Annotated in this window: 85 protein-coding genes, 1 pseudogene and 2 riboswitches; of the genes and pseudogenes, 45 read left to right on the top strand and 41 right to left on the bottom strand. The window is 71.6% G+C overall.

The features are described 5' to 3' along the window. The 4 genes from FF041_RS12575 to FF041_RS12560 form a co-directional block, all read right to left on the bottom strand. Window positions 1-573: biotin/lipoyl-containing protein (locus FF041_RS12575; RefSeq protein ID WP_323391804.1), on the bottom strand; the 573-nt coding region annotated here is incomplete at its 3' end. Window positions 574-674: 101 nt separating this feature from the next. Beyond that, window positions 675-2063 carry a dihydrolipoyl dehydrogenase gene (gene lpdA / locus FF041_RS12570; protein WP_323372422.1) on the bottom strand — a complete coding sequence of 463 codons (1389 nt, stop codon included), beginning with the start codon at window positions 2061-2063 and terminating at the stop codon, window positions 675-677. A gap of 380 nt (window positions 2064-2443) precedes the next feature. Continuing rightward, the gene (locus FF041_RS12565; RefSeq protein ID WP_323391803.1) at window positions 2444-3958 is read right to left on the bottom strand and encodes a leucyl aminopeptidase; all 1515 of its coding nucleotides are present in this window, start codon (window positions 3956-3958) and stop codon (window positions 2444-2446) included. Between the two features lie 412 nt (window positions 3959-4370). After that, entirely contained in the window at window positions 4371-5165 is a 795-nt protein-coding gene (locus tag FF041_RS12560; RefSeq protein WP_407698144.1) for an adenosylcobinamide-GDP ribazoletransferase, read from the bottom strand. Between the two features lie 114 nt (window positions 5166-5279). On the opposite strand from FF041_RS12560, the gene FF041_RS12555 reads away from it, so the two are divergent. Then, on the top strand, window positions 5280-6038 hold the full coding sequence (locus FF041_RS12555; protein WP_153522913.1) for a hypothetical protein: 759 nt from the start codon (window positions 5280-5282) through the stop codon (window positions 6036-6038). 44 nt (window positions 6039-6082) lie between these two features. Here the strand turns inward: FF041_RS12555 and FF041_RS12550 are convergent, their stop codons facing one another. From FF041_RS12550 to FF041_RS12540, 3 genes are all read right to left on the bottom strand, one after another. Further along, window positions 6083-7906, bottom strand: a complete 1824-nt coding sequence (locus FF041_RS12550; RefSeq protein ID WP_153522894.1) for a phosphatidylglycerol lysyltransferase domain-containing protein — start codon at window positions 7904-7906, stop codon at window positions 6083-6085. A gap of 84 nt (window positions 7907-7990) precedes the next feature. After that, complete coding sequence (gene cobT, locus FF041_RS12545) at window positions 7991-9160, bottom strand: nicotinate-nucleotide--dimethylbenzimidazole phosphoribosyltransferase (RefSeq protein WP_153522893.1); 1170 nt, start codon at window positions 9158-9160, stop codon at window positions 7991-7993. Between the two features lie 102 nt (window positions 9161-9262). Continuing rightward, a complete protein-coding gene (locus FF041_RS12540) occupies window positions 9263-10462 on the bottom strand; it encodes a bifunctional adenosylcobinamide kinase/adenosylcobinamide-phosphate guanylyltransferase (protein WP_323391802.1) in 1200 nt (399 codons plus the stop codon). Window positions 10463-10552: 90 nt separating this feature from the next. On the opposite strand from FF041_RS12540, the gene FF041_RS12535 reads away from it, so the two are divergent. Beyond that, window positions 10553-10759, top strand: coding sequence for a hypothetical protein (locus FF041_RS12535; protein WP_153487099.1), 207 nt, complete (start codon window positions 10553-10555; stop codon window positions 10757-10759). A gap of 54 nt (window positions 10760-10813) precedes the next feature. Here FF041_RS12535 and FF041_RS12530 read toward each other — a convergent pair whose 3' ends face one another. From FF041_RS12530 to FF041_RS12515, 4 genes are all read right to left on the bottom strand, one after another. Beyond that, window positions 10814-11884 carry a S1C family serine protease gene (locus FF041_RS12530; RefSeq protein WP_153522892.1) on the bottom strand — a complete coding sequence of 357 codons (1071 nt, stop codon included), beginning with the start codon at window positions 11882-11884 and terminating at the stop codon, window positions 10814-10816. A gap of 177 nt (window positions 11885-12061) precedes the next feature. Then, window positions 12062-13882, bottom strand: coding sequence for an ABC transporter ATP-binding protein (locus tag FF041_RS12525; RefSeq protein WP_323391801.1), 1821 nt, complete (start codon window positions 13880-13882; stop codon window positions 12062-12064). A gap of 130 nt (window positions 13883-14012) precedes the next feature. After that, window positions 14013-14756 (bottom strand): class I SAM-dependent methyltransferase, encoded by a 744-nt coding sequence (locus tag FF041_RS12520; protein WP_407698145.1) that lies wholly within the window; start codon window positions 14754-14756, stop codon window positions 14013-14015. 107 nt (window positions 14757-14863) lie between these two features. Continuing rightward, window positions 14864-15460 (bottom strand): DUF3043 domain-containing protein, encoded by a 597-nt coding sequence (locus FF041_RS12515; RefSeq protein WP_323372428.1) that lies wholly within the window; start codon window positions 15458-15460, stop codon window positions 14864-14866. 306 nt (window positions 15461-15766) lie between these two features. Here FF041_RS12515 and FF041_RS12510 point away from each other — a divergent pair, with 306 nt between their 5' ends. The 4 genes from FF041_RS12510 to FF041_RS12495 all read left to right on the top strand — a co-directional run bounded on the left by FF041_RS12510 (window position 15767) and on the right by FF041_RS12495 (window position 19085). Beyond that, the gene (locus FF041_RS12510; RefSeq protein WP_153522891.1) at window positions 15767-16564 is read left to right on the top strand and encodes a PspA/IM30 family protein; all 798 of its coding nucleotides are present in this window, start codon (window positions 15767-15769) and stop codon (window positions 16562-16564) included. A gap of 32 nt (window positions 16565-16596) precedes the next feature. After that, window positions 16597-16884 carry a PspA-associated protein PspAA gene (gene pspAA / locus FF041_RS12505; RefSeq protein WP_153487105.1) on the top strand — a complete coding sequence of 96 codons (288 nt, stop codon included), beginning with the start codon at window positions 16597-16599 and terminating at the stop codon, window positions 16882-16884. Window positions 16885-17179: 295 nt separating this feature from the next. Continuing rightward, window positions 17180-18430 (top strand): sensor histidine kinase, encoded by a 1251-nt coding sequence (locus FF041_RS12500; protein WP_323391798.1) that lies wholly within the window; start codon window positions 17180-17182, stop codon window positions 18428-18430. Beyond that, window positions 18402-19085: a response regulator gene (locus FF041_RS12495; protein WP_153522889.1), complete on the top strand. Its 684-nt coding sequence runs from the start codon at window positions 18402-18404 to the stop codon at window positions 19083-19085. The genes FF041_RS12500 and FF041_RS12495 overlap by 29 nt, the downstream gene beginning before the upstream one ends. Window positions 19086-19498: 413 nt before the next feature. Here the strand turns inward: FF041_RS12495 and FF041_RS12490 are convergent, their stop codons facing one another. After that, window positions 19499-20695 (bottom strand): multidrug effflux MFS transporter, encoded by a 1197-nt coding sequence (locus FF041_RS12490; RefSeq protein WP_153522888.1) that lies wholly within the window; start codon window positions 20693-20695, stop codon window positions 19499-19501. Between the two features lie 280 nt (window positions 20696-20975). Then, the gene (nadA, locus tag FF041_RS12485; protein WP_153522887.1) at window positions 20976-22169 is read right to left on the bottom strand and encodes a quinolinate synthase NadA; all 1194 of its coding nucleotides are present in this window, start codon (window positions 22167-22169) and stop codon (window positions 20976-20978) included. A 279-nt stretch (window positions 22170-22448) separates the two neighbouring features. Between nadA and erpA the strand changes: the two genes are divergently transcribed. Continuing rightward, a complete protein-coding gene (gene erpA / locus FF041_RS12480) occupies window positions 22449-22805 on the top strand; it encodes an iron-sulfur cluster insertion protein ErpA (RefSeq protein ID WP_153487119.1) in 357 nt (118 codons plus the stop codon). Between the two features lie 81 nt (window positions 22806-22886). Here erpA and FF041_RS12475 read toward each other — a convergent pair whose 3' ends face one another. Continuing rightward, a complete protein-coding gene (locus FF041_RS12475; protein WP_323391796.1) occupies window positions 22887-24437 on the bottom strand; it encodes a hypothetical protein in 1551 nt (516 codons plus the stop codon). 96 nt (window positions 24438-24533) lie between these two features. Then, entirely contained in the window at window positions 24534-24755 is a 222-nt protein-coding gene (locus tag FF041_RS12470; RefSeq protein WP_153522886.1) for a hypothetical protein, read from the bottom strand. A gap of 132 nt (window positions 24756-24887) precedes the next feature. On the opposite strand from FF041_RS12470, the gene FF041_RS12465 reads away from it, so the two are divergent. Then, window positions 24888-25862, top strand: a complete 975-nt coding sequence (locus FF041_RS12465) for a carbohydrate kinase family protein (RefSeq protein WP_323391794.1) — start codon at window positions 24888-24890, stop codon at window positions 25860-25862. Window positions 25863-26009: 147 nt separating this feature from the next. Here FF041_RS12465 and FF041_RS12460 read toward each other — a convergent pair whose 3' ends face one another. Beyond that, window positions 26010-27374 (bottom strand): cysteine desulfurase/sulfurtransferase TusA family protein, encoded by a 1365-nt coding sequence (locus FF041_RS12460; RefSeq protein WP_323391792.1) that lies wholly within the window; start codon window positions 27372-27374, stop codon window positions 26010-26012. Window positions 27375-27969: 595 nt separating this feature from the next. On the opposite strand from FF041_RS12460, the gene ctaC reads away from it, so the two are divergent. From ctaC to FF041_RS12440, 4 genes are all read left to right on the top strand, one after another. Further along, window positions 27970-28935 (top strand): aa3-type cytochrome oxidase subunit II, encoded by a 966-nt coding sequence (ctaC, locus tag FF041_RS12455; RefSeq protein WP_323391790.1) that lies wholly within the window; start codon window positions 27970-27972, stop codon window positions 28933-28935. Beyond that, window positions 28932-30671 (top strand): aa3-type cytochrome oxidase subunit I, encoded by a 1740-nt coding sequence (gene ctaD / locus FF041_RS12450; protein WP_323372327.1) that lies wholly within the window; start codon window positions 28932-28934, stop codon window positions 30669-30671. The genes ctaC and ctaD overlap by 4 nt, the downstream gene beginning before the upstream one ends. Further along, entirely contained in the window at window positions 30668-31066 is a 399-nt protein-coding gene (locus tag FF041_RS12445; protein ID WP_323372328.1) for a cytochrome c oxidase subunit 4, read from the top strand. Before ctaD ends, FF041_RS12445 begins: the two co-directional genes overlap by 4 nt. Before the next feature lie 142 nt (window positions 31067-31208). Continuing rightward, window positions 31209-32462 (top strand): L,D-transpeptidase, encoded by a 1254-nt coding sequence (locus tag FF041_RS12440; protein ID WP_153522885.1) that lies wholly within the window; start codon window positions 31209-31211, stop codon window positions 32460-32462. 122 nt (window positions 32463-32584) lie between these two features. Here FF041_RS12440 and FF041_RS12435 read toward each other — a convergent pair whose 3' ends face one another. Continuing rightward, on the bottom strand, window positions 32585-32986 hold the full coding sequence (locus tag FF041_RS12435; RefSeq protein WP_153522884.1) for a DNA-binding transcriptional response regulator: 402 nt from the start codon (window positions 32984-32986) through the stop codon (window positions 32585-32587). 181 nt (window positions 32987-33167) lie between these two features. Between FF041_RS12435 and ctaE the strand changes: the two genes are divergently transcribed. The 6 genes from ctaE to FF041_RS12405 all read left to right on the top strand — a co-directional run bounded on the left by ctaE (window position 33168) and on the right by FF041_RS12405 (window position 40485). Continuing rightward, a complete protein-coding gene (gene ctaE, locus FF041_RS12430) occupies window positions 33168-33785 on the top strand; it encodes an aa3-type cytochrome oxidase subunit III (RefSeq protein ID WP_153486704.1) in 618 nt (205 codons plus the stop codon). A gap of 76 nt (window positions 33786-33861) precedes the next feature. Then, entirely contained in the window at window positions 33862-34674 is an 813-nt protein-coding gene (gene qcrC / locus FF041_RS12425) for a cytochrome bc1 complex diheme cytochrome c subunit (RefSeq protein WP_323391788.1), read from the top strand. After that, window positions 34671-35750, top strand: coding sequence for a cytochrome bc1 complex Rieske iron-sulfur subunit (gene qcrA / locus FF041_RS12420; protein ID WP_153522883.1), 1080 nt, complete (start codon window positions 34671-34673; stop codon window positions 35748-35750). The genes qcrC and qcrA overlap by 4 nt, the downstream gene beginning before the upstream one ends. Continuing rightward, window positions 35747-37381 (top strand): cytochrome bc1 complex cytochrome b subunit, encoded by a 1635-nt coding sequence (qcrB, locus tag FF041_RS12415; protein WP_153522882.1) that lies wholly within the window; start codon window positions 35747-35749, stop codon window positions 37379-37381. The genes qcrA and qcrB overlap by 4 nt, the downstream gene beginning before the upstream one ends. 134 nt (window positions 37382-37515) lie before the next feature. Continuing rightward, window positions 37516-38583, top strand: a complete 1068-nt coding sequence (gene trpD / locus FF041_RS12410; RefSeq protein ID WP_153522881.1) for an anthranilate phosphoribosyltransferase — start codon at window positions 37516-37518, stop codon at window positions 38581-38583. Window positions 38584-38780: 197 nt separating this feature from the next. After that, window positions 38781-38898, top strand: a riboswitch (SAM riboswitch). A 207-nt stretch (window positions 38899-39105) separates the two neighbouring features. After that, the gene (locus FF041_RS12405; protein ID WP_153522880.1) at window positions 39106-40485 is read left to right on the top strand and encodes an aminotransferase class V-fold PLP-dependent enzyme; all 1380 of its coding nucleotides are present in this window, start codon (window positions 39106-39108) and stop codon (window positions 40483-40485) included. Here FF041_RS12405 and FF041_RS12400 read toward each other — a convergent pair. From FF041_RS12400 to FF041_RS12370, 7 genes and pseudogenes are all read right to left on the bottom strand, one after another. Then, window positions 40437-41638 (bottom strand): annotated as a pseudogene (locus tag FF041_RS12400) (glycerate kinase family protein). The gene FF041_RS12405 and the pseudogene FF041_RS12400 overlap by 49 nt on opposite strands. 63 nt (window positions 41639-41701) lie before the next feature. Beyond that, window positions 41702-43114, bottom strand: coding sequence for an SLC13 family permease (locus FF041_RS12395; protein WP_323391785.1), 1413 nt, complete (start codon window positions 43112-43114; stop codon window positions 41702-41704). A 130-nt stretch (window positions 43115-43244) separates the two neighbouring features. Continuing rightward, window positions 43245-43907 (bottom strand): response regulator transcription factor, encoded by a 663-nt coding sequence (locus FF041_RS12390; RefSeq protein ID WP_323372331.1) that lies wholly within the window; start codon window positions 43905-43907, stop codon window positions 43245-43247. Continuing rightward, complete coding sequence (locus FF041_RS12385) at window positions 43904-45409, bottom strand: sensor histidine kinase (protein ID WP_153522879.1); 1506 nt, start codon at window positions 45407-45409, stop codon at window positions 43904-43906. Before FF041_RS12385 ends, FF041_RS12390 begins: the two co-directional genes overlap by 4 nt. Continuing rightward, the gene (locus FF041_RS12380; protein ID WP_153522878.1) at window positions 45345-45734 is read right to left on the bottom strand and encodes a hypothetical protein; all 390 of its coding nucleotides are present in this window, start codon (window positions 45732-45734) and stop codon (window positions 45345-45347) included. Before FF041_RS12380 ends, FF041_RS12385 begins: the two co-directional genes overlap by 65 nt. Window positions 45735-45826: 92 nt before the next feature. After that, window positions 45827-46108 (bottom strand): Lrp/AsnC family transcriptional regulator, encoded by a 282-nt coding sequence (locus tag FF041_RS12375; protein WP_323391783.1) that lies wholly within the window; start codon window positions 46106-46108, stop codon window positions 45827-45829. Continuing rightward, window positions 46105-46842, bottom strand: a complete 738-nt coding sequence (locus tag FF041_RS12370; RefSeq protein WP_153522877.1) for a rhomboid family intramembrane serine protease — start codon at window positions 46840-46842, stop codon at window positions 46105-46107. Before FF041_RS12370 ends, FF041_RS12375 begins: the two co-directional genes overlap by 4 nt. A gap of 179 nt (window positions 46843-47021) precedes the next feature. On the opposite strand from FF041_RS12370, the gene FF041_RS12365 reads away from it, so the two are divergent. The 5 genes from FF041_RS12365 to FF041_RS12345 all read left to right on the top strand — a co-directional run bounded on the left by FF041_RS12365 (window position 47022) and on the right by FF041_RS12345 (window position 52677). Continuing rightward, window positions 47022-47264 carry a hypothetical protein gene (locus tag FF041_RS12365; protein WP_153486714.1) on the top strand — a complete coding sequence of 81 codons (243 nt, stop codon included), beginning with the start codon at window positions 47022-47024 and terminating at the stop codon, window positions 47262-47264. A 34-nt stretch (window positions 47265-47298) separates the two neighbouring features. Then, on the top strand, window positions 47299-48660 hold the full coding sequence (locus FF041_RS12360; RefSeq protein ID WP_323391781.1) for an NYN domain-containing protein: 1362 nt from the start codon (window positions 47299-47301) through the stop codon (window positions 48658-48660). 375 nt (window positions 48661-49035) lie between these two features. Then, window positions 49036-50079: a C40 family peptidase gene (locus FF041_RS12355; protein ID WP_323391780.1), complete on the top strand. Its 1044-nt coding sequence runs from the start codon at window positions 49036-49038 to the stop codon at window positions 50077-50079. A 271-nt stretch (window positions 50080-50350) separates the two neighbouring features. After that, window positions 50351-51379, top strand: a complete 1029-nt coding sequence (locus FF041_RS12350) for a C40 family peptidase (RefSeq protein WP_323391778.1) — start codon at window positions 50351-50353, stop codon at window positions 51377-51379. A 32-nt stretch (window positions 51380-51411) separates the two neighbouring features. Then, complete coding sequence (locus FF041_RS12345; protein WP_323391776.1) at window positions 51412-52677, top strand: hypothetical protein; 1266 nt, start codon at window positions 51412-51414, stop codon at window positions 52675-52677. Between the two features lie 514 nt (window positions 52678-53191). Here FF041_RS12345 and FF041_RS12340 read toward each other — a convergent pair. Continuing rightward, window positions 53192-54478, bottom strand: a complete 1287-nt coding sequence (locus FF041_RS12340) for a glycosyltransferase family 87 protein (protein ID WP_153522875.1) — start codon at window positions 54476-54478, stop codon at window positions 53192-53194. Window positions 54479-54601: 123 nt separating this feature from the next. On the opposite strand from FF041_RS12340, the gene FF041_RS12335 reads away from it, so the two are divergent. Both FF041_RS12335 and FF041_RS12330 read left to right on the top strand, forming a co-directional pair. Continuing rightward, window positions 54602-55744, top strand: a complete 1143-nt coding sequence (locus FF041_RS12335) for a glycosyltransferase family 4 protein (RefSeq protein WP_153522874.1) — start codon at window positions 54602-54604, stop codon at window positions 55742-55744. Between the two features lie 124 nt (window positions 55745-55868). Beyond that, window positions 55869-57488: a GMC oxidoreductase gene (locus tag FF041_RS12330; RefSeq protein ID WP_153522873.1), complete on the top strand. Its 1620-nt coding sequence runs from the start codon at window positions 55869-55871 to the stop codon at window positions 57486-57488. A 101-nt stretch (window positions 57489-57589) separates the two neighbouring features. Here FF041_RS12330 and FF041_RS12325 read toward each other — a convergent pair whose 3' ends face one another. Next, window positions 57590-59386 (bottom strand): AMP-dependent synthetase/ligase, encoded by a 1797-nt coding sequence (locus FF041_RS12325; protein WP_153522872.1) that lies wholly within the window; start codon window positions 59384-59386, stop codon window positions 57590-57592. A gap of 279 nt (window positions 59387-59665) precedes the next feature. Here FF041_RS12325 and FF041_RS12320 point away from each other — a divergent pair, with 279 nt between their 5' ends. From FF041_RS12320 to FF041_RS12295, 6 genes are all read left to right on the top strand, one after another. Next, entirely contained in the window at window positions 59666-60442 is a 777-nt protein-coding gene (locus FF041_RS12320; RefSeq protein WP_153522871.1) for a metallophosphoesterase family protein, read from the top strand. Between the two features lie 176 nt (window positions 60443-60618). Then, window positions 60619-61068 carry an SRPBCC family protein gene (locus tag FF041_RS12315; RefSeq protein WP_153522870.1) on the top strand — a complete coding sequence of 150 codons (450 nt, stop codon included), beginning with the start codon at window positions 60619-60621 and terminating at the stop codon, window positions 61066-61068. Then, a complete protein-coding gene (locus FF041_RS12310; RefSeq protein WP_153522869.1) occupies window positions 61068-62249 on the top strand; it encodes an ArsA family ATPase in 1182 nt (393 codons plus the stop codon). The genes FF041_RS12315 and FF041_RS12310 overlap by 1 nt, the downstream gene beginning before the upstream one ends. A gap of 204 nt (window positions 62250-62453) precedes the next feature. Beyond that, on the top strand, window positions 62454-62966 hold the full coding sequence (locus tag FF041_RS12305; protein ID WP_153522868.1) for a DUF5304 domain-containing protein: 513 nt from the start codon (window positions 62454-62456) through the stop codon (window positions 62964-62966). Window positions 62967-63037: 71 nt separating this feature from the next. Further along, a complete protein-coding gene (locus FF041_RS12300) occupies window positions 63038-63979 on the top strand; it encodes an ROK family glucokinase (protein WP_153522867.1) in 942 nt (313 codons plus the stop codon). 301 nt (window positions 63980-64280) lie between these two features. Further along, the gene (locus FF041_RS12295; RefSeq protein ID WP_153522866.1) at window positions 64281-64988 is read left to right on the top strand and encodes an endonuclease/exonuclease/phosphatase family protein; all 708 of its coding nucleotides are present in this window, start codon (window positions 64281-64283) and stop codon (window positions 64986-64988) included. 26 nt (window positions 64989-65014) lie between these two features. On the opposite strand, the gene FF041_RS12290 is transcribed toward FF041_RS12295, so the two are convergent. Together FF041_RS12290 and FF041_RS12285 are read right to left on the bottom strand one after the other, a co-directional pair. Beyond that, window positions 65015-65647: a hypothetical protein gene (locus FF041_RS12290; RefSeq protein ID WP_323391773.1), complete on the bottom strand. Its 633-nt coding sequence runs from the start codon at window positions 65645-65647 to the stop codon at window positions 65015-65017. Next, complete coding sequence (locus FF041_RS12285) at window positions 65640-66419, bottom strand: alpha/beta hydrolase (protein WP_323391771.1); 780 nt, start codon at window positions 66417-66419, stop codon at window positions 65640-65642. Before FF041_RS12285 ends, FF041_RS12290 begins: the two co-directional genes overlap by 8 nt. A 175-nt stretch (window positions 66420-66594) precedes the next feature. Between FF041_RS12285 and FF041_RS12280 the strand changes: the two genes are divergently transcribed. The 4 genes from FF041_RS12280 (at window position 66595) to FF041_RS12265 (ending at window position 70885) form a co-directional block, all read left to right on the top strand. After that, a complete protein-coding gene (locus tag FF041_RS12280; RefSeq protein ID WP_153522864.1) occupies window positions 66595-67389 on the top strand; it encodes a lysophospholipid acyltransferase family protein in 795 nt (264 codons plus the stop codon). Between the two features lie 78 nt (window positions 67390-67467). After that, window positions 67468-68751, top strand: coding sequence for a MacS family sensor histidine kinase (gene macS, locus FF041_RS12275; RefSeq protein ID WP_153522901.1), 1284 nt, complete (start codon window positions 67468-67470; stop codon window positions 68749-68751). A gap of 82 nt (window positions 68752-68833) precedes the next feature. Next, window positions 68834-69514: a response regulator gene (locus FF041_RS12270; protein WP_153522863.1), complete on the top strand. Its 681-nt coding sequence runs from the start codon at window positions 68834-68836 to the stop codon at window positions 69512-69514. A 342-nt stretch (window positions 69515-69856) separates the two neighbouring features. Further along, the gene (locus FF041_RS12265) at window positions 69857-70885 is read left to right on the top strand and encodes a 6-phosphofructokinase (protein WP_153481551.1); all 1029 of its coding nucleotides are present in this window, start codon (window positions 69857-69859) and stop codon (window positions 70883-70885) included. Between the two features lie 206 nt (window positions 70886-71091). Here the strand turns inward: FF041_RS12265 and FF041_RS12260 are convergent, their stop codons facing one another. Further along, window positions 71092-73029, bottom strand: a complete 1938-nt coding sequence (locus tag FF041_RS12260) for an anthranilate synthase family protein (RefSeq protein ID WP_153522862.1) — start codon at window positions 73027-73029, stop codon at window positions 71092-71094. 312 nt (window positions 73030-73341) lie between these two features. Here FF041_RS12260 and FF041_RS12255 point away from each other — a divergent pair, with 312 nt between their 5' ends. Continuing rightward, window positions 73342-74694 carry a class II 3-deoxy-7-phosphoheptulonate synthase gene (locus FF041_RS12255; RefSeq protein ID WP_323391766.1) on the top strand — a complete coding sequence of 451 codons (1353 nt, stop codon included), beginning with the start codon at window positions 73342-73344 and terminating at the stop codon, window positions 74692-74694. A 211-nt stretch (window positions 74695-74905) separates the two neighbouring features. Beyond that, window positions 74906-75145: a (2Fe-2S)-binding protein gene (locus FF041_RS12250; RefSeq protein ID WP_323371215.1), complete on the top strand. Its 240-nt coding sequence runs from the start codon at window positions 74906-74908 to the stop codon at window positions 75143-75145. A 67-nt stretch (window positions 75146-75212) separates the two neighbouring features. Here FF041_RS12250 and bfr read toward each other — a convergent pair whose 3' ends face one another. Then, window positions 75213-75692, bottom strand: a complete 480-nt coding sequence (gene bfr / locus FF041_RS12245) for a bacterioferritin (protein ID WP_153481579.1) — start codon at window positions 75690-75692, stop codon at window positions 75213-75215. A gap of 158 nt (window positions 75693-75850) precedes the next feature. Between bfr and FF041_RS12240 the strand changes: the two genes are divergently transcribed. After that, window positions 75851-76483: a sulfite oxidase-like oxidoreductase gene (locus FF041_RS12240; protein ID WP_153481546.1), complete on the top strand. Its 633-nt coding sequence runs from the start codon at window positions 75851-75853 to the stop codon at window positions 76481-76483. Between the two features lie 146 nt (window positions 76484-76629). Here the strand turns inward: FF041_RS12240 and FF041_RS12235 are convergent, their stop codons facing one another. The 6 genes from FF041_RS12235 to thiO all read right to left on the bottom strand — a co-directional run bounded on the left by FF041_RS12235 (window position 76630) and on the right by thiO (window position 82653). Then, window positions 76630-77208 (bottom strand): DUF4396 domain-containing protein, encoded by a 579-nt coding sequence (locus FF041_RS12235; protein ID WP_153522858.1) that lies wholly within the window; start codon window positions 77206-77208, stop codon window positions 76630-76632. Between the two features lie 85 nt (window positions 77209-77293). Next, window positions 77294-78145 carry a deoxyribonuclease IV gene (locus tag FF041_RS12230; protein WP_153522856.1) on the bottom strand — a complete coding sequence of 284 codons (852 nt, stop codon included), beginning with the start codon at window positions 78143-78145 and terminating at the stop codon, window positions 77294-77296. 110 nt (window positions 78146-78255) lie between these two features. Next, on the bottom strand, window positions 78256-80184 hold the full coding sequence (pknB, locus tag FF041_RS12225; protein WP_323391764.1) for a Stk1 family PASTA domain-containing Ser/Thr kinase: 1929 nt from the start codon (window positions 80182-80184) through the stop codon (window positions 78256-78258). 258 nt (window positions 80185-80442) lie between these two features. Further along, a complete protein-coding gene (locus tag FF041_RS12220; protein ID WP_153522855.1) occupies window positions 80443-81237 on the bottom strand; it encodes a thiazole synthase in 795 nt (264 codons plus the stop codon). Between the two features lie 7 nt (window positions 81238-81244). After that, on the bottom strand, window positions 81245-81460 hold the full coding sequence (gene thiS, locus FF041_RS12215) for a sulfur carrier protein ThiS (RefSeq protein WP_194292000.1): 216 nt from the start codon (window positions 81458-81460) through the stop codon (window positions 81245-81247). Next, complete coding sequence (gene thiO, locus FF041_RS12210; protein ID WP_153522853.1) at window positions 81457-82653, bottom strand: glycine oxidase ThiO; 1197 nt, start codon at window positions 82651-82653, stop codon at window positions 81457-81459. Before thiO ends, thiS begins: the two co-directional genes overlap by 4 nt. Next, window positions 82651-82763: riboswitch (TPP riboswitch) on the bottom strand. It overlaps the preceding gene by 3 nt. A gap of 101 nt (window positions 82764-82864) precedes the next feature. Here thiO and FF041_RS12205 point away from each other — a divergent pair. The 6 genes from FF041_RS12205 (at window position 82865) to FF041_RS12180 (ending at window position 87978) form a co-directional block, all read left to right on the top strand. Then, the gene (locus tag FF041_RS12205; protein ID WP_323391762.1) at window positions 82865-83203 is read left to right on the top strand and encodes a hypothetical protein; all 339 of its coding nucleotides are present in this window, start codon (window positions 82865-82867) and stop codon (window positions 83201-83203) included. A gap of 113 nt (window positions 83204-83316) precedes the next feature. After that, window positions 83317-84492 (top strand): NAD(P)/FAD-dependent oxidoreductase, encoded by a 1176-nt coding sequence (locus tag FF041_RS12200; RefSeq protein ID WP_153522899.1) that lies wholly within the window; start codon window positions 83317-83319, stop codon window positions 84490-84492. A 123-nt stretch (window positions 84493-84615) separates the two neighbouring features. Further along, a complete protein-coding gene (locus FF041_RS12195; RefSeq protein ID WP_323391759.1) occupies window positions 84616-84981 on the top strand; it encodes an Rv2175c family DNA-binding protein in 366 nt (121 codons plus the stop codon). A gap of 177 nt (window positions 84982-85158) precedes the next feature. Continuing rightward, window positions 85159-85809, top strand: coding sequence for a thiamine phosphate synthase (gene thiE / locus FF041_RS12190; RefSeq protein ID WP_153481541.1), 651 nt, complete (start codon window positions 85159-85161; stop codon window positions 85807-85809). A 264-nt stretch (window positions 85810-86073) separates the two neighbouring features. Beyond that, window positions 86074-86991 carry a methylenetetrahydrofolate reductase [NAD(P)H] gene (gene metF, locus FF041_RS12185; RefSeq protein ID WP_153481540.1) on the top strand — a complete coding sequence of 306 codons (918 nt, stop codon included), beginning with the start codon at window positions 86074-86076 and terminating at the stop codon, window positions 86989-86991. A 51-nt stretch (window positions 86992-87042) separates the two neighbouring features. Continuing rightward, window positions 87043-87978 carry a hypothetical protein gene (locus FF041_RS12180; protein ID WP_153522851.1) on the top strand — a complete coding sequence of 312 codons (936 nt, stop codon included), beginning with the start codon at window positions 87043-87045 and terminating at the stop codon, window positions 87976-87978. Between the two features lie 282 nt (window positions 87979-88260). Here the strand turns inward: FF041_RS12180 and FF041_RS12175 are convergent, their stop codons facing one another. The 5 genes from FF041_RS12175 to FF041_RS12155 all read right to left on the bottom strand — a co-directional run bounded on the left by FF041_RS12175 (window position 88261) and on the right by FF041_RS12155 (window position 94471). Further along, complete coding sequence (locus FF041_RS12175; protein ID WP_153522849.1) at window positions 88261-89763, bottom strand: phytoene desaturase family protein; 1503 nt, start codon at window positions 89761-89763, stop codon at window positions 88261-88263. Window positions 89764-89821: 58 nt separating this feature from the next. Next, entirely contained in the window at window positions 89822-90433 is a 612-nt protein-coding gene (locus FF041_RS12170) for a DUF4126 domain-containing protein (protein WP_323391757.1), read from the bottom strand. Between the two features lie 458 nt (window positions 90434-90891). After that, window positions 90892-91509: a TetR/AcrR family transcriptional regulator gene (locus tag FF041_RS12165; RefSeq protein ID WP_153522847.1), complete on the bottom strand. Its 618-nt coding sequence runs from the start codon at window positions 91507-91509 to the stop codon at window positions 90892-90894. Between the two features lie 78 nt (window positions 91510-91587). Next, window positions 91588-93675: a YhgE/Pip family protein gene (locus FF041_RS12160; RefSeq protein WP_153522845.1), complete on the bottom strand. Its 2088-nt coding sequence runs from the start codon at window positions 93673-93675 to the stop codon at window positions 91588-91590. Then, window positions 93647-94471, bottom strand: a complete 825-nt coding sequence (locus tag FF041_RS12155) for an ATP-binding cassette domain-containing protein (protein ID WP_323391755.1) — start codon at window positions 94469-94471, stop codon at window positions 93647-93649. The genes FF041_RS12160 and FF041_RS12155 overlap by 29 nt, the downstream gene beginning before the upstream one ends. 156 nt (window positions 94472-94627) lie before the next feature. On the opposite strand from FF041_RS12155, the gene FF041_RS12150 reads away from it, so the two are divergent. Continuing rightward, on the top strand, window positions 94628-94875 hold a 248-nt coding region (locus tag FF041_RS12150; RefSeq protein ID WP_267133189.1), incomplete at its 3' end, for an SAV_6107 family HEPN domain-containing protein.

Genomic DNA, 94875 nt, shown 5'->3' with positions numbered 1-94875 from the left:
GGGGATCTCGGTGTCGACCTTGTCGGTCGAGACCTCCAGCAGCGGCTCATCGGCCTCGACCGACTCGCCGACCTCCTTCAGCCAGCGGGTGACGGTGCCCTCGGTGACGCTCTCGCCGAGCGCCGGAAGGACCACGTCCGTGCCCACGGCGCCACCGGCCGGAGCAGCCTCCTGGACGACGGGGGCGGCAGGGGCGGCGGGGACGGCGGCCGTGGGGGCCTCCTGGACCGGCGCGGGAGCCGGGGCGGCCGGAGCCTCCTGGACCGGGGCCGGAGCCGGAGCGGCGGCCGGAGCCTCGGCGGCGGCGGGAGCCGGAGCGGCCACGGGCGTGCCCGAACCGTCGTCGATGACGGCCAGCTCGGCGCCGACCTCCACCGTCTCGTCCTCAGCGACCTTGATGGACGCCAGGATGCCGGAGGCGGGGGCGGGGATCTCGGTGTCGACCTTGTCGGTCGAGACCTCCAGCAACGGCTCGTCGGCCTCGACGCGCTCGCCCTCGGCCTTCAGCCAGCGGGTGACAGTGCCCTCGGTGACGCTCTCGCCGAGCGCCGGAAGGGTTACGGAAACCGACATGGTTTCAGTTGCTCCTAACGGTGGGATCTCCCCAGCTCAAGCGAAGCGCGAGCGGAGAGGAAGTGCGGAAGTGGTCGGCGTGCCCGAGGGGCTCGGACTGCTCAGTCATGGGCGTGCAGAGGCTTGCCCGCGAGGGCGAGATGGGCCTCGCCGAGCGCCTCGTTCTGGGTCGGGTGCGCGTGGATGAGCTGCGCGACCTCGGCCGGCAGAGCTTCCCAGTTGTAGATGAGCTGAGCCTCGCCGATCTGCTCGCCCATCCGGTCACCGACCATGTGGACGCCGACCACGGCACCATCCTTGACCTGGACGAGCTTGATCTCGCCCTGGGTCTTCAGGATCTTGCTCTTGCCGTTGCCGCCGAGGTTGTACTTGAGGGCGACGACCTTGTCCGCGCCGTAGAGCTCCTTGGCCCTGGCCTCGGTGACGCCCACGGAGGCGACCTCGGGGTGGCAGTAGGTCACCCGGGGCACACCGTCGTAGTCGACCGGCACGGGGTTCAGCCCGGCGAGCCGCTCCGCCACCAGGATGCCCTCGGCGAAGCCGACGTGCGCGAGCTGGAGGGTGGGCACCAGGTCGCCGACCGCGGAGACGGTGGGGACATTGGTCCGCATGTACTCGTCGACCAGGACATAGCCGCGGTCCATCGCGACGCCCTGCTCCTCGTAGCCGAGACCGGCGGAGACCGGGCCGCGGCCGACCGCGACCAGCAGCACCTCGGCCTCGAAGGTCTTGCCGTCCGCGAGGGTGACCCGGACGCCGTCCTGGGTGTACTCGGCCTTCTCGAAGAAGGTGCCCAGGTTGAACTTGATGCCGCGCTTGCGGAAGGCGCGCTCAAGAAGCTTGGAGCTGTTCTCGTCCTCCACCGGGACCAGGTGCTTCAGGCCCTCGATGACGGTGACGTCGGCCCCGAAGGACTTCCACGCGGAGGCGAACTCGACGCCGATCACGCCGCCGCCCAGCACGATCGCGGACTGCGGCACGCGGTCCAGCGTCAGCGCGTGGTCGGAGGAGATGATGCGGTTGCCGTCGATCTCCAGGCCCGGCAGCGACTTCGGCACGGAGCCGGTGGCCAGCAGGATGTGGCGGCCCTGGACCCGCTGACCGTTGACGTCGACCGAGGTGGGCGACGACAGCCGGCCCGCGCCCTCGATGACGGTGATCTTGCGGGAGGCGATCAGACCCTGGAGCCCCTTGTACAGGCCCGAGATCACCTCGTTCTTGTACTTGTGTACGGCGGCGACGTCGATGCCCTCGAAGGTGGCGCGGACGCCGAACTGCTCCGACTCACGGGCCTGGTCGGCGATCTCGCCGGCGTGCAGCAGAGCCTTGGTGGGGATGCAGCCGTAGTGCAGGCAGGTGCCGCCGAGCTTGTCCTTCTCGATCAGGGCGACGTCCAGGCCCAGCTGAGCTCCGCGCAGCGCCGCAGCGTAACCGCCGCTACCGCCGCCGAGGATCACTAGGTCGAAAACGGTGCTGGCGTCGTTCGCCACGTCACGTCCTCCATGCATGTGCGCCGGTCGCCGGGGGTCCCCTCACCCGGGGGAACCGGCCGTTCGGCTGGTGTGCGGCCGATGTCTCGTCGGCCCTTCGGTCGGGCCCTGTCCTGCCGAGGACCCATCTTTGCACTTGTTGCGGAAAGACGGGACGCGGGGCCGGTGTCTGGGAGCGTCTGATCGATCACCCCATGGGCCACCGGTCCGTGGGAACGCCCGGAGAGCCCGGCTGATTCCATCGAATTCCATTGAATTTCACTGAAACGGGCATTTCATCGACAGCGAACGGGCTGCCGGCCGGTGACCGCCTGGGTGACCGCATGGATACGGCCCCGGGGGCGGGCCCGGGGCCGTGTCCATGCGGTACGGGAGCGGCCTCAGCCGAGGTCGCCCGCCGCGATCCGCTCCGCCAGCCGCACCAGGGTGCGCACCGAGGAGCCGGTGCCGCCCTTGGGGGTGTAGCCGAACGGCGCGCTCTCGTGGAACGCCGGGCCCGCGATGTCCAGGTGCGCCCAGGTGATGCCCTCGCCCACGAACTCCTGGAGGAAGAGACCGGCCACCAGGCCGCCGCCCATCCGCTCGCCCATGTTGGCGATGTCGGCGGTGGGGGAGTCCATGCCCTTGCGCAGATCGGCCGGGAGCGGCATCGGCCAGGACTGCTCGCCGACCTCCTCGGCGGTCTCGTGGATCGCGGTGCGGAACGCCTCGTCGTTGGACATGACGCCGAAGGTGCGGTTGCCGAGCGCGACCACCATCGCGCCGGTCAGGGTGGCGACGTCCACGATGGCGTCCGGCTTCTCCTCGGACGCCTTCCACAGCGCGTCCGCCAGCACCAGCCGGCCCTCGGCGTCGGTGTTGAGCACCTCGACCGTCTTGCCGCTGTACATCCGCAGTACGTCGCCGGGGCGGATGGCCGTGCCCGAGGGCATGTTCTCGGCGAGCGCGAGCCAGCCGGTGACATTGACCGCGAGGCCCAGCCGCGCGACGGCGATGACGGCCGCGAACACGGCGGCGGCGCCGCTCATGTCGCACTTCATCGTCTCGTTGTGGCCGGCCGGCTTCAGCGAGATGCCGCCCGAGTCGTAGGTGATGCCCTTGCCGACCAGGGCGAGCGTCTTGGCGTCCTTGGAGTGGGTGTAGGTCAGCTTCACCAGGCGCGGCGGGTTCTCCGAGCCCTGGCCGACGCCGGCGATGCCGCCGAAGCCGCCCTTGACCAGCGCCTTCTCATCGAGGATCTGGACCTTGAGACCGTGCTCCTTGCCCGCGGCGGCGGCCAGGTTCGCGAAGATCTCGGGGGTGAGGCCGTTCGGCGGGGTGTTGATCAGGTCACGGGCGCGGTTCAGCTCCTCGGTGACCGCGAGAGCGCGCTCGGCGGCGGCCTTGTACGCCTTGTCGCGCGGCTTGGCGCCGAGCAGGGCGACCTCGGCGAGCGGGGCCTTGGCGTCCTTGCGGTCACCGCTCTGGTAGGCGGTGAAGGCGTACGCCCCCAGCAGCGCGCCCTCGGCGATGGCCTCGGCGTCCTCGGACGCCTCGATCGGCAGCGCGAAGGCGGCCTTCTTCGCTCCGGCGAGCACCCGGGAGGCGGTTCCGGCGGCCCGGCGCAGGGTCTCGGCGGCGAAGGCGTGGTCCTGCTCCGGCACGGTCCCGAGACCGACCGCGAGCACGACCGGGGCCTTGATGCCGGACGGCGAGGGGAGCTTGGTCACCTCGCCCTCGGCGCCGGTGGCCCCGAGGGTCTCCAGTACGGCGGCGAGCTTTCCGTCGAACGCGGTGTCCACAGCTTCCGCGCCGGGCGCGACGACCGGGCCCCTGGCGCCCTTCGCCACACCGACGACGATGGCGTCCGCGCGCAGCGTCGCGGCGCCGGCGGTGCTGAGAGTGAGAGCAGTCACGGTGGTGAAATCTCGCTTCCGTTGAGTTCCAGGGCCTTTGGGGCCGTTGAAGGGGATAGGTCGACATCCCGCCCTGGGAAAGCGTACGCGCGGGTACCGGCCTCGTTCACAGCGGCGGCCGTTCACCCCTGGGCGGAGTCCGCCGGGCGGCCGGGGCGAAGAGCGTACGCCCCCCGAACTGCCGCGGGCGGGGCCGGGGTTGCGGCCTCTCCCGGCTGGACGGCGCGGCGGGCGTCCGGCCCGGCCCGGCAGCGGCCGGGCGCCGAACCCACTCGGACGGGCGGTGGCCGTCCGCCGCTGAAACGGATCCGCACGCCCGCCGGTTCGATCGGTGCCGTGCCGCTGTGGTCCCGTGCCTCCGTGGTGCCGTGGTCCCGTACCGCCGTGGCGCGGGCGGGCCCGCGCCACGGCGTCAGCCCAGTACCAGCGCTGCCAGCGAGACCGCCGCCGCCGTCTCGGCCAGCGCGCCGAACACGTCGCCGGTGACCCCGCCGAAGCGCCGTACGCAGTGGCGCAGCAGCAGTTGGGCCGCGATGAGCCCGGCCAGGACCGCGAGCGCGTACTGGGCCGCGCCCCAGGCGGCGGACCCCGCGCCGCCCGCGTACGGGAGAGCGCCCGCGCCCGCGCACACCGCCGTCACCAGGGCGGCCACGGCCAGTGCGGTGCGTACGGGCACGGTTTCGGCGACCGCGGCGCCGAGGCCCTCGGGCCGGGCGGCCGGGACGCCGGTCCGGGAGGCGAGGGTGAGGGCGAGCCGGGCCGTCACCCCGGAGAGGACCGCGGCGAGCGCGCCGTGCGCCCAGCTCTCGCCGTACAGCTCGGCGACCGCCGCGATCTGCGCCAGCAGCACGAAGAGCAGGGTGATCACCCCGAACGGGCCGATGTCCGAACGCTTCATGATGTGCAGCGCGTCCTCGGCGGGCTTCGCGCTGCCGAGCCCGTCGGCGGTGTCGGCGAGTCCGTCCAGATGGAGCCCCCGGGTGAGCACGGCCGGTACGGCGACGGTCGCCACGGCGGCGAGCGGCGGCCCGGAGCCCAGCAGGAGGAGGAGCGCGCCGGCCGCCGCCGCGGCGAGACCCACCGCCAGACCCGCCAGCGGGGCGCAGAGCATTCCGGCGCGGGCCGCGTCCCGGTCCCAGCGGGTGACGCGGACGGGCAGCACGGTCAGTGTGCCGAAGGCGAAACGTATCCCGGTCGTACCGCTCATCTCACCCATACCGCTCCGCCGTCGAACTCACCGCCGAAGCGTAGCCCGTCCCCGGGCGCTCCGGACGGTAGGTTGCGCATACCGCGTGAAGAGCAGCAAATGGGAGCAATTCCAATGGGCCGCTGGTTCTACGACAACATCATCGAGCCGGGCAAGCTCCCCATGCTGCTGGCGCTCGCCTCCTTCGTCCTCACCTTCGCCGTCACCCGTACCGTCACCCGGCTGATCAGGGCCGGCCGCGGCCCCTTCCGGAACATCACCCCCGGCGGTCTGCACATCCACCATGTGGTGCCGGGGGTCGTGCTCACCGTCGTGGGCGGCTTCGGCGCGACCGGCAGCGGACAGTACGGCCTGGCCGCCGCCGGTTTCGCGATCGTGTTCGGGGCGGGCGCGGGACTGGTCCTCGACGAGTTCGCGCTGATCGTCCACATCGACGACGTGTACTGGACCGAGGAGGGCCGCAAGAGCGTGGAGGTGGTCGTGCTCGCCATCGCGCTCGGGGCGCTGGTGCTCGGCGGGTTCTCGCCCCTCGGCGTCGACACGCTCACCCCCGAGGAACGCCAGAGCCGGACCGTCTTCCTGCTCACCCTGGCGCTGAACTTCGTGCTCGTACTGATCACCCTGGCCAAGGGCAAGCTGCGGATGGCGCTCATCGGCACGCTCGTCCCGTTCGTGGCGGTCTTCGGCGCGCTGCGGCTGGCCCGGCCCGGCTCCCTCTGGGCCCGGCGCTGCTACCGCGAACGGCCCCGTGCCCGCGCCCGGGCCGCGCTGCGGTCCTACCGTCACGACCGCCGCTGGGACCGGCCGCGCCGCAGATTCCAGGATCTGATCGGCGGCGCCCCCGACCGGCCGGCGCGGTCGCGGTCGCGGTGAACACCGCGACCGCGCGGCCGGTGAATGCCGCGGTCGCGCGGTGTTCACCGCCGGCTCTCCAGATGTCTGCGGTGCAGCCACTTGGGCAGCCCCGGGGCCTCCAGGAAGCCTTCGGCGCGGCCCGCGGCGATCCCGATGCGCAGCAGATCGGCGCTCTTCTCGAAGAGCAGGAAGCGCGGTTCCCAGATGGGCCGGTACTTGGCGTTGGCGCGGTAGAGCGACTCGATCTGCCACCAGCGGGAGAAGAAGCTGAGCAGGGAGTGCCAGAGCCTCAGGACCGGGCCCGCGCCCAGCCGGGAGCCGCGCTCGAAGACGGAGCGGAACATCGCGAAGTTCAGCGACACCTGGGTGATCCCGAGGTCCGCCGCGTCCCGCAGCAGCTCGATGACCATGAACTCCATCAGCCCGTTCTCACCGGCGCGGTCGCGCCGCATCAGATCGAGGGAGAGCCCCTTCGGGCCCCAGGGCACGAAGCTGAGCACCGCCCGCAGCTCTCCCGCCGCGTCGGTGCACTCCAGCATCACGCAGCGGCCGTCCGCCGGGTCGCCGAGGCGGCCCAGCGCCATGGAGAAGCCGCGTTCGGTGGCGCCGTCGCGCCAGTCGTCGGCGCGGGCGAGCAGCAGCTCCATCTCCTCGGGCGGGATCTGTTCGTGGCGGCGGATCCGTACCCGGTAGCCGGCCCGCCGGACCCGGTTGTACGCCTGGCGCACGGTCCGCATCGCCCGCCCCTCCAGGGTGAAGTCGGCGGTCTCCACGATCGCCTCGTCCCCCAGTTCCAGCGCGTCCAGCCCATGCCGGGCGTAGACGGTCCCGGCCTCCTCGCCCGCGCCCATCACGGCCGGGATCCAGCCGTGGCGGCGGGCCTCGGCGAGCCAGGGGGCGATCGCGCCGGGCCATGCCTCCGGGTCGCCGATCGGGTCCCCCGAGGCGAGGGCGACCCCGCCGACGACCCGGTAGGCGACGGCGGCCTTGCCGGTGGGCGACCACACGACGCTCTTCTCGCGGCGGAGCGCGAAGTAGCCGAGCGAGTCCCGGTCGCCGTGCCGCTCCAGCAGGGCGCGCAGCCGTTCCTCGTCGTCCTCGGTGAGCGGGTCGACGGCGCGGCGGGAGCGGAAGGCCGCGTAGACCACCGCGAGCAGCAGCGCGGTGGAGGCCCCGTTGACGACGACGTCGACCCAGCCGGGCGTCGCGATGCCGGGGAAGCGGGAGTCGTCGGCGGCCAGCGAGACCAGCCGCATGACGCCGTAGCGCCAGCGCTCCAGGAACGTGGAACCGCCGGTGGCCGTGTTGGCGGCGGTCACCAGCAGCGCCGCGAGCAGCGAGGTGACCAGCAGCCCGCCGGCCGCGACGGCGGCGGCGAGCCGGGGGTTGGAGCGGTCGCCCACCGCGTAGAACTCACTTCGGCCCAGTACGAGCGCGATGACGAAGGCACAGGTCAGCGCGAGGGAGACCCAGTTCTGGGCATGCTCGCGGATGCCGGGTTCGGCGGCGAAGGCGAGGGCGAAGAGCAGCAGGAAGAGCCCGCCGAGCACCAGGTTGAGGATCCACGCGGCCCGTTTGCGGCGGCCCATGGTGATCGCGAGGAAGAGGGTGAGGACGCCGGAGGCGAAGCCCGCCGTCAGCAGATAGGGGGTGAAGTAGTCGTCGGTGTTGTGGCGCCGGACGTCCTGTCCGAGCGAGACCCATACGGCGCTCAGGAAGTTGATGAAGGTGACCGCCCGCAGATACCAGACGGCGAAGGCGGCCGAGCGGCGTGAACGGACCGTGCCCCGGCTCGCGCCGTGCCCCGTCCCGGGGCGGGAGGCGGTACCGGAAGCGGCGACCGCGACTTCGGTGGAGCTGGGGCTGAACAAACGGACCTCTCCCATGAAACGTGACGATATGGGGCATCACAGATCATGGTGGATGACGGTACGGCCGCCGTCCTGGCGGCGGCCGTACCGACGCGTCCGTCAGTCCGTGTCGCTCCCCGGGGGCGCCGCCGCCGACTCCGCCTCCGCTTCGCCGGCGCCGCTCTCCCGCTCGGGGCCTTCCGTGCCCTCTGCGCCCTCTGCGCCCTCCGCGCCCTTCGTGTCCTCCGTGCGCTCCGGCAGTTCGGCGCTGAGCGCCGCCGCAGCCTGGACGAAGGGGAGTGCGAGCAACGCCCCGGTTCCTTCTCCCACAGTGACGCCATGATCGAGCAGCGGGTTGAGCGCCATCCGGTCCAGCGCCTTCGCCTGGGCCGGCTCGCCGCTGACATGACCGGCCAGCCACCAGTCCGGGGCGCGGAACGCGGCACGCTGGGCGACCAGCGCGCAGGCCGCCGAGACCACCCCGTCCAGGATCACCGGCATCCGGCGCACCGAGCTCTGGAGCAGAAAGCCCGTCATGGCCGCCAGATCCGCGCCGCCCACCGCCGCCAGCAGCTCCAGCTGGTCCCCGAGCACCGGCCGGGCCCGCCGCAGCGAGTCCCGGATCGCCGCGCACTTGCGCATCCACGCCAGATCGTCGATGCCCGCGCCGCCGCGCCCGGTGACCACCGACGCGTCCGTGCCGCAGAGCGCGGCGATCAGCGTCGAGGCGGGCGTGGTGCCGCCCACGCTCACATCCCCGAGCACCACCACATCGGTCCCCGAGTCGGCCTCCTCGTCGGCGATCGCCATCCCCAGCCGCACCGCCCGCTCGGCCTCGTCGGCGGTCAGCGCGTCCTCGACGTCGATACGCCCGCTGCCGCGCCGCACCCGGTGGCGCACCACCTCGTCGGGCAGCAGCGCCGGATCGCAGTCGAGACCGGCGTCCACGATCCGCACCGGCACCCCCATCCGGCGGGCGAGCACCGCGATCGGGCTCACGCCGTCCAGGGTGGCCCGCACCAGCCGGTGCGCGCCGCCGGCCGGGCGGCCGGAGACCCCCAGCCCGGCCACCCCGTGGTCACCGGCGAACAGCACCACCCGGGGATGCTCGACGGGGGCCGCCGGGACCCGGCCCTGCGCCGCCGAGAGCCACTCGCCCAGCTCGTCGATCCGGCCGAGCGCGCCGGGCGGGACGGCCAGCCGTTCCCGGTGTTCCTCGGCCACACGCCGGACCCCGCTGTCGGGGCGCTCGATCAGATCGGAGAAGTCATCGAGATTCAGCCTGCTCATTCGCCGAACAGTACCCGCCCGACCGCACCCGGGTCCGGGGGTGCGGGAGCCTGGGCGGCGGAAGGCGCCGACGGCGCTGGTCCCGACCCGCCAGCACACGCTTCAGTTCCGGAGCACCAGCGCCTGCCCGGCGACCACCAGCAGCACCTGCTCGCACTCATCGGCGCACGCCGCGTTGAGACGCCCCAGCTCATCGCGGAAGCGGCGGCCCGAAGCGGTGGCCGGGACCACCCCCGAACCGGCCTCATTGGTCACCGCGACGACCGTACGCGGACTCCGCCGCACCGCCGCGATCAGCTCGGCGACCCGCTCCCGCAGCGCCCGCTCACCGCCCGACCGCCAGGTGTCGTCGTCCCACGCGCCCACCCGGTCCATCGCGTCGGTGAGCCAGAGCGAGAGACAGTCGATCAGCAGCGGCGGCCCCTCCTCGGTGAGCAGCGGCACCAGATCGCAGCTCTCGGTCGTACGCCAGGAAGCGGGCCGGCGCTCCCGGTGCAGCGCGACCCGGTCCGCCCACTCGGCGTCCCCCGTCCGCCCGCCGCCCGTCGCCACGTACAGCACATCGGGGAAGGCCGTCAGCCGCCGCTCGGCCTCCACCGACTTCCCGGAGCGCGCGCCGCCGGTGATCAGGGTGCGGCGCGGCACATCCGGTACGGCGTGGTACTCGCCGACGATCAGCGTCGTCCCGTCCGGCACGGCGCGCGCCCCGGCCGCAGCCAGCCGCCGGTCCAGCTCGGGACCGCCGGGGACGTCGTGGTCGAGATGGACCGCGATCACATCGGTGGTCGCGCCGATCGCCCCCGAGGCCCGCAGCAGGGCGATCGCGTCGGGCCGGCCGATGACGTCGGCCACCACCATCTCGTACGCGGCCAGCCCCTCCGCCAGCCCGGCCGGAGCCCCGCCCGGCGGCAGATACAGCAGCCGCTCGCCGTCCGGCGAGGTCACCTCGTACCCCGTCCCGGGATGGTCCATCGGCACCGCCCGCACCCGGTGCCCGCTGATCAGCGTCAGCACCCGTCCATCCGGCACCCGTCCCGCGGACGGCAGCCCGGCCGGCACATCGACGGCGGGCCCGTCATGCGGATGAGTCAGCAGCACCTGCCGCACGCCGACCAGGGAATGCCCGGCCCGCGCGGCGGCCAGGGCCGCGCCAGGGGTGAGATCGAGCAGCAGCGCCCCGTCCACGAGCAGCGCGGTGGCGGCCCGCGCACGGGGACCACGGGCGGCGGCGCACATGGCACAGGGACAGTCGGGCCGGGGGAGACCGGCCGGGGAGCCGGTGCCGAGCAGAGTCAGTTCCACACCCCTGATCCTCCCGCGTCACCGCGACGGGTGCGCGCCCGGCTACGCTGCGGGCAGCACAGCGATCACTTCAGGGACCTGGAGGCGGACATGGCATGGACGTGGCGTTTCGAGAAGTCCGACGGCACGGAGGTCCGTCCGGCGGTACAGCCGGAGGAGTTCACGACACAGGGGGACGCCGAATCCTGGATCGGGGAACACTGGAAGGACCTGCGCGACGGCGGAGCTGATCAGGTGCTGCTCTCGGAGGACTCCACCGCGATCTACGGCCCGATGAGCCTGCACGCCCCCGAGTAGCCGCACGGGGTCGACGGCGCGGGGCCCGGTCCCTCCGTGTCCCGCGCCTCAGCCTCAGATCTCGCCCAGGGTCACCGTGGCCGTGCGCTGCTCCCCGTCCCGTACGTACCCCACCGTCACCTTCTCCCCGGGCTGCTTCGACGCCAGCGCCTCCGCCAGCGAGGTGATCGTGGTGACCTCGTCCGCCCCCACCCTGGTGATGATGTCGCCCGCCCGCAGCCCGGCTTTGTCCGCCGCGCCCCCTTTGAGGACCTCCACCACCGCCGCCCCCGCGGGCTGGTAGCTGTCGTCCAGCACCGTCCGCGCGGTGATGTCCAGGGCCGCCCGCCCCGAGTCGGTGACCTTCCCGTTCTTGATGATCTGGTCGGCGACCGTCGTCACCATCGACACCGGGATCGCGAAGCCGATCCCCGGCGCCGCGCTGTCCCCGAGGCCCGGATCCGTCGCCGCCAGCGTCGGGATCCCGATCACCTCGCTGTCCAGATTCACCAGCGCGCCCCCGCTGTTGCCCGGGTTGATCGCCGCCGAGGTCTGCACCATGTTGCCGATCGTCGCGCCCGTCCCCCCGTCCGCCGGGCTCTCGCTCACCGTCCGGCCGATCCCCGAGACGATTCCCTGGGTCACACTGCTCGACAGCCCCAGCGGGGAGCCCATCGCCAGCACGATCTGCCCCACGGCCACCTTCGAGGAGTCGCCGAACGTCGCGGCCTTCAGCCCGGTCGGCACCCGGTCCAGCCTGATGACGGCCAGATCCTGCTCCGGGTAGGAGGAGACCAGCTTCGCGGTCAGCGGCTCCTCCCCGGTCGCCACCGTGACCAGGAAGGAGTGCCCCTCGCCCACCACATGGGCGTTGGTGATCACATGGCCCTTGCTGTCGTAGACGATCCCCGACCCGAGGCTGCTCCCCGACTCGATCTGCACCACCGAGGGCAGCACGTTCTTGATCACGGTCTCGTAATCGCTCTGGAGATCGTTCGCCGCCTTGGGCGGCACGGCGCGGGTCGAGGTCTCCGGCTGCCGCCACGCGGCCGTCGACGGCTCGCGGGCGCAGCCGCCGGCGAGCAGAGTGGCCGCGCAGACGGCGCAGACGGTCAGCGAGAGCAGTCGGCGACGCGATATCTCCATGGTCGGAGTCTGCTCGGGGGGTACGGAACCGGCATGTCGTACGCACCCGATCAGGTGGTCCCGCCGCGAAGGGCCCGGGGGCCGGGACCCCGGGCGGGTGGTTCCGCGCCGGCCCGGGCCGGGACCCCGGGCGGGTGTTTCCGTCCCGGCCCGGGGGCCATGACCCGGGCCCTCCGCTCAGACCGCCGCCTCCGGAGCCGTCGCCGTCGCCAGGAACTGCGTCGCCGCCAGCTCCCCGTACAGCGGATCCGCCGACACCAGCTCCGTGTGCGTCCCCACCGCGCGTACCCGCCCCGCGTCCATCACCACGATCCGGTCCGCCAGCGTCACCGTCGACAGCCGGTGCGCCACCACCAGCACCGTCACCTCGCGGGACACCTCCGCGACCACATCCCGCAGCGCCATCTCGTTGACCGCGTCCAGCTGGGAGGTCGCCTCGTCCAGCAGCAGCAGCCTCGGCCGCCGCAGCAGCGCCCGTGCTATCGCCACCCGCTGGCGCTCCCCGCCCGACAGCTTGGAGCCCCGGTGGCCCACCACCGTGTCCAGCCCCTCGGGCAGCCGCTCCACCAGCGAGTCCAGCCTCGCCCGTACCAGAACCTCCGTGATCTGCTCATCGGTCGCCTCCGGAGCGGCGAAGACCAGATTCTCCCGCAGGGTTCCCGCCAGGACCGGGGCGTCCTGCTCGACATAGCCGATCGCGGCCCGCAGCTGGGACACCGGCCAGTCGCGCACATCCCTGCCGTCGACCAGGACGCGTCCGCCGCTCGCCTCGTAGAACCGCTCGATCAGCCCGAACACGGTCGTCTTCCCCGCCCCCGAGGGCCCCACGAAGGCGGTCATCCCCGCGCCCGGCACCTCGAAGGAGACCTCGTGATGGACCGGGGGAAGATCGTCGCGATAGCTGAAGGCGACCTTCTCGAAGGTCACGGCCGCGGGCCCGCCCGCCGCGCCCGCGGCCTCGCCGGTCTCGCCGACCTCCTCGGTCTGCTCGGTCTGCTCGGTCTCCAGCCGCTCCGCCTCCATGATCCGCGCGATCGCCGCCGAGCCCTCCTGGTACTGGGTCGCCGCCTCCACCAGCTTGGAGATCGGGTCGATCAGATAGAAGAGGAAGAGCAGAAACGCCACCAGCGTCGAGATGGAGATCGCCTCCGACGCCACCCGCGCCCCGCCGACGCCCAGCACCGCCAGAAACGACACCTGCACCGCGAGCCCCACCGAGGACCACGCGACCGACTCCCACTTCGCGGACCGGACCCCGTTCCGCCAGGCTTCCTCGGCGGCGGCGGCCACCACCGCCGTCTCGCGCTCCTCGGCCCCGGACGCCTTGAGCGTACGGAACGCCCCGAAAGCGCGCTCCAGCCTCGTGGAGATCTCGCCGACCGCCTCCTGCGACCGCCGGCTGGCCTCGGCGATCTTCGGCATCACCAGGGCGACCACCGCGCCGATCACCACGATCACCCCGAGGGTGACGCCGAGCAGCACCATGTCCATGAAGCCCATCAGCACGATGGTGGCGATGAAGGAGAGCCCGCCGGTCGCCGCGGAGACGACGGACTGGGTGGTGACCGCGCGCAGCAGGGTGGTGTCCGAGGTGATCCGGGACATCAGATCGCCCGGCTGGCTCCGCTCCATCTCCGGCAGCCGCAGCCGCAGCAGCCTGCCTATCAGGGTGCGCCGGGCGGCCAGCACCACCGATTCCGCGGTGCGTCCCAGGACGTAACCGCCCAGTGCCTCGATCGCGGTGCCGAACACCACCAGCGCGGTGAGCGCGATCAGGATCCCGGTGATCGGCTCGTCGCCGCCGAGCCGGTCCACCAGCTCCTTGGCGGCCAGCGGCTGGAGCAGCCCGGTCACGGCGCCGACCAGGGCGAAGGCCGCGCCGAGCGCGACGAGCCCCCGATGCGGGCGGAAGTGGGTGTACAGCGCCCGCCAGGTCTCCCCGGCGGAGAGAGGGGCGGGCGTGTTGTCGTTCGTTTCGGTGGTTTCCGCGGTGGTCACTTGGGTACGGACGCGAAAACCCCGGTTTCGCCTGAGCGGCGGGCCGGACCAGTTTTTGCCGGATCAGCGGATCAGCGGATCGGCGGGTCGCTGGATCGAACCGGTTCAGCCGGATCGGTGGGCCCGCCGCTCAGGCGGCCGGCCCGGTCTCCCGGGTGTCGCGCGCTCCGCACAGATGCAGCAGCGCGGCGATCCGGCGGTAGGGGTCCGTGCGCCCGGCCCGGTCCTCGGCCGCCAGCAGCCGCGCCGGCTCATCGCCGACCGCCGCCGGGCGGTTCGCCGACCAGCCGGTGAAGACCTCCACGCCGTACCAGGCGTGCAGTGGGGCCGCGATCCCCGCGAGCGCCGAGGTGAGCACTTCCAGCCGGTCGGCCCGCACCGGCGTGCCGCGCCGGTCCGCTGCGGTGTCCGCGTCGAACACGGCCAGCGCCCCGGCCCAGTCCCCGGCCAGCCCGGGCCCGAGGGCCAGTGCGTCCGCGTTCCGTATGAGCAGGGAGAGCAGTCCGCGCGGGGCCAGCATCCGGGCCAGGCCCGCGAGCATCGCGTCCGGCTCCTGCGACGACAGCAGCACCTCATGGCAGAGCACCACATCGAAGCCGCCGGGCAGGAAGTGCACCCCGGCTTCCCGGCAGTCGCCCTCGATCAGCCGGACCCGCGCACGGATCCCGTCCGGTTCGACCGCGAGGGCGGCCTCGGCCACGCCGAGCAGGGCGGGGTCCGACTCCAGTCCGGTGACCTCGTGTCCCGCCCGTGCCAGCCGCAGCGTCTGCGCGCCCCGGCCCATGCCGACGTCGAGGATCCGCAGCCGCTGTCCCACCGGGAAGCGGGCCGCTATCTGCTCATCGAGCTGACGCGCGACCAGCTCCTGCCGGATCGACGCCGCGGTCCCGGCGGCAGCCGCCGGGACGCCGGCCGCTGGACCTCCGGGCACCGCTTCCGGGCCGCCGGGCACCGCGTCCGCGGCTCCCGGGGCCTGGGTGCTCAGGGTCGCTCTCCGCGCTTGACCTGCGGCTTCGGCAGCCGGAGCCGGCGCATCTGGAGCGTACGCATCAGGGCGTAGGCCACGGCGCCGCGCTTGGGCTCGTCCGGGAAGCGCTCATTGAGCTGCTTCTTCAGCCGGATGCCCAGGCCGATCGAGTCGATGATGATCATCACGATCACGCCGAGCCAGACCAGCAGCGCGATGCTCTGGAGCTGACCGACCTGGATCATGCTCATGATCAGAATGACCACCGCGAGCGGCAGGAAGAACTCGGCGACGCAGAAGCGGGAGTCCACGAAGTCACGGGCGAACCGGCGCACCGGTCCCTTGTCCCGGACGGGGAGATACCGCTCGTCACCGCTCGCCAGCGCTTCCCGCTGGCGAGCGAGATCCGCCCGGCGGGCCTCCCGCTGACGGCGCATGGCCGCCTTGCGGTCGAGCGGCTGGGTGGCGGCACGACGGCGCTGGGTCTGGGCCTCACTCCGCTTGGGAGTGGGGCGGCCCTTCGGGGCCTCGGGATCGCGGGACTGCTGGGAGAGGTCCGCCGTCACCTGATCGGTGGGGGCCTTCTCTGTCTTGGCACGGCTACGGAACACAAAGCCCAAGGGTACGGGGTGGCAGGCATGGACCCAACGCCGGAGGGGAACGATCCGGCAACACCCCGCGTCAGCACAGGGCGGAAACGCGTCAGCACAGGGCGGAAAGGGGGTGCGGGGCGGACGCGGCCCGAGGTTTCCCTGACGGTCGTCTACTCCTTGCGCTGGATCGGAAGCACCACGCAGTCGTCCTTGCGGATGAGCGCATCAGCGCTCGAACAGTGCGGTAATGGATGCAGGGCCCGTACTGTGGGTTCTGTTGGAGTTCTGGAGCCGGAGTCCGTCAGAAGGGGGCGCGCGAAGCCCATGAGCGGTGTCATGAAGCGTATGGGGATGATCTTCCGCGCGAAGGCAAACAAGGCCCTTGACCGGGCTGAGGATCCGCGCGAGACCCTCGATTACTCGTACCAGAAGCAGCTGGAGCTGCTTCAGAAGGTGCGCCGTGGAGTCGCCGACGTGGCGACCTCCCGCAAGCGCCTGGAGCTACAGCTGAACCAGCTCCAGGGACAGTCCAGCAAGCTGGAGGACCAGGGGCGCAAGGCGCTGGCGCTCGGCCGCGAGGATCTGGCGCGTGAGGCGCTCTCCCGCCGCGCCGCGCTCCAGCAGCAGGTCAGCGATCTGGAGACCCAGCACCAGACGCTCCAGGGCGAGGAGGAGAAGCTCACCCTCGCGGCCCAGCGCCTCCAGGCCAAGGTCGACGCCTTCCGTACGAAGAAGGAGACCATCAAGGCCACCTACACCGCCGCCCAGGCGCAGACCCGGATCGGCGAGGCCTTCTCCGGCATCTCGGAGGAGATGGGCGATGTGGGCCTGGCGATCCAGCGGGCCGAGGACAAGACCGCCCAGCTCCAGGCCAGGGCCGGCGCGATCGACGAGCTGCTCGCCTCCGGCGCGCTCGACGACTCCTCCGGAATGGCCAAGGACGACATCGCCGCCGAGCTGGACCGCATCTCCGGTGGTACGGATGTAGAGCTGGAGCTTCAGCGGATGAAGGCCGAGCTGGCGGGTGGCACCGGTGCCTCGCAGCAGGCCATCGAGGGCGGCGCGAACGCGCAGGACGCCCAGCGCCAGCAGCAGGGCAGGCCCAACTTCGACAAGCAGTAGGCCCCGGGGGCCTTCGGCGGTAGGGACTCGTCATGATCGTACGGATCATGGGGGAGGGGCAGGTGAAGTTGGCGGACAGCCACTTCGCCGAACTGAACAGGCTCGACGACGAGCTGCTGGCCGAGATGGAGCGCGGGGACGGGGAGGGGTTCCACCGGACCCTCGCCGCGCTGCTGGCCCGGGTCCGCGACCTCGGCGAGCCCCTCCCGGACGACGTCCTGGAGCCGTCCGAGCTGATCCTCCCGGGTCCGGACGCGACCCTTGAGGACGTACGGCAGCTCCTCGGCGACGAGGGCCTGATCCCCGGGCTCCCCGGCTGACCGCCTGCCGCGGGCATCGCGCCGGGCGGGCTGCCGTCCGAATCCTGGGCCCCGGGCTGACGGGCGCGGGGCTATGAGGGCCCCGAGGGCGGTCGGCTCACCGAGGCTGGGCCCCAAGCCCGTGCCGGGGCTGTGAGCCCGCGCGAGGTCCCCCGTAGCTGGAGCCGTGAGCCCGCGCTGTCGCCCGCAGCCGGAGCCGCGAGCCCGCGCCGTCGCCCGCAGCCGGAGCCGCGAGCCCGCGCCGTCGCCCGCAGTCGGCGCACGGCCGTCTCCGTACGCCGTAACGTTGCCTGCCGTGACCTCACTCGCCACCGGGTTCGCCCGCACCCAGCGCTGGCTTCGCGACCATCCGCTGGCGTTCGACGGAGCTCTCGCCCTGATCGTGCTGATCTCCATGGTCATCGGCTCGTTCGCCGAGCCCAACGGGGAGCACGGACCCGAGTTCGGCACCCGCACCCCCGCCGCGCGCAGTGTGGTGCTGATGGTCCTGGTCGCCGCCGCGCTCATCGCCCGCCGCCGCAGCCCGATGCGCGTCCTGGTCTTCACCAGCGTGCTCTCCGTCGTGGAACTCGGCTTCGGCGACCCCTCCGCACCGGTCGCGATGGCCGCCGTCGTCGCCCTCTACACCGTCGCCTCGCGCACCGACCGCCCCACCACCTGGCGGGTCGGGCTGCTCACCATGACCGGACTGACCGGCACCGCCATGTTCTTCGGCTCCACCCCCTGGTACACCCAGGAGAATCTGGGCATCTTCGCCTGGACCGGGATGGCCGCCGCCGCGGGAGACGCCGTGCGCAGCCGCCGGGCGTTCGTCGACGCCATACGGGAACGAGCCGAACGCGCCGAGCGCACCCGCGATGAGGAGGCCCGCCGCCGGGTCGCCGAGGAACGGCTCCGGATAGCCCGCGACCTCCACGATGTGGTCGCCCATCACATAGCCCTGGTCAATGTGCAGGCGGGAGTGGCGGCCCATGTCATGGACAAACGCCCCGACCAGGCCAAAGAGGCCCTCTCCCATGTCCGGGAGGCCAGCCGCTCCGCCCTCAACGAACTGCGCGCCACCGTGGGGCTGCTCCGTCAGTCCGGCGACCCGGAGGCCCCCACCGAACCCGCCCCCGGACTCGATGTGCTCGATGAACTGGTCACCACCTTCCGGCAGGCGGGCATGGCCGTGGAGGTGGCCCGCGCCGACGACGGCATCAGACCGCCCGCCGCCGTCGACCTGGCCGCGTACCGGATCATCCAGGAGGCGCTGACCAACGTCCGCAAGCACGCGGGTCCCGACGCCAGAGCCGAGGTGAGCGTGATCCGGGTGGGGCTGACCCTGGAGGTCACGATCCTCGACGACGGCGTGCCGCCGCCCCCCGGCCAGGAGGCGTCCGACGGCGGCCATGGACTGCTCGGCATGCGCGAGCGGGTCTCCGCACTCGGCGGCCGGCTCAGCACCGGCCCCCGATTCGGGGGAGGCTACCGCGTTCAGGCGATACTGCCTCTCCAGGCCCACAGGGGGAGAACAGATGACGATCAGGGTACTGCTCGCCGATGACCAGACGCTGCTGCGCAGCGCGTTCCGCATCCTGGTGGACTCGGAACCGGACATGGAGGTGGTGGGGGAGGCCGCGGACGGGGCCCAAGCCGTCGCCCTCACCCGCTCGGAGCGTGCCGACGTCGTTCTGATGGACATACGGATGCCGGGGATGGACGGACTCGCCGCCACCCGTGAGATCAGCTCCGACCCCGAACTCACCCAGGTGCGCGTGGTGATGCTGACGACCTTCGAGGTGGACGAGTACGTCATCCAGTCGCTGCGCGCCGGAGCCTCCGGGTTCCTGGGCAAGGGCGCGGAGCCGGAGGAGCTGCTCAACGCCATCAGGATCGCGGCGGCCGGCGAATCGCTGCTCTCCCCGGCCGCGACCAAGAGCCTGATCGCCAGGTTCCTCGCCCAGGGCGACGACGCCGACGACGAGAAGAGCGAGACCTTCTCCGAGCGGCTCAACGCGCTGACCGTGCGCGAGCGGGAGGTTCTCGTCCAGGTCGGCGGGGGCCTCTCCAACGACGAGATCGCCGAGCGCCTCCAGGTCTCCCCGCTCACCGTCAAGACCCATGTGAACCGCGCGATGGCGAAGCTGGGCGCCCGCGACCGGGCTCAACTGGTCGTCATCGCCTACGAATCGGGTCTGGTACGTCCACGGGTGGAGTAGCCTCCGGCGGGCGGGGGCCTGTTCTGGGCTGGGGCCGGTGGGGTAGGTGCGGGGGCCGCTCCGGGGTGGTGCCGGGACTCATGATTTACGGGCGCGTTTCCAGTCCTTGTTTGATGGCGGGCCTCCTTCGCGCCACAAATCACGCTTTACGTCCCGGCACCACCCCTGCGCGGCCCCCTCCCCTGAGACTCGAACGCCCGCCTGTCCCGGGTGTGTCGGGGAGCCTCCAGCCCAGTTGCTGGGGAACGCGACCCCTTCCCATTGAGGCACGGGGGGCCAAAATCAGCCCCTTGGGGGTCCCCCCGGACGGAGTCTGGGGGAGATTGAGGAGCGGGGGTTCGGGGGCTGGCCCCCGACAAGGGCCCGACGCCGGGCGGGGCGGCTCGCACACGAGATCCAGCTACGGAGCGGGCTCAGTCGCCGGGCACCGCGGCCCTCCCGGGCCGACCCTCCGACGCCACCGCACGCTCCGCCGCCCACCCCGACAGCACCGCCAGCCCCGCGCACACCGTCATCCAGAAGAACAGAGCCCCCGCCGTATCCCCCACCAGAGGCGCCACCACGGCCCCCAGCGCGCTCTGCACCGTCCCCAGCAGCGCCGAGGCGGTGCCCGCCGCCCCCGGCACCCGGCCGATCGCCAGCGCCGCCGCGTTCGAGAACGCCAGCCCGATCCCCGCGCACACCACCGCCACCAGCGGCAGACAGAGCGCCGCCGTGAGCACCCCGGTCCCGGCCGCCAGCAGCAGCGCGGCGCTCCCCGCGAGCATCGCGAACAGCCCGGTGCGCAGCAGCCGTCCGGGCCCCGCCCGCTCCACCAGCCGGGCGTTCACCACCCCTGCCAGCGCCGCGACCACCGCCCCGCAGCTGAAGGCCACGGCCGACGCCCCCACGCTCAGCCCCAGTACGTTCTGGAGCAGAAACGGCGATCCGGCGATGTAGCAGAAGAGCGTGCCGAAACCGAAGGAGAACGCCAGGGTGTAGCCGGTGTAGGCCCGGTCGCCCACCACCTCCCGCACGGAGGCCGCGAACTCGCCGAGCCCGCCCCGCCGCCGCTTCTCCCCGGGCAGGCTCTCCGGCACTCCGACGGCGACCGCCGCCGCGACGGCCGCGGCCACCGCGCTCAGCACCCAGAAGACCCCGCGCCAGCCGAAGACCTCGATCACACCGCCGCCGGCGAGCGGCGCGACGATCGGGGCTATGGTGCCCAGCGTCATCAGCAGGGCCAGCAGCTTCGCCGCGGCGGCCCCCTCGGCCACATCGGCGACCACCGCACGGCCGATGACGATCCCGGCCGCCCCGGCGAACCCGGCGACGAACCGCGCGCCCACCAGCCACTCCAGCGACGGGGCCACGGCGCAGAGCGCGGTGGCCAGGGCGCACACCACGGACCCGGCCAGCAGCGGCCCCCGCCGCCCGTAACGGTCGGAGAGCGGCCCGAACACCAGATGCCCCAGCGTCATCCCGACCAGGAACGCGGTCAGGGTGAGCTGCACCCCGGACGCGTCCGTGCCCAGCTCCTGGCCCATCCGGGGAAAGGCCGGCAGATACATGTCGGTCGACAGCGGACCGACCACACAGAGCAGCGCGAGCGCGCCGGTCAGCAGTGGCATGGCAGAGAAAGGACCCCCACAGAGCGGAGCGCGGGAAGGATGCGCCGGAGACGAAGGAGATGAAGACGAAGGAGAGAAGAATTCGGGGGGCGCCGTGTCGGACGGTGGGACCGGCCCGGAGGGCGGATCGGGGGCACTGCCCCCGATCGGGAACGCCAGGGCGGAATTCTTCGGCGGCGCGCTCGCCGCGCCCGCCACGGGGAAGGCTATCCGCCGCCCATGGGAGAACCAAGAGGCGCCCCGGCCCGAGAACGGCCGGAGCGCCTGATCCCGCCGGCCGTTACGGCAGCGCGAGCATCCGCTCCAGCGCCAGCTTGGCGAACTTCTCCGTCTCGCTGTCGACCTCGATCCGGTTGACCAGCGAGCCCTCGGCCAGCGACTCCAGCGTCCACACCAGATGCGGCAGATCGATCCGGTTCATGGTCGAGCAGAAGCAGACCGTCTTGTCGAGGAAGACGATCTCCTTGTCCGGGTGGGCGTTCGCGAGGCGGCGGACCAGATTCAGCTCGGTGCCGATCGCCCACTTCGAACCGGCCGGAGCCGCGTCCAGCTCCTTGATGATGTACTCCGTGGAGCCGACCTGGTCGGCGGCGGCCACGACCTCGTGCTTGCACTCGGGGTGCACCAGCACCCGCACCCCCGGGATCCGCGCCCGGACGTCCTCGACCGACTCCAGCGAGAACCGGCCGTGCACCGAGCAGTGGCCGCGCCACAGGATCATCTTCGCCGCGCGCAGCTGCTCCACGGTCAGCCCGCCGCCCGGCTTGTGCGGGTTGTAGAGGACGCAGTCGTCCAGCGACAGGCCCATGTCCCGTACGGCGGTGTTGCGCCCCAGGTGCTGGTCGGGGAGGAAGAGCACCTTCTCGCCCTGCTCGAAGGCCCAGTCCAGGGCCCGCTTGGCGTTGGACGACGTGCATATCGTGCCGCCGTGCTCGCCGGTGAAGGCCTTGATGTCGGCGGAGGAGTTCATATACGACACGGGGACGACCTGCTCGGCGATCCCGGCGTCGGTCAGCACGTCCCAGCACTCCGCGACCTGCTCGGCCGTCGCCATGTCGGCCATGGAGCAGCCGGCGGCCAGATCGGGCAGAACGACCTTCTGGCGGTCGGAGGTGAGGATGTCCGCGGACTCCGCCATGAAGTGGACGCCGCAGAAGACGATGTACTCGGCCTCCGGCCGCGCCGCCGCGTCCCTCGCCAGCTTGAAGGAGTCACCCGTGACATCGGCGAACTGGATGACCTCGTCGCGCTGGTAGTGGTGGCCCAGGACGAAGACCTTGCTGCCGAGCTTCTCCTTGGCCGCGCGGGCGCGCTCCACCAGGTCCGGGTCGGAGGGAGAGGGCAGATCGCCGGGGCACTCCACCCCGCGCTCGCTCCTGGGGTCGGCTTCCCGGCCGAGCAGCAGCAGGGCGAGCGGCGTCGGCTGTACATCGAGCACGTCCTGCGGCTCCGTACGGGCTTGGGCGGTGGTCAAGACACACACCCTTTCTTTTTCTGCGCAGACCTTTTCGTCTATTTGACGTTATCTATCATAACTGCTTCATGTCACTTTGACGATGGCCATAGCGTCGATGTGACGCACCCCCGTCCGCGCGGTCATGACCTCCGCCGGTGCGGTGTGCGAGCATGAAGGGAAAGAACGCAGGCGGCCCGGAATGATTCCGCGGCCGTGCCGGTTGCAATGGTCGGCAAGCAGTCTCCGTACCCTTCCCTGCCTCGTGCCGGGGAGACCATCCCGGGAGTGATGAAGCAGATGTCCGTATCGGACGAGACCACCACCGTGAGCGACGGCATCCTCCTGTCCGACGCCGCCGCGGCCAAGGTCAAGGCCCTGCTGGACCAGGAGGGGCGGGATGATCTGGCGCTGCGCGTCGCCGTTCAGCCCGGCGGCTGCTCCGGCCTGCGCTACCAGCTCTTCTTCGACGAGCGCTCGCTCGACGGCGATGTCGTCAAGGACTTCGACGGCGTCAAGGTCGTCACCGACCGGATGAGCGCCCCGTATCTGATCGGCGCCTCCATCGACTTCGTGGACACCATCGAGAAGCAGGGCTTCACGATCGACAACCCGAACGCCACGGGATCCTGCGCCTGTGGAGACTCCTTCAACTGATCCGCGGCCACGCGGCGCGGAAGGCGGTGACCCCCCGTGGGTCGCCGCCTTCCGCCGTCATGGGACCGGTCCCGCCCGCTGTCAGCGACCGGCGGGCACCTCCGTGCCGGTCTGCGCGTCCACGACCCTCCGGTCGCCCAACCGCTCGTCAAGCGTCACCGACTCCGTCAGTTCCTTGGCCAGTTCGATGCAGACCTCGCCCGGCTCGGGCTCCGGCGCGACGATCCGCACCGTCACCCGGCCGCCGCTCTCCGCCGCCGTGGCCCGGTAGTCGGCGCACACCCCGCCCCAGAACGTCAGCGTCAGCCTCCGGCCGTCCACCCGGTACGACTGGATCACACCCCCGGCCGACGGCGGCGTGGCGGAAGGCTCCTCCGGCGGCACGGTCACCGAAGCCTTCGAGGACGGGTACGGGGACGGGTCCGCCGACGCGGGCACGGCCTCCGTGTACTCCTCCCGGTCCCCGCCCGGCGCCACGCGGAACAGCCAGGACGGCACCAGCGACTGCGTCCCGTCCCGGTACTCCACCGACAGCCCGAACTCGGCCCCGGCGACCGGGACCCGGCGGGGTGCGGCGGTGGGGGAGGGGACGGCCGTGGGAGCCGTCCCGGCGCGGCAGGGGCCGGCGGTGCTCCGGCCGCCCCCGCCCGCCAGCGGCACCGCCGACGCGCAGGCGGACGGCCCGCAGGGCACATCGTGCCGCGGCCGGTCGTCCCGCGCCTTCGACGGCCCGCACCCGGAGAGCGCGGATGCGGCCCCCGCCCCGGCGCGGCGGCCCTCGTTCAGCCGGGCCAGCGTCCGGTCCGCGGAGACCACCGCGACCTCCCCGCCCCGCACCGGCTTCTTCAGCCGCCCCTCACCGCGCACCACCCGCCCGTCCGCGCCGATCTGGAGATCGGTGGACCAGCCGTAGGTCGTCAGCCCGCCGACGACCGGATCCGCGTTGACGATCCGCACCGCGCCGAGCGACTCCTCGGCGAACAGCCGCGCGCCGCTCTGCCCGGCCGCCGCGAGCACCGGGGCGGCGGCCTCTTTCCCGGCCCGCTCGCTCAGCGGCTCACCCGTGGCGTTCGCCGGGGGATCTCCGGCCGGGCAGCTGGGGCCCTTGCGGCAGTCGTCCCCGCCCGAGGGGCCGTGCGCGCGGAAGGTCCACTGCCCCGGCGCCGCCGTCTCCACCCGCAGCACCGGGCCCGTACCGTCCTCCGCGCCGCCGACGCTCCACTGACCGCCCGACCGCTGCGGAGTGCCCGCCAGCCCGAGCGCACGGGCCAGCCGGAGCACCTCGGCCGAGGAGACCGTGCCGGTCATACGGTGTACGGCGGCCCGCTCCGGACCCCGGGGGAACTCTCCCTCGGCGACATAGCGGATCCCGCCCGAGGGGCTGGGCTCCCCGGGCGCCACGCTCCGGCCGGGATCCGGCTCCGTCGACAGCCGGGGCGCGTCGCCCCCGCCGCCGTCCTGGCGCACGGCGGCGCTCTCCGCCGCCGGGCCGCCGCCCCCGGAGCCCGCCGTCGCGAGATACACGCCGCCACCGCTCGCGACCAGCACCACCGCCGCCACCGAGACGATCAGCGGAAAACGCCGGCGCACCGCGCCTTCGGATACGTCCTTGAGGTTCTCGCCGCCGACCACCGCATCGCTCCTTCTGTCCCGTCGCCGTGTCACCCGGGCGGCTATGGGACGGGGCGGGAGCGCGTACGGTTCCCCGGCGCACCGCCGAGGGGCGCCTCAGCCGCCGTACCGGGGCATCGCGTCCACGAGCCGTACGGAGACCGCCGGCACGACCACACCGTGGATACGGGACGGCGGTACGGGCATATCGGGCGTCACCGGGGGCACCCGCCAGTGCGGGGCCATCCGGACGCAGTCGCCGCGCAGCTGCGCGAGGGTGAGGTCGGACTCGCGCGCCGCGCGGCGGGAGACGGGCTCATAGCTGCTGGACTCGGTCATGTCCGCACCGTACGCAGTCGGAGCTACGATAAAAAAGATCTACTATCGGGTAGTTTCGCCCTATCGGCTGGCCCGGCTGTGACCGGGTAGCGTTAGGCGTCATCTCCACCCCCGCCACAGGAGCGCATCGCCGTGCGAATCGCAGTCACCGGCTCCATCGCAACCGACCACCTCATGACTTTCCCCGGCCGCTTCGCCGATCAGTTGGTCGCGGACCAGTTGCACACGGTCTCCCTCTCCTTCCTGGTCGACGGCCTCAATGTGCGCCGAGGAGGGGTCGCGGCGAACATCTGCTTCGGCATGGGCCAGCTCGGCACCGACCCCGTCCTGGTCGGCGCCGCGGGGGCGGACTTCGACGAGTACCGGGCCTGGCTGGACCGCCACGGCGTGGACACCGGGTCCGTACGGATTTCCGAGGTGCTGCACACCGCCCGTTTCGTCTGCACCACCGACGCCGACCACAACCAGATCGGCTCCTTCTACACCGGAGCGATGAGCGAGGCCCGGCTGATCGAACTCCAGTCGGTCGCCGAGCGCGTCGGCGGGCTCGATCTGGTCCTGATCGGAGCGGACGACCCCGAGGCGATGCTGCGCCACACCGAGGAGTGCCGCTCCCGGAAGATCCCCTTCGCCGCCGACTTCTCCCAGCAGATCGCCCGGATGAACGGGGACGAGATCCGGATACTGCTGGACGGGGCGACCTACCTCTTCTCCAACGAGTACGAGAAGGGGCTCATCGAGTCGAAGACCGGCTGGACCGAGGAGGAGATCCTCTCCCGGGTCGGCCACCGGGTCACCACCCTCGGCTCGCGCGGAGTGCGCATCGAGCGGGCCGGGGACGACCCGATCGAGGTGGGCTGCCCGGAGGAGGACGCCAAGGTCGACCCCACCGGAGTCGGCGACGCCTTCCGGGCCGGCTTCCTCTCCGGTCTGTCGTGGGGCGTCGGCCTGGAGCGGGCCGCGCAGATCGGCTGCATGCTGGCGACGCTGGTGATCGAGACCCTGGGCACCCAGGAGTACACCCTGCGCCGCGCCCACTTCATGGACCGCTTCACCAAGGCGTACGGCGACGAGGCCGGCGCCGAGGTCAAGGCCCATCTGGCCTGACCCCGCCCGCCCGGGGCCCGCGTCCACCGGACGCGGGCCCTCCGCATGCCTCCTGCCGCCGGACCACAAGTCCCGCCGGACGCCCCGGCATACGGCCCGCAAGCGCAAGCCCCGCCGGACGCCCCGGCCGTCCGGAGCCGCCGGGCCTCAGACCAGGCGGCGCACCGTGTACGCCGCCCCCCGCTCCCGGGGCTCCGCCCCCACGTACTCCTGCTCCCGCATCCCGCACCACGCCGGAATGTCCAGCCGCGCCGCCTCGTCGTCCGACAGCACCGTCACCGTCCCCCCGACGGGCACCCGGCCGATCACCTTCGCCAGCTCGATCACCGGAATCGGGCAGCGCTTCCCCAGCGCGTCCACCACCAGCGCCGCCGGCCCCGCCGCATCCGCCCCCGTGCCCACCGGCACGCCCAGCCGCTCCCGTACCGAGGACACCACCCCGGGCAGCACCGCCAGAAAGCGGTCCACCTCCTGCGCCGAGGTGCCGTACGGCAGCGACACCCGCACATTCCCCTCGCTCAGCACGCCCATCGCCCGCAGCACATGGCTCGGCGTCAGCGTGCTCGATGTGCACGACGAGCCCGACGACACCGAGAAGCCCTCCCGGTCCAGCTCGGACAGGAGCGTCTCCCCATCGACATAGAGACAGGAGAAGGTGACCAGATGGGGGAGACGGCGTACGGGATCGCCCACCACCTCCGTATCGGGGACCAGCTCCGGCACCCGGGCGCGGATCCGGTCCACCAGGGCGCTCAGCCGCGCCGCCTCCGCCGCCGCCTCCGCCCGCACGGCCCGCAGCGAGGCCGCCGCCGCCACGATCGCCGGCAGATTCGGGAAACCGGGCGACCGCCCCGACTCCCGTTCGTCCGCCGGGCCTTGCGGCGCGAACCGCACCCCCTTGCGCACCGCCAGCAGGCCCACCCCCGCCGGGCCGCCCCACTTATGGGCGCTCGCGGTCAGCAGCGACCAGCCGTCCGCCACCGGACCCCAGCCCAGCGACTGCGCGGCGTCCACCAGCAGCGGCACCCCCGCCGCCCGGCACGCCTCGGCCGCCTCCGCCACCGGCTGCTCCGTGCCGACCTCGTGATTGGCCGACTGGAGACACGCCAGCGCGGTGTCCCCGGCCAGCGCCGCCGTGAAGGCGGCGAGCTCCACCCGCCCGGAGCGCTCGACCGGCACGACGGCCGCGTCCTCGCCCGCCGCGTGCAGTACGGAGGAGTGCTCCACCGCCGAGACCACCACCCGCCGCCCCACCCGCCGGCGTCCCGCGAGCGCGCCCGCGATCCCCTGGTGGACCGCATGGGTCCCCGAGGCGGTGAAGACCAGCTCGTCCGGGCGGCAGCCGACCGCCTCCGCCGCCGTCTCCCGCGCCGCGTCCAGCAGCATCCGGGCGCGTCTGCCCTCCCGGTAGAGCCGGGCGGGGTCGGCCCACCCCTCGTCGAGGGCGGCCTGGAGAGCGGCGCGGGCCATCGGATGCAGGGGAGCGGAGGACGCGGCGTCGAAGTAGGGCACGCCGCCACGCTAGCGCCCACCCGCCCCGAGGCACCGTCAGCCCCGAGGGACAGGTCAGCCTCGGAGCCGGGGAAGCCTCGGAGTCGGGCAAGCCTCGGAGTCGGGCAAGCCTCGGAGCCGGGGAAGCCCGGGAGTCGGAGAAGCCCGGGAGTCGGAGAAGCCCGGGAGTCGGAGAAGTCCCGGAGCCGGGCAAGCCTCGGCCCGGGCGAGCAACCCTCGGACTCAGGCAAGCCTCGGGCCGGGCGAGCCGGCCCCGGACTCGGCGAAGCCCGGGCCCAGGGAAGCCCCGGCCGCCCTCCGCCGGACGCCGGTTTCCCGGCCGGTTTCCCGGCCGCTTCCCGGCCGGAGACCCGGCCGCCTCCCGGCCGAATACCCGAGCGATTCCAGCCGAAAACCACGCCCTGTCCAGGGCGATTCCACTCCTTCGGGGTGTCGGACGGCGCGTTGGGCACCCTCCCCGCGCGACCCCAAATAGCGTCCAGTAGGGTTTGGTCCGCATAAACATCCAAACCCCTGCCCGCGTCAGGGCCGGCGACCGACCAGCGAGACGGCCGCACGCCCGTCGCGCGGGCCGAGACTCTCGGGAAGGCGCTACGTGAGTCCCAACGGCTCCGACCGCTCGTCGCGGCGCCCGATGCGGCGGAAGCTGCCGCAGGTGCTGACTGCGGGCCTGATCCTGGTTACCGCCACCGGCTGCGAATACACATACAAGGACTTCCCCCGCCTCGGTATGCCCACCCCGGTCACGGAAGAGGCTCCGATCATCCTCTCCCTGTGGCAGGGATCCTGGGCTGCCGCGCTCGTCACGGGCGTCCTGGTGTGGGGCCTGATCCTGTGGAGCGTTTTCTTCCACCGGCGCACCCGCAGCAAGGTGGAGGTACCTCCGCAGACCCGGTACAACCTGCCCATCGAGGCGCTGTACACCGTGGTTCCGCTCATCATCGTCTCGGTGTTCTTCTATTTCACCGCGCGTGATGAGTCCAGGCTGCTCTCCCTCTCCGAAAAGCCCGCCCACACCATCAATGTGGTCGGCTACCAGTGGAGCTGGGGTTTCAACTACATCGAGAACGTCGACGGCTCCAAGGGCGACGCCAAGACGGACAAGAACCTCAAGGCCATCCCGAACAAGTACGTCGACGACTTCCCGGCGAACGCCGGCGGCGTGTACGAGGCCGGCATCCCCGGCACCCGTAACCCGCAGACCGGCAACCCGGGCCCGACGCTCGTGCTCCCCAAGGGCGAGAAGGTCCGCTTCATCCTCACCTCCCGTGATGTGATCCACTCCTTCTGGGTGGTTCCCTTCCTCTTCAAGCAGGACGTGATCCCGGGCCACACCAACGCCTTCGAGGTCACCGCCACCAAGGAAGGCACCTTCCGCGGCAAGTGCGCCGAGCTGTGCGGCGTCGACCACTCCCGGATGCTCTTCAACGTCAAGGTGGTCTCTCCGGAGCGCTACCAGGAGTATCTGAAGGATCTGGCCGACAAGGGGCAGACCGGCTACATCCCGGCGGGCATTGAGCAGACCACCCCGGCCAAGGACGCGGAGAAGAAGCAACTGTGAGCATCCTCAACGAACCCAAGGGTGCCGCCGCAGCAGCTGACGACTCATACGAGAACGAGCTGCCGGTACGGCGCAAGCAGCCGGGCAATGTGGTGGTGAAGTGGCTGACCACCACCGACCACAAGACCATCGGTACGCTCTACCTGGTCACGTCGTTCGTCTTCTTCTGCATCGGCGGACTCATGGCGCTCTTCATGCGCGCCGAGCTGGCCCGTCCGGGCACGCAGATCATGTCGAACGAGCAGTTCAACCAGGCGTTCACGATGCATGGCACGATCATGCTGCTGATGTTCGCGACGCCGCTGTTCGCCGGATTCGCGAACTGGATCATGCCGCTTCAGATCGGCGCGCCCGATGTGGCGTTCCCGCGGCTGAACATGTTCGCCTACTGGCTCTACCTGTTCGGCTCGCTCATCGCGGTGGCCGGCTTCCTCACCCCGCAGGGTGCGGCCGACTTCGGCTGGTTCGCCTACTCCCCGCTGTCGGACGCGGTCCGCTCGCCGGGCGCAGGCGCCGATATGTGGATCATGGGTCTGGCCTTCTCCGGCTTCGGCACCATCCTCGGCTCGGTCAACTTCATCACCACGATCATCTGCATGCGCGCTCCCGGCATGACGATGTTCCGCATGCCGATCTTCACCTGGAACGTGCTGCTGACCGGTGTGCTGGTCCTGCTCGCCTTCCCGGTGCTGGCCGCCGCGCTCTTCGCGCTGGAGGCGGACCGTAAGTTCGGCGCGCAGATCTTCGACGCGGCCAACGGCGGCGCACTGCTGTGGCAACACCTCTTCTGGTTCTTCGGCCATCCAGAGGTGTACATCATCGCCCTGCCGTTCTTCGGCATCGTCTCCGAGATCATCCCGGTCTTCAGCCGTAAGCCGATGTTCGGCTACATGGGCCTGGTCAGCGCGACGATCGCCATCGCCGGTCTCTCGGTGACGGTGTGGGCGCACCACATGTACGTCACAGGCGGCGTGCTACTGCCGTTCTTCTCCTTCATGACCTTCCTGATCGCGGTGCCGACCGGTGTGAAGTTCTTCAACTGGATCGGCACGATGTGGAAGGGGTCGCTGTCCTTCGAGACACCGATGCTCTGGACCATCGGCTTCCTGATCACCTTCACCTTCGGTGGTCTGACCGGTGTCATCCTGGCCTCGCCGCCGCTGGACTTCCACGTCTCCGACTCGTACTTCGTCGTCGCGCATTTCCACTACGTCGTCTTCGGCACCGTGGTCTTCGCGATGTTCGCCGGCTTCCATTTCTGGTGGCCGAAGTTCACCGGAAAGATGCTGGACGAGCGGCTCGGCAAGATCACCTTCTGGACGCTGTTCGTCGGTTTCCACGGCACATTCCTGGTCCAGCACTGGCTGGGCGCCGAGGGCATGCCGCGGCGTTACGCCGACTATCTGGCGGCAGACGGCTTCACCGCGCTGAACACCATCTCCACCATCGCCTCGTTCGTTCTCGGCGCTTCGGTCCTGCCGTTCGTCTACAACGTCTGGAAGACGGCGAAGTACGGAAAGAAGATCGAGGTGGACGACCCGTGGGGCTACGGCCGTTCGCTCGAATGGGCGACGTCCTGCCCGCCCCCGCGGCATAACTTCCTCACCCTGCCGCGGATCCGTTCCGAATCCCCGGCCTTCGATCTGCATCACCCCGAGATCGCGGTCGTCGACCAGCTCGCCAACCGCGGCGAGGTCGACAAGGCCCTCACCAGTGGGAAGGAGGCCGCCAAGTGAAGATCCAGGGAAAGATGTTCCTCTGGCTGAGCGTCTTCGTCCTCGCCGTGGCCATTCTCTACGGCGTGTGGTCGAAGGAGCCGGCCGGTACCACCGCGCTCTTCCTGGCGTTCGGTCTCTGCATCATGGTCGGCTACTACCTGGCCTTCACGGCCAAGCGTGTGGACGCCATGGCCCAGGACGACACCGAGGCCGATGTCGCAGACGAGGCCGGCGAGGTGGGGTTCTTCGCCCCGCACAGCTGGCAGCCGCTCTCGCTGGCGATCGGCGGTGCGCTCGCGTTCCTCGGCGTGGCCGTCGGCTGGTGGCTGGTGTACTTCTCGTTCCCGCTGCTCCTCATCGGCCTCTTCGGCTGGGTGTTTGAGTACTACCGCGGTGAGAACCAGAACCAGTGATCCACTGGCACTGACGCCAACGGCGTCGGACGCAGACGCAGACGGTCCGGACCCGGTCCCCTTCACTCCGAGGGGGACCGGGTCCGCCCGTTTGTACGCACTCAGCGAGCCAGTCCGATCCAATATTCCTATTGTGTGATTTATGAACCAGACGCCGCGCTTCAGCACCGTCGTCCGCTGCACCCTGCTGCTCCTGGCCCTGGGAGTGGTCGTGACCGCGTGCGGCGAACCGAAGAGCAGTGACCCCCTCTCCACCGAGCCCTTCGACGCGGCCGAGCAGGTCGTCTTCAACACCCCGAGGGGCGGTGTGAAGGTCAACCCCGACAAACCCTTCGAGGTGACCGTCAAGGGCGAAGAGGGCCGTATCACCGATGTCCGGGTGACCGATGACTCCGGGCACCATCTGGGCGGCGAGCTCGCGGCGGACGGCAGCCGCTGGCGCTCCACCGGCCCGCTCTCCGCCGGTGCGAAGTACACCGCCAGGGTCGCCACGGAGAACAAGAAGGGCGCTCCAGGCGCCCGTATGGCCGTTTTCGAGACCTCACCGGCCAAACGGTTGCTGAGCGTCGGTTTCGGGCCCGAGGAGGGCACCTACGGCGTGGCACAGCCCATCATCGCGGAGCTCAGCCTGCCCGTGGCCGACCGGGAGGCCAGGGCCGTGGTGGAGCGCGGGCTCAAAATCGACTCCAAGCCCGCGGTGGAGGGCGCCTGGCACTGGGTCGACGACGAGGTGCTGCACTTCCGCCCGAAGGACTACTGGCCCACGGGCGCCAAGGTCAGCGTCTCCAGCAACCTCCAGGGCGTCCGGATCTCCAACCAGCTGTACGGGGACAAGGCGGAGAAGCCCGTGAAGTTCACCATCGGGGACCGTCTGGAGGCCATCACGGACGCCTCGGCGCACTACATGACGGTTCTGCTCAACGGAGAAGTGATCAACACCATTCCGATCACCACCGGAAAGCCGGGCTTCTCCACCCGCAACGGCGTCAAGGTGGTGCTCGGCAAGGAGTATTTCGTTCGGATGAGGGGCTCCAGCGTCGGCATCGGCGGCTCGGAGGCGTATGACCTGCCCGTCTATTACGCCACCCGGGTCACCTGGAGCGGTGAGTACGTCCACGCCGCGCCCTGGTCGATCGGCTCACACGGGTACGAGAACGTCAGCCACGGCTGCACCGGGATGTCCACCGGCAACGCCGCCTGGTTCTACGAGACGTTCAAGGAGGGCGACATCGTCCACGTGATCAACAGCGTCGGCGAGGACATGGACACCTTCGGCAACGGCTACGGCGACTGGAACCTCGACTGGGACGAGTGGCGTTCAGGCAGTTCGCTGGTCGAGAACGCCCCGGGCGGCCCCAGGCCCGACGACTCGGCACGGCTGCGTCCCTGGGTGTGAGGGCGGCGCAGGGACCCGGGGAGTGCCTTCAAGGTCCCGTCCGCCCGGCGCACCGTCGGCGCCCCGCCCGCCCGGCGGGGTCCGGCGGGTCCCGCCCCCCGGGCCCCGCAGCTCCGGCGTCCTCAGGCGTCCACAGCCAGCCTGCCGCGGAGCAGCGCGGCCAGGGTGCGGGCGAACTCCACCGGCTCCACAGGAAGCGTCACAGCGGCCTCGGCGCGGCTCCAGGTGGCCAGCCAGGCGTCCTGCGGCCGTCCGATCAGCAGCAGTACGGGCGGGCAGTGGAAGATCTCGTCCTTGATCTGCCGGCAGACCCCCATCCCGCCCGCGGGCACGGTCTCGCCGTCCAGCACACAGACGTCCACACCGCCCTCGTCCAGCCGCTTCAGCACGGCGGGCAGGGTGGCGCACTCGATGAACTCCACGGGGGGAACATCGGCCGCCGGCCTGCGCCCGGCGGCCAGCCGCACCTGCTCGCGGGTGCTCGCGTCATCGCTGTAGACCAGCACGGTGGCGGTCGGCTGCATTGTTCCTCCGCGTCGTTGGATCCGTTGTGGATCAGGTACCGATGGGCCGGATGCTACTCGCTCCCACTGCCGGTAAACAGCGGTTCGAGCCCATGGACGCTGGGCCGTTCGGGCCGCGCGGGGGCCGCTGACACACCGAACGGCACCCCCCGGAGTGAGGGCGGGATAAGCGACCGACATAATGTCGGTCGTGGCGACAGCAACGACAGTAGAAACCGGGCACGCGCACCCGTCGGTCAATCGACCGAACCTCGTCAGCGTAGGAACCATCATCTGGTTGAGTTCCGAGCTGATGTTCTTCGCGGCCCTCTTCGCGATGTACTTCACTCTGCGCTCGGTTACGGGTGCCGACTTCTGGTCATCCAAGGCCGACCTTCTGAACTTCCCGTTCTCGGCGACGAACACGACGGTCCTGGTGCTCTCCTCTCTCACCTGCCAGCTCGGCGTTTTCGCCGCCGAGCGCGGCGATGTGAAGAAGCTCCGCACCTGGTTCATCATCACGTTCATCATGGGTGCGATCTTCATCGGCGGTCAGGTGTACGAGTACACCGAGCTGGTCCAGCACGGGCTCTCCATCTCGTCGGACCCCTACGGCTCGGTCTTCTACCTGACCACCGGCTTCCACGGACTGCATGTGGCAGGCGGACTCATCGCCTTCCTGCTGGTCCTGGGCCGGACCTACGCGGCCAGGAGATTCACCCACGAGCAGGCGACCTCCGCCATCGTCGTGTCCTACTACTGGCATTTCGTCGATGTCGTCTGGATCGGCCTCTTCGCCACGATCTACATGATCAAGTAACGGGCACGGGCGATCCGCCCGAAGCAGACACAGTCCAGAAGCATCGACGCAGAAAATCCTGACACCGGGGTAATCCGTGAAAAAGCTCTCCGCACGACGACGCCATCCGCTGGCGGCGGTCGTCGTCCTACTCCTCGCGCTGGCGGCCACCGGGGGGCTGTACGCGGCGTTCGCGCCCGCGGACAAGGCACAGGCCGAAGAAACCTCCCAGTCCCTCGCCATCGAGGAGGGCAAGCAGCTCTACACCGTCGGGTGTGCCAGCTGCCACGGAACCGGCGGTGAGGGCACCACCGACGGTCCCTCCCTGGTCGGTGTCGGTTCGGCCGCTGTCGACTGCCAGGTCGGCACCGGACGTATGCCGGCCCAGCAGCCCGGCGCCCAGGTGCCGAAGAAGAAGAACATCTACTCCCAGGCCGAGATCGACCAGCTCGCGGCGTACGTCGCCTCGCTGGGCGCCGGTCCGATCACGCCGACGGAGGAGCAGTACAGCCCCAAGGGCGCGGACGTGGCCAACGGCGGTGATCTGTTCCGTACCAACTGCGCCCAGTGCCACAACTTCACCGGCAAGGGCGGCGCGCTGACCGAAGGCAAGTACGCGCCCACCCTTGTGGGCGTCAGCCCCAAGCATCTCTACGAGGCCATGCAGACCGGCCCGCAGAACATGCCCTCCTTCCCCGACGGCATCATGGGGGAGAAGGAGAAGCAGGACGTCATCGCGTACATCGAGACCATGAACGACCCCAAGAAGGCGGCGAACCCCGCCGGCTTCACGCTGGGCGGGCTCGGCCCGGTCACCGAAGGTCTCTTCGCCTGGGTCTTCGGTCTCGGAGCGCTGATCGCAGCCGCCGTCTGGGTCGCGGCCCACACCGCTAAGGCCAAGAAGTCATGAGTAGCCAAGACATTCCAGAAGAGAACCTGCCCGCAGAGCAGGGCGCCGCGCACGGCGCGGCAGGGCACGGCGGCACCGCCGTAGTCCAGCGCGTGGACGAAGATCCGTTCCACGACCCGGGACTGCCGGCCCATAAGCCGCGTATCCAGGACATCGACGAGCGAGCGGCCAAGCGGTCCGAGCGCACCGTCGCCCTCCTGTTCACGCTGTCGATGGCGGCCACCGTCGCCTTCATCGCGTGCTTCGTGGTCTTCCCGGTCGACAAGCTCGTCTACATCTGGCCCTTCGGCCGGGTGAGCGCGCTGAACTTCTCGCTGGGCTGGACGCTCGGCGCGGCCCTCTTCTTCATCGGCGCGGGCGCGGTCCACTGGGCCCGCACCCTGATGTCCGATGTGGAGGTCGCCGACGACCGTCACCCCATCGCCGCGTCGCCCGAGGTCAAGGCCAAGGTTCTGGCCGACCTCGCGGCGGGCAACGAGGAGTCCGGCTTCGGCCGTCGCAAGCTGGTCCGCAACACCATGTTCGGTGCGCTGGCGCTGGTCCCGCTGACCGGTGTGGTGCTGCTGCGCGACCTCGGGCCGCTGCCCGAGCGGAAGCTCCGCGAGACCCTGTGGGACAAGGGCAAGCAGCTCATCAACATGAACACGCATGAGCCGCTCCGCCCCGAGGACATCACGGTGGGTTCGCTCGTCTTCGCCATGCCCGAGGGCCTGAAGCACGACGACCACGACTTCCAGATCCAGATCGGCAAGGCCGCTCTGATGATCGTCCGCATTCAGCCGGAGGACATCAAGGACAAGCGCGAGCTGGAGTGGTCGCACGACGGCATCGTCGCCTTCTCGAAGATCTGCACCCATGTGGGCTGCCCGATCTCCCTGTACGAGCAGCAGACCCACCATGTGCTCTGCCCGTGCCATCAGTCCACCTTCGACCTCTCCGACGGGGCCCGGGTCATCTTCGGTCCCGCCGGCCACCCCCTTCCGCAGCTGCGGATCGGTGTGAACGCCGAAGGCAACCTCGAAGCGCTCGGCGACTTCGACGAGCCCGTCGGTGCGTCCTTCTGGGAGCGCGGATGAGTACTGCAACTGACACCAAGCGCGCTGAGCGCAACGCACCCGCCGGTGAGCGGGTAGCCGACTGGGCCGACGGCCGGCTGGGGATCTACACCCTGGCCAAGGCCAACATGCGGAAGATCTTCCCGGACCACTGGTCCTTCATGCTGGGTGAGATCTGCCTCTACAGCTTCATCATCATCATCCTCACGGGTGTGTATCTGACGCTGTTCTTCACCCCGTCGATGAACGAGATCGTCTACCACGGCCCCTACGTACCGCTTCAGGGCGTACGCATGTCGGAGGCGTTCGCCTCGACGATGGAGATCAGCTTCGAGGTCCGCGGCGGTCTGCTCATCCGGCAGATCCACCACTGGGCCGCGCTGATCTTCATCGCCGCGATGATGGTCCACATGATGCGCGTCTTCTTCACCGGCGCGTTCCGCAAGCCGCGTGAGGTCAACTGGCTCTTCGGCTTCCTGCTGCTCGTCCTCGGCATGTTCACCGGTTTCACCGGTTACTCGCTCCCGGACGACCTGCTCTCCGGCACCGGTGTCCGCTTCACCCAGGGCGCGATCCTCTCCGTGCCGATCGTCGGCACGTACATCTCGATGTTCCTGTTCGGCGGCGAGTTCCCCGGCCATGACTTCGTGGGCAGGTTCTACTCGATCCACATCCTGCTGCTGCCGGGCATCATGCTGGCGCTGCTGGTGGGCCATCTGATCCTCGTCGTGTACCACAAGCACACGCAGTACGCGGGTCCCGGCCGGACCGAGAAGAACGTCGTCGGCATGCCGCTGCTGCCGGTCTACATGGCGAAGGCGGGAGGCTTCTTCTTCCTGGTCTTCGGCATCATCACGGTGGTCGCCGCGATTGCCACGCTGAACCCGATCTGGTCGATCGGCCCCTACCGGGTCGATCAGGTGTCCACGGGCGCCCAGCCGGACTGGTACATGGGCTTCGCCGAGGGTCTGATCCGGGTGATGCCGGGCTGGGAGATCAACGCCTGGGGTCACACACTCGCCCTGGGTGTGTTCATCCCGCTGCTGATCTTCCCGCTGGTGCTGGGCGCGATCGCGGTCTACCCGTTCATCGAGTCCTGGGTCACCGGCGACAAGCGCGAGCACCACATCCTGGACCGCCCGCGGAACGCTCCGACGCGTACCGGCTTCGGTGTGGCCTGGCTGACGGCGTACTTCATCATGCTGATCGGCGGCGGCAACGACATCGTGGCCACGCACTTCAATCTGTCGATCAACGCGATCACCTGGTTCGTCCGGATCTTCTTCTTCGCCGGACCGGTTCTCGCCTTCATCATCACGAAGCGCATCTGCCTCGGGCTCCAGCGCCGCGACCGGGAGAAGGTGCTGCACGGACGCGAGTCCGGCATCATCAAGCGCCTGCCGCACGGTGAGTTCATCGAGGTCCATGAGCCGCTCAGCCAGGGCGATCTCTTCACCCTCACCTCGCACGAGCAGTACGAGCCCATCGAGGTGGGCCCGACCGTCGACGAGAACGGGGTCGAGCGGAAGGTCTCGCTCGTCAAGAAGACCCAGGCCAAGCTCAGCCAGGGCTTCTACGGCGAGGGGAACCAGATCCCCAAGCCGACCGCCGAGGAGTACAAGGAGATCACCAGCGGCCACGGCCACCACTGATCGCCTGAACTGATCGTCACGATCGCCACAGCGAGAGCCCCGTCCACTGCCTGGACGGGGCTCTTCGCTCTCTCCAGGGGCTGGATAGGGTAGGGAGCATCCCCTGTCGATTCTGTGGACCCCTGGAGCGGACCATGAACGTTGTGACCCCGGTTGGCGGCGACAGCGTGGCGGACCTCTCCTGGCCCGGCGTGCTGAACTCGCTGCTGGAGAACCGCGACCAGAGCGCGGACGCCACCGCGTGGGCGATGGACCGGATTCTCAGCGGCGCGGCGACCGACGCGCAGATCGCCGGGTTCGCGGTGGCCCTGCGCGCCAAGGGCGAGACCGTGGAGGAGATCTCCGGTCTGGTGCGGACGATGTACGCGCACGCCAAACTGATCGAGATCCCGGGGCCCAGCGTCGACATCGTCGGGACCGGCGGCGACGGCGCGAAGACGGTGAACATCTCCACGATGTCCGCGATCGTGGTCGCGGGCACCGGCGCGAAGGTCGTCAAGCACGGGAACCGGGCGGCGTCGAGCGCCTCGGGAGCCTCGGATGTGCTGGAGAAGCTCGGGGTGAATCTGGAGCTGACCCCCCAGCGGGTGGCCGAGGTCGCCGGGGAGGCGGGGATCACCTTCTGCTTCGCGGTGAAGTTCCACCCGGCGCTGCGGCATGTGGCGGCGGCCCGCAAGGAGCTCGGAATCCGTACGACGTTCAACTTCCTGGGGCCGCTGACCAACCCGGCCCGGGTGACCGCGCAGGCCACCGGCGTCGCGGACGCCCGGATGGCGCCGATCCTGGCCGGGGTGCTGGCCGAGCGCGGCTCGTCGGCGCTGGTGTTCCGGGGGGACGACGGCCTGGACGAGCTGACGACCACGGCGACCTCGCGGGTCTGGGTGGTACGGGACGGCTCGGTGCGCGAGGAGTCCTTCGACCCCCGTGACATCGGCATCGACCTGGTCCCGGTGGAGGCCCTGCGGGGCGCGGACGCCTCCTACAACGCCGATGTGGCCCGCCGGCTGCTGCTGGGCGAGACGGGGCCGGTGCGGGACGCGGTCCTGCTGAACTCGGCGGCGGCGCTGGTGGCGCTCGCCCCGTCCGGCGGCTCGCTCAACGACCAGCTGTCGGCGGCGATGGTCCGGGCGGCGGAGTCGATCGACTCGGGCGCGGCGAAGGCGGCCCTGGACCGCTGGGTGACGGCGACCCACGCCGGGTGACCTCCCCCGGGGAGCCGTAGGCCGGGTGACCTCCCCCGGGGAGCCGTACGTCAGGTGACCTCCCCCGGGGAGCCCTGCTCCCGGAGACGCCCCGGGGAGTCGTGCTCCCCGGGGCGTCCCCGTATATGGGTGTCCCCGTATATCGGCATGCGGGACGAGGTTGCGCCGCCACGATCCGTTGGCATACGGTCTCGTCAGGTCATGAGCGACAGCGACTACGGCCCCGGCCCGCTGTCCGGCAACCCTCCGTCCGTGGCGGGGTGCCCCGGGTGAAGACCAGGCCGTGGGCAGCGAGGTCCGCGGCAAGCGCGGACCCCTGCGAACCCTGGGGTCCTGGTCCTCAAGGGAGCAGTCTCGTGAGCAAGCGAATGCGCTAGGGCATACCGCCCCTTCTTCGGCACACCCTCCACACGGCACACCGCCGTGTGCTCTGAGGCACCCCCCGTACACCGCACCGCCGTCGCGCGTACCCGGTTACGGGCCCATGAAGCCATTCCGCCTGTCCCGCCGGGAGATACCGCCATGTCCGCACGCCCGAACACCGCCGTCGACACCGCCGTCCGCGCCCCCCTCCCCGTCCTCGGCCGCGATGTGACCGTCCCCCTCGTCACCGGCGGCGAAGTCAGCTACGCCGCCCTCGACTACGCCGCCAGCGCCCCCGCCCTCCAGCGGGTCTGGGACGATATCGCCGCCTACGCCCCGTACTACGGCAGCGTCCACCGCGGCGCGGGCTATCTCTCCCAGCTCTCCACCGACCTCTTCGAGAACAGCCGCGACACCGTCGCCGGGTTCCTCGGCTGCCGCGACGGCGACCAGGTCGTCTTCACCCGCTCCACCACCGACTCCCTCAACCTCCTCGCCGCAGCCCTCCCCGCCGGCTGTCAGGTCTTCGTCTTCGAGACCGAGCACCACGCCTCCCTGCTGCCGTGGCGGGAGGCCCGGGTGACCTATCTCAACGCCCCCCGCACCCCCGCCGAGGCGGTCGACACCCTGGAGCGCGCGCTCGCCGACCGCGACCCCTACGGGCCGGCGCTGGTCTGTGTGACGGGGGCGTCCAATGTCACCGGCGAGATCTGGCCGGTGCGGGAGCTCGCCGCCGCGGCGCACGCCCACGGCGCGCGGATCGTCCTCGACGCGGCCCAGCTCGCCCCCCACCACCCCGTCTCCGTCACCGAGCTGGACGTCGACTGGATCGCGTTCTCCGGGCACAAGCTGTACGCGCCCTTCGGCTCGGGCGTGCTCGCGGGCCGCGCCGACTGGCTCCAGGACGCGGCGCCCTATCTCGCGGGCGGCGGCGCCTCCCGCACGGTCGCCCGCCGCGCCGACGGGGGAGTGGACGTCGACTGGCACACCACCGCCGCCCGCCATGAGGCCGGTTCCCCCAATGTCATCGGCGTCTACGCCATCGCCGCCGCCTGCAAGGCCCTCACCGAGGCCGGCTTCGACAGCCTGGTCGCCCGCGAGCAGTCCCTGGTCGCGGCCGTCCGCGCAGGCCTCGCCGAGGTGCCCGAGGTGAAGGTGCTCTCGCTCTTCGGGGACGACGCCCCCCGCGTCGGAGTGATCTCCTTCGTGGTGGAGGGCTGGAACAGCTCCCACTTCGCCGCCGCCCTCTCCGCCGAGTACGGCATCGGCGTACGCGACGGCCTCTTCTGCGCCCACCCGCTGGTGCGCACCCTGCTCGGCAGCGACCCGCAGGACCCGGGCGAGTGCGGGGCCCCCGACGCCGAGCCGGACGCGCAGGGGAAGTCCCTCAACGCCATCCGGGTCAGCTTCGGGGCCGGCACTCCCGACGAGCATGTGGAGCGGTTCGTCCGCGCCGTGCGGGAACTGGTCGCCCAGGGCGCCCGGTGGAACTACCGCACCGAGGACGGCCGCTGCGTCCCGGACACCGCCTCCGCGTGAACTGGTAGCCGGGTCCCGATCAGAATCATCCGCAGGGCGCGCTCGGTGGCGTCGGCGAGGATTCACCGCCCCGGCCGAGCGCCTCCGTGAGACCGACCGGCGCGGGCAGGATCGAGCTGTACGCGTCCACGCCGACGGCGCGCACCTGGTGCGCGCCCTCGCCGATCGTGCCCGCGAGGGCGAGCACCTCGCGCCCGTACAGCTTGGCCCGCCGCGCCACCTCGGCGGGCACCTTGCCGCGCGGGGTCTGGTGGTCCAGCGCCCCCTCCGCGGTGATCACCAGATCGGCGCGGGCCAGCCGGGCGTCCAGGTCCAGATGGTCGAGGAGCACGTCGAACCGGGGCAGCAGCTGGGCGCCGAGGGCCGCGAGCCCCGCGCCCAGACCGCCGGAGGCGCCGGTGCCGGAGCCGTGGAACAGATCGGCGCGGACGGACAGATCGCGGGTGAGGACGGTCGCCCAGTGCTCAAGACCCGCGGCGAGCTGCTCCACCTGCGCGGGGGTCGCGCCCTTCTGCGGGCCGAAGACCCGGGCGACCCCGCGCTCCCCGCAGAGCACATTGAACGGATTGCAGGCGACCCGGATCTCGGTGGCGGCCAGCCGGGGGTCGAGCCCGGCGGCGTCGACACGGGCCAGCCGGGACAGCTCCCGCCCGCCGGGCGGCAGTTCCCGGCCGTCCGCGTCGAGCAGCCGCGCGCCCAGCGCCTGGAGCGCGCCCGCGCCGCCGTCCGAAGTGCCGGAGTCGCCGCAGCCGACGAGGATCCGGCGGGCCCCGGTGTCCAGCGCGGCCCGGATCAGCTCGCCGACGCCATAGGTGGTGGTCGCGCCCGGGTCGCGCAGATCGCGCGGCACCAGGGAGAGCCCGGCGACCGCGGCCATCTCCACGACGGCCGTCTCCTCCCGGTCGCCCAGCAGCGCGAAGTGGCTGCCGATCGGCTCGCCGGTGGGCCCGGTGGCCCGGAGCCGCACCAGCCGCCCGCCGGACGAGGTGGCCAGCGCCTGCGCCGTGCCCTCGCCGCCGTCCACCAGGGGGATGAGGTCGATCTCCGCGTCCGGCACCGCCCTGAGCACCCCTTCGGCGATGGCCTCCGCGGCGGACTGCGCGGACAGGGATTCCTTGAAGCCGCTCGGGGCGACGGCGAAACGGGTCAGCATCGTTGTGAACTCCAGACGGGAGGGAGGGTCGGGGCGCCGGTGCACGGGCGTGCCCCGGGGGCGTCAGCGGACGGGCACGCCGAGCAGCGGCCAGACGGCGACGGCGAAGAGCAGGACGAGCGCGGCGGTCATCGGGGCCAGTACGGCCGACATCCGCAGCAGATCGCGCGGGGTGTAGGTCGGGGTGCCGGGGATGTCGGCGAAGAGGGTGACGGGTTTCGCCGAGGCGGGCAGGGTGTGGCAGAAGCCCGCGGCGGCGGTGGAGGCGAGGGCCGCCGCGACCGGGTTGACCCCGGCGCCGACCGCCGCCGCCACGACCAGCGGCACCAGCACCGACGACCGCGCGGAGCGCGACTGCAGTATCAGATGCGCCATGGTGGAGACCGCGATCACCACGGTCAGGAAGAGCCACGGCGGCAGATCCAGCGGGATGCCGCCCACCAGGTACTCCGCCGCTCCGGAGTCGGCCAGCGCCACGCCCATCGCCATCGTCGCCGCCATGAAGAGCAGCAGCGACCACGGCACGGTCTTGAGGGCGTCCTTGAGCCGTACGGTGCCCAGCGCCGGGGAGGCCGCCACTATGGCGCCGATCAGGGCGACCACGGCCGGCGGCACCCGGTGCAGCGGTTCGCTGCACCAGAGGGCGACCACGGTCGCCAGCAGCAGGGCGCAGCGGGTCTCGGCGGGCTCCCAGGGCCCGGTGACGGGCTTGTCGCTGTGCTCCTGGATCTGTTCGGCGGTGATGTGGACGGGGCCCCGGCGGTCTTCGCGGCCGGTGGTGGTGAACAGCACCACCTCGGCCGCGAGATGGGAGGAGACCACCGCCAGCGGCAGCCCGATCATCAGCCATTCGGTGAAGCCGATGCGCTCCCCGGCCGCCTCCCACAGCACCGACACGGTGATCAGATGCGCGCCCGCGCCGATCAGCGTGGCGACCGCGGAGAGCAGGATGACGGTGGGGAAGAGCAGCGCCAGCATGACCACGAGCTTCTTGCGGTCGGAGAGCGCCTTCGCCAGTGCGAGGAAGACGGGCATGGCGAGCGCGGCCCGGCCGGAGGTGGCCGGGACCGCGAACGCCGTGACGACCAGGGCGGCGGTGGTCAGATGGACCAGCTGCCGCACGGTGCGGGCGCCGCCGACCAGAAAGGCGGCGGCCCGCCCGGCGAGCCCGGTCCTGGCCACCGCGGCGGCCAGGATGAAGGCGCAGATCAGCAGCCAGACCGTGTCGTCGCCGAGGGTGCCGAACAGTTCATCGCTGCTGATCACACCGGTCGCGGTGAGAGCGAGCCCCGCGCCCAGGGCGATATAGGTGTCGTCGATCGGTGTGCCGATCCAGGCGCAGGTGGCGATGGCGAAGACGGCGAGGGTGATGCGGGCGTCGCCGCTGAGCCCCGGGAAGTTGCCCGGGACGATCAGCAGCGCGCAGATGCTCAGGGCCACGCACAGGGTCGCCGCTTGGCGCAGGTTCAAGGTCACATGAGAAAGGGTTCACCCGGGCGGTGAGCGCTCCATGAGCCCTTCATGAAAGGAACTTCACACGAGGAGCCCCATTCGGCCCAGCCGTTACCCGGGCAGCCGACAGCCCATGCCCCATTCGGCCCAGCCGTCACTCGGGCAGCCGATAGCCCATGCCCCGTACGGTCTCCACCCGGGCCGCGCCCAGCTTCTTCCGCAGGGCGCGGACATAGACGTCCACGATGTTGGAGCCCGGGTCGAAGTCGTATCCCCAGACATGGGACAGGATCTGCTCCCGGGAGAGCACCTGCCCCGGGTGGCGGAGGAACAGCTCCAGCAGGACGAACTCACGTGCGGTCAGATCGACGGTCCGCTCGCCCGAACGGGCCCTGCGGGTGCGCAGATCCAGTGTCAGCTCCCCGCTGCGCAGTACGGTCACCTCGGGCGCCCTGGCCGCCGTGCGCAGCCGCAGCCGCACCCGCGCCAGCAGCTCCTCGAAGCGGAAGGGCTTGGTCATCCAGTCGTCCGCGCCGCCTTCCAGCCCGGCCACCGTGTCCCGTACGGAGTCCCGCGCGGTCAGGATGATGACCGGGACCGAGATCCGGGCCTCGCGCAGCTGGCGCAGCACGGTGAAGCCGTCCTTGCCGGGCAGTCCGATGTCCAGCACGATCAGATCGAAGCCGCCGGTGACGGCGTAGTCGTAGGCCGCTTCGCCGTCGCCGACGACGGTGGTGGTGAAGCCGTTGGCGCGCAGTCCCTTCTCCACGAAGGAGGCGATGCGTTCCTCGTCCTCGACGATGAGTATCCGGTTCACAGGTTCGCTTCTCTCTCCAGTACGAGAACGAAGGTGGCGCCGCCGCCCTCGGTGGTGCGGAGCTCGACGTGCCCGCCGTGTCCTTCGGCTATGGCCTTGACGATGGCGAGCCCGAGTCCCGCGCCGGTGGCGCGGGATCCGCGCCGGGCGGTGCCGCGCCGGAACCGTTCGAAGATCACATCGGCGTCCTGCGGCTGTACTCCGGGGCCGCTGTCGGCGACGAACAGTTCGATCCGGTCGTCGTGGCTGCGCGAGCCGATGGCGACCCGCTGGCCGGGGATGGTGTGCTGGACGGCGTTCTGGGCGAGCTGGACCATCGCCTGGGTGATCCGCTGGGCGTCGAGGCGGACCTCGGCGTCGACGGCCCCGGCGAAGGTCCAGTCCCGTTCGCCGAGCGCCCGCGCCTTGACGAAGACGTCGGCGGTGAGCTCGCCGAGCTGCACCGGCTCCGGGGCGACGAAGTCGGGCCGCTCGGCCTTGGCGAGGAGCAGCAGGTCTTCGACGATCCGGCTCATCCGGTCCAGTTCCTCCATCACGATCCGGACGGTCTCCTCCCGTTCGCCCGGGTCGTCGCCCATCAGCTCCAGATGGCCGCGGACGATGGTGATGGGGGTGCGCAGTTCGTGTCCGGCGTCGTCCACGAATTCGCGCTGGGCGGCGAAGGCACGTTCCAGCCGGTCGAGCATGGCGTTGAAGGTCTCGGCGAGCGCGGCTATGTCGTCGCGGCCCTCGACCGGGATACGCCGGGTCAGATCCTGCCCGGTGAGCTGTGCGGCGGTGGTGCGCACCAGCCGTACGGGCTGGAGGATGCGCCCGGCCACCGCCCAGCCGATGCCCGTCGTCATCAGCAGCGCGACGCCGGAGATGGCGAGCAGCATGGTGAAGACGTCGTTGGCCTTGTCCTGTTCGCCCTCCGGGTGGATGGCGACGACGAAGGCGGCCGGCGGATGGCCGGGTGCGGATTCGATGGTCACCTTCGCCCAGCGGACCTCGCCCTGCGGCCGGTCCAGCGTGCCGGTGGGGTGGGGGGAGTCGAAGACCGTCTGGAGCGAGGGGACGTCCTGGGCGAGGGTGCGGTAGGGACGGTCCTCCCGCTCCTGGACCAGCCGGTGCAGCGGGTCGCCCGGCTGCTGGCTCAGCCCGAGCAGCTCTTCGTCCGGGTCGGCGTGCTGCCGTACCAGAAAGAGCCTGAGCAGCGGTTGGGGGTCGGTGAACTTCTCGCCGTTCTCGGGGTTGACGCCCTGCTCGACGAAGTTGGCGAACTCGGCGGTCTCCTGGACCAGCAGCCCGTTGATCCGGTGGTCCACATCGCGCAGCAGCACGGAGCGGGTGGCGGCGGCGACGGCGACGAGGGCCACCGCCATGACGAGCAGCAGCCAGAGCATGATGCGCAGCCGTGCGGAGACCCACCGGCGTACGGGGTCGGCCGTCGTCACGTCAGTCGTCGCCGCCGGGGCCGTCGTCGCCCTGTCCTCCGTCGTCTCCTCCGTCGTCGTCGTCATCGCCGCCGCCGCTGGGCGGGTTCTCGCGCACCGGCGGCCGGGACACGGTCTCCTCCACCGGCGGCGGGGTGTCCGCCTTCGGCGAGGACGGGGTGACGGTCTCCTCGCCGGTGGAGGGCTGGGCGGGCGAGTCCGGAGACGAGTCCGGGGAGGAGCCCGGCTGCGGGGAGCCGGAGTCGCCCGCGGGGCTGCTCGTCGGCAGCTCCACCTTCGGCGGGACCTTGCGGTCGTCGGGGCTGTCGGTGAGGGCGTAACTGGTCACCGCGATACCCAGAGGGATCGCGACGACCGCGGCCAGGGCCGCTATGCGGTGGGAGAAGACCATGAGTTCGATAGTGACCAGGTCAGCGGTGATGCCGGATGAGACGAAGATGAAGAAGTCCTCATCTTCGGGCCCTCATCTTGGACTGTTGTGGATCAGGAATCCAGCCCAATCGCGAACGCCGCCTCCAGATCGTGCTGCGAGTAGGTGCGGAAGGCCACATGGGTGTCTGTCGCCTCCACCCCCTCGATCTTGCTGATACGGCCCGGGATCACATCGGCCAGATCGTCGTGCCGGGCCACCCGGACCATCGCGATCAGGTCGTAGGTGCCGGTGACGGAGAAGACCTCGCTGACGCTCTCCAGCGACGCGATGGACTCGGCGATCTCGGGAATGCGGTCCACACTGGTCTTGATGAGCACGATCGCGGTGATCACGGCTGGCTTTCTCCCTCGGTGGCCGCTGGCTGGGCCTTCACTCTAGCCGTACGGTGAAAACGCCCCCAGGCGTAGAGGAATCCGGCGGCGAACCCCACCAGATGCGCCAGATACGCCACCCCCGGGCCGCCCTGCCCCGCCCCCGACGCCGCCAGCCACTGGAGGGCGAACCAGAAGATCAGCACGATCCAGGCGGGGAAGCGCAGCGGCAGAAAGAAGAGGAAGGGGAAGAGACTGGTGACCCTGGCCCTGGGGAAGAGAAAGAGAAATGCGCCGAGCACCCCCGAGATCGCGCCCGAGGCTCCTACCAGGGTCTGGTCGGATCCGGCGTTGGCGACCGCGAAGGCCGCCAGGGCCACATACCCCGTGGCCGTATAGAAGAGGATGAACTCCAACCGGCCCAGACGCTCCTCGGCCATCGCCCCGAAGACATAGAGAAAGAGCATGTTGCCGAGCAGATGCAGCCAGTTCCCATGGACGAAGAGCGCGGTGAACGGGGTCGTCAGGGTGTCCGGGTCGCCGCTCGTCAGTTCGGCCGGGATCACCCCCCACCGCTCGAAGTACGCGCTCTGCGCGGCGAGCAGCGCGTCCCCGGTCCCGTATCCCGGATTCAGCCCCGAGACCGGGCTGACCAGGAAGACCGCGCAGCATACGGAGATCACTCCATAGGTGAGGGCGGGCCCCGTCGTCGCACCCCGGACCGCGCCCGCTGCCACGCTCCGCCAATCGACCATGGGCAGATGATGACGTAGCGGGATGGAACGGTACAGAGCGCCTCGCCGTGTCTGCGGATACCCGCGAGGCCATAGAGTTACGGGTAGTACACCCGCAGTTCGACGGCGCACCGCGGCACCCGCAGGGACGACAACCGCGCGTACGGGCCAGGACCGTACGACGAAAGAGGACGGCACAGATGACGACGGTTCCTCCGCAGACCGCTGACACCCGCTGGCGCTGCGCGCTCTGCGGGAATCTGACCCGCTTCGACGTCACCCGCTCGTCGAAGGTCGTCGAATACGTCCATCTGGACCTGGCCGGAGAACCCAGGGTCGAGGAGCGGGAGGTGCTCAGTGAGACCATCGAGTCCGTGCGCTGCCGCTGGTGCAACGCCGTGGACCGGATCGAATTGGTGGACAGGCCGGGGACGGACTCCTGAGGAGGCCGGCCGGAGGGTAGTGGGGTGACGGATCGTGGAGCAGCCTGACAGCGGCGCCGAGCCGGCCGGTGCGGCCGGCGACGCCGCAGAGGCGCTCGACCGGCCGTTGCCGGAAGGCGTCCGGCGCCGGGTCGTGGCGCTGGTCTCGGACGCCGTCGGCGGGCTCACCGTCGCCGAACTCCCGGCCCAGCTGCGGCAGTACGCCCGTTTCACCCCCACCCGGCGTGCCAAGTTCGCGGGCAACGCGATGGCCGCGGCGCTGGAGGGCGACGCCGTCTTCCGGCAGCGCATCGCCGAGCGGCTGGCGCATGCCCAGCCGGAGCTGTGCGCCGCGCTGACCGCCGGGTCGCCGCCCGCCGCCGCCGACCCCCTCGATGTGGCCGCCGCCGCCTATGTGCTGCGGCCCGCCGGATGGGTGAAACTCGTCGCCGCCGCGGGCGAGGAGGCCCAGCGCGCCGACGCGGAGCGCGCGGACGAGGCCGGACGGCGCGAGCTGGAGCGGCTGCGCGAGGAGCTGACCGAGGCGCGCGGACACACCAAGAGCGAGACCGAGCGGCTCCGCGTCGAGCTGGAGGCGGTCCGCAAGGAGGCCGAGGCGCTGCGCCGCAAGGTGCGCAGCGCCCAGAGCGACGTCAAGCGCGGTGAGGCCGCGCTGCGCCGGGCCGCCGCCGAGATCGAGACGGTACGGGCGGAGACCGCCGCCCAGGTGTCGTCCGCCGAGAGCGAGACCCGGCGGCTCAGGGCCCGGCTCGGCGAGGCCGAGGCCGCCGTGGAGGCGGGCCGGCGGGCCGCCCGCGAGGGCCGCTCCGTCGAGGACATGCGGCTGCGGCTGCTGCTCGACACCGTGCTCGACGCGGCCCAGGGGCTGCGCCGGGAGCTGGCGCTGCCGCCCGCCTCCGCCCATCCCGCCGACACGGTCGACGCGGTCGAGCCCGGCCGGATGTCCCCCAAGGACATCGCCGCCCGCGCGCTCTCCGAGACCGACCCCGCGCTGCTGGACCAGCTGCTGGCGCTGCCGCAGGTCCATCTGCTCGTGGACGGCTACAACGTCACCAAGACCGGCTATCCCACGATGCCGCTGGAGAAGCAGCGGCTGCGGCTGCTCGGCGGGCTCTCGGTGCTCGCCGCCCAGACCGGAGCCGAGATCACCTGTGTCTTCGACGGCGCGGAACTGGCGGCTCCGGTGCTGCTCGCCCCGCCGCGCGGCGTGCGGGTGCTCTTCTCCAAGCCGGGCGTGACCGCCGATGAGCTGATCCGTCAGCTGGTACGGGCGGAACCGCCGGGGCGGCCCGTGGTGGTGGTCTCCACCGACCGCGAGGTGGCCGACGGGGTGGCGAAGGCGGGTGCGCGGCCGGTGGCTTCGGTGCTGCTGCTGAAGCGGCTCTCCCGGGTCTGAGGGCGTGGTTCTTCGGGGCCTGAAGGTGCTTCCCCGTCCGTCGCACCGCCGCGGGCGCAATGTCAAATTCTTTACCCAATGCCCGAATTCGCTCGGATGTGAGCGGAACATAGCGTCAAATGCCCGTCACTACCGGTGGGATGCGGGTAAAAAATGCACTCCTGACCGAGATTTTTCGCGACAGGATTTGAAGTGATCACAAGAACGTCACTAGGGTCAGGCGTCGAACCTTCGCGCGGTTGATCACCCATCCGGGGTGGCAGCGAAGGACCGCCGATTCCGTGCGTCTCAGCCGTATCTCCGGGACTGTGCGCGGAGCCGGGGATCGACCCCACTGCCCGGTCGGCGGCTTCGAGGAAGAAGGAGTCGTCCTTCGTGGCGTCCCACCGTCGTCCCAAGCAGCCGAGCCGCGCCCGTGTCACCGTACTGACCGCGACCGCCGCCGCGGCCGTCGCCCTCACCTCCCAGAGCGCCCAGGCCGACCCCAAGCCGAGCAAGAGCGAGGTCAAGGCCAAGGTCGACAAGCTCTACGAGGAGGCCGGCAAGGCCACCGAGAAGTTCAACGGGGCCAAGGAGCAGCAGGGCAAGCTCCAGAAGCAGGTCGACACCATCCAGGACCGGGTCGCCCGCGGCCAGGACGGCCTCAACGAGCTCCGCGACAGCCTCGGTTCGGTGGCCAGCGCCCAGTACCGCTCGGGCGGCATGGACCCCTCGATGCAGCTCTTCCTCTCCTCCGACCCGGACGACTATCTGGAGCAGGCGTCCGCGCTGGACCAGCTCGGGGCCAAGCAGTCCGAGGCGATCGCCGAGATCCGGGCCAAGCAGCGCGCCCTCGCCCAGCAGCGCGAGGAGGCCCAGGAGAAGCTGGGCGATCTCGCCGACAGCCGCGCGGAGCTCGGCGCCAAGAAGCGCGAGGTCCAGAGCAAGCTGTCCGCCGCGCAGAAGCTCCTCAACTCCCTCAGCGCACAGGAGCGCGCCGAGCTCAGGCAGGAGGAGCAGAAGCGCGCCGACCGCGCCACCGAGCGCGCCGAGCTCGCGGCCGACAAGGCCGACAAGGCCGAGCCCGCTTCCGGACGGGCGTCCTCCGCCTACTCCGCCGGCCAGAGCAAGATCGGTAAGCCGTATGTCTACGGCGCCTCCGGCCCCGACTCCTTCGACTGCTCCGGCTTCACCTCCTGGTCCTTCGCCCAGGCCGGCATCTCCATACCCCGCACCTCGCAGGCGCAGGCGGCCATCGGCACCCGGATCACCTCGCAGAGCGATCTCAAGGTGGGCGACCTGGTGTTCTTCTACTCGGATCTGCACCACGTCGGCTTCTACGCGGGCAACGGCCAGATCCTGCACTCCCCGCGCACCGGCGCGGTGGTGCGGTACGAGTCGATCGACAACATGCCCTACCAGTTCGGGGTACGCGTCTGACCTCCCTCCCCACGACGGTGTGACCGGCCCCGGCATGCCGCCCAATCGGGGGAATTCCCACCCCCGTCGCTGACGCCGCGCCCCGCCGGTGACCTGTGGTCTCCCGGCGGGGCGCAGCCGCGCGCGCCCCCGGGGTCTTTGGCCGCCGTGCGCTCTCCCGGCTACTGTCTGCCGCGCAACAGCCTCGTACGGTGATCGCGCCGCCCGTGTACGCACACGGTGTGCCGCGCCCGTACGCATTTCCTCGTACACGCGGAAGGGAGCGCGGCACGTGGCGTCCCATCGACGGCCCCCGCAATCCGGTCTCACTCACAGCGCCAGGGCCACCGTTCTGTCCGCCGCGGCGGCGACGGCGGCGGCAGCGCTCGGGGCCGTACCCGCGAGCGCCGACCCGAAGGACTCCCCGCAGAGCGAGCGGGCCGCGGTGGACCGGCTGTTCGAGGAGGCCGAACGGGCCACCGAGAAGTTCAACGACGCCGGCGTGCGGGTGACGGAGCTGCGCCGGAAGGTGGCCCGCGCCCAGGACGGGGTGGCGCGGGGCCAGGAGCGGGTCAACCGGATGCGCCAGGCGCTCGGCGCGGTGGCGGGCGCGCAGTACCGCTCCGGCGGCATGGACCCCGCGCTCGATCTGCTGTTCTCCTCGGACCCCGACACCTATCTGATCAGGGCCGAGGCCCTGGAGCGGCTCGGCGAGCGCCACAGCGGCGTGCTCCGGGACTATCAGCGGGTCCAGCGCGAACTGGGCCTGGAGCGGACCGTGGCCCTGCGCGCCCTCGCCGGGCTCGAACGCAGCAGGGCCGCCGTCGCCCGGCACAAGCGGACCGTCGAGCGGAAGCTCGCCACCGCCCAGCGGCTGCTCAACACGCTGCCCGCACGGGACCGTGAGGCGTACGGCCGGGGCTCCCGCTCCGGACGCGGGGAGCCGCCCGAGCTCTCCGGCGCCGGACCGGCCACCTCCCGCGCCGCCGCCGCGGTGCGGGCCGCCCGCAGCGCGGTCGGCCGGCCCTATGTGTGGGGCGCCAACGGCCCCGCCGGGTTCGACTGCTCCGGGCTGATCCAGTGGTCCTACGCCCAGGCGGGCGTCGGACTGCCGCGCACCTCGCAGGCGCAGCGGCACGCGGGCCGCCGGATCCCGCTCTCCGAGGCCCGTCCCGGCGATCTGGTCGCGTACCGCTCCGACGCCAGCCATATCGGGATGTACATGGGCGGCGGCCAGGTCGTGCACGCGCCCTATCCCGGCGCGGCGGTGCGCTACGACCCCGTCGGCATGATGCCCGTCTCCTCGGTGACCAGGGTCTGAGCGCGGCGTCCGCGTTCCGTACGATCGGCAGCGTGGCGGATCACAGGCGGGCGGGACACGCGGCGGCACGGGCGGCGACGGGACTCGTCCTCGCCGTCGTGCTGCTGGCTCCGGCGCTGCTCTCGGGGTGTGCGCCGCCCAGGGTCGCCGACCCCGCGGCGGACGAGGTCCGGCGGGTCCTGGACGCCCGGGCGGCGGCCGTGCTCGCCCGCGACGAGCGGGCCTATCTGGCCGGGATCGAACCGGGCTCGGCGGAGCTGTACAGCACCGAGCGGCGGCGGTTCCGCGATATGGCGGACGTGCCCTTCGGCTCCTGGGAGTACCGGCTCGGCGCGGTGGACCGCGACGGCGACCGGGCCGTCGCCGGGGCCGAGCTCCGCTACCGCCTCAGCGGATACGACTCCGCGCCGGTCACCGCGGAGCGCGAGATCTCCCTGGAACGCCACGACGGCCGCTGGTACGTCGCGGACGACCGCCCGGCCGAGGGCGCGGCGGAGCTGCTCTGGCAGCAGGGCGAGGTCGAGGCGGTGCGCGGCGAACGGAGCCTGGTGCTCGCCGTGGGGCAGGACCCGGCCCGGGTCAGGGCCCTGGCCCGGGCCGCGGACCGCTCCGTGCCGGCCGTGACGGACGCCTGGCCGTCCCCGTGGGCCGGGCGGGTCGTCGTGCTCGTACCGGAGACGCTGGAGGCGATGGGGGAGCTGCTGGGGGCGCCCGCGGCCGGCTACGGGGGCATCGCGGCCGTCACCACGGGGGAGACCGGGGTGAGCGGGCCGGGCCCGGCGGACCGGGTGATCGTCAATCCGGCGGCGTACGGCGCCCTGGGCGACTTCGGCAAGGAGGTGGTGCTGACGCATGAGACCACCCATGTGGCCACCCGGGCGTACACCTCGCCCGCCACGCCGATGTGGCTCTCGGAGGGCTTCGCCGACTGGGCCGCCTACCGCGACACCGGCCGTACGGCGAGCCAGACGGCCCCCGAACTCCAGCGGGCGGTCCGCGCAGGGGACGCCCCCGCACGGCTTCCCGACGACGAGGACTTCGCCTTCGGCGGCGACGCGGACCGGCTGGCCCGCGCGTACGAGGGCGGCTGGCTGGCCTGCGAGCTGATCGCCGAGCGGTGGGGGGAGCGGCGGCTGACGGACTTCTACCGCGCGGTGGGGCGGGGGAGCGAGCAGACGGGCGCGGTCGAGCACGCGTTCGCCGAGGTGCTGGAGACCACCCCGGCGGATTTCACCGCCGAGTGGCGTGCCTATCTGCACGAACGCCTGGGAACGGCGGCGGAACCGGGCGGGGACTGAGCCCTGCGGGGTGAGCCGGCCGGCCCACCCCGCGGCACCAGGGGCTGCGGGCGGCCGTTGCCGTGCGGCGGCCGGGCCCTTTGGTGTCAGGGTGTCCCCGAGCCCGAGCCCGAGCCCGGGGCTGCGGGCAGCCGGACCGGGGGCCGCGTGCCCCTGGTCCGGGGGAGGGGCCGGCTGTGCTCTGACGGGCCGACGGGCCGACGGGCCGGTGCCGTGCGGTGCCCGGGTCGGGGTTCGCGGGGTCGGACGCGGCGGCCGGACCCGGTGGTGTCAGGGTGCCCCGAGCCCGAGCCCGGGGCTGCGGGCAGCCGGACCGGGGGCCGCGTGCCCCTGGTCCGGGGGAGGGGCCGGCTGTGCTCTGACGGGCCGACGGGCCGGTGCCGTGCGGTGCCCGGGTCGGGGTTCGCGGGGTCGGACGCGGCGGCCGGACCCGGTGGTGTCAGGGTGCCCCGAGCCCGGGGCCGGCGCTGTCTGTGCTGTCTGTGTTGTCTACGGAGTTGGCGGTTCGACCGGTTCACCGGGTCCCCCGGGCCGGAGCCCGGTCCTCCGGCCCCTGGTGGGGGACATGGCCCGGTACGCTCCGGGCCGTGTCCCCCAGGGCAGCCGCGGCCACCGCGGCCCCCGTGCGCCCCGGGACCGTCCCCCGCCACAGCCGGCGGCACGCCACCCCCGCCGCCGCGACCAGCAGCCCGTTCCGCACCGCGATCAGCCCCACCCCCAGCGGATCGCTCGCCACCACATGGGCGAACCAGACGGGAAACTCCAGCACCGTCACCCCCGTCGCCGCCAGCACCAGAGCGGCCGGCAGCCCCATCCGTCCGCCCTGGGACACCAGACAGACGGCGGCCAGCCCCACCAGCCAGAGCAGATACTGCGGACTGATCACCCTGCTGGTCACCGTGAACAGCAGCACCGCCGTGAACGCCGCGTCCGCCGGGACCCCGGGCCCCCGCACCCGGGCCCGCAGCCGCCACACCCCGAGCCACCCCGCCGCCGCTGCCGCGAGCACCAGCGCCAGCGCCGACACCAGGGGGACGTACGGCCCGAGGAACTCCATCGACCCGTAGTTCAGCCGTACCTCCCCCGCCCAGCCCGCGTGCCGCGCCAGATGGAACACCAGCGCCCCCAGCGACTCCACCTCCGTCCCCCGGTCCCGCTGAGAGCTCGCGAAGGCCAGCGCCCCCGGCATCGCCGCCGCTGCCGCCAGCGTCAGCCCGCCCGCCGTGAGCGCCGCCGCACCGCAGGCCCGGCGTGCCGTCCGGCCGCGCGCGAGCCCCACCAGCAGCAGCACCGGCCAGACCTTGAGCAGCGCCCCGAACCCCGCCAGCACGCCCAGCACCCGGGGGCGGCGCGTCCCCGCCAGCAGCGCGGCCACCGCGACGGCCGTCACCATCAGGTCGTAGCGCGCGTACCCGGTGGGCCCCAGCAGCGGCACCCCCGCGATCCAGGCCCAGACCCCGCGCGCCGACCCGCCCGCCCGTCCGGCCGCGTACTCCAGCAGCCCGTACACCAGCGCGTCACAGAGCAGCACCAGAAGGAAGAAGGCCCCGGCGTAGCCGAGAAAGGGCAGCAGCCCGGGGGAGAGCACGGCGAGCGCCGCGCCCGGCGGGTACTGCCAGGCGACGTCGTCCGGCGGGAAGACGCCGGTGCGCAGCACCTCGTACCAGCCCTGGTAGATCACCGACACATCGGTGGTGACGTCCGGGCCGGGGAAGGTGACGGCCTTCAGGACGCAGAGCAGCAGCGCCGCTCTGGTGAGAAGCCACACCAGGAGCCGGATACCGCCGCGTGCGCCCGCCATCGCAGCTCAGCCCCTTTCCTCCTGGGGAACGGCGAAATCCTCATGATGCCGCGCGGGCCCCATCGCCGCGGTCAGGCGGGGCCGTTCGGAGCCGCCCGCGGACTTCGGTACTGTCGGCAGGCGATGCACAAGACCCTGATCGTGACCAATGACTTCCCGCCCCGCCCCGGCGGCATCCAGGCGTTTCTGCACAACATGGCGCTGCGCCTGGATCCGGACCGGCTCGTCGTCTACGCCTCCACCTGGAAGCGCGGACCCGAGGGCCGGGAGGCGACCGCCGCCTTCGACGCCGAGCAGCCGTTCACGGTCGTACGCGACCGAACGACGATGCTGCTGCCCACGCCCCGGGTCACCCGCCGGGCCGCCGCCCTGCTGCGCGAGCACGGCTGTGAGTCCGTGTGGTTCGGAGCCGCCGCCCCGCTCGGGCTGATGGGCCCCGCGCTGCGCCGGGCGGGGGCGCGGCGGCTGGTCGCCACCTCGCACGGCCATGAGGCCGGCTGGGCGCAGCTGCCCGCCGCCCGGCAGCTGCTGCGCCGGATCGGCGAGGGCACGGACACGATCACCTATCTGGGCGAGTACACCCGCTCCCGGATCGCCGCCGCGCTCACCCCCGAGGCGGCCGGCCGGATGGTCCAGCTGCCGCCCGGCGTCGATGAGAAGACCTTCCATCCGGGCTCGGGCGGGGACGCCGTCCGCGAGCGCCTCGGGCTGGCCGGCCGCCCGGTGGTGGTCTGCGTCTCCCGGCTGGTGCCGCGCAAGGGGCAGGACACCCTGATCCGGGCGATGCCCGCGATCCTGGCGGAGATCCCCGACGCGGTCCTGCTGATCGTCGGCGGCGGTCCCTACGAGAGCGATCTGCGCACCCTCGCCCGGGAGACCGGGGTCGAGTCCGCCGTGCGCTTCACGGGCGCGGTGCCCTGGTCGGAGCTGCCCGCCCACTACGGCGCGGGCGACGTGTTCGCGATGCCCTGCCGCACCCGCCGGGGCGGACTGGACGTGGAGGGCCTCGGGATCGTCTATCTGGAGGCGTCGGCGACCGGTCTGCCGGTGGTCGCGGGCGACTCCGGCGGTGCGCCGGACGCGGTGCTCGACGGCGAGACCGGCTGGGTGGTCCGGGGCGGCTCGGCGGAGGAGTCGGCCGAGCGGATCGTGACCCTGCTGTCGGATCCGGAGCTGCGCCGCCGGATGGGCGAGCGCGGACGGCAGTGGGTGGAGGAGAAGTGGCGCTGGGATCTGCTGGCCGGGAAGCTGCGCACTCTCCTCTGAAAATCCACAAGATCATCCGTTCCCTGACAGATCGCTGAGCTGCGTAAAGACATTCACTGACGGGAAGTCGATTTCCACCCTGAGAGGTATGGGCAGCAGGCCGGTTCTCATCGATGATCGGCGTATGGCATCCCATCTGACACGTCGTCATCTGCTGGGCGCGGCGGCCCTCCAGACCGCCGCCGCACTCGGCTTCACCCGGATCGGTCTCTCCTCGGCCGCCGCCGTGGAGCCCCCCGCCGCCGACCGCGCCCCCGCCGTCGTCATCGGCTCCGGGTACGGCGCGGCCGTCGCCGCGCTCCGCCTCGGCCAGGCGGGCGTCCGTACGATCGTGCTGGAGATGGGCCGGCTCTGGGACACCCCGGGCCCGGACGGAAAGATCTTCTGCCGCACCATCGAGCCCGACCAGCGCTCCATGTGGTTCCGCAACCGCACGGAGGCCCCGCTCTCCACCTTCCTCTGGCTCGATGTGGTCAACCGGCGGATCGACCCGTATCCGGGGGTGCTGGACCGGGTCGCCTACGGTGACATGTCCGTCTACGTCGGCCGTGGCGTCGGCGGCGGCTCACTGGTCAACGGCGGCATGGCGGTCACCCCGCGTCGTGACTACTTCTCCGAGGTCCTCCCGCAGGTCGACGCGGCGGGGATGTACGAGACCTACTTCCCGCGCGCCCGCCGGATGCTCGGCGTCAACGACGTCGACCAGGCGTGGTTCGAGTCCACCGAGTGGTACCGCTTCTCCCGGGTCTCCCGGAAGCACGCCCACCGCGCCGGGCTGGGCACCGTCTTCGTGCCCAATGTCTACGACTTCGACTACATGCGGCGCGAGGCCGCCGGCGAGGTCCCCAAGTCGGCGCTGGCCGGAGAGGTCCTCTACGGCAACAACCACGGCAAGCGCAGCCTCGACAAGACCTATCTCGCGGACGCCCTCGCCACCGGGAAGGTCACCATCGAGACGATGAGCCGGGTGCGCGCGATACGCCGCGAGGCCGGCGGGGGGTACGTACTGACCGTGGAGCGCTCCGACGACACCGGACGGGTCGTCGAGACCAAGGAGATCGGCTGCGGCCGGCTCTTCCTCGGCGCGGGCTCCCTGGGCACCACCGAACTGCTGCTGCGGGCCCGTGAGACCGGCGCGCTGCCCGATCTGCACCCCGAGGTCGGCCAGGGCTGGGGCCACAACGGCAATGTGATGACCGCCCGCGCCAACCATCTCTGGGACACCGTCGGGGCCAGGCAGTCCACCATGCCCGTGCTGGGCATCGACGACTGGAACAACCCCGTGCACCCCGTCTTCGCGGAGATCGCGCCGCTGCCGATGGGCCTCGAACACTGGATCAGCCTCTATCTGGCGATCACCAAGAACCCCGAGCGCGGCGCCTTCGTCTACGACGCCGCGACCGACTCCGCGAAGCTGAACTGGAACCGGTCGCAGAACGAGCCCTCGGTCGACGCGGCCAGATCCCTCTTCGACCGGCTCAACCGGGCCAACTCCACCATCTACCGCTACGACCTCTTCGGCGGCAACCGGGTCTTCGCCGACGACTTCACCTACCACCCGCTGGGCGGCTGCGTCCTGGGCCGCGCCACCGACGGCTACGGACGCGCCAAGGGCTGTCCGGGACTGTATGTGGTGGACGGCTCGCTGGTGCCCGGCTCCATCGGCGTCAATCCGTTCGTCACCATCACGGCGCTCGCCGAACGGAACATGGAGCGGATCATCCAGCAGGATCTGGCCGCCTGACCGGGTGCTTGTGCCTGGAGCCCGCCGGGTCCCGCTGGTCCTCCGGGTCCTCCGGGTCCTCCGGGTCCTCCGGCTGTCCGGAGGACCAGCGGGACCCGGCCTCAGCCCCGGTAGATGGCCTCGATCTCATCGGCGAAGTCCTTGGCCACCACATTCCGCTTGAGCTTCAGCGACGGGGTGATATGGCCCGCTTCCTCGGTGAACTGGGCTCCGAGGACCCGGAACTTCCGCACCGACTCCGCCTTGGACACGGCCGCGTTCCCGTCGTCCACCGCCCGCTGGATCTCCGCCAGCAGCTGCGGGTCCTCCCGCAGCGAGCCGGCCGTCGAACCGGCCGGCTTGCCGTGCGCCGTGGCCCAGCGGCCGAGGAACTCCTCGTCCAGGGTGATCAGCGCGCCCACGAAGGGCCGTCCGTCGCCGACCACCATGCACTCCGCGATCAGCGCATGGGCGCGGATACGGTCCTCGATCACCGCGGGCGCGACGTTCTTGCCGCCGGCGGTGACCAGGATCTCCTTCTTCCGGCCGGTGATGGAGAGATAGCCGTCCTCGTCCAGCGTGCCGATGTCGCCCGTGTGGAACCAGCCGTCGGTCAGCGCCTCGGCGGTCGCCTCCGGGTTGTTCCAGTACCCCGTGAAGAGATGCTCACCGTGCAGCAGCACCTCCCCGTCGTCGGCGATCCGCACCACCGAACCGGGCAGCGGCTGGCCGACCGTGCCGATCTTCTGCCGGTCCGGGGGGTTGAACGAGGTGGCGGCGCAGGTCTCGGTCAGTCCGTACCCCTCCAGCACCGTGAACCCGATGCCCCGGAAGAAGTGCCCCAGCCGCTCGCCCAGCGGCGCGCCGCCGGAGATCGCGTGCTCGATGCGCCCGCCGAGCACCGCCCGCAGCTTGCTGTAGACGAGCTTGTCGAAGACCAGATGCTTCAGCCGCAGCCCCAGCGACGGGCCGCGCGCGGTGTCCAGCGCGCGGCTGTAATCGATCGCCGTCTGGGCCGCCTTGTCGAAGATCCTGCCCTTGCCGTCCGCCTGCGCCTTGGACCGCGCCCCGTTGTAGACCTTCTCGAAGACCCGCGGTACGCCGAGGATCAGCGTCGGCCGGAAGGTGGCCAGATCGTCGGTGAGATTCCTGATGTCGGGCACACAGCCCAGCTTGATCGGGGCCATGATCGCCGCCACCTCCACCAGCCGTCCGAAGACATGGGCGGCGGGCAGGAACAGCAGCACCGAGCACTCGCCGGTACGGAACAGGGGCTTCAGCCGCTCGACCGCGTTGCCGCACTCCGCGAAGAAGGCGCGGTGGCTCAGCACACAGCCCTTGGGGCGGCCCGTGGTGCCCGAGGTGTAGACGATCGTCGCGGGATCGTCCGCCCGCGCGATCCGGCTGCGCTCGTCGACCGTGGCGTCGGGGATCTCCGCACCCGCCGCGATCAGCGCGTCGACCGCGCCCGACTCGATCCGCCAGAGCTCGCGGAGCGCGGGCAGCCGGTCGCGTACCGACTCCACCGACGCCGTGTGCGCGTCGCTCTCCACCACCGCCGCGACCGCGCCCGAGTCGGCGAGGATCCAGGAGACCTGCTCGGCCGAGCTGGTCTCGTACACGGGGACGGTCACCGCCCCCGCGTACCAGATCGCGAAGTCCACCAGCACCCACTCATAGCGGGTACGGGACATCAGGGCCACCCGGTCGCCGGGCTCCACACCCGCCGCGATCAGGCCCTTGGCCACGGACCGCACCTCCGCGAGGAACTGCGTGGAGGTGACGTCGGTCCAGACCCCGTCGACCTTTCTGCCGACCACGGCCACATCGGGATGCTGAGCGGCGTTGCGCCGGATCAGATCCGTCAGATTGCCGTCCGCGGGGACCTCGTACAGGGCCGGAAGGCTGAACTCGCGCAAGACTGCTGCTCCTCATCGGGCGCCGGCGCCACGGCTCTCGGTGTGATGCACCGGTTGCGGTCCAAGATCGGGCAGGTGCTCATCGGGCGGTGAGCACGACTGGACTGCCCGGACGTTACCCATCGGTACTCTGTTACCGATAGGGGTTCCGGCCAATGTTTTCCGCGTCACACGTATATGACAGTACTTCGCGCAGGGTAGTCCACTCGCCCGCAATGCCGGAAGAACGACCGGTCAGGCCCCTCTGTCCAGATGACGACACGACCTAGGGTGGCCGCCATGCGAGGCACGCGAGTGAATGTGGTCAGCGACGTACACGGCAACGTCAGGGATCTCGCCACGGCGGGGGACGGCGCCGACGCCCTGATCTGCCTGGGCGACCTGGTTCTCTTCCTGGACTACGCCGATCACTCGCGCGGGATCTTCCCCGAGCTCTTCGGCGTCGCGAACGCCGACCGGATCGTGGCCCTGCGCACCGCCCGGCGGTTCGAGGAGGCCAGGGAGCTCGGCCGCAGGCTCTGGACGGAACTGGACATGGACCGGGACACCGCCATCGAGTCGGCGGTACGGAAGCAGTACGCCGAGCTCTTCGCGGTCTTCCCCACGCCGACGTACGCCACCTACGGAAATGTCGACATTCCAGCTCTCTGGCCCCAGTACGCCCGCGCGGGCACCACCATCCTGGACGGCGAGCGGACGGAGATCGGCGGCCGGGTCTTCGGCTTCGTCGGCGGCGGACTGCGCTCCCCGATGCGCACCCCGTTCGAGATCTCCGACGAGGAGTACGCGGCCAAGGTCCTGGCGCTCGGCGAGGTCGACGTACTCTGCTCGCACATCCCGCCCGACGTGCCCGAGCTCACCTACGACACCGTCGCCCGCCGCTTCGAGCGCGGCAGCCCCGCACTGCTGGACGCCATCCGCCGCACCCGGCCCCGGTACGCCCTCTTCGGCCATGTCCACCAGCCGCTCGTCTCCCGGATGCGGGTCGGGGCGACGGAGTGCGTGAACGTCGGGCACTTCGCCTCCACCGGGCGGCCCTGGACCCTGGAGTGGTGAGCGGGGCGCTCCGGGTCCGGCTTGGCTCGGCTCGGTGACGGCCGGGTCCGGCGCCCCGGGCGCCTGGTGACCGCCGGGCCCTGAGACGGCCGCCGGCCAGGGCGCGATAGCCTGCACAGCACACAATCACCCGGTCCGTACCGCAGTCCGTACCGCACTGTTGAGGAGCCGCAGCGATGGCCGAACACACCACGTCGAGCATCACCATCGAGGCGGCGCCGGCCGAAGTGATGGGAGTCATCTCCGACTTCGCCCGCTACCCCGAGTGGACCGGCGAAGTGAAGCAGGCCCAGGTGATCTCCGAGGACGACCAGGGCCGCGCCGAGCAGGTCCGGCTCGTCCTCGACGCCGGAGCGATCAAGGACGATCACACCCTCGCCTACACCTGGCACGGCGCCGACCAGGTCAGCTGGAGCCTGGTGAAGTCCCAGATGCTGCGCGCGCTCAACGGCTCGTACACCCTCACCCCCGTCGGCGGCGGCGACCGCACCGAGGTCACCTACACCCTCACCGTCGACGTCAAGATCCCCATGCTGGGCATGATCAAGCGCAAGGCCGAGAAGGTCATCATCGACCGCGCGCTCGACGGACTGAAGAAGCGCGTCGAGAGCGGACCCGCCGCCTGATGCGCACGGTCCTCGTCACCGGCCTCGGCGGCGCGGGCCGTACCACCGTCGCCGCGGCGACCGCACTCGCCGCGGCCGGCCCCGGCCGCCGGGCGCTGCTGCTCACCGCCGACCCCGGCGACGTCCTCGGCGCCCCCCTCGCCACCGATCCCACGGAGATCGCCGAAGGGCTCTGGGCCGCCCGCGTCGACAGCGGCGCCGCCTTCCGGACCGAATTCCTCGCCCTCCAGGAACGCGGCGCGGCGGTCCTCGAACTGCTGGGGGCGAACCGGCTCGCCGGCGAGGAGCTGACCGAGCTCCCCGGCAGTCCCCAGTTCGCCCTGCTCCGTGCCCTGGCGGACGCCCGGACCGGCGGCTGGGACCTGGCCGTCCTCGATCTGCCCCCGCTGCGCGAGACGATCGACCTGCTCGCCCTGCCCGAACAGCTGCGCCGCTATCTCCGCCGGCTGCTGCCGCCCGAACGCCAGGCCGCCCGCGCCCTGCGCCCGGTGCTCGCCCAGCTCGCCGGGGTCCCCATGCCCGCGCAGTGGCTGTACGAGACCGCCGCCCGCTGGGACACGGAGCTGGCCGCCGTCCAGGACCTGATCACCGCCGACGACACCGCCCTGCGACTGGTCGCCGAACCGGGACCGGCCGCCGCCGACGCCCTGCGCGCCGCCCGCACCGGGCTGGCGCTGCACGGGCTGCGGACCGAGGCGCTGGTGGCCAACCGGATACTGCCCCGGCACTCGTCCGACACCTGGCTCGCCGCGCTCGCCGCCCAGCAGGAGAAGGCCCTGGGGGAGTGGTCCGGCGACTGGGTGCCGCGGTGCCAGGTGCGGGAGATCCCGCACCTGGGGCGCGACCCGCGCGGCCCGGAGGACCTCGCCTCTCTCGCGGCGGGCGGGGCGCTGGCCCTGGCGGCCCCGTCCGGCCCCGCCGAGCCCTGGGAGCGGATCACGGACCGCCGCGCCGAAGACGGGACGCTCAGCTGGTCGATCCGGCTGCCCGGGGCCGACAAGAAGAGCATCGGCCTGGTCCGCCGGGGCGACGAGCTGCTGCTGCGGGCCGGCCCGTTCCGCAGGATCGTTCCCCTGCCGTCCGTGCTGCGCCGCTGCACCGTCTCCGGCGCGGCGCTCGCCGACGCCGTCCTCACGGTCCGCTTCACCCCCGACCCGCAGCTGTGGCCCCGTACCCCGTGAGCCGTACGGAGCCGCACCCGGCTCGCCCGGCACCGTCCCGGGCTCGCTCGGCGTCGCGGAGCCGTTTCCGGCTCGCTCGGCCACGCGGGCCCCTGAGCGGCACGGCGCTGAACGGCACGGCGCTGAACGGCCCGCGCCCATTCGGGTACCGTCGAGCGTGCGAGTGCCCCCAGCAGACCGACGCCCCCGTGCAGGAGTAACGCCATGAGCGATGCCACCGAGCGACCCGACGCCGCCGCCGACATCGACGCCGACGCGTGGGCCGAGGCGTGCGCCGAAGACCTCGCGGCCGAGAAGGCCCGCCGCCGCGCCGAGCACGGGGCGCCGCCCGGCTCCGCCGCCGAGGAGCTGCGCAAGCTGCTCGGGGCCGTCGCGGACAAGGTCACCGAATTCCAGTCCTCGCTGCCCGGGGTGGCCGCGCAGAGCGCCGTCCGGCAGCTGGTCGACCAGGCGAAGTCCGCCGTCGAGCCGGTGATCGAGCGCAACCCCCAGGTCTTCGACCATCTCGCGGCGGCGGGCGGTGAGCTGCTGGCCGCCTACCGGTCCGCCGTCTCGGGCCATGAGAGCGGCTGGACCCAGCGCTCATCCGACGGAGCTGCCGGAGCCGCCGGAACCGCCGGGGCGGCCGGGGGCGATGAGACCGACCCGGCGGGGCGCGAGCCCGGAAGCCGGCGGGACGGGGACCCGGGCCCCGGCGAACAGATCGATCTGGACTGACATCTCGGCTGACCAGGCGGTCTCCTCGGGTACGGTTGGCCGAGCGGGGCACGACCGAATCTGAGGGACACATGGGACTCACCATCGGCGTCGACATCGGCGGCACCAAGATCGCGGCGGGCGTGGTCGACGAAGACGGCGCGATCCTCGAAACCCATACGGTGCCCACGCCGCCGACCGCGCAGGGCATCGTCGAGGCGATCTGCTCGGCCGTGGCCGGAGCGGGCTCGGGACATGAGATCGAGGCCGTCGGCATCGGAGCCGCGGGCTATGTCGACGACAAGCGCGCCACCGTGCTCTTCGCGCCCAACATCGACTGGCGCCATGAGCCGCTGAAGGACAAGGTCGAACACCGCGTCGGACTGCCCGTCGTCGTGGAGAACGACGCGAACGCGGCGGCCTGGGGCGAGTACCGCTTCGGCGCGGGCAGGGGCCACGACGACGTCATCTGCATCACGCTCGGGACGGGCCTGGGCGGCGGCGTCATCATCGGCAACAAGCTGCGCCGCGGGCGCTTCGGGGTGGCCGCGGAGTTCGGCCATATCCGGGTGGTCCCGGACGGACTCCTCTGCGGCTGCGGAAGCCAGGGCTGCTGGGAGCAGTACGCCTCCGGACGCGCGCTCGTCCGGTACGCGCGCCAGCGGGCGAACGCCACCCCCGAGAACGCCGGAATCCTGCTGGGCCTCGGGGACGGGACGCCCGACGGCATCGAGGGCAAGCACATCAGCGCGGCGGCCCGGCAGGGCGACCCGGTGGCGATCGACTCCTTCCGCGAACTGGCCCGCTGGGCCGGCGCGGGCCTCGCGGACCTGGCGTCGCTCTTCGACCCGTCCGCGTTCATCGTCGGCGGCGGGGTCTCGGACGAGGGCGAACTGGTCCTGGACCCGATCCGCAAGTCCTTCCGCCGCTGGCTGATCGGCGCCCAGTGGCGCCCCCACGCCCAGGTCCTCGCCGCCCAACTCGGCAACAAAGCCGGCCTCGTCGGCGCGGCAGACCTGGCCCGCCAGGGCTAGGCGCATTCCGCCACCTGGTCGGGGTGCGGGAGTTGTCGGGGGCGGAAGGGCGACACGGCTTCCGTACCAGCCACGGGAAGACTGAACGGGATGGGCACAGGTCCCGCCCGCCTGCCGTATCCCGGTCGGGTGGGCGGGGCTACTCGCCGCCCTGGTCGCCCTCGGGGGACCGATCCGCGACCTACGTTCCTCGCTGCGGGACGACGAACAACAGGTCCTCGGAGACCAGGACAGTCCGGGGGAGGCTGAGACGCGGAGGTTCGGGGCCCGCGCCCCCGCCCCGGGGCCCTAGGGTTCCCCCATGCCCGCCCTCCGCGTCCTCACCTACAACATCCGCTCCCTCCGCGACGACGAAGACGCCCTCGCCCGCGTCATCCGCGCCTGCGCCCCCGACCTGGTCTTCATCCAGGAAGCCCCGCGCTTCTTCCGCTGGCGCAAGCACGCCGCCCGGCTCGCCGCCAAGTCCGGTCTCGTCGTCCTCGGCGGTGGTGCCACCGCCGCGGGACCGCTGCTGCTCTGCTCGCTGCGGGCCACCGTCGAACGCACCGAGGACATCCTGCTGCCCCGCGCCCCCGGCCAGCACCGCCGGGGCTTCGCCACCGCCGTCGTACGGATCGGGGGAGCCCGGATCGGCGTGCTCAGCTGCCATCTGAGCCTTCAGACCGGGGAGCGCTACGAGCAGGCGGGCCTGGTCCTCGACCGGCTCGCCGCCCTGGACGTCCCGTATGCCATCGCCGCCGGAGACATCAATGAGCGGCCCGCCGGCCGCGCCTTCCGGCGGCTCGCCGCCGAGCTCCAGGACTGCCGGGCCGTCGCGCCCCTGGGCGGCGAGCACACCTTCCCGTCGGAGCGACCGGTGCGCCGGATCGACGCGATCTTCGCGAGCGAGGGCATCACGGTCCAGGGCTGCGGGGTGCCGCAGGACCTCCCCGGGATCACCCCGGCCGATCTGAGCGCCGCCACCGACCATCTCCCGGTGCTGGCCACGCTCACCGTGCCCGAGTCCTGAGCCCGCCCCGCGCTCCCCGGGGCGGCTCAGACCACCGCGCCCCGGCCCGGGTCGTCGTCCTCGTCGTCCCCGGTCGACATCCGGGCCACCAGCGTCACAAAACCGCCCAGGAACCCGCCGACGCACAGCGTCGTCAGCCACCAGGTCATATCCCACCGGAACAGCACGGCGAGCAGCATCAGCACCGGCCCGCCGATCACCGCCAGCCAGGCGAACTTCGCCGTGACATCGGCCTCCGGCAGCGGCGGCGGCTCCGGCGGCACGAAGTGCCCCTCGTCGGACTCGTCCAGATCCTCGTCCTTGGGCTCGGCCATCCGGTAGTCCCGGGGACCCGCACCGCCGACGCCCGGCGCGAAGGTGATCGAACTGCCGAGCGCGGGCCGGTCCTCCTCCGGCTCCGACTCGGAGCCCGGCCCGGAGTCCTGCTCGGACTTCGCCGTCGACTCCGGCTCGGACTCGGCCGTGGACTCCGGCGATTTCGAAGACCGGGGCGCGTCGTTCACCCCGTCTTCGAGCCGTGCCAGATCCTCCACCGACTTGAACGGCTTGGCGCCCGGCGGATCCGCCGGCTCCTCGCCGTAGCCCGCGACGATGGCGGCCCAGGCGGCCTCCTCGTCGATGGGCTGCGGCTCCCGGTCCGCGTCATGCTGCTCAGCCACCGGCGCTGCTCCCCTTCTTCCCGATATCCGGAGCGAACCGGCCGACAAACGCGTGACTCTCCTCGAAAATCCGCTCCGCATCGTGGTCCAACGTCGCCACGTGGTAGCTCTGTTCCAGCAGAATCTCCTTGACTTCGGTGGAGGAGACCCGGCTGAGGATTCGCGCGGAGTCGACCGGCGGCACCGTATGGTCCTGCGGGCTGTGCAGCAGCAGCAGCGGCTGGGTGACCTGGGGAAGCTCACCGTCGACCAGCCGCAGGAGATTCCGCAGGGAGTACGCGGCTCGCAGCGGCACCCGGTCGTAGCCGACCTCCTGCACGCCCGGCTTGGCGATATCGCTGGCGATCCCCGGTCGGCTCCGGATGAAGTGCCGGGCCACGGGCAGTGCGTGCGCACCGGCGCCATGCAGCTTGTTCGCCGGGTTCACCAGGACGATGCCCGCCACCGCGTCCCCATGCCTGGCCGCCAGCCGCAGGGTGAGCGCGCCGCCCATGGAGAGCCCGAAGACGAAGACCGTGGAGCAGCGCGCGATCAGCTCGCGCAGCTCCCGGTCCACCTCGGCGTACCAGTCCTGCCAGCCGGTGAGCTGCATGTCCTGCCAGCGGGTGCCGTGTCCGGGCAGCAGCGGCAGGGAGACGGTCAGCCCGCGCTCCGCCAGATGCTCGGCCCAGGGGCGCAGCGACTGCGGTGAACCGGTGAATCCATGACAGAGGAGGACACCGACCTCGCCGCCCTCATGGCGGTAGGGCTCGGCTCCGGGAAGGACCGGCACCGGGATCTCCTGTTCTCTTTTTCTATGGAATCGAGCTCGAAGGGTGTACCTCACCGTACGCGACCGGACTGACACCGACCAGATCCGGTCGGCCTCCGACGCGGGGATAGCCCGTCACCTCGGGTTAAGGTCTGTTCGACAGCAATAGGAGGCATTCGAGTTGATCTACGGCGCAATGAAGTTCTCCCTTGGGGGCTCGCTGAAGCTTGCCTTCAGACCCTGGGTGGAAGGTCTGGAGAACATTCCCGCCCACGGCCCGGCGATCCTCGCGAGCAACCACCTCTCGTTCTCGGACTCGTTCTTCCTCCCCGCGGTGCTCGACCGCAAGGTCACCTTCGTGGCCAAGGCGGAGTACTTCACCTCGCCCGGAGTGAAGGGCAGGCTCACCGCCGCCTTCTTCAAGGGCGTCGGACAGCTCCCGGTGGACAGGTCGGGCGCGCGCGGCGCGGCCGAGGCGGCGATCAAGGCGGGGATCGAGGTCATCGAGAGCGGCGGGCTCTTCGGCATCTACCCGGAGGGCACCCGTTCCCCGGACGGCCGGCTCTACCGGGGCAAGCCGGGCGGTCTGGGCCGGGTGGCGCTCGCCACCGGGGCCCCGGTGATCCCCATCGCCATGATCGACACCGAGAAGATCCAGCCGCCCGGCAAGGTGATCCCCAAGCTGATGCGGCCGGGCATCCGGATCGGCAAGCCCCTCGACTTCTCCCGTTACCAGGGCATGGAAGAGGACCGCTACATCCTGCGCTCGGTGACCGATGAGGTCATGTACGAGATCATGAAGCTCTCCGGCCAGGAGTACGTCGACATCTACGCGATGGTCGCCAAGCGCCAGCTGGCCGAGGAGGAGAAGGCCGCGAAGGCCGCCGCCAAGGCGGCGGAGAAGGCCGACAGGGCCGAGGCCAAGGCGGAGACGGAGACGGACGGCGCGACGGGCGGCGGCGCGGAGAAGAAGGACCGTCCGGCCGCGTAGTCGGCGTTCGTTCTCGTCGCGCGTTCGTTCTGGGGGGAAGACGTGGGGAAGTCGGCCAAGCGCGAGCGGGTCGTGCGGATGTCGGTGGAGCTGCCGCTGTGGCGTGCCCTCACCGGCTATCGCGTGCTGACCATGGGGTACGCGGTACTGCTCTTCCTCTCCACCCCGGACCGCTTCGAGCGGCCCTGGGTCGCGGCCGGGTTTCTCACCGTGCTCTGCGGGTGGACGCTGGCCACCCTGCCCAGGGTGTTCAGCGCCGAGCGCTGCACCAAGCGGTTCCTCGGCATCGATCTCACCATCGCCGTCACCGGCATTCTGCTGACCCCGCTCGCCGACGCCCAGGCCCAGCAGGTCGACGGGGCGACGCTGCCCTCCATCTGGGCGGCCGGCTCCGTGCTGGCCTTCGCCCTCAAAGGCGGCTGGCGGTGGGCGGCCTTCGCCTCCTCCTTCGTCGCGGTCGCCAATATCGTCCAGCGCGGCGAGCCCAGCCGGGAGACCTTCCACGCCGTGCTGCTGGTCTGGATCGCCTCCATCGCCATCGGCTATGTGGTGGAGGTCGCCCGCGCCTCCGAGCGCACCCTCGCCCGCGCGCTGGAGATCGAGGCGGCGACCCGGGAGCGGGAGAGGCTGGCCCGGGACATCCACGACAGCGTGCTCCAGGTGCTGGCGATGGTGCAGCGGCGCGGCGCGGCGATCGGCGGTGAGGCCGCCGAGCTGGGCCGGATGGCGGGAGAGCAGGAGATCGCGCTGCGCACCCTGGTCTCCAGGGGGGCGCCGCCCGTCTCCGGAGGCGCCGCGCACGATGCCGCGAGCCCTGCGGTCGGCGCCGCGGACACGGACGAAGAAGCGGCGGACGGCCCCGGCGGGTGCGATCTGCGCTCGCTGCTCGCCCGGCACGCGGGCCCCAGAGTCACCCTCTCCGAGCCTGGCGCGCCCGTCCTGCTGCCGGCGCGGGCGGCCGGGGAACTGGCCGCCGCCGTCGGCGCGGCCCTGGACAACGTCGCGCGGCACGCGGGCGACGGCGCGCGCGCCTGGATCCTGATCGAGGACTGGCCGGACGAGGTCGTCGTCACGGTCCGCGACGACGGACCCGGCATCGCGGAGGGCCGGCTCGCGCAGGCGGAGGGGGAGGGGCGGCTCGGGGTCGCCCTCTCGATCCGCGGGCGGCTGCGGGATCTGGGCGGCACGGCCGAGCTGATCTCGGTTCCCGGCCAGGGCGCCGAGGTCGAGTTGCGGGTCCCGCGGGTCCTGTCGGCGAAGCCCCCGCGCGTCCCGGGACCCGGCCGGACCGCCCGCGGTCCGGACACATCGGCGGAGACGGACGCACGCGAGGCGTCACGGGGGAAGGCGGACGGCGGATGAGGGGCCGGCAGCCGGTGCGGGCGATGGTCGTGGAAGGCATGACGGGGGAAGGCAAGGCATGACGGGGCAAGGCGGAGAGCGGATGACGGATCGGCAGTCGGTGAAGGTCATGGTCGTCGACGACCATCCGATGTGGCGGGACGCGGTCGCCCGCGATCTGGCCGAAGCGGGTTTCGACGTGGTGGCGACGGCGGGCGACGGGCTTCAGGCGGTCCGCCGCGCCCAGGCCGCCGCGCCGGATGTGCTCGTGCTCGATCTCAATCTCCCCGCGCTGCCCGGCGTCCAGGTCTGCAAGGAGCTGGTCGGCTCGCTGCCCGGACTGCGGGTGCTGGTGCTGTCGGCGAGCGGTGAGCACGCCGATGTGCTGGAGGCGGTCAAGTCCGGCGCGACCGGCTATCTCCTCAAGTCGGCGAGTACGGAGGAGCTGACCGACGCGGTGCGGCGCACGGCGGCGGGCGACGCGGTCTTCACCCCGGGGCTCGCCGGTCTGGTGCTGGGGGAGTACCGCAGGCTCGCCTCCGAACCCGCCCCCGCCGCCGGGGCGGACGAGCCGAAGGCCCCTCAGCTGACCGAGCGGGAGACCGAGGTGCTGCGGCTGGTGGCCAAGGGGCTGTCGTACAAGCAGATCGCCGAGCGTCTGGTCATCTCCCACCGCACGGTCCAGAACCATGTGCAGAACACCCTGGGCAAGCTTCAGCTGCACAACCGGGTGGAGCTGGTGCGCTACGCGATAGAGCGGGGCCTCGACGACGCGAGCGCCTGACCCGCCCACGCGCCTCCTTGAGCCGGCGACCGGGGTGTCGACCCGCCTCCTCGGGCCGACGCGAGCACCTGACCCGCCCACGCGCTCCTTAGGCCGACCGGGCGTGCGTCAAACGCCTCCGCGCCCCTCGTACGAGTGAATACGCGACCGTGCCGGGGGCGCGCGGACCCCCTCCCGGGCGGCTCCGGCATGCCTCCGGGGCCCGTAGGGCAAGGGATGCGCGAGGGCGGTTCGCAAAGACCGCGTCTCGGACAGAAATTGACCTTCCCTCCCATCCCGGAGTGACCTGGATCACCATTAGCGTGACGGTCCACAGGGCTCACCAGGCGAAGGGAAGTATCCATGCGCGTCGGAGTACTGACCGGGGGCGGCGACTGCCCCGGCCTCAACGCTGTCATCCGCGGCGCCGTCCGCAAGGGCGTCCAGGAGTACGCGTACGAGTTCGTCGGTTACCGCGACGGATGGCGCGGACCGCTGGAGAACGACACGGTCCCCCTCGGCATCCCCGCGGTCCGTGGCATCCTGCCCCGTGGCGGCACCATTCTCGGCTCCTCGCGGACCAACCCGCTCAAGGCGGAGAACGGCATCCGCCGCATCAAGGACAATCTCGCCAAGGCCGAGGTCGACGCACTGATCGTGATCGGCGGCGAGGACACCCTCGGGGTCGCCGCCCGGCTCCACGACGAGTACGGCGTCAACTGCGTCGGCGTCCCCAAGACCATCGACAACGATCTGTCCGCCACGGACTACACCTTCGGCTTCGATACCGCGGTCGGCATCGCCACCGAGGCGATCGACCGGCTGCACACCACCGCCGAGTCCCATATGCGGGTCCTGGTGGTGGAGGTGATGGGACGCCACGCGGGCTGGATCGCCCTGCACTCCGGACTCGCCGGGGGCGCCAACGTCATTCTCATCCCCGAGCAGCGGTTCGATGTGAGCCAGGTCTGCGAGTGGGTGACCTCGCGGTTCCGGGCCACCTACGCCCCGATCGTGGTGGTCGCCGAGGGCGCGGCGCCGCAGGACGGCGACGCGGTCCTCAAGGACGGCTCGCTCGACTCCTTCGGCCATGTACGGCTCTCCGGCGTCGGCGAGTGGCTGGCGAACGAGATCGAGAGGCGCACCGGCAAGGAGGCCCGCACCACGGTTCTCGGCCATGTCCAGCGCGGCGGCACTCCGAGCGCCTTCGACCGGTGGCTGGCCACCCGCTTCGGACTGCACGCCATCGACGCGGTACGGGACGGCGACTTCGGCAGGATGGTCGCGCTGAAGGGCACGGACATCGTGCGGGTGCCGATCGCCGAGGCCACCGCCAAGCTCAAGACGGTCGATCCCGAGCTGTACGCGGAGGTCGGGGTGTTCTTCGGCTGACGGCCGCCCGAACCGGCCCGGCACCGCCCGGGGCGCGGGAGATCCCCACGACGCCCGGGCGACCGGGCCGCGTTCGCAGACCGGTCGCCGGGGCCTGAGCGGGCCCCGGGCCCCGTCGCCCCCTCAAGCCGGACGGGCGAGCCCCCTCAAGACCGGCCTCAAGACCGGCCTCAAGACCGGCCTCAAGACCGGCCTCAAGACCGGCCTCAGGGCCGGACGAGCGGTGAGCCGGAGAGCAGCTCGCGCAGCACCCCCGGCCCGTCCAGTGTCAGCACCGACTCCGGATGGAACTGCACCGAGGCGAACGAGGCCGACCGCAGCGCGTGGACCTCCCCGGTCGCCGGATCACGCGCCGTCTCCACGCCCCGGGCCGCCAGCTCCGCCGCCTGCCTCCCGTCGCAGACCGCGGTGAAGCTGTTGTAGAAGCCCGCCGTCTCCACCCGTCCGAAGAAGTCGATGCGCTCCTGCGCCCCCTGGTACGGCGCGTCCTTCCGTACGATCCCGAGGCCCAGCTCGGCGGCGATCAGCTCATGGCCCAGACAGACCCCGAGCAGCCCATGGCGGTGCTCCCGCAGCAGTACGGCGGTGAGCTCGCGCAGAAAGCGCATCTTCGGATCGGCGGGGTCGCACGGATCGCCCGGACCGGGCCCCAGCACCACCGGACCGGTGTGGGCGAGCGCCGCGTCGCGCAGCCCCGGCTCGTCGAAGCGCCGTACCGTCACCTCCAGACCGGTCGACCGGAGCAGATGCGCCAGCATCGCCGTGAAGGTGTCCTCGGAGTCGATCACCAGCGCATGCCCCCGGCGCTCGGCCGCGGATTCCTGCATCCGCAGCCAGAACGGCGCGAGCGAGGACCGCCGCCCGTCCAGCGCGGCGCGCACCCGGGGATCGTCGGCCAGCCGGGGCCGCGCCGCCGGCTCCCGCGCGGCTGCGGGGCGCACCCCGAGCGCGGCCAGCACCCCGGCCGCCTTGGCATGGGTCTCGGCGACCTCGCCCGCCGGGTCGGAGTGGCGTACCAGCGTGGCCCCGACCGCCACCTTCAGCCCGCCGTCGGCGTCGATGTCGGCGGTACGGATGAGAATGGGCGAGTCGAGGGTCTGCGCGCCGCTCGCGTCCCGGCCGATGAGGGCCAGGGCCCCCGCGTAGTAGCCGCGCCCGCCCGCCTCATGGCGTTCGATGACCCGGCAGGCGTTCTGCACCGGGGAGCCGGTGACCGTCGCCGCGAACATGGTCTCCCTGAGCACCTCCCGCACATCGAGCGAGGAACGGCCGCGCAGCTCGTACTCGGTGTGCGCGAGATGCGCCATCTCCTTCAGCCGGGGCCCGACCACCACCCCGCCCATGTCGCCCACCGTGCACATCATCTTCAGCTCCTCGTCCACGACCATGGAGAGCTCGTCGCGCTCCTTGGGGTCGTCGAGGAAGCGGAGCAGCGCGTCCGCGTCCGGGCCGCCGGGCGGATAGCGGAAGGTGCCGCTGATCGGGTTCATCACCACGGTCCCGCCGCCCCCCGCCCGTCCGGAATCGCCGCCTCCGGTCATCCGTACGTGCACCTCGGGACTGGCGCCCACCAGGGTGCGCTCCCCGGTGCAGACGACGAACGTCCAGTACGCGCCCCGCTCACCGGCCAGCAGCCGCCGGAACAGGGCCAGCGCGTCGGCCCGTCCGAACCCGGGGATCCGGCCCGTGTAGGTGCGGCGGATGACGAAGTTCGCGCCCTCGCCGCCGCCGATCTCCTCGTCGACGACCCGCCGGACGACCTCCGCGTACTCCGCGTCCGGCACATCGAAGCCTCCGTCCTCGACCCGCACCCCCCGCGCGGGGAGCGCCGCCAGGGCGTCGGGGAGCGGGAGGGCGTACGACTCGTCGGCGATCAGCAAGCTCAGCGGTGTGCCGTCGTCGCGCACATCGAAGCCGCGCTCCCTGATCTGCCGGAACGGGATCAGCGCGAGAACGGGACGGTCGGTGACGGGGATCTCGCCCAGCGTGCCGATCTCGGCGACCGGGCCGATCAGCAGCTCGACGGTGTCCTGATCATGTCCGGGAGTACGCCGGTGGAGCAGGGCGAAAGGGCGGTCGTCGGCGAGAAGGTCGGCGAACAGGTCGGCGACGACGCGGTCAGGGGCGGGTCCTGTGGGGTGCATCCGGTGGGTTCCTTCCAGGGATCCAGTGGCCGGCGGTTCCGGTGGAGCGTGGGAGGAACGGCCGGTTTCCCCGGGGGAAACACCGAAGGCCGCCCCTCGGGCGGCCTTCGCGAGTGAATGTGAGTACGCGCAGTCAGCGGGCCGCCGGATGAGCGGTCCACCACCAGTTCTGGTTCAGATGACTCTGGTCACTGTGCGCGAGCATGCCGGGAACCCTACCCCAACCGTCCGCCGGCGAGCGGACCGATGGAGTCTGTCTCATTTAGTGGGCGGCCTCGGGAGCGCGGGCGGCGACCCCGTACTGTTGGCGATGTGACCGTGAACGCTAAGACCACCCCCGCTGGTGGCAACACCTGGCGAGACCTGCCCGCGGCGCAGCAGCCCGAGTACCCCGATGCCGAGGCTCTGCGCGATGTGATCGCGGACCTCGAATCGTATCCACCGCTCGTCTTCGCGGGCGAGTGCGACCAGCTGCGCGCCCGGATGGGAGCCGTCGCCAGGGGCGAAGCGTTCCTGCTCCAGGGCGGCGACTGCGCCGAGTCCTTCGACGCCGTCGGCGCCGACCAGATCCGGGCCAAGCTCAAGACGCTGCTCCAGATGGGCGCGGTGCTCACCTACGCGGCCTCCGTGCCCGTGGTGAAGATCGGCCGTATCGCCGGCCAGTACTCCAAGCCGCGCTCCAAGCCGACCGAGACCCGCGACGGGCTGACGCTCCCCACCTACCGGGGCGACTCCGTCAACGGCTTCGCCTTCACCGAAGAAGCCCGCATCCCGGACCCCGAGCGGCTCAAGCGGATGTACAACGCCTCCGCCGCGACGCTCAACCTGGTGCGCGCCTTCACCACCGGCGGCTACGCCGATCTGCGCCAGGTGCACGCCTGGAACCAGGACTTCGTGAAGTCCTCGCCTTCGGGCCAGCGCTACGAGCAGCTCGCCCGTGAGATCGACAACGCGCTGAACTTCATGGAGGCGTGCGGCACCGACCCGGCGGAGTTCCGTACGGTCGAGTTCTACGCCTCCCATGAGGCGCTGCTGCTCGACTACGAGTCGGCGCTCACCCGCACCGACTCCCGTACCGGAGAGCTCTACGACGTCTCGGGCCATATGGTCTGGATCGGTGAGCGCACCCGCCAGCTGGACGGGGCGCACATCGAGTTCGCGTCGAAGATCCGCAACCCCATCGGCATCAAGCTCGGCCCGACGACCACCGTGGACGAGGCGCTGACCTACATCGACCGGCTGGACCCGGAGCGCGAGCCCGGCCGGCTGACCTTCATCGTCCGGATGGGCGCCGACAAGGTCCGCGACAAGCTCCCCGAGCTGGTCGAGAAGGTCACCGCCTCCGGCGCCACCGTGGCCTGGGTGACCGACCCGATGCACGGCAACACCTTCGAGGCCGCCTCCGGTCACAAGACCCGGCGTTTCGACGATGTGCTCGACGAGGTCAAGGGCTTCTTCGAGGTGCACAAGGCGCTGGGCACGCACCCGGGCGGCATCCACGTCGAGCTCACGGGCGACGATGTGACGGAGTGCGTGGGAGGTGGCGACGAGATTTTCGTCGACGATCTGCACCAGCGCTACGAGACGGCCTGCGACCCCCGGCTCAACCGCAGCCAGTCCCTGGACCTGGCCTTCCTGGTCGCCGAGATGTACCGCGACCAGTGAGACCGTCCGCGGACGGCTGAGGCGGGCCATGGCCCGCTGATCTCTCCGCGGGGCCGCTGAACAGTACGACGGTGGGGCACGGATCCATGTGATCCGTGCCCCACCTCGCTTATAGCCGGTGTTCCGCCGCTGTCGAGGCAGGTAAGGTTAGGTTAGCCTCACCGAGAAATCGGGTAAGGCACGACCAACAGTCCTTCGGGAGCCTCGGGAGGTGAACCGCGTGTACGTCTGCTCTTGTTTCGGGATCACCGAGAAGCAGGTGAAGGAACACGCGGCAGCCGGAGCCTGCACTCCCCGCCAGATAGCCTCCGCCAGTAAGGCGGGCACGGACTGCGGATCGTGTGTGCGCAGGATTCAGTCCCTCCTCGGCCGGGGCAATTGCCCGCGCCGGGAACTGCTCGATGAGGGAAAGCCGGCGCTGGCGGCCGTGGCCGTCGACGAAGCGGCCTAGTAGCCCGCTCGCTCTCCGTCCAGCCGTCCAGCCGTCCAGTCGTTCCGCGCTCCGCCTGGCTTTCCGCCTAGCTCTCCGGCTGCTCGATCTGCTGCGCCAGATAGAGCGGCTCGCCCAGTGACTCGATCAGCTCCAGCTGGGTGTCGAGATAGTCGATGTGGTGCTCCTCGTCCTCAAGGATCGACTCGAAGATATTCGCCGAGGTCACATCCCCCTTCGCGCGCATCACCTCGATGCCTCGCTTGAGCCGGGCGATCGCCTCCACCTCGACCTGCCGGTCCGCCTGGAACATCTCGGTCACCGTCTGGCCGACCCGTACATGGAAGAGACGCTGGTAGTTCGGCAGACCGTCGAGGAACAGAATGCGTTCCGTCAGTACGTCCGCGTGCTTCATCTCGTCAATGGATTCGGCGCGCGTGTACTTGGCCAGCTTTGTCCAGCCCTTGTTCTCCTGGATGCGATAGTGGAGCCAGTACTGGTTGATCGCGGTCAGCTCGCCGGTCAGCTGCTCATTGAGGAACTCGATGACCTCGGGGTCGCCCTGCATCGCGGATGCTCCTTCCACGTGTATCGCCTCGGGGGGCAGGTGCGCGCATCCTCGCATCGCCATCGGGAGCCGTCCAGTAAGTGCCTCCTTAGTAGGAGTTGCCCGAATCGGGCCAGACCTGGTCATGACCACCCCTCCCGATCTGTCACCATTGAGGCATGGGTCAGCCGGAGAGCCGGGATTATCGTGGGCCGGAGGATTCCGCGCTTCCCCCGGGACAGCGAGTGCAGCGCGGCTGGCCGGTCACCCACTACGGACCCGTGCCCAAGTTCAAGCCGGACCGCTGGGAGTTCAGGGTCTTCGGCGCCACGGCAGACGGCGATAAACACTGCTGGAACCATGCGGAATTCTCGGTGCTGCCCTTTTCGACGGTCGTCGCCGATCTGCACTGCGTCACGAAATTCAGCATGCTCGGGGCCGAATGGGGTGGTGTGCCCACCCGGACGATCGTGGATCTCGCGCCGCCCGCGCCCGGCGTCACTCATGTCATGGTCTGGGCCGAATACGGATTCAGCGCGAATATGCGGCTCTCCGACTTCACCGCCGAGCGTGCGATTTTCGCCACCCATAAGGACGGTGAGCTGCTCACCGCGGAGCACGGGTTTCCGCTACGGCTGATCGTGCCGCATCTCTATGCCTGGAAGGGGCCCAAATGGGTCCGGGGTGTGGAGTACATGACCGCCGACCGGCGGGGCTTCTGGGAGGAGCGGGGGTACCACAACCTCGGCGACCCCTGGCGGGAGCAGCGGTACTCCTACCAGGAGGAGCCCGGAGACGGCCCCGAGCTGTAGGCCGCCGTATCCGGGCCGGCCGGGCTCCGGGCCGGCTGGGCTCCGGAGGGTCGGGCTCCGGAGGGTCGGGAGCCGGAAGACCGGGCTCCGGAAGACCGGGTCCGGAAGCCGGGAGTTCCTCCGTAGGGTCCGCGCGGAGTGCCGCCTCAGTGGAACTGGTGCATCACGGCGTGGCCCTTGCCGCGTCCGATCAGCCACTTGTTGACCGGAGTGGTCACCGCGAAGGCGACCGCGAAGGCGATGGCGAGGGCGTACCAGAACAGCCCGTCCGTGAGCTCGGCGTGCATCGCCCCGGGCCAGAGCGCCAGCACGCTGTTGTCGGTGATCTCCATGACCGCGATGGAGAGGGTGTCGGCGGCGAGCGCGACCTTGAGGGCCGCCTTGAAGCTGAGGCCCGCCCGGAGAATCGTGAACATGGTGAACGAGTAGCCGAAGATGAAGGCCAGGAAGATCGCCAGGGCCATTGTCGGCGCGTTGTGCCAGCCCAGCGCGGTGCCGATCACCATGCCGAGCACCTCGCCGATGGCGCAGCCGATGAGGCAGTGGAGGGTCGCTCTGGCGGCCATGCCCCAGCTGACCCCGCCGCCGTGCTGATGGTGGCCATGACCCTGGCCATGCCCCCCGGAACCGTGGTTCTCGTGCGCGCTGTGGGCGTCGTGGCGATGGTCCATGGAGTCCGAGGGCTGGCCGTGTCCCGCGTGGTGGGCATGGGCGTCGTGCTGCATGAGAGATCCCCAAAGTCAGGTATAAGGTTCCTGTCGACTCAGGAACCTTATACCCCCTAGGGGTATCCCGCTACCCTATTGATCACTACTGGCGGAGGCTCTTCAGCAGCGCCACGTCCGCCGCATGCCCTTCCTTGCCGCCGGGCGTCTCGATGATCAGCGGCACACCCGCGGTCGCCGGATGCCGCAGCAGCGCCCGGAACGGCTCTTCGCCTATATGACCCGCGCCGATATTGGCGTGCCGGTCCCTGTGCGCGCCGACGGTCTCCTGGGAGTCATTGGCGTGGATCAGCTTGAGCCGCCCCTCGCCGACCGTCTCCACCAGCAGGTCCAGGGTCCGGGTGGTTCCGTCCGGGGCCGCGAGATCGTGTCCGGCCGCGTAGATATGGCAGGTGTCGAGACAGACGCCGAGCCGGGGGTGGGAGTCCAGCGCCTCGAAGTACGGGCCGAAGTCCTCGGCGCGGGAGCAGAGCGAGAAGCCCTGTCCCGCCGTGGACTCCAGCAGCAGAAACGGGTCGTCGTCATGGGTCAGCTCGTCCAGCAGCGGCAGCATCAGCTCCCGCGCCTGCGCCAGGGCCACCTCGCGGGAGCGGCCCCCGGTCGCCGAACCGGTGTGCACCACCACCCCCAGCGCGCCGATCTCCCGGCCTCTGCGGAGCGAGTGGCGCAGCGAATCGACGGACCGCTCGGCGGTGGCCTCGGTGTGCGAGCCGAAGTTGATCAGATACGGCGCATGGACATACGCGGTGAGGCCGTCCTCGGCGCATCCGGTGCGGAACGCCTCGTCCTGCGCCGGATTGCCCGGGGGCGTCGCCCAGCCGCGCGGATTGGCCACGAAGACCTGAAGGGTCTCCGCCTTCAGCTCATGGGCGTATCCGAGACCGGTTCTGGCGAGGCCGCCCGCCACGGGTACATGTCCGCCGACGGGATTGCGCATGGTGTGTCTCTGAGTCTCTCGATCGGGTGCGGGGTCTGTGTACGGGCGCGGGTGGTGATGCTCCTGGGCCCCGGGAGGCTCCCGGGGCGGGGCCGGGCGGCGGGGGCGGGTCAGAGCCCCTTGAGCGTGATGGTCACTGTGCTCCCCTCGGGCGCACGGCCGCCCGCTTCCGGGGACTGGCGCTCCACGGTGTCGCCGAGATAGGGGAAGCTCTTCTCGACCTCGACCTCGAAGCCCGCGGACTCCAGCTCGCTCCTGGCGTCGTCGGCGCTCCTGCCCGTGACATCGGGGACGCTGACCTGGCGCGGGCCCTTGGAGACCGTCAGGGTGACCGTGTCGCCGCTCGCCAGCTTGGCGCCCCCGGTCGCGGACTGACGGGCGACGGAGCCCGCCTTCTGCACCGAGTTGACCCGTCCGGAGGCGATCTCCACCGTGAAACCGGCGCCCTCAAGAGCGGCGGTGGCCTCCGCCACCGGATCTCCGGTCACATCGGGGACCTTGACCGGCGCACCCCTGCTGACCGTCAGCGCCACCGGGGAGTCAGGGCTGCGCCCCGCTCCCGCCTGCGGGTCCGTACGGATCACCGAGCCCTGGGGGACCGTCTCGCTGAAGGCCCTGCTGACGGTTCCGGGGGTCAGCCCGGCGTCCTTCAGTCTGCGCTCGGCCGTGGCGAGCGGATCGCCGCCGACCGAGGGCACCCGGACGATCTCCGGTCCGCGCGAGACGATGAGCGTCACCGAGCCGTTGCCCCGGATCCGCTCAAGAGTGGCGGGGGCGGTGCCGATGACCGCGCCCCGCTCGACCGTGTCGCTGAACCGCTCGCGCACCTCGCGCACATCGAGCCCGGCCCTCTCCAGCCGCTGGCGGGCATCGCTCTCGGTCTGGCCGATGACGGCCGGAACACGGGTGAACTGTCCGGAATTGATGTACCAGACGCCGACTCCCAGACCGAGGGCCGCCAGCACCGCCGCCGCGAGCGCGAGCACGCCACGCCGGGGGAGGGTAAGCCTCTGCCCGCGCCGGGCGGACCGCTCGGGCGGGGCGGGCGGCATGACCAGCCTCGCCGTATGACCGGCCCCGGACCCCTCCAGGGGGAGCGCCCGCGGGACCACGTCCGTACGCTCCTCCGATCCGGTGGCGGCCTCGCGCCGGGCCTGGTCATGGGCGCGCGGCGGCAGCAGATCCAGCTGCTCGTCCGAGAGCGCCTCCCGGGCCTCCCGGGTCAGGGACAGCAGCGCCACCGCGTCATGGGGCCGTGCCCCGGGATCGCGCGCCGTGGCGGTCGCGACGAGCGAGTCCAGCTCGGGGGCGAGCCCCGGGACGGCGCGGGACGGCGCGGGAACGTCCTCGTTCAGATGCTGGAAGAGCACTTGCGCGGGGGTCTCGCCGGTATGCGGCTTGGAGCCGGTCAGCATCTCGTAGAGGACGACCCCGCAGGCGTACACATCGGTACGGGTGCCGGACGCGCCGTCCTCGATCTGCTCGGGCGCGAGATAGGAGACCGTGCCCAGGACGGCGCCGGTGGTCTGGGTGACGGAGCCGACGGTCCGTACGAGACCGAAGTCGGCGACCTTGACCCGGCCGTCGTCCCCGATGAGCACGTTCTCCGGCTTGACGTCGCGGTGGACGAAGCCGGCCCGGTGGGCGGCGCCCAGTGCGGCGAGCACCGGCTCCAGGATGTCGAGCGCCGCTCTCGGGCGCAGCGCGCCGCGCTCGCGCAGCACATCGCGCAGGGTGCAGCCCGCGACGTACTCCATGGCCAGATAGACGTACGCGCCCTCCGCGCCCTGGTCGAAGACCGCCACCACATTGGGGTGGGCGAGCCGGGCCACGGATTTGGCCTCGCGGATGAAGCGCTCCACGAAGGAGGCGTCGACGGCGAGGGCGGGATGCATCACCTTGAGCGCCAGCTCGCGGTCGAGCCGGGTGTCCAGGGCCCGGTAGACCGTGGCCATACCGCCGACGGCGATACGCGCGTCGACGCGGTAGCGGCCGTCGAGCACATGCCCGACGAGAGGGTCCTGGAGGGTCGTGTCCACCCCAGGATTCTACGAGCCGCCTCGGACAGCCCCGTAGCGGCGGGGCGGGACCGGGCCGTATCGCAGCCGAGCTGTGACAGCGCGGCGGAGGGTACGGCTCCGGTCCCGGGGTCGGCTCGACCGGGCCGGGCTGGGCCCGCGCGCCAGGCCGGTCCGGTGCACCCCCCGCCCGGCGCCGTACGGTCACCGGTCGTCGCCAGCCACCAGACACCAGCAGTCGTCACCGGTCACTGTCGGTCGTCAGTAGTCGTCACCGTCTCAGAACGCCGGGCGCTCCGGGTCCAGCGCCGCCATGCCCGCCATCGGGGAGGACGCCTCCGCGAAGTGTCTGCGGGGGATCCGGCCCGCGCGCCGGGCGAACCGGCCCGCCTCCACCGCGTACCGCATCGCCTCCGCCATCAGCACCGGCTCCTGGGCGCGGGTCACGGCCGAGGCCAGCATCACCGCCGAGCACCCCAGCTCCATCGCGAGCGCCACGTCGGACGCCGTGCCCGCGCCCGCGTCCAGGATCACCGGCACCTGTGCGCTCTCCACGATCAGCTGGAAGTTGTGCGGGTTGCGGATGCCGAGGCCGGAGCCGATGGGGGAGCCCAGCGGCATGATCGCGGCGCAGCCCGCGTCCTGGAGCCGGCGGGCGAGCACCGGATCGTCATTGGTGTAGGGCAGCACCGTGAAACCGTCGTCGACCAGCGTCTCCGCCGCGTCGAGCAGCTCCACCGGATCGGGCAGCAGGGTCCGCTCGTCCGCGACGACCTCCAGCTTGATCCAGTCGGTGCCCAGGGCCTCGCGCGCCAGCCGGGCGGTGAGCACGGCCTCACCGGCCGTGAAACAGCCGGCCGTGTTGGGCAGCACCCGGATGCCGAGCCGCTCCAGCACGGACAGGACCGACCCCTGGACGGTGGGGTCGAGCCGGCGCATCGCGACGGTGGTGAGCTCGGTGCCGCTGGCGATCAGCGAGCGTTCCAGCACATCCAGGCTGGACGCGCCGCCGGTGCCCATGATCAGCCGGGAGTCGAAAGAGGTGTCGCCGATGGTGAGACGGTCGTCGGACATGGTGCGGTCAGCCTCCCTGCACGGCGGTGAGGACTTCGATCCGGTCGCCCTCGCCGAGCGGGGTCTGCGCCCACCGGCTGCGCGGGACGACCGCCTCGTTGACGGCGGCGGCGACCCCCGCCCCGGTGGCGGTGAACTCCGCGACCAGGGTGTCCAGGGTGGTTCCGGTGGCGAGTTCACGCCGTTCGCCGTTGAGGGACACGGCCATGGGAAGACTGTTCATACAGGCTGCTCCTGGGAGAGGGGGGAGAAGCGGCGGGGGGTGAAGGGCCGGGCCTCGTCCGGCAGTACGCCACAGGTCAGGGAGGTCGCCAGGGCGTCGCCGGTGACGGGGGTGAGAAGCACCCCGTTGCGGTGGTGGCCGGTGGCCAGCTGGAGTCCCGGCAGGGTGGTCGGGCCGAGCAGCGGAGCGTTGTCCGGGGAGCAGGGGCGCAGTCCGGCGCGGGTCTCGGTCAGCGGCAGCTCGGTGATGCCGGGGACCAGTTCATGGGCGTCGCGCAGCAGTTCGTAGACGCCGCCCGCCGTGACGGTGGTGTCCCAGCCGAGCTCCTCGCTGGTCGCGCCGACGACCAGCTCGCCGCTCTCGCGCGGCACCAGATAGACATGGCTGCCGCGGACCACGGCCCGTACGGTCCGCGACAGAAAGGGGGCGTGGGACGGGGGCACGGTCAGCCGCAGCACCTGGCCCTTCACCGGGCGCACCGGAGGCAGCACCTCCGCCGGCACCCCGCCGAGGCGTCCGCTCAGACTGCCCCCGGCGAGCACCACCTGCTCCGCGCTCAGCTTCCCGCCCGTGCGGAGCTCGGCTCCGACGGCCCGGTCGCGATGGACCGTCAGCCGCTCGGCCCAGTCGCGGCAGAAGGTCACCCCGGCTCGTTCGCAGGCTGTGACCAGCGCGGACGCCAGACGTCTGGGGTCGACCTGGTGGTCGCCGTCCACCCGCAGCCCACCGCGTACGCCGGGTGCGAGCATCGGCTCCAGACGGCGGCACTCCCGGCCGCTCAGCCACTGGGACTCCAGGCCCGACCGGGTCTGGAGGGCGTGCAGTTCGCGCAGATGGGCGCGGTCGTCGGCGTCGAGGGCGACGGCCAGGGTCCCGCAGGCGCGGTAGCCGACGGACTGGCCGCTCGCCTCCTCCAGCTCGCCCGCGAAGTCGGGATAGCGGTGCGCGGACGCCAGATTGAGGGCGAGCAGGGTCTCCTCGCCGTAGTGCAGTTCGGTGACGGCGGCGAGCATCCCGGCGGCGACCTGGGCGGCTCCACCGCCCGGCGCCGGATCGACGACGGTCGTGCGCAGCCCGCGCTGGGCGGTCCGCCAGGCCGTGACCAGGCCGATGATTCCGCCCCCGATGACGAGGACGTCCGAGGTGCGCGTCGGCCGGTGTTGCTCGTCCCGTGTTCCAGGGATATGCGACATGGGCGGTCAGCCCCTCCCTTCGCCGGCATGACCCGGATCAGGTTCGTACGGTCGGAGACCGTCCAGTCTCCCTCTCAGCCCGGTGCGTCCGGGCTCCCGCGAGTGCTTTACGGTGGCCACCCTAACCCCAGGCCCCGGGTGTCGGATAGGACGCGATGGGGCGGTGGCATGTCGGCGCAAGGGACACAACGGACGCAAGGGAGCAGCAGCAGTGGCAGGGTCGCTTGACGGGCTCGTCTTCTCACCCATCGCGGATCAGGCTCCGGGGCAGGTGGGCACCCGCACCCGCTTCACTTATCACGAGCGCGATGGCCGGATCTGGGCCGAGTACGCGGGCGGTGACGTGGTCCAGGGGCATCTGGTGGGCACCCGGGCGGGGGACCGGCTGGACTTCCGCTATGTGCAGTTGAAGACGGACGGCGCCACCTCTTCCGGTCACTGTGTCTCGACCGTGGTCGAACTGCCCGATCTGCGGCTGCGGCTGGAGGAGACCTGGGCGTGGGAGTCCCAGGAGGGCAGCGGGACGAGCGTGGTCGAACAGCTGCCGTGAGACCCGTCCCGGCGGCCCTCTTCTCTGACGATCTATCAGATACGTAAGGTTGGCACGTGAGCGAGCAGCGGATTGAGCAGCAGACGCGTCGGGTGGTCGTCGTCGGAGCGGGCATGGCCGGGGTGCAGACCTCCGTCGCGCTGCGCGAGCAGGGCTTCACCGGACCCATCACCCTGATCGGCGCGGAACCCCACCAGCCCTACGACAGGCCGCCGCTCTCCAAGGCGATCCTGCTCGGCACGGCCGAGGAGTCCGCCTTCGAGGTGGACTTCGAAGAGCTCCGCATCGAACTGCGGCTCGGCTGCGCGGTGACCGGCGTCCGGCCCGCGGCGCACGAGCTGGACACCGAGGCCGGACCGGTCCCGTACGACACCCTCGTCATCGCCGCGGGCGCCGAGCCGATCACCCTGCCCGGCGCCGAGGGCGTCCCCGGCGTCCATCTGCTGCGCACCCTCGACGACGCGGCCCGGCTGCGGCCCGTCCTCGCCGCACAGCACCGCATCGTGGTCGTCGGCGCGGGCTGGATCGGCGCAGAGTTCGCCACCGCCGCCCGGCAGGCGGGGTGCGAGGTCACCGTCGTGGAGGCCGCCGACCGCCCGCTGGCCGGGGCGCTGCCCGCCGAGGTCGCCGCCCCGATGGCCGACTGGTACGCGGAGCTCGGCGTCGAGCTGATCACCGGCGCGCGCGTCGCGGGCGTCGAGCCGGGCACGGTGCTGCTGGCGGACGGTCGGCGGCTCACGGCGGGGGCGGTGGTCGTCGGCATCGGCGCCCGCCCCGCCACCGGCTGGCTCGCCGGCTCAGGCATCGGGACCGGGCCGGACGGCGCGATCACCGCCGACGAGCATCTGCGCACCTCGGACCCCGATGTGTACGCGGTCGGGGACTGCGCCTCCTTCCCCTCCGCGCGCTACGGCAGACGGCTGCTGATCCACCACTGGGACAACGCCCTCCAGGGGCCGAGGACCGTCGCCGCCAATGTGATCGCCGCGACCGCCGGCGAGCCGCCGCAGAGCTATGACCCGGTGCCGTACTTCTGGTCCGAGCAGTTCGGCAGGTTCGTCCAGTACGCGGGCGACCACACCGGCGCCGACACGGCCGTATGGCGGGGCGACCCAGGGGAGCCCGCCTGGTCGGTGCTGTGGCTGCGCGACGGCGTCCTCATCGCGCTGATCGCGGTCGGCCGCCCCCGGGACCTGGCGCAGGGCCGCAAGCTCATCCTCGCCGGCGCCAGGCTGGATCCGGAGCGGGCGGCGGACCCCTCCGTACCTCTGAAGGACGCCTCCGGCTGAGCGGTCCAAGGCCCCCGGGGAACCGGCCCCGAGCAGGTACGATGCCAGGATCGTGGGTACGGCGGGCGAGAAGTGGGCGGGGCCCAGCTACCCACTGTCAGTCCCCGATGGCAGGCTTGTCCTGTGACCGAGATTGACGTAAAGATCGATGCTCTCGTCCCTGCCGGGCTCACCCTCCCCGACATCGCGGAAATGCTCGATGTCGAGGTGACGCGTGTGCGGCAGCTGGTCAAGGAGGGCCAGCTGATCGCCGTGCGCCGGGGTGAGAACCGGGTGCTTCAGGTTCCCGCCGCCTTCATCAGCGGCGAGAAGGTCGTCAAGGGCCTCTCCGGCACCCTGACGCTCCTGAGGGACGACGGCTTCACCGACGAAGAGATGCTGGAGTGGCTCTTCACCCCCGACCCGACCCTGCCGGGCACCCCCGCGCAGGCGCTCAGCGAGAATCGCGGCACGGAAGTGAAGCGCCGGGCACAGGCCCTCGCCGTCTGAGGTTCCTGCCCGCTGCCCCGCGCGCGCCGGCCGGCCTCTCATGTCCCCGGTGCGCGCCGGGCCGGCACCACGGCCTGTGGTGCGACGACATCATGTGGTGCGCGGGCGGAGCGGGCACGCCCTCAGGGGGCCTGCCCGCTCCGCCCGCGCACCGCCGACCCATCTGGGGGGATCACCATGCCCGCGAGGCGAGCGTCGCTGTCCGACGCACTGCTCTACCTCTGCACGGACGCCCGTAGACGCCAGGGCGACCTCGCCGAATTCCTGGACGCGGTCCTCGCCTCCGGGGTGGACATCGTCCAGCTGCGCGACAAGGGCATGGAGGCCGCGGAGGAGCTCGACGCCCTCCAGGTCTTCGCCGACGCCTGCCGACGGCACGGCACCCTCCTCGCGGTCAACGACCGCGCGGACGTCGCCCATGCCATCGGCGCCGACGTGCTCCATCTGGGGCAGGGGGATCTGCCGGTCCCGGCGGCCCGCGCCATCCTCGGCGAGGGCCCCCTCATCGGCCGCTCCACCCACACCGCGGCCGAGGCCGAGGCGGCAGCCGCCGAGCCGGGCGTGGACTACTTCTGTACCGGGCCCTGCTGGCCCACCCCCACCAAGCCCGGACGGCACGCCCCCGGCCTGGATCTGGTCCGCCACACCGCCGCGCTGGGGACCGACCGCCCCTGGTTCGCGATCGGCGGGATCGACGCGGGCAATCTCGACCAGGTCCTGGACGCGGGAGCCCGGCGGGTCGTCGTCGTACGGGCGATCACGGAGGCGGACGACCCGGCGGCAGCCGCCGCCGACCTCAGCAAGCGGATACGGGCACGCGGCGTCTAGCAGACCCGTCCGATGGATCTTGCCGGACCGGCCTGATCCCTCGGAGACGCCGTGGCCGCGTCGCTCGGATCGTGCTGGATCGCCTGATCCGGACAGTGGCCGCCACCCTTCCCGGCCCCCGCGTCACACCCCCGCCGGTACGCCGTTCACCTGCGGATACGGCCCCGCGCGGGGGCACGGCGTGATCAAGCCGAATCCTGATCAGCCGTGTCCGAAGGGTGGACTCCGGTTGGGTGACCCCCTAGCCCCCGATAACCTGCGGGTATGGCCCTCGGAACCCCATCGACAAGGACAGACCGCGCACGTACGGTGCGCGAATTGCTCGCGACCGGTAAAACGTCGTACTCCTTCGAGTTCTGGGCACCCAAAACCGAGAAGGGCGAGCGGAATCTCTGGAACGCCCTGCGCCGGGTCGAGGCGGTGGCCCCGAGCTTTGTCTCGGTGACCTACGGAGCGGGCGGTTCCACCCGCGCGGGCACCGTCAGGGCCACCGAACAGATCGCCGCCGACACCACGCTCACCCCCGTCGCCCACCTCACCGCCGTCGACCACTCCATCGCCGAACTCCGCAATATGATCGGCCAGTACGCCGACGCGGGGATCCGCAACATCCTCGCCGTCAGGGGCGACCCGCCCGGCGACCCCATGGGCGAGTGGGTCAAGCACCCCGACGGAGTGACCTACGCGGCCGAACTGGTCCGGCTCATCAAGGAGTCCGGCGACTTCTGTGTGGGCGTCGCCGCCTTCCCCGAGATGCATCCGCGCTCCCAGGACTGGGACACGGACATCCAGCACTTCGTCGACAAGTGCCGCGCCGGGGCCGACTACGCCATCACCCAGATGTTCTTTCTGCCCGAGGACTATCTGCGGCTGCGCGACCGGGTCGAGGCGGCCGGCTGCGACACCCCGATCATCCCGGAGATCATGCCGGTCACCAGCGTCAAGCAGCTCGAACGGTTCGCGCAGCTCAGCAACGCCGCGGTGCCGCGGAGACTGAAAGACCGGATCCTCGACGTCAAGGACGATCCCGTCGCTGTACGCTCGTTGGGAATCGAGTTCGCGACCGAGTTCTGCGCGGAGTTGCTCTCCGAGGGTGTCCCCGGGCTGCACTTCATCACGCTCAACAACTCCACCGCGACACTGGAGATATACGAGAATCTCGGACTGCACCAGCAGTCGTGATCGGCCCGAACCGCCCCGCACGGGAGCGGGGGCCGAAGGAGAGGGGCGGGCATGGGCTGGACGGTCCTCTATATCGCGTTCGGCGTCGTCGCGCTGTGGCTGCTCGGTGAGGTGCTGCTGCAGTACAAGGCGCGGCTGCGCTGGCGACTGCTCGCCTTCGGCGGCTTCCTGGGGGTCGTGCTGGGGGTGCTGATCGGGTCCGTGGTGGTGATCGCCCTCGGAGCGATCGCCTTCGCGACCGGACAGACCTATGTGACGCTCTCGTTCCGCCGGGGATTCTCCACCGGCTGGGCGATCGGCGGCCGGCCCGGAGCCAGCCGCCGCCGCAAGTCCGGCGACCTGGACGGACGTGAACCCGCCCTGGTCGTCTCCGGTGTGGAGGAGACCGCGCCTTCGTACGCGCAGGACTTCCCGCCCTTCGACGCGCCGCTCCCCGGCAGCCCGGACTCCGGCAGCCCGGACTCCGAGCCGGTCTATGAGCCCCTCTCCGCGCACCAGGACCCCGAGCCGGTCTACGAGCCCCAGCCCATGCCGGACGACACCAATGGGTACGGCGTCTACACCGGCGGGTCCTATGAGCAGGACGCCCAGGACCGGAGCGGCCAGGGCGGGCCCGGCGGCCAGGGCGGCGACGAGAGCTACGGCGGCCCGTACGACCCGTACTACGGCGGTGGGCAGCCCGGCGGCCAGGACGGCTTCGGCGCCGACCCGCAGCAGTACGAGCCGTACGCCGCCCCCTACACGGGCGGCCAGCAGTACAACCCCTTCGAGGGGTACGACAGCTTCGGCAACCCGCAGCAGTACGACACCGACCCGTACTACGCACAGCAGCAGCAGTCGCTCACGGACACACCCCCCGGCGGGGTGTGGGTGCCCCAGCAGCGTGACACCGAAGAGCCGGGGCAGGACGGTGCGCAGCAGCAGCAGCCGTCGCAGCAGCAGTACGGCTTTGACGCGGAGTACGACGACAAGCACTACCGCTACTGAGACCGGACGGCCCCCGGGCCCGGAGCGGGCGGCTCCCCGGAGCGGGCGGCCCCGCGCGCGGGCAGGTACTCCGCCTCGGCCGGCCGCCGCCGGGTCAGCGGCCTGCGCAGCTCACCGCCGGGCAGCCGGTCCGCCCAGCGGGCGCACGGCCCGGCGCACGGCTCGGCTCGGCACCCGGCTCGGCACCTGGCTCGGACCGGCACCCGGAACCGAACCGGACCTGCACCCGGACCGGCACCCTTCGCCGGACCCCGGCCGGTCAGGGCGCCAGCGCCCCGGCGCTCACTGCGAGCCCCGGAAACCCGGGCCCTCCACGATCAGCCCCGCGACCAGCGCACCGGACATTCCGGCATGGGCCAGCCCGCCGCCCGGGTGGGCCAGCCCGCCCACCAGATACAGGCCCGGCAGCCCGGTGGTGTTCGCCGGGTGCAGATGACGGCCCCCCGGCCCGGCCAGCGAGGGCGGGGATATCCGCCCCGTCTCGGCGGGCGTGAGGATCTCCTGCCACAGCAGCCGCTCGCGTATCCCCCCGGCGGCGGTCTCTCCGGCGAACGCGCGCTCCGCCGTATCGATCAGCACCTCCGCGTACCGCTCGCGCAGCGCCTTGTCGTGCCAGTCGACCGATCCGCCGTGCCCCGCCACGGTCGCCGAGACGGAGACCGCCTCATGGCCGCCGTCCGGCCGGGTCCGGGGATCGTCCGGCCGCAGCACCGTGACCGTGGGCAGCTCGGCGACCCGGCCGCCGAAGACGGCGGCGGCCTCCGCTCCGGTGTCGGGGGAGTGCACCACACTCCGGTGCGCGGTCGGCGATCCGGCCCCGCGCAGCGCGAGCAGCACGGTGAATCTGCCGGGCAGCGGCTCACCGCCCGCCTCCTGCCGCGGCCGGATGTCGCCGTCCTTCCAGAGCTCGCGCCCCACCAGCCCGGCCGCGTCGGCGCCCGCGACCACATGGTCGGCGTCCACCGCCGTGCCGTCCGCCAGCTCGACGCCCGCCGCCCGGCCGTCCCGCTCCACGACCGCCGTCACCTCCGCCCCGAAGACGAACTCCACTCGCCGGGCCAGACATCTCTCGTACACCGCGCGGGCCAGCTCCCGCAGCCCGCCCTCGACATACCAGCTGCCGAAGGTCTGCTCCATATAGGGCAGCAGCGCGGCGCTCGCCGGGGCATGCCGGGGGTCCAGTCCATACCCCAGCGCACAGCCCTCCAGCAGGGCGGCGAGCCGGGGGTCGGCCAGCTCCCACGCGCCGATCTCCGCGACCGTGGACGCCTGCCGGGAGCGCAGCAGTCTGCGCTGTCTCGGCGCGGGATAGGGGTCGCGCTCCAGCATCCGCCAGTCGGACCAGAGCGGCTCTTCGAGCAGTGGTCGCCGGGAGCGGTCCCAGGCGTCCCGGGCCCGTCCCAGGAACTCCCCCCACCGCTCACCGGCGCCCGCGCCCAGCGCGGCCTCCAGCGCGGAGACGATGCCCGCCCGCGAGGCGTTCGGCAGGGAGACCTCGGCGCCGTCCGCGAAGAGATGTCTGCTCGCCGGATCGACCTGGACCAGGCCGACGCATTTCTCCAGCGGCTCCCGGCCGGTCTTGAGAAACAGATCCCGCCACACGGCCGGCAGATGCAGCAGAGCCGGCCCGGTGTCGAAGACGAAGCCCTCCCGCTCGAAGGAGCCCACCGCGCCGCCATAGGTCGCCGAACGCTCGTACACCGTCACCCGGTGGCCTGCCACGGCCAGCCGGGCAGCCGCCGCCATCGCGCCCATGCCAGCGCCGATCACCGCAATCCGTGCCATGCCAGCGACTCTACCGACCGCCACTGACATTCCCTCCGCACCCCCGTGACCAGCCGGTCTACTCCCGCGACCGGATCGTCGCCGCCAGCCGCCGCTCCTCCCGGCGCTGTGCCCTGCGTCTGCGGAACCGCCGGATCCGGGACGCCATCAGGGCCACCGCGCAGATGCCCAGCACCAGCAGGGTCCCGGCGACGACCGCGGCTGCCACCGGGTTGAAGACCGCGAAGGTGAGGACCCCGGCGACGCTCAGATCCTCCGCCGTGCTCACGGCGATATTGCTGAAAGGCTCCGGCGACGTGTTGACCGCCATCCGGGTGCCCGCCTTGACCAGATGGCTCGCCAGCGCGGTCGAGCCGCCCACCGCGCCGGCGGCGAGCTCCGGCAGCGAACCGCTCTCACCGGCCAGCAGCGCGGCGACGACGGCCCCGGCGACCGGCCGGATGACGGTGTGGACCGAGTCCCACACCGAGTCGACATAGGGGATCCGGTCCGCCACCGCCTCACAGAGGAAGAGCACCCCGGCGGCGATCAGCACATCCGTGCGCTGGAGCGCCTCCGGCACCTCGTCGCTGAGACCGGTGGCGCCGAAGAGGCCCAGCAGCAGGACCACGGCGTAGGCGTTGATCCCGCTGGCCCAGCCGCTCGTGAAGACGAGAGGGAGTACGGACACGGGGTGATCGTAACCAGCCTCCGGCCCGGGAGGCCGGGTACCGGCGCGGACGGCTGAGTACGGCTACCCAGCCGTGAGATGAGTACCCGCGCGGATGGGCGGCGGCCCGGCGGACGGAAGAGTAAGGGCCACGGGAGGGCGCGGCGCCGGTACCGCCGGCACGGGGCGGCGGAACGGCGCGGCTCCCCCGGGCCGGGTGCGGGGGCGCCGGGCGACAGCGGGGGAAAAATCGGGGGAGACCAGGGAAAGGAAGCGGGGGAAAGACCGGGGGGAAGGAAACGGGGGAAGGACCGGGGGGAAGCAGCGGGGGAGCGAACGGGGGAGAAACGGAGGCACGGAGGCACGGAGGCACGGGGGCACGAACGGGGAAACGGAAGGCGCCGGTACGGCAGGAGGCTCGGGGGAGCCCCGCCGTACCGGCGCCTTCTCGTCATGCCGCCCCGTTCACGGGCCCGGCTTCAGCGACCGCTCACCCGCCCGTGCAACAGCAGTGAGAGCGCCCCGTGCACATCGTCCAGCGACCGCTCCCGCTGGAAGGACTGCCAGTCCAGCGCCGCCACCAGCACCATCCCCACCAGCGCCGCCGCGGTGAGCGGAATATCGATCTCCTCGCTCAGCTCACCGCTCTCCACGGCCTCCCGCAGCACCGTCTCGACCACCGCGACCGCCTGCTGACGCACCACCAGCAGCGTGGACTGCCACGCCCGGTTGGTGCGCCACAGCTCGGCCACGTACAGCTGGGTGAAGGCCGGATAGCGGTCGATGAAGACCAGGCCGGCCCTGATCATCGCGTCCAGGGCCTCGACCTTGCCGCCGCCGCGCTCCGCCGTCTCGTCGGCGGCGGACTGCAGCGAGGCGGTCAGCAGACCGACGCCGTACCGCAACAACTCCTCGAACAACTCCGACTTGCTCTTGAAGTTGTAGTAGACCGTGCCCTTCGCCACTCCGGCGCGCTCGGCGATCTCGTCCACCGTGGTCGCCGAGAACCCCTGCTCCGCGATGAGCGTCACCGCGGCCTCGTAGAGCTTCGCCCGAGTCGCCCGGCGTCTGCTGCTGCTGTTGTCCTTCGCGTCCATGGTGTCGATTCTCACAGGTCTCACGGGTTTCACAGGGGTGTTCGCGGCGCGGGCCGGATCGCTCATGGGCTCAGCCGCTCACAGGCTCAGTTCGGGATGGAGCCGGTCGAGCGTCCACACCTGTTTGCGCCGCGCGGTCAGGGCGGTGAGCGCCAGCGCGCCCGCGGTGAAGGCGAGCAGAACCGCGCTCGCCTGCCACACCGGTTCGAGACCGCCGCCGGTGATCAGCCTGCGCAGCGCCTCCACCACATAGCTCATCGGGAGGAAGGGGTGGATGGCGTTGAAGAACGCCGGACTGGTCTGTACGGGATAGGTGCCGCCGGCCGAGGTCAGCTGGAGCATCAGCACGGCCAGGACGAGAATCCGCCCGGCGGCCCCGAAGCGGGCGTTGAGCCATTGGATGATCGAGGCGAAACAGCAGACGACGAGGGCGAGGAAGGCGACCGTTCCGGCGGCGTGCGCCGTCTTCAGCCCCAGCGACCAGTGCAGCACCGCCATCAGCACCCCGACCTGGACCAGTCCGATGGCCACCACCGGCAGCCAGCCCGCCAGCGCGATCCGCCAGGCGGAGCCGCCCGCGGCGAGCGCGCGCCGGTTCATCGGCTGGATGATCATGTACGCGACCATCGCGCCGACCCAGAGGGAGAGCGGGATGAAGTACGGGGCGAACCCGGTGCCGTAGTTGGGCGCCTTGTTCAGGGTCTGGCTGGCCAGCTTCACGGGATCGGCCATCACCTCCGTACGCCGGTCGCGGTCCTTCTCGTCGTAGTCGGGGATCTTCGCCACGCCGTCGTGCAGACCGCCGGCCAGCTCGGCCGAGCCGTCGACGAGTTTGAACATCCCGCCGTCCAGGTCCCCGGCGCCCTCGCGGAGCTTGCCCACACCGCTGTCGATCTCGCTGGAGCCGGTGCGCGCGCCGGTCAGACCGGTGTGCAGCTCGGCGGCGCCCTGGGACAGCGCCCCGGCACCCGTGTTGAGAGTGTTGATCTTGTCGATGGCCGTCGTCAGGTCCTTGTCCAGACCGGGCGCGCGCTCGGCGAGGTCCGTCGCCTTCTGCTGGAAGTCGGCGAGGCGGCCGTCCAGTTCCGTCAGACCGTCCTTGTTGCCCTGGACGAAGGCGCTGACCCCGGCCACGTTCTCGGCGGCGTCGGCGGCGGTGGTCGCGGCGCGTTCCAGGGCGGGGCAGGCGGCGGCGTCGGGCTCCGCCGCGTCCACGCACTGCTCCTGATGGAGCGCCGTCAGCGCGTCGGCCGACTTCTGGGCCTCGGTCGCCGCGGTGGGCGCGGAGTCCGCCAGGGCGCCGAGGTCGTCGCGGATCACCTGCGCGGAGTCGGCGGCCAGCCGGGCCGTGTCGGCGATCGAGGTTCCGTTCTTCTCCAGGAACGGGCGTACGTCCGAGGCATAGGCGTTCACCTTGTCGGAGAGCGCCTGGGTGCCGCTCGCGATCTGGTGCGAGAGGGACTCCAGATCGCTCGCGCCCTGGGTGAGCGTGGCCAGCCCGCCCGCCAGTTTGCCGGTGTTGTCCTTGGCGCTCTTCAGACCGTTCGCGAGCTCCCCGGAGGCGTCCTTCGCCTTTCCGATGCCGCCCTTGAGGTCGTCCGCGCCCTTGGCGGCGTCCGCGGTCGCGTCATGGATGTCCGAGAAGGAGATGAAGATCCGGTCCAGGAACGAGCGGGACGCCTTGGTGGACGCGGCGGTGCGCACCTCGGCGAAGACGGTGCGGGAGACCTGCCCGACGATGTAGTTGTTGGCGTCGTTCGTGCGGACCTGGAGAGCACCGGTCTGCGGCGAGTCGCCCGAACTGGAGGCGACCCGCTCGCTGAAGTCCTTCGGCATGGTCAGCGAGAGGTAGTACGCGCCGTCCTCGACGCCCTTGCGGGCCTCGGCCGCGCTGACCTCGTGCCAGTCGAAGACCTCGCTGTCGCGCAGGCCCTTGGCGATCTCATCGCCCGCGGCGACCTTCTCGCCGTCGGCCTTGGCGCCCTTGTCGTCGTTGACGAGGGCGACGGGGATGCGGTCGAGCCGTCCGTACGGATCCCAGAAGGACCAGAGGTACAGCGCGCTGTACAGCAGCGGCAGCAGCACGATCGCGACCACGGCGGCCCGGGGCAGCTTGCCCCTGCCGAACCGCCTCAACTCAAGCGCGGCCAGTCTCGGCGAACGCATCGGCCGTCTCCTCCTCGTCGTCACCGGTGTGGCTGTCGCTGTCGCTGTCGCTGTCGCTGTCGTTGCCGTCGTCGGCTGTGGCGTGGGCGGGGGCGGGGGCCGCCGTGTCCGCGCGGACGACCGTCGTTCCCTCGGGCGCCTGGCTGCACACCGCGAGCACCGTCGTCCCCGACTCCGCGACCGAGCGCAGCAGTCGCCAGCCCTCGGCCCGCTCGCTGTCGGACAGCTTGAGATCGGCGTCGTCGACGCCGAGCAGCCGGGGGCGTCCGATCAGGGCGAGGGCGATGGAGAGCCGCAGCGCCTGGAGGCGCTCCAGATCGCGTACGGGGGTGCGCTCGCCCTTGGGGAGCGTGTCCGGGTCGAGACCGGCGGCGGCCAGCGCGTCCTCGATCCGGCCCCGGGCCTCGGCGGACCGGTCCGCGCGGGAGCGCAGCAGAAACCGCAGCGAGCCGTCGAACCGGCGCTGGAGCAGGGCCCGCTCGCGCAGATGCTCCGCGACCGTCAGCGCGGGTTCGAGCTCGCTCACGGCCGGTACGGGGCCGAGCGCGCTGATCCTGCGGACGGCGGCCATCCTGCGCGGCAGCGCCAGCCCGCCGACCTCGGCGCGGCCTTCGGCCGGGCGCATCCGGCCGGTGAGCGCCAGCAGCAGACAGGTGCGGCCGGAGCCGGACGGTCCCTCGATCGCGATGAGCGAGCCGGGTTCCGCGTCGATGTCCACCGAGCGGAACGCCCAGCCGCGCGGGCCCTTGAGCCCGAACCCCTCTGCGACGACCGCCGCCCCGTGCGGGCTGTCCACGCACTTCCCCCTCTTTTAGACTGACTAGTCAGTGCAAAAGTTAGCGCTGTCCCGACTGTTGAGGCAAAAGCGCAGGTCAGGGCCGATTGTCAGTGGCGTCCCCCACGATGGACACATACGGCCACAGTGCCGTCACACGACGACAGGAGGTTCGTCATGGCCAGCCGTCCCACGGCAGCCGCGCACCGGCGTCGTACCGCCGGACCTGTCCCCCCGGCGGCGGGGCCCGCGAGCGATGTGCACCCCGTCCCGCGCCGCGCCTCGGCGCCGCCCGCCGCCCTCGGTCTGCTCGCCCAGGCCCGCACCGGCCTCGATGAGGCCGCCGCCCTCGAAACGCCCAACGAGCGGTACGCCACGGCCCATCTCGCCGCTCTGCGCACGGCCGCCGCGGTGCTCGCCGCCCG

The sequence above is a fragment of the Streptomyces jumonjinensis genome, assembly GCF_009600885.1.
Lineage (GTDB): Bacteria > Actinomycetota > Actinomycetes > Streptomycetales > Streptomycetaceae > Streptomyces > Streptomyces jumonjinensis.
Note: the sequence above shows the minus strand (reverse complement) of the source record. Positions and strands in the feature narration are given on the sequence as shown.

Excerpts from the sequence above, each read along its gene's own strand:
- FF041_RS12340 (WP_153522875.1), bottom strand. The coding sequence starts at position 54,478 with ATGGCGGGCGCACGCGGCGGTATCCGGCTCCTGGTGTGGCTTCTCACC.
- macS (WP_153522901.1), top strand. The coding sequence starts at position 67,468 with ATGTCGGTGGAGCTGCCGCTGTGGCGTGCCCTCACCGGCTATCGCGTG.
- FF041_RS12495 (WP_153522889.1), top strand. The coding sequence starts at position 18,402 with ATGACGATCAGGGTACTGCTCGCCGATGACCAGACGCTGCTGCGCAGC.
- trpD (WP_153522881.1), top strand. The coding sequence starts at position 37,516 with ATGAACGTTGTGACCCCGGTTGGCGGCGACAGCGTGGCGGACCTCTCC.
- FF041_RS12235 (WP_153522858.1), bottom strand. The coding sequence starts at position 77,208 with ATGCAGCACGACGCCCATGCCCACCACGCGGGACACGGCCAGCCCTCG.
- erpA (WP_153487119.1), top strand. The coding sequence starts at position 22,449 with ATGTCCGTATCGGACGAGACCACCACCGTGAGCGACGGCATCCTCCTG.
- FF041_RS12300 (WP_153522867.1), top strand. The coding sequence starts at position 63,038 with ATGGGACTCACCATCGGCGTCGACATCGGCGGCACCAAGATCGCGGCG.
- FF041_RS12530 (WP_153522892.1), bottom strand. The coding sequence starts at position 11,884 with ATGGAGATATCGCGTCGCCGACTGCTCTCGCTGACCGTCTGCGCCGTC.
- FF041_RS12270 (WP_153522863.1), top strand. The coding sequence starts at position 68,834 with ATGACGGATCGGCAGTCGGTGAAGGTCATGGTCGTCGACGACCATCCG.
- pspAA (WP_153487105.1), top strand. The coding sequence starts at position 16,597 with ATGATCGTACGGATCATGGGGGAGGGGCAGGTGAAGTTGGCGGACAGC.
- FF041_RS12470 (WP_153522886.1), bottom strand. The coding sequence starts at position 24,755 with ATGACCGAGTCCAGCAGCTATGAGCCCGTCTCCCGCCGCGCGGCGCGC.
- FF041_RS12240 (WP_153481546.1), top strand. The coding sequence starts at position 75,851 with ATGGGTCAGCCGGAGAGCCGGGATTATCGTGGGCCGGAGGATTCCGCG.
- bfr (WP_153481579.1), bottom strand. The coding sequence starts at position 75,692 with ATGCAGGGCGACCCCGAGGTCATCGAGTTCCTCAATGAGCAGCTGACC.
- ctaE (WP_153486704.1), top strand. The coding sequence starts at position 33,168 with ATGTCGGTCGTGGCGACAGCAACGACAGTAGAAACCGGGCACGCGCAC.
- FF041_RS12440 (WP_153522885.1), top strand. The coding sequence starts at position 31,209 with ATGAACCAGACGCCGCGCTTCAGCACCGTCGTCCGCTGCACCCTGCTG.
- FF041_RS12280 (WP_153522864.1), top strand. The coding sequence starts at position 66,595 with ATGAAGTTCTCCCTTGGGGGCTCGCTGAAGCTTGCCTTCAGACCCTGG.
- FF041_RS12560 (WP_407698144.1), bottom strand. The coding sequence starts at position 5,165 with ATGAGCGGTACGACCGGGATACGTTTCGCCTTCGGCACACTGACCGTG.
- FF041_RS12320 (WP_153522871.1), top strand. The coding sequence starts at position 59,666 with ATGCGAGGCACGCGAGTGAATGTGGTCAGCGACGTACACGGCAACGTC.
- FF041_RS12365 (WP_153486714.1), top strand. The coding sequence starts at position 47,022 with ATGACGACGGTTCCTCCGCAGACCGCTGACACCCGCTGGCGCTGCGCG.
- FF041_RS12315 (WP_153522870.1), top strand. The coding sequence starts at position 60,619 with ATGGCCGAACACACCACGTCGAGCATCACCATCGAGGCGGCGCCGGCC.
- thiO (WP_153522853.1), bottom strand. The coding sequence starts at position 82,653 with ATGTCGCATATCCCTGGAACACGGGACGAGCAACACCGGCCGACGCGC.
- FF041_RS12385 (WP_153522879.1), bottom strand. The coding sequence starts at position 45,409 with ATGACGACGACGACGGAGGAGACGACGGAGGACAGGGCGACGACGGCC.
- FF041_RS12510 (WP_153522891.1), top strand. The coding sequence starts at position 15,767 with ATGAGCGGTGTCATGAAGCGTATGGGGATGATCTTCCGCGCGAAGGCA.
- qcrB (WP_153522882.1), top strand. The coding sequence starts at position 35,747 with ATGAGTACTGCAACTGACACCAAGCGCGCTGAGCGCAACGCACCCGCC.
- FF041_RS12405 (WP_153522880.1), top strand. The coding sequence starts at position 39,106 with ATGTCCGCACGCCCGAACACCGCCGTCGACACCGCCGTCCGCGCCCCC.
- FF041_RS12330 (WP_153522873.1), top strand. The coding sequence starts at position 55,869 with ATGGCATCCCATCTGACACGTCGTCATCTGCTGGGCGCGGCGGCCCTC.
- FF041_RS12550 (WP_153522894.1), bottom strand. The coding sequence starts at position 7,906 with ATGGGAGAGGTCCGTTTGTTCAGCCCCAGCTCCACCGAAGTCGCGGTC.
- FF041_RS12200 (WP_153522899.1), top strand. The coding sequence starts at position 83,317 with ATGGCCGGGGTGCAGACCTCCGTCGCGCTGCGCGAGCAGGGCTTCACC.
- FF041_RS12165 (WP_153522847.1), bottom strand. The coding sequence starts at position 91,509 with ATGGACGCGAAGGACAACAGCAGCAGCAGACGCCGGGCGACTCGGGCG.
- FF041_RS12490 (WP_153522888.1), bottom strand. The coding sequence starts at position 20,695 with ATGCCACTGCTGACCGGCGCGCTCGCGCTGCTCTGTGTGGTCGGTCCG.
- thiE (WP_153481541.1), top strand. The coding sequence starts at position 85,159 with ATGCCCGCGAGGCGAGCGTCGCTGTCCGACGCACTGCTCTACCTCTGC.
- thiS (WP_194292000.1), bottom strand. The coding sequence starts at position 81,460 with ATGAACAGTCTTCCCATGGCCGTGTCCCTCAACGGCGAACGGCGTGAA.
- FF041_RS12380 (WP_153522878.1), bottom strand. The coding sequence starts at position 45,734 with ATGGTCTTCTCCCACCGCATAGCGGCCCTGGCCGCGGTCGTCGCGATC.
- FF041_RS12175 (WP_153522849.1), bottom strand. The coding sequence starts at position 89,763 with ATGGCACGGATTGCGGTGATCGGCGCTGGCATGGGCGCGATGGCGGCG.
- FF041_RS12435 (WP_153522884.1), bottom strand. The coding sequence starts at position 32,986 with ATGCAGCCGACCGCCACCGTGCTGGTCTACAGCGATGACGCGAGCACC.
- FF041_RS12310 (WP_153522869.1), top strand. The coding sequence starts at position 61,068 with ATGCGCACGGTCCTCGTCACCGGCCTCGGCGGCGCGGGCCGTACCACC.
- FF041_RS12370 (WP_153522877.1), bottom strand. The coding sequence starts at position 46,842 with ATGGTCGATTGGCGGAGCGTGGCAGCGGGCGCGGTCCGGGGTGCGACG.
- FF041_RS12265 (WP_153481551.1), top strand. The coding sequence starts at position 69,857 with ATGCGCGTCGGAGTACTGACCGGGGGCGGCGACTGCCCCGGCCTCAAC.
- FF041_RS12260 (WP_153522862.1), bottom strand. The coding sequence starts at position 73,029 with ATGCACCCCACAGGACCCGCCCCTGACCGCGTCGTCGCCGACCTGTTC.
- qcrA (WP_153522883.1), top strand. The coding sequence starts at position 34,671 with ATGAGTAGCCAAGACATTCCAGAAGAGAACCTGCCCGCAGAGCAGGGC.
- FF041_RS12295 (WP_153522866.1), top strand. The coding sequence starts at position 64,281 with ATGCCCGCCCTCCGCGTCCTCACCTACAACATCCGCTCCCTCCGCGAC.
- FF041_RS12160 (WP_153522845.1), bottom strand. The coding sequence starts at position 93,675 with ATGCGTTCGCCGAGACTGGCCGCGCTTGAGTTGAGGCGGTTCGGCAGG.
- FF041_RS12220 (WP_153522855.1), bottom strand. The coding sequence starts at position 81,237 with ATGTCCGACGACCGTCTCACCATCGGCGACACCTCTTTCGACTCCCGG.
- FF041_RS12230 (WP_153522856.1), bottom strand. The coding sequence starts at position 78,145 with ATGCGCAATCCCGTCGGCGGACATGTACCCGTGGCGGGCGGCCTCGCC.
- FF041_RS12305 (WP_153522868.1), top strand. The coding sequence starts at position 62,454 with ATGAGCGATGCCACCGAGCGACCCGACGCCGCCGCCGACATCGACGCC.
- FF041_RS12335 (WP_153522874.1), top strand. The coding sequence starts at position 54,602 with ATGCACAAGACCCTGATCGTGACCAATGACTTCCCGCCCCGCCCCGGC.
- FF041_RS12535 (WP_153487099.1), top strand. The coding sequence starts at position 10,553 with ATGGCATGGACGTGGCGTTTCGAGAAGTCCGACGGCACGGAGGTCCGT.
- cobT (WP_153522893.1), bottom strand. The coding sequence starts at position 9,160 with ATGAGCAGGCTGAATCTCGATGACTTCTCCGATCTGATCGAGCGCCCC.
- FF041_RS12555 (WP_153522913.1), top strand. The coding sequence starts at position 5,280 with ATGGGCCGCTGGTTCTACGACAACATCATCGAGCCGGGCAAGCTCCCC.
- FF041_RS12180 (WP_153522851.1), top strand. The coding sequence starts at position 87,043 with ATGGGCTGGACGGTCCTCTATATCGCGTTCGGCGTCGTCGCGCTGTGG.
- metF (WP_153481540.1), top strand. The coding sequence starts at position 86,074 with ATGGCCCTCGGAACCCCATCGACAAGGACAGACCGCGCACGTACGGTG.